Below are 85,072 nucleotides of genomic sequence, written 5' to 3' on the forward strand. Positions count from 1 at the left end.
AAGGCGGAGGAGGGAGCCACTGCGGTGGGGGCACCTCCCGGCCGGAGGCTGGGGGCCATTGGCGACTGACGACAACGCGGCGAGGTGCGTGCCCGAACGCCGCCAAGCAGGCGGGAGTTTGAAGACGGACCCTAGTCGTGGAACGGGAAGGTGGGTGGTGCGGCCTCCCACTGGATGAGCACGGCCCCGGCTGCGCCGACGGCTCCGCCGACGCCGTCGTCGCCGTTCGTTCCAGGGTCACCGCTCTGCGGGTTGCCGCCGTTGACGTTGGGCGTACCGCCCGCGCCTCCGAAGCCGCCCCTGCGGCCGTCCCCGCCCGTGCCGCCGGTGCCTCCCGTGCCGAACGCGTAGCCGCCGAAGGCGGTGGCCGTGCCGCCCGCGCCACCCACGCCGCGGGCGGCGCCGCTCCCCCCGCTACCGCCGGGCTGACCTCCGGAGCCGTTCAGGGCGCCGTCGCCGTTGGCGCCGGTTCCTCCGGCGAACCCTTCGCCGCCGCTGGCGCCGGCCGCCCCGACGACGCTCTGTTCCCCTCCGTTGGCGCAGAAGACCAGGTGGTCGACGCCGGGTCCGGCCGGTTCCCCGGAGCCTCCGCCGCCACCCCCGCCGCCGGGCCCACCGTCACCGATGGATTCCAGGACGGCGCCTGCGCCGTCGCCGCCCGTGCCACCGCCACCACCCCCGCCCGCGTGTCCGCCGCGGCCCGCAGGTACCTCCACCACATGTGACACTCCGAGTGAGTGCTCGAGCAGGACCCGGGTGTCGTTCCGGGTGTCGATCTCCGGGCTTTCCTCGCCGGTCGCGCCGCCGGCGCCGTTCGTGCCGTCGGCGTTGTTCCCGACGCCGCCCGTCCCGCCCCCACCGCCCGACACCCCGGTGGTCTGTGCGTGCGGCGCGCCGACGACGACCTTCAGGGCGTTGACGGGGTCGATCGTGTTCAGGAGTCGAGTGTCCACCGTGCAGGTGACGAAAGCGCCGGCCTGGCCGCCCTGGCCCCCGCCGCCGGCACCGCCGCCACCGCCACCCCCGCCGCCGGCACCACCCGTGTCGCCACTGCTGTCAGCCCCGCTGCCGCCGCCGGCTCCGCCGCCACCCCCGCCACCCCCGCCGCCGGGCCCGCCCGGCCCCCAGGCCGAGATCGTCAGAGCCGTCACTCCCTCCGGGACCGTGAACACGTTCGCCCCCGGCTCGGTGAAGAGCTGGAAGCCGCCCGCCTCCTTCACCGCGGGCCCTGGCACGGCGGGAACCGCCGGTGAGGCCGATGCCGGCAGGGGGCCGCAGAACGAGCTCCAGCCCAGGGCCAACACGCTCGCGGTACCGACCAGATACCTCCCCGGCCGACGCGGTGACCCGGCACCGGCCGTCGGCACAGACCCATGTTCTTTCCCACGCACGGTGCACGCCTTCCCTCAGGGGTGTTCGGAAACGGCCGTCCGCTGCCGGCGGTCCGACCTCGCGCCCAGTCTCGCCACCACCTGCAGCCCCTGCTCGGCCACTGCTCCGACTGGCCAGTCACCGGCCTCCCGACCACACCACCCTCGTTGACCGGGTCATGGGCTCGATCGGGTGGAGAGCCGTGGCTGCCCGGACCGTTCCCGCACTGGCCGAGCGAGCGGCCCGGGCCGAGCGGCAGCGGACTGACGGCTGACGGCTGACGGCTGGCGGCTGACGGCTGGCGGCTGGCGGCTGACGGCTGGCGGCTGGCGGCTGCAAGTGGCCCTACCGAGGGGCGGTTTACGTTGGCTCCACCCGGCGGCCGGTGCGGGGGGATGCACCCGTGTGGGAGTACCGGCTCAGCGCCCGGGGTGAACACGGGGTCGCGCGCTCAGACGATCGGCGCAGGCGGCGAGCACCCTCAAAGGGTCCACCTGCTCCGCATTGGACCTGTTCGTCGGGCTGTGGCGGCAGCAGGGTGGGCCCATGATCCGTTGCCCCCACCGCGTTCCCCCGGCACGCGTGAAGCATCCCGCCGAGTCAGGACCCACGAAGGAGCCGTCATGACCGGACTCGCCGCACTCGTCCTGTGGATCGTCCTCTTCGTCTGGGCACTGGAGCGCAATCACCGGCGCCAAGCCGGCCCGCGCCCCTCGCGGGGCGGCCCCGCAGGTGTCCGCGACCGGGACGCCGAACGTGTCCGGGCCGAACTTCGCGCCGGAGCCGACCGGACCGGCTGCAGCCGTTCCCGTAGACACCGGCAGTGGGCACAGGCGCTTCGCCTGCACGCCCGGCCGCCCCGCACGGGCCCGCTGCCGGTTTCGGTCCGAACCCGGTCTTCGGTCGACGGGTCAGCGGGCGAGGGTGACGGCGAAGGGCTTGAAGCCGTGGCGGCGCAGGATGTGGGGAACCACGAGGATCATGGCCTCGGTGGCGCGGGCCGTGGTGATGCCGCCGAGGTCCTCGATCCAGGCGGGCTGCCAGCCCAGGTCGCCGAGCAGGCCGGTGACGGTCTTCTTCGCGTTCTGGTCGTCGCCCGAGAGATAGGCGGTCGGTGGGGTGGCCAGGGTTTCGGGAGCGGTCATGACCATGAACAGCATGGTGTTGAGGGTCTTGACCACACGGGTGTCGGGGAGGGCGGCCTGGAGTTGCTCGGCGAGGCTGCTGCCGGGGTAGCACAGGTCGCCGGGCAGGCCGTCGTCGGCGTCGCGGGTGGCGTTGGAGACATCGACCAGGATCTTCCCGGCGAGCTCGGTGCGCAGGCCGGCCAGGCGGTCCAGGGAGGTGTCGCCGGGCGTCGCGTTGATCACGATGTCCGCGGTGCGGGCGGCGGTGCGCTGGTCGGCGAGGGCGATCTGCGGGGTGGTGTCGAGGGCCGGAGTCTCTTCCAGGTTCCGGGCGCCGAGTTCCGGGTTCCGGGCGCCGAGTTCCGGGTTCCGGACTCCGAGGGTGACGAGGTGTCCGGCCGCGGAGAGCTTGCGGGCGAGGTCGGTGCCGACGCGGCCGGCGCCCAGGATGCCGATGGTGGTCATGGGGTGGTGCTCCTTGCGGTGTGAGGCGGGCAGGGCGGAGGTGTCCGGTCAGGCGAGCGGCGACAGGACATCGAGGGCGGCGGTGTGGATGCCGGGGGCGGCGGCCAGGAAGTCGCGGCTGCCGGTGTTCCAGGGCTCGCCCGCCAGGTCGGTGACGGTGCCTCCGGCCTCGGAGACCAGCAGCGCGCCGGCGACCAGGCCGGAGCGGACGTCGGAGAACTGCCAGAAGGCGTCCATGCGTCCGGCCGCGACGTGGATGAGCTGCATCGTGGCGGGAACGGACACGCGCACGACCAGGCCGTTGACGAGCAGGGCGGTCACCGAGTCGCCGATCCGCCGGAAGGTGCGCTCGTCCTCGCCGGGCCGGGCCTGGCCGGTGCCGACGATCGCGGCGCCCAGGTCGGTCCTGGCGGACACCTTCAGGGGCCGGTCGTTGAGGTGGGCGCCGCCGCCGGCGACGGCGGTGTAGGTGTCGCCGGTCAGCGGCAGGTGGACGACGGTGAGCACCGGCCGGTTGTCGCGGACCAGGGTGGCGGTCACGGCCCAGTCGTCCATGCCGTGGACGTGGTTGATGTTGCCCTCGGCGGGGTCGACGACCCACCACTCCCCCGGCGGGAGCGCACCGCCGGCGAGCTCGTCCTCGGCCCACTGCGATCCGGGCCGGGCCTGCAGCAGCGGCTCCCGCAGCACGGCCAGCACCGCGTCGTCGTTGGCGTGGATCTCGGCGACGACCTCGTCCAGGCTGACGCCCCGGGCGTGCGGGGTGTGGCGGTCGAGCAGGGTGCGGCCGGCGGTCCTCACCGCGGCGCTCACCTCGGACAGGAGCGTCGTGTCGGCGGCGAAGGGCGTGGCTGTGCTCATGGCGGGGTCTCCCTGGCTTTCGAGCTGGCTTCGAGTTGTGCGAGCGGCAGTTGGTCTCGCCCGCACTTCGAAGGTAGGCCTCCCGATCGTTAACAACAAGTGCATGCTGTTCACTTGTAGAGTTACTGCCATGCAACTGGATCTGAACCTCCTCACGGCCCTGGACGCCCTGCTGGAAGAGGGCAGCGTCGCCGGCGCCGCGGCGCGCCTCCACGTCACCGCACCGGCGATGAGCCGCTCCCTGGGCCGCATCCGCAAGGCCACCGGCGACCAGATCCTGGTCCGCACCGGTCGCAGCATGGTCCCCACCACCCGCGCCCTGGCCATCCGCGCCGAGGTCCACACCCTCGTCCAGCAGGCCCACCAACTCCTGTCCGCGCAGCGGGAACTCGACCTGACAACCCTGGACCGGGTGTTCGGCGTGCGCTGGCACGACGCCCTGACCGCCGCCTGCGGCACCGCCCTGATCTCGGCCGTCCACCGCCAGGCCCCCGGCGTCCGGCTGCGACTGTCCGCCGAACCCGGGACGGACGACGCCGAGCTGCGCCGGGGCGAGGTCGACCTCGAATCGAGCTCCAGCCCTCCGGCGCTCCCCGACATCCGCCACCGCCTCGTCGGGCGGGACCGGCTGGTCGTCGCCGTCCGACCGGGCCACCCCCTCACCGAAGGCCCGCTGGACATCGAGCGCTACGCGGCCGCCGAACACCTCACCGTTTCGCGGCGCGGAAGCCTGCGCGACCCGATCGACGACGCCCTGGCCACCCGCGGCCTCGAACGACGCGTCGTCGCCGCCGGGCCCACCGCCGCCTTCGCCCTGCAACTCGCCCTCGACACCGACCTGGTCGTCACCCTCCCCGACGCGGTCACCCGCACAGCCCGGGAACACCTCGGCCTGGCCACCCTGCCGCCGCCGCTGCCGCTGCCCGAAGTCCCCCTGTACCTGCTGTGGCACCAGCGCTACGACGACGACCGCGCCCACACCTGGCTGCGGGACCTGGCCACCGAAACCGTCCGGGCGCTGTTCGCACCACCAACCGATTCCTGACGGCCCATCCGCGAGGGGAGCGGGTGACGGCCGGACGGGCGGAGAAGGCTGCGTCGGCGGTGGTCAACTCGGTGGTGTTCCGGTCCAATGGACAGAACCTCAACCCTGTCCGGCACCGTCATCGAGATGACCTCCCGAATCGGCGAAGCCGTCCTCCTCGGTCTGGCCGCTCTCGCTGTCCGCAGCCGCGTGAAGCGCTAGAACGCGACACCCTCCCGGGGTCAGCTCGCTGAGAGCGGCCAGCCCCTGGCCACACCATCAGCACCCACCTCCTGGAGACCGAGTTCCCCGAGTTCCGCGGCCTCTTCCCGCACACCGAGGACGCCGAGCCGACCATCACCGTCCCCGTCGAGGATGCGCCGGCCGCCATCAAGCGCGTCGCCCTCATCGCTTCCTACAAGCGCCCGATCCGCCTGGCCGATACCGCACTGGTGGCCGCGCTCACGAAGCGACCTTCGAGGAGTGGGAAGTCACACCGGCCGACTTCCCACTCCCGGATCACGGCGCTGTCGGCGCCGTCTGCTGACGTTCCCGGGCGAAGACACTGCCGATACCGATGACCAGGCACGTAGCCAGCGCCCAGCCTGCGATGGTGAAGAACATCGAGCACCACTCCGCGGCGCGGTGCGGAATCCAGATGTCGCTCTGCCGGAGGTCGACCACGGGAAGGAGGAGGTCCAGGGTGTAGAGCCACGGCTGGAATGCCGGATAGCCGTCGTCAATGGTGTCCGATCCGCCGGTGATCGTTCCCACCGACTGGTGGATGCCCCCCGCATCGATCAGCTGATTGATGTAGACCGGGGAGAGCAGGATGTCGTCCCGCAGGCAGCTGAAGATGAGGCCGCCAGCGATCTCCAGGATCACCAGCCAGATAAGGATCAGGAACGGGTGGTAGCCGTAGCCGACCGTCCACTCGAAGATCCGCCCAGCCCAGCGAATAGGCCGGGCCCGCTTCGCGAAGTGGGCCCGCTGCCCGGTCACCAGGACTCTCTTGGCCTCGCGGTCTTCTCCCTGGCCCTGGAAGACCGAGGCAAGCTGCCGGTATACCTGGGGAAGGTTGGGCTGCTCCATCTTCAGCAACCAGCCCAGACGCCGCTCCAACTCCATCTGGTCGTCGAGCGACGTGTAGGTGAGTCCGTCCAGGTCGACCTGATCCGCGCTCAGTGAGGCTCCGGCCTTCAGTTCCCCGAGGACCCGAACGCGTTTCAGGTTGACCTTTCCGTCCGCGTGGAAGCCGTCCTGGAACACCAGATTGCCGACCTGCGCGGCCTCGGCGTTGAGAGCGGTGCCACCGGGGTTCTCGAACCGGCCGCCGGAGCAGTCCAGTTTGCCGCTGATAGCCGCGTCGGCGAGGACCACCTCGCCTTTGGCGGAGAAACCTTCGTGATCATGAGCGGCGTCCGTCTGAACCTTGGCGAGAATGACGTCACGTCCGACCACGAGGCCAGCCGCGTAGAACGCCGTGTCGGTCTCGTTGTGGAAGTGGCCACCCTCGCATCGCAGGCTTCCCTTGATCCGGCCATCCAGCAGAGAGACCGTGCAGAACGCCTCGAAACCGTCGTTGAGATAGGCGTTCTGGTCGACGACCACCCGGTCTAGGTTGAGCACCTTGTTCTCACCGGGCCGGCGGAAATGCCCGCCGGAGAGGACCAGCCTGCCCTTCACCCGACTGCCGGCGAGGTTGACCTCTCCCTCGGCCTCGAATCCGTCGTTGAGACAGATGTCCCCTTCAACAGTGATCCGCCGAGCGCTGATCGACATACTGTCGGTCGGCCTGGTCAGTTTGGCGCGCTCCATCGTGAGAGAACGGCCGAACTCCCCACCACTCAGGACGACCACACCTTTCACACCCAGGCCGTTAAAGTGTGCTCCCCGCCCCACGGTGAGGCTGTGGAAACTCAGGGCCTCTCCGCGCTCCCCCGGCGAAACCGATGTGCCGTTCAGCAGGAGTTGCCCCTCGATCCAGGCTGCGATCAGGACGACCCCATGGCCGATCACGCTCCCTGACAGGTCGAGGTTGTGCCGGGTCCAGAGCTGATCCGCCTTGACGCCTGCGGGAATCTCGCATCCTTCCAGGTAGATCGCCGGCGCCCTGGTCTGTTGGAGCCGGATCGTCTCATCGAAGTAGCAGCCGGAGAGTTCGAGCGGGCAGACGATCTCCGCCGCCCCCAGGTCCAACACTCCAGAGATCCGAGCGCCCTCCATGCGCAGGATCGCCGGCTTCGGATCGGGCCCGCATCCGAGCAACATCTGACGGAGCAGCGCGGCCCGGACGGTCACTTCCGGCGGCCAGGAGGAACCGGAACGCGGATCGGGCGGACCGATCTCCACCGGCTTGAGCTGGTTCGGCCGGTCCATCTGAGCCCGCCAGAGCTTGCGCTCGGCCTCTGTCTCCAGATCCTGAAACACCAGCCAGCCGTTCCTGTCGACCACGTCGAAACCTCCAGGGTGCCCGAATGTGCGGATCGTAGCCGTCTCACCCCCTGGATGACGGCTGGACACGGGCGACCCAAGGGGTCGGGAGACGGCGAAGGAAGGCAGCCGGACAGGGCGCACCCGGGGGAACGGAACGGGCCGGCGTGTCGGGCCGGGCGGGTGCGGTCCAGGTGGCGGGCGAGGGCGGACGCGAACTCGGCCGCGTGGTCATCGGCGTCGGCGCCGGGCGCGGCTCAGAGCGGCGGCAGGAGTCCGCGCGTCATGGCGAAGGCGGAGGTGGCTGCGACGAGCAGGGCGTTGACACGGCCGATCACCCGGTCGATGCGCGCCGGGTCGTTGGCCGCGCCGGCCTCCTCGAGGTCGTCCGCGTGGCCGCGGGCGGCGAGGGCCTCGATTTCCTGGGCGGTGGCCGCGTCCTCGCGGAGCGCTGCCACCAGGGTGAGAAGGTCGAACGGCCTGGGGGCCGCGTGGTTTCCGGCGCCCACCTGGACGGTCGCGCCGTCACTGTGGACGTTGACCCCGACGACCGTGGAGCCGTGGGTGGCGTGGATGCTGATGCCCTGCGGGTCGTTCATGAGGTCCCTTCCGTACAGGTCGACGCCCAGGGGCGTGGGCGCGTAGTGCTGGCGGGAGCTCGGGTGACCGGTCACCAGCCCCCGGTTGAGCAGTTCGCGCGTGACCAGGCGAACGTCCGCCTCGTTCCAGCCGCGGGCGGCGAAGTAGTCCCCGAGGAAGACGTGCCGCTGGGGGCCGGTGCGTGCGCAGATGGCGGAGAACAGCTCACGTGCCCGTGCGGGCACATGCTCCGCGGCCACCGTGGGCGTGGGAAGGCCGGCGAGGTAGCGGCGACGGGACCAGGCGCGGTAGGCCCGCCAAGGTCGGACCAGAAGGCGCCCCAGGCCCCGTAACCCGCCCAGGCACAGCCAGGCCAGCGCCAGGACCACTGCGGAAGCTGCCACGATGAACTCCACGCTGCCCCCAACCCGACGCCGGCCGAAGGTTCACCGGGTGCCGCCTGCTCGCCACCGTACTTCACCCGGCGGTCGGTCCGGCAGGGTTCGACCGCATGCGCCGCCGAGGAATCACGGCTCCGCGGACGCCGATTGACCCATGATTCTTGTCTGGGAATGCACCATTCCAGTGGTCGACTGCCGGAATAGAGTGATCATCACGAGGTCACGGCAGGGAGCCGGGACCGCCCGACACGGGGGAAAAACCACCATGACCGCCAACCCGCTCAAGCCGCTGCTGACCCGCGCCGCCACCGCCGAGACCACCAACGACCCGAGCAGCACCATGACCCTGCTCGCCGACTGCGGTACCGACGGCAGCCCGATCACCAGCTACCGCTCCACCTTCGCCAAGGGCGCCGTCGGCGCCCCCGCCCACTTCCACACCCGCGCCTCCGAACTCTTCTTCGTCATCGGCGGCGAACTCCAGGTCCTGCTCGACGACACCGTCGAGACCCTCGGCGAGGGCGACTTCCTCCTCGTCCCCCCGCACACCCCCCACGCCTTCGCCGCCGCACCCGGCTCCGAGGCCGACGTCCTCTTCACCTTCACCCCCGGCATGCCCCGCTTCGACTACCTGCGACTCCTCGGCCGCGTCGTACGCGGCGAGGCCAGCCCGCAGGAGATCAAGGACTCCTCCGAGCAGTACGACAACCACTACGTCGACAGCCCCCTGTGGCGCGCCACCCTGGAGGCCGCAGCCGGCAAGTGACCCGCCAGGGCGGCACGGTAGTGCAGCCCAGCCGGGACCCGAGCGGACGAGGGAGCGAGCCGCGGCCCCGGACGTGAGAGCCACCGTGCCCGGCCGCACTGCCGGCGGACCAGCGCGGGAGTCTGGGCCCTCGAACGCGGCGATCTCCGGTTGCCCGACAGCTCGATCCCCGATCCGGGACACAGGGGTCAGGCGGTCACGAGGGCTGCAGCGCTCGCACTGTTCACGAGTGTCGGCAGCGCGCCGTTGGCGGTGGTCAGCGGCGGTACGCTGCGGTCGCGATCTCGATGAATGATCGGATCAACGGGCTGGTGTCGCCTTTGTTGCACACCGCCACCACTCGGCTCGGCGCCATGTCGGTCAGCGGCACCACGGTCAGCTCTGCGGGCAGGTCGTGTCCGAGCGGGGCCAGGCCGACCGTGCCGTTCCACAGCACAGCCTGCAGGCATTCCTGGACGGCGCGCACCACTGGTCCCTCACGCGGCCTGCCGCCGTTCCAGTACGACTGCCAGATGTGGTCGGTGCCCTGCGGGAACTGGAACCAGCGGCGGTCGCGCAGCTCGGCCAGCCGCAGGCGGTCGCTGCGGGCCAGCGGGTCGTCGGCGCGCAGGACCACGCCGACCGGATCGGTCCGCAGCTCACGCACCGTCAGGGCGGTCTCGTCGAACGGCGCCCGGGTGAGGGCGACGTCGACCAGTCCCGCGCGCAGTCCGCACGTCGGGTCGGTCAGATCGGTGTCGCGGATGCGGATGTCGATGCCGGGGTGGTTTCGGCGGTAGGCCGCCGCCAGCCTGGCCACTCCCGGGTCGGTGCCGTCGCCCAGGATGCCGACGGTGATGGTGGCGGCGCCGGCTGCCGCGCTCATGCGTACCCGGACGCGGTCGGCGTGGTCGAGCAGGGCTCGCGCCTCGTCGAGCAGCACCGTGCCCGCCGGGGTGAGCGTGACGCCGACGGTCGAGCGGGTGAAGAGCAGAGTCCCGACCTCGGCCTCCAGCTGCTTGATCGCCCGGCTCAGCGGCGGCTGGCTCATATGCAGTCGGGTGGCGGCCCGGCCGAAGTGGAGTTCCTCGGCGACCGCCACGAAATAGCGCAAGGTCCGTAGCTCCACGCTGCAACGATACCCATGAGGTATCGGTGGCGCGGAACGGGTCTTGGACACCGGCGGGGTCCCGGCGGTGCACTCGTGGACATGACCGAAGAAGCGAAGACCAGCGAAGCGAAGACCAGCGAAGCGGAGATCGGCGAGTCGCAGGCCGACCCCGTCCTGTCGGTGGTCAGCCCCCGAGACGGCGAGACGATCGTTCTGGGCACCACACGCATGCGCGTCCTGGAGGACGGCAGCCACACCGGCCACCGCCTCGCGATCGCCGAGTCCGTCCTCGCCCCGCACACGCAGGGTCCGCCGCAGCACCGCCACGGCCGACACGACGAGGGCTTCTACGTCCTGTCCGGCAGCGTGCGGTTCACCGTCGGGGAGGAGGACTACGACGCCACCGCCGGCACGCTCGTGATGGTTCCGCCCGGCACCCCGCACACCTTCGCCAACCTGACCGACCAACCCGCGGTCATACTCAGCACATTCACTCCGGACCTGTACGTGCAGTACTTCCGAGACCTTCAGGAGGTACTCGCCGACGGCCGGCCGCTGACGCCACAGGCCAACATCGACGCGATGAGTCGCTACGCGACACAGCCCGCCACCGACCCCGCCTGAAGCCGACGGGGGCCGGCCTCGTCCGGGGGCTTCCCCGGCAGTCGACGCAATCGACGTCATCCACGCAATCGACAGGCCCCCGCGAACCCGGGGGTCCATGAACGGGAACCATGAACATCGCCTATTGGATCGTCGCGGGACTGCTCGCGCTCTTCTACCTCTACGCGGGCACGCTGAAGGTGATCCGCAGCCGCGACCAGCTCCGACCGATGATGGCCTGGGTCGACCGCACGCCCCTGCCTGTCCTCAGGTCACTGGGGGCGGTCGAAATACTGGGCGCGACCGGTCTGGTCCTGCCGCCGCTGACCGGCACCGCTCCCGGGCTGGCGTGGGCCGCGGCCATCGGCTTCGTACTCCTGCAGACCGGCGCGATCGCCGTTCACCTGACCGGCGAGGACCGCCGGATCACGCTCAATGTCGGACTCGTCGCCACCGCAGCCGTGACCGCCTGGTTGGCCACCACGCGGTGATCGTGGATCAGTCCTCGACCGGCGGAGGCGGCTGCCGGGCCAGCCGCCTCACGACCGCGGTCGCCACCCTGCGTCAGCCCGCGGCGGCCTGCAGGTCGACGGTCTTCTGGTCGATCGCGAAGGTGGTGATCTTCGGGAAGCCGTTCCAGCCACCTGCGGATTCCCACCGCTCCAGGTTCGCGACGGCCTGGATCTGACCGACCGTCACCAGCGGCACCCTGCCGGGCCTGTCGCGGTGTACCCACGTGTGATCGGCACCGTCGCAGACGGCGACCTCGCCGATGCCGGGCCCCCACGCCGAACTGTGGACGCGGACCATGCCGGCGGGCGAGGGGGCGGGCGCCGAGCAGCGGTACGTGCCCGAGAGGGTCACGAACCCGTTGCCGTCAACGGTCCCGGTGGAGTTGAGGGATATCGCCCCGGTGGGGTTGGTGGATGTCGCCCCCGAGGTGGCCGCCTGAGCCGGCGAAGCGGCCCAGAACCCCGAGAGCAACGTGATGGATACAGCTGTGGACAGAGCGGCAGAAGCAGAGCGGCGCAACGGACTTCCCCTCACTGGACGATCACAGAGTCTGGTCTAGACCTGTCGTCGGGGAACGTACCAACACTCTGCCGACGAACCTGTGAGCCCGTCAGAAACGGCCCCGCCTACCGGGGAGGGGCTGCCCGATCGGGCAGCCCCTCCCCGGGGGCTCGGTCGAGGGCGCGAGGGGCGGCGCGGCTTCCGGACGCGGCTGCCGGGCCGCGGGGCTACCGTCCGCTGCGGGCGCGCAGGGCCTGCGTGAACCAGCTGAACACCGGTGCCAGGCTGGGCGGGACGGGCCATCCGTTGATGACGGCCAGCAGGTGCCAGTAGCGTTCCGCGCGGGGGTCGCCGGCGATCTCCAGGCGGGTCAGCAGCCAGTGGTGCAGGTCCGGGTCGTCGGCCCGGCCGAAGGTCTGCGCGTAACCGGCGGTCAGGGCGTCGACGACGGATGCGGCCTCGGCCGAGGCCGGGGCGATGCCGGCGTCGAGCGCGCGGCCGACGCTGTCGCGGACGGTCTCGGTGAGGTCGTGGTGCAGGCCGGTGCGGTCGCCTCGGGCGCGTTCGGCCGCCTGGTACTCGGCCATGCGGCGCACCGCGGCGCGGAAGTCGCGGTCCTGGGTGAGCTCGGCGAGTTCCACCCAGGCGTCGACCTGTTCGGGCTCGGGGTCGTCCGGCAGTTCGGGCATGGCCGTGCGCATCATGTCGACGAAGTCGGCGTTGGCGTCGAGGCCGCCGAAGGTGTCGTCGATGAAGTCGGTGATCAGGCTTCGGCGTTCGTCGTCGGAGAGCTTGGCGAGCTTGTGCATCAGGTCCATTTCCTTGGGGGTGGAGCCCCGCTTGGCTACCGCGCGCAGGACGGCGCGACGCAGGCGGAGGGTGCGGATCTGCACCTCCAGGGCGTCGGCGTGTGCGGCGGCGACCTCGGGCACCGATATCTCCCTGTCCAGCACCTGCCGGATGAGGGCGAGATCGAGTCCCAGGTCACGCAGGGTGCGCACCAGGTCCAGGCGTGCGAGCGCACCGATGTCGTAGAGCCGGTAGCCGGCCGGGCTGCGGTCCGTCGGCGGCACGATCCCGGTGTCGGAGTAGAACCGGATGGTCTTGACCGTGAGTCCGGTCCGCCGCGCCAGGTCACCGATCGTGAGGAGAGTGTCGCCGTCCATGCCTGTACTCTCCCGCCTCCCCCTACGGGAGACTCAACCCGCTCCCGCCCACGATGTTCCGGCCCGTCGGGGCGCCGCTCCACGACGGGCACTGCCCCGGCCGGTCTCAGCCCACGGCCTTCCTGACGAGCGCGCCGATGCGCTCTTCGTCGGCCGCGGTCAGCTCCCTCACGGCGAAGGCGGTCGGCCACATGGCGCCGTCGTCGAGTGCCGCCTGGTCGCTGAAGCCGAGCGTGGCGTACCTCGACTTGAACTTCTCCGCGCTCTGGAAGTGGCAGACGACCTTGCCGTCCCTGGCGTACGCGGGCATCCCGTACCAGAGCTTGGGCGCGAGGTCCGGAGCGGCGGTCGTGATGATCTCGTGGATCCGCTCGGCGAGGACGCGGTCCGCCTCCGGCATCTCGGCGATCTTCGCGAGCACGTCCCGCTCCTCCGCCGCCGCCTTCTCCGCCCGGGACGAACCGCGCCGCGCCACCGCCTTCTTCTCCTCGCGTGCGTGGTCCTTCATCGCGGCCCGCTCCTCGGCGGTGAATCCGTCGTACTTCCCGGTGGTCGTGGCGGGGGCCTCGGCGGGCGACTTCGTGGACGGCATGACAGGTTTCCTCTCGTACAAGGTCAGGCGGGGCGGGAGTGCGGGGCGGGAGCGGGAGCCGGAGGTCAGGACGGGGTGGGGGCGGGCGACGCGGCGGCCTCCCAGGCGAACCCGTCCGGGTCGGTGAAGGCGTCGGCGGTGCCACCGAGGACGACGCGGTGCGAGCCGGTGCCGTCGACGGGGACGCCGAGGTCCTTGGCGAGGGCCCGGCGCTTGTAGAGCGCCAGCGTGACGGGGCCGGCCTGGCCGGGGGCGGCCTGGCCGGGGGCGAACTCGGCGTACTTGCCGCCGAAGCTCTTGGCCACGGTCAGGCCCCGGTCGGTGTAGAGCTGCCTGGTGGCCTTCACGTCCTCGACGCCGATCAGCAGCACGACCTCGTCGATCTCGCGGGTGTCTGGACCGGTGTCCTTCTTCGCCGAGGTCGCGATCTTCCAGATCGTGCCGTCCGGGGCCTGGACCACGCCGCTGTAGCCCCACAGCGACTTCGCGGCGGGCTTGAGCACCGTGGCGCCGGCGTCCACGGCCGCGCCGAAGAAGCCGTCGACGGTGGCCGGCCCGGACACCGTGAGCGCCAGGGTGAACCCGCGGAACCCGGTGGACTGCGCCTCGGACGCCCGCAGACGGATGCGCGTGTCCACGCCGAAGGCGCGGTAGAAGCGGCGGGCGGCCTCAGGGTCGGACACCTCAAGGGTGACGGACGAGAGGGCCGTGCGGGCTGCGGTGGAAGCGGTGGTTGCCATGACCATCACGCTAGGGGCCGCACGGCGGCCGGGGCTTCTCGATTCCTGACCGGTCCTGGGACCTGCCGCGCCACGCACGCCGGCATCCCCTCCACCTCGATCGCCGACCACACCTCGCGGGCCGGACCCGCCACACCCGCCGCATCCGCCGCCCGGCGCCGGAAGGCCCCGGGCGGCATGCCGACCAGTTCGGTGAAGCGGGTGGTGAACGTGCCCAGCGACGCGCAGCCGACCACGGAGCAGACCTCGGTGACACTGAGCTCGCCGCGCCGCAGCAGTGCCGTCGCCCGCTCGATGCGACGCGTCGTCAGGTACGCGTACGGCGACTCGCCGTAGGCGGCCCGGAACTGCCGACTCAGGTGCCCGGCGGACATGTTCGCCTCGCGGGCGAGCGCCTCCACGTCCAGCGGCTGCGCGTACTCCCTGTCGATCCGGTCGCGGACGCGGCGCAGCCGCGCGAGATCGGCCAGGCGCTGCGCCTGGATGCGGGCGCGCCGCCATTCGGACCTGCACATGAGAACCCTCCCCTTCGTCCTTCATTGGGCATTTCCGTTTCGTCGACACCATCGACCCCGTCGACGCCTTCGGGCGTCCGGGGTGCCCGTCTCGGTGGGCACCCCGGACGCCCGGTGGTGTGGTGCGCCGCCGCGCTCCCTGCGGGTGGTCGCGCTGCCGGCCCGCACGGCCGCGTCGACGCCCGCGCGGCTCAGCGCAGTTGCTGGATGCGGACGAGGTTGCCCGCGGGGTCGCGGAAGGCGCAGTCGCGGACGCCGTACGGCTGATCGGTCGGCTCCTGGACGACCTCGGTGTCGCCGGCCTGCACCTTCTCGAACGTGGCGTCGACGTCCGGGGTGGCCAGCAGGATCCAGCCGTAGGTGCCCTTGGCCATCATCTCGGTGATCGTGCGGCGCTCGTCCTCGGTGATGCCGGGATCGGCGGCGGGCGGCGCCAGGAGGATCGACGTGCCCGGCTGACCGGCCGGGCCGACCGTGATCCAGCGCATCCTGCCCTGCCCGACGTCGCTGCGGACCTCGAAGCCGAGGACGTCGCGGTAGAAGGCGAGCGACGCGTCCGGGTCGTCGTGCGGAAGCGAAGTCGTGTGAATGGTGATGTCCATGGTGGGCAGGCTAGAGGCGCTGCGTGAACCGCGCTTCTCGATTCCTGACCGATTCGGACGCGCCGCGCAACCGCAGCGGACGGGATCCGCCTCCGGCGGCGGGCGGGTGGTCTGCGGGCGGCCGGCCGAAGAGCGACCAGGACAGTGAGATCCCCACGTCGACGCGGAAGGCCGTGAACGCCTTTCGACGGTCACGGCCTTCCGGGTCTGCCTCGCCAAGTCTCGCCAAGTCCCGCCGGGTATCGCCAAGCCCCGCCGGGTCTCGCCGGGTTACGCGGCCCTGTCCATCGGGCGCTCCCGGAGGTCGGCCATGCCGGCCGCCAGTCGCGTCGAGAGCATCCGGGCGACCGGGCGCTCGACCAGGCGGTGCACCAGCCACGCGGCCGCCACCATCCCGAGGGTCATGCCGATCACCAGGGGCCACGCCGGCACCCGGTCGCGCAGCAGGCGGATTCCGGTCCAGCCGATGTGCTCGTGCAGCAGGTACAGCGGGTAGGTGACCGCTCCGGCCACGGTCAGCCACCGGCCGCGTACCCAGTCGAGCCAGCCCAGCGCCAGCGCGGCCATCACCAGGTAGGCGAGCGTCACGAGCAGCACGGCCGGGGCGGCGTACATCGGACGGCCCAGCCACCTGCCCAGTCCGACGCTGTACTGGGAGACCGCGTGGACCGAGAACAGCCAGGAGATCCCGACGATCCCCCAGAGCAGCGCGGTCGGGCGGAACCGGTACATCAGGTACATCGCCATGCCCGCGATGAAGTACGACGAGTACTCGGGCATCGCGAAGTACTCCGCGGACGGCAGCCGGCCGTCCATCACCAGGATGGAGGCGATGGTCCACAGGCAGCAGAAGAGCACCACCCGGCGGTAGGTCACGCCCTTCCACACGACCAGGGCGAACAGCAGGTAGAAGCGCATCTCGACCCAGAGGGTCCAGTAGACGGCGTCCACGGACTCCGCCCCGAAGGGCGACTGGAACATCGTCAGGTTGAGCAGCGTGTCGCGCAGCCCCAGCGGCTTGCGGACCATCGGCCAGACGGTCAGCACCGCGGTGGTGGCCAGTACGGCGAACCAGTACGCGGGGTAGAGGCGGACCACCCGCGATTTAAAGAAGGCACCCGGGCCCCTCCCCCAGCTGCTCATGCAGATCACGAAGCCGCTGATGATGAAGAAGAGCTCGACGCCGACCCAGCCGTAGGAGGCGACGTTCTCCGCCTTCGGGAAGACCACCCAGGCCGGTTTCGTCCACGCACTCTCATCGCGGCCGGGCCCGCCCGCGAAGCCGACATAGTGGTGGAATACCACGAGAAGTGCGGCGATAAGCCGCAGCCCGTCGAGTGCGACCAGACGGGGCCGCCCGGCGCTGCGGCCGGCCGGGGGCACCGGCGCGATCCGGGCGGGATTTGGCGTGGATTTCGTGAACACCGGCGAAGGCTAGCACCCCTCCGTATGCCATGTTTACGCAGGTCAGATGGCATGACATGAGGAGAAGTATGCGATTTTGGCCCGATCTGCCGGGGTTCCTCAAAGGGTCCGAAAATTGCCGCGAACGCCTTTTTATACGGCCCAATCAGTTCACCGTTGAATACTTCTGACGCTCCGCCCGGTACGGATAGCGCAATTCCCTGATACCGCGCGCCACGGGTCGAGCAGGACAATCCGGGCGGGGTGGGGCCCGGCCGTGTGGCCGACGCCTCCTCTCCGCGGCGGCGGGGTCCGGGCCGGGCGGGGCCGGGTGGGGTCGGGTAGGGCCGGGCGGGGCCGGGTGGCGGTCCCCCTTCTGCTGTCGGTCACGGTCGCGGGTCGGGTGCGGCCGCCGGCTCGGCCGACCTGCGTCCCCTTGATGCGCGGCGCTGCGCTGACCGGGCCGACCCCGGTGTCACCCGGAGGTGCAGTGCGGCGAGCAGGAGGCAGAACGCGGCCATGGCGGACCACAGTGCGGTCGTCCCCGCGTGGGCGAGCAGCTGGGTGCCGAGGAGGGGGGCGAGCGTCGCGGCGATCCCCCAGCTGGTACCGAAGACGGCCAGGTAGCGGCCGCTTGCCCCGGGTGGTGCGAGGTCGGTGACGAGCGCGTAGATGCGGCCCATGACCAGGAGGTCGCCGAGGCTGTTCACGGCGGCCGAGGCGAGCAGCGCCGGCAGGGTGCGGGAGAGGGCGTAGCCGGTCAGCCCCGCGGCCAGGAGGAGGTGGGCGAGGGCGAGGGCGACGGGCGTGGTGAGCCGGGTCGTCCAGGGCAGGCGGATCAGCGGCTGGGCGAGCACGGTGGTGGCGGCGGCTGCGGTGAACAGCAGGCCGGCGTCGGCGGCGGGCAGGCCCTGGCGTGTGAGGGCGAGGGGCAGGGTGATCACGGTCTGCTGGTTGACCAGGGCGTAGGCGGTCCCGGTGGCCAGGACGTTCAGCAGGGCCCGGTCGCGCAGCGGTCGTACGGCGGTGCCGTCCTGGTCCGCTCCGGGTGGTTCGGGACGGTCGCGGGGCAGGGCCAGGTGGATCAGCAGGGCGCAGGCCAGGCAGGTGACGGCGTCGGCGACGAAGAGCCAGCGCAGGTCCCAGCGGCCGAGCAGGGCGGCGAGCAGCCCGGCGCCCATGCCGCCCGCCGCGAGCGCGGCGCTGAACAGGCTGAACGCGCGCACCCGGTGCTGCTCCGGCACGGACTCGCCGATGATCGCCTGGCTCGGGGGCTCGTAGAGCTCGAAGGCCAGGCCGAGCAGCACCGCCCCGGCGACCGCCCAGGTGAGCGAGGCGGAGGCGGCGATCGCCAGTTGGGCGACGGCGCATCCGCAGAGCCCGAGCACGATGGTCGTGCGCCGGCCGATCCGGTCGGCCAGGTGTCCCCCGGCCAGTCGCGAGGGGATCGTCGCGAGCCCGAAGGCGGCGCTGACCAGTCCGGCGGCGGTCAGGCTCGCGCCGTGGTCGGCGCTGATCAGCGCGGTGAGGAAGGGCAGCGAGAAGGCCCCGAGCCGGTTGACGACCCGGGCGAGCAACAGCAGGCGGACGGTGCGGGGCAGTGGTTCGGGGCGCGGCACGGCGCCTCCTGTTCTCGTGGGTCGTCCGTGTCGCCGGTCAGCGGGTCGGCGGTCGTGCCCGTCCGGTGGAGCAGGGTGGCGACGGTGGCGTCGGTGAGGAACAGGACCCTGTTCTCCGGCTCGTCGAGCGCGTCCTGGAAGGCGAGGCGGTAGGGGTCCTGCAGCCGTGCGGAGAGGATCTCGCGCAGGGCCGGGTCGCTGACCGCGTCGCCGAACACGCCCGCGAACGCCGTGGGATCACGTGCCGGAGGTGCGGGCGCGGAGCTGGTGGTAGAGGTCGTCGAGGCGGTCCACGCCGCGGCTGTAGCGGTTCTTGACGCCGCGGCGGATCTCCTCGATGACCGCCGTGCCGCGTTCGTCGCCGCGCAGGGCCAGGGCGAAGGCGGCTTCGAGACGGGCCTCGAAATGGGGGTCGGTGAGGTGGGCCGCCAGCACGGCGCGCAGGGCGGGGGTGTCGAGCAGGGCGAGGGTACCGGGGAGAGAGTAGGTGAGGCTGTAGAGCGTGCTGGTCCGGGTGGCGGGGTGGGGGTCGTCGGCCAGGCGCAGCAGGGCGGCGAGCGCGTCGGGGCCGGCGGTCAGAAGGGTGGGGAACGCCAGGGCGACGCGGTGGCGAACGCCCGGGTCGGGGTGGTCCGCGTGGGCCAGGACCGCCGGGAGCTCTTCGCGGGAGCAGTAGCCGGTGAAGGCTGCGACGACGGCGCGCAGGGCCTGCGGGTCCTGCTCGGTGTCCAGCCGCGGCCGGAGGAACTCGACAGCCTCTCGCTGGAACGGCTGCTCGTCGTTGTGAGGGTTGAGGCCGAAGCTGAGGTAGTTGATCGCGTCGAGCGCGAAGCGCCGGCGGTCGAGCGAGCCGGCCTCCTCGGCGACCGCGCGGGCCCAGTCGAACACCTCCTGGGTCTCCGGCCACGCGATCCGGCAGAGCGACACGTGCCAGTCGTCGTGGCGGGGGTCGGCGTGGACCAGGGCACGGGCCATCAGCTCGTCCGGCGTGCGGTGGATGCCGAGCTGCGCCTCCAGGTCGGTGATGACCGCCCGATGGGCCGGGGGCGAAACGGGCCCGGCGCCGGCCCCGGACTCCAGGGCGGCCCGTGCCGCCCGCAGCGCGCGGCGGTGCGGGCTGTCGGCGCGCAGCGGGTCGCGGTCGGGGGACAGCAGCGCGTTCAGGACCCAGTAGGCCCCGTTCTCGGCCGCCCACGTGACGGGGTCGACGCCGCCGGCCCAGGGGCGGGTCGGGTCGACGTCCCGCAGGACGAGGCGGTCGACGACTTCGTGGCGCCCGGCGTGCGCGGCGGCGGCCAGCAGGGTGATGCCGTCGTCGCCGGTGAGTTCGGAGTTCGCCACGTCCGCCAGGGACTCGAGAACCGTGATGTCGTCGCCGCACTCGATGGCGGCCAGCAGGGGAGACAGATCCACCGGCCGATCATGCCCGTCGCTCGATCGCCGGGCGAACTGTTTTCCGGACCCGACGTAGGAATCCAGTACCCCGCAGCCCCCTTGCCCCCACAGCCTCGCGTTCCTCGACGCGGCCGCACTGCTCACCCGCGCCGGCGGGGACCCGGTGCGGGCGGCCGAGCTGGTGGTGGCCGGCCTCGCTGCTCCTGCCGGGAGCTGACCGCGGGCTGACGGCCCCTCGGAGGACGCCAGGACCGACAGCCCGCCGGCCGACAGCCCGCCGGGTGTCGGCCGGCCGCAGCCGTCGGTCACTCCCGGTACATGACGGCCGCGAGGGCGCGCTCGCGGACGTCCGCCGAGGGGTGGCGGCGCAGGTCGAGCAGGAGGGAGCGCCACTCCCCGGGCCAGCCGAGGCGGTCCCCGAACACCTCCGTCAGCGCCGTGGCGAACAGTGCGGCGGCCGTGCCGGTGTCCCCGTCCCGGCGGGCGGTCCGCGCCAGCGCGTCGATGGTCCCGGGCGGCGGCAGCGGGCCCGAGGCGTGCTCCCGCAGCAGCGCCAGCGCGGTGAGCGCGGCCGCCGCAGGCCGGCCCTGGTGGGCGTCGGCGAGCGCCCCGAGTGCGGCCGCCAGCGCCTGCGGCCCGGCCGCCGGGTCCACCAGCCGGCGCAGCGCGGCCGCCCTGATGCCCGCCAGGTCGGGTTCGGCCGCGAGCAGGTCGGCGGCGCCGGCGAGCAGCGGCCGGTGGTGGTCGTCGGCGGGGAGGTCGGTGAGGTGGGCCAGCCTGCGGCGGGCCGGCAGGTCCCGGTCGTCCCCGGCGTCGGGGTCGTCCGTCCGCGCGGCGGCGGCGAGTTCGGCGAGGGTGCGGTGCAGCAGGCTGCCGGGGGCGGCGCCGCCGAGCGGGTGCGGCAGCCCGGAGGCGGCGAGCTCGCGGACGGCGCCCGCGGCCTCCCGCCAGCCACCGCGGTTCGCCGGGTCGGTGACGGCCCGTCGGGCCACGTCCGCGGTCTCCGGGGCCCAGGCGGCCCACCGGGGCAGCGCGGCGAGGGCGGGCGCGGCGGCTTCCGGGTCCGGCGAGGCGGCGACGGAGGCCACCAGGTGGGCGTAGCGGGCCCGGTGGGTCTCGGGGAGGTGTCCCGGGTCGGCCCGCAGTACGGCGAGGCGCACGGGCGGCGGGGCCTGCCCGGCGGCCTCGGTGAGCAGTTCCCAGACGGGTTCGGCGTCCAGCAGACCGGTCGCGAAGGCGACCACCGCGGCGCGTACGTCGCGGTGCTGGCCCTCGACGCGGTACGCGGCGACCAGCAGGTCGGCGGCGGAGCGCGGCGGCAGGTGCTCGGCGGCCAGCCGCACGGCCTCCTTGCGGCTGGTCACCTTGCTGCCCTGGGCCCGGGAGAGCAGTTCGCCGAGCCGCTCGGCGAGCTCGTCCGGCGGGGCGAACCGGGCGGCCCGGGTGGCCGCGTACACCGCGACCCGGGCGCGGTCGCCGCCCGCGTGGGCCAGCAGGTCGCCCAGCGCGTCGGCGGGCCGGTCCGTCCAGGCCAGGGCGGCGAGCGCCGCTTCTGCGAGCACCACCTCGGCGGAGTCCAGGTGGGCGCGGACGACCGCCTCGCCGTACTGCGGGATCGCGGCGGCGGCGTGGACGGCTGCGGCGCGCCCGTGCAGCGGCAGGGTGGTGTCGTTCGCCGCCGCGGCGGCGAGGCGGGCGGCGGCCCGCCACTGGTGCGGCGCCCAGCGGCTCGCCGACCGGGTCGGCGGCAGGGTCGCCCGCTGCGGCCGCTTGAGGAACCGTCCGTACGCCGGTGTGGGGGCGAGCAGCGGGTCGAGCAGGTCGGTGCGCCGCTCGGCCACCACGTCCCGCACCGGTGCCAGGAAGACGGCGGAGGGCTCGAGTTCGAGGATCTCGGCGACCCGGGCGCCGCGGGTGCACGGGTCGTCCAGCCACAGGGCGGCGGCCGTGCCGAACGCGCCGTCCGACCCGAACCGGAGGGCGTGCAGGAGGAGTTCCTGCAGCTCCGGGACGCCGCGGGCCCGTCGGCCGAGCGAACGGGCCAGGGTGAACAGCAGCCAGTACTCCGCGGTGTCGGCCATGGTGTCCAGCCACGGCTGCAGGGTCGCGAACACGGTGTGCTCGTGGCCCCGCCGCAGCCGGTGCTCCAGGGGGCCGAGTTCGACCGTGCCGGTCTGCCCGGCGATCCGCCGCAGGCTCCGCAGCGCCCACTCGACCAGCTCGGCCCCGCCGGTGACGGCGTGCTCGCGCAGTACCTCGGCGACCAGCCGCTGCAGGGCGGCGCGGGTGGCGTACGAGCAGTCGCGGGCGTCGACCGCGTCCTGGACGGCGGTGTCGAGGTCGGCTTCCGCCGCGCGGGTCAGCAGCCGGGCGGGCACCCGGGCGAGCGCGGTCAGCGCCGCGCAGCGCACCGGGTCCTGCTCGTTGCGCAGCCGCGGCAGCAGGCCGAGCGCGTCCTGGACGGCGGCCGGGTCGTCGGAGGCGGCCGCGTTGGCGAACAGGGCCGTCCAGGCGGCGGAGCGGTCGTCGGCGTCCGGGCGGGCGAGGGCGGCCCGCAGCTCCGGCTGGGCCTCCTCGGTGGGCAGGTACGCCAGGGCGGGGGCGATCTGTGCCCAGGGGCGGCCCTCCGCGCGGCGTGCGGCGACCTGCCGGCGGGCCTCGGCGTGGCGGCGCGCGTGCGGGAACAGCGGCAGCAGGAGGGCGAGTTCACCCTCCCGTGGGAGGGCTCCGGCGTACACGAGGTCGAGGAACGCGTCGCGCCGGCCCGGGGGGAGGGCGCGCAGCAGGGCGGCGAAGCAGCGGGGCGCGGCCAGCCAGTGGCGGCCCAGGGCGGGCAGCGAGGGCGGGTCGGCGCGCACCAGTCGGCGCAGCGTGCCGCTGGTGGGTGGCGCGGTGTACGGCCCGGCCGGGCCGCGCCGCGGGTCGGCGAGGAGCCGGACGGTGCGTTCGGCGTCCGCGGCGGCCAGCGGCGGCAGGTGGTCACGGCGCAGCGGGAGGTCCGGGCCGAACCGCTCCAGCAGGTCGAGGACCCGTTCGGGGCGGGTCCGCACGGTGGCGCCGAGGATGTCGGCGAGGGCGGGCCACCGGCCGAGCCGCAGTGTCTCGGGGTGCTTGGCGAGGGCCCGCTCCAGGTGGTCCAGGACCTCGTCCGGGAAGCGTGCGGCGAGGGGTGCGAGCGGTGCGGCGTGCGCGAGGTCGGGCAGGGTCCGGCCGACGAACTCGGGGCTGCAGGCGGACAGCAGCCGCGCGGCCTCGGTGTCGCCCCATTCGGCGCGCAGGCGGCCCACCAGCCGCTCGGCGAGCCGGTGCCGGCGGCCGTGCCGGACGACCCGGGCCAGCTGTCGGCGCAGGGTGCAGGAGGCACCCGTGAAGGCCGCCTCGATCGCCTCGTCCGGGGTGTCCCGGGTGCGGGCGGCGCGCAGGGCGTACCCGCGGACCACCGGGTCGGGGTCGGTCAGCCGCTCGGTGAGGTAGCCGGTGGCGCGGCCGGCCGACGCGGCGAGGGCGGCCAGCCGTCGGCCGTACACACCGGAGCGCTCCAGCTCGGACAGGAGCGCCGGGAGCCGGCCGTCGACGGCGAGCTCGCGGGCCCTGCGGGCGACAAGCCGTTGGCGCTCCGGGTGCGGGAGCAGGTCGAGGTCGGCCGGCAGCTGATCGGCTTCGTGTGGCATGCGGCCATTCTGGCCGGGTGCGGCGGGCGCCTCCCACTGGGTTTCCGCTGCCCGGCCGGGGTGGGCCGGGCGGGCGGCGTTCCCAGGGTCGGGCGGCGGACGGCGCGCCGGTCACGGGCCCGTGACCGGCGCTCAGAAGGCCTGCCGCCTGCCCCTTTTGCGGCGGTTCGACCCATGGATCACGGAGTGATCTTCCCCGGTTCCCCGCGATAGGGTCGGCACCCCACTCGAAAGCAGGTACGAATGCTCGTCTCCCTCGGCGCGGTCGCCGGAGTGGCCGCGATGGAACTGGGCATGGCCCTCATCCCCGGCCCGAACATGATCTACCTGGCCTCGAGGTCGATCACCCAGGGCCGCCGCGCCGGGCTGATCTCGTTGGCCGGGGTCGCGGTCGGCTTCCTGGTCTACCTCGGGGTGGCCACCGCCGGCCTGGCCACGGTCTTCGCCGTGGTGCCGGCCCTCTACACCGCCCTCAAGCTCGGTGGAGCCGCCTACCTGCTCTACCTTGCCTGGCAGGCGGTCCGGCCCGGTGGCGCCTCGGCCTTCGCGCCCAGGGAACTGGCCGCCGACGGACCGCGCCAGCTGTTCACGATGGGGCTGGTCACCAACCTGCTCAACCCCAAGATCGCCATCCTGTACGTGTCGCTGCTCCCCCAGTTCATCGACCCGGCCCGGGGGCACGTGGCCGCGCAGAGCTTCCTGCTGGGCCTCGTGCAGGTCACGATCGGGATCACCGTCAACTGCGCGGTCATGCTGGCGGCCGGCACGATCGCGGCCTTCCTCGGCCGGCGGCCCGCCTGGCTGCGGATCCAGCGGTACCTGATGGGCACCGTACTGGCAGGGCTGGCCGTACACATCGCCGCCGACCGCTCCAAGGCACTGATCCCGGCCTGACCGGGGCCTCCCCGGAACCGGAGGCGCGAGGCCTTCCCGGACCTCGGTAACTCCAGCCCCTGACAAGCGATTTGACTGCGATATCTCGGGCGTTCACCACCACGCCGGTGCCGGGTGCCCGGCGTCGGAGGCGGAGGTCGTCAGGACATCCTCGGCGGGGCCGCCGAGTCGCATGGGTCAGGGACGCGAGCGTGGCGCCGAGCGCGGCCGGGTCTCCCGGGTTTCGTCGGTGATCGCCTTCAGCGCGAGGGCCCGCAGCGGTGCCAGGCGGGTGCGGTTGTCCTGGTGGTGGTAGACGGCGTTGGTGCAGATGGCCAGGTAGCGGCCGGTGGCCGGGGCGAGGTAGAGGCTGGTGCCGGTGAAGCCGTGGTGGTAGGCGACCCGGCCGTCGTCGGCGAGGATCCAGGCCAGGCCGCGGTCGAGGCCCGGCTCGATCTCGGCCTGCGGCTGCATGCTGGCGGTGAGCCAGCGCCCCAGGGGGCCGCCGGTGGCGTGCGAGGCCAGCAGGTGGGTGGCAAAGGCGGCGAGATCGGCCGGGGTGGTGAACACCCCGGCATGGCCGGCGACCCCGCCGAGCAGGGCGGCGTTGTCGTCGTGCGGCATCCCCCACAGCCGGGGCCCACCGGTCAACCGCTGCTCGGTCGGGGCAACCTGAGCGGAGCGGGGCACCGGGCCGTAGGTCGTGCTCGTCATGCCGAGGTCCTGCCAGAGCTCCGCCGCCAGCTCGTCCAGGCGCCCGCAGCGGTAGTGGGCCAGGGCCAGGCCGAGGAGGATGAAACCGCGGTTGATGTACCGATGGCCGGCTCCGGGTTCGGCGATCAGGTCCTCACCGCAGATCAGGTCGGCCAGTGGCTCGGTGCGACCCCGGTACCGGTCGAGTCGGGTGTCGGCCCGCAGGCCGGAGGTGTGGGCGAGGATCTGCCCGACCGTCACCCGGCCGCCGGGCGCCTCGGCCGGGATACCGGGCAGCAGTTCGCGGATCGGGGTGTCCAGTGTGAAGCCATCCATGAGGGAGGTGCCGACCAGCGACCAGGTGGCCAGGACCTTGGTCAGCGACGCCACGTCGTACACCGTGTCCGGCCCCGGCCGGGCGCCGCCGCACTCGGGGGCGACGACGCCGGAGGCCAGGTATCCGGGCTCGGTGTCGACGGTGCCGTGGGCGATGACGCCGCCGGGGACGGTGCCGTCGGCGGTCATCAGGTCCAGGCACTCGCGCAGGTCGGCGAGCGCGTTCGGGCTCCACGGCACGGTGAGGGTCACGGCTGCTCCTGGTCGATCGTCAGGTCGGCACCGAGCGCGGCCGACTTCGACAGCAGGCCGCCGTATCCGCGCCGCAGGTGGTACATCCCTCGGATCGTAGGAGAGGTGCCCTCGGCCGCCGGGGACCGAGTGGTCGAGGAGAGAAAAAAGTCGACCTCGGTCCCGCGGCCGCTCCCCCACCGGGCTGGGCTCCTTGTCCGACGCTTGCAGGCCGCCCGGCCTTGCAGTCCCCCGACCCGGGTGGCTGCTGCTGTCCGGCCGGCTGCGGGTGCCGACTGCCTTACGGGCGGGCGCATGTGTGGCCGCGTCAGGTCCTGGCCGGGTGTCCCGAGCCTGCCGGGGCAGCCGGGAGCGCGGGGCGGGCCGTGCCGGGTGGGGGTGGGAGTACGGGTGCGGACGGCCGGGGCGGGCCCCGCGTCGGGCGGCCGGCGCGGGCGTGGATATCGTGGCCGACGACGCCGCGCGGCCGGCTTCTCGGCGCGCGGCCTTCCGTCGTGTCAGGAGAGATCTGGGTGAAGTCCCGTATGACAGCGCTCCGGAGTGCCGCGGCCGTCGCGGCGGCCGTGTTCGTGGCGGCGCAGGCCGTCGGTTCCGCCGAAGCCGCACCCGCCGGAGGTCCGGACACCAAGGCGGTGACGTACCAGGGCCGTGTCTTCCAGGTGCCCGCGAGCTGGCCGGTGGTGGATCTGGCCGCTGACCCGCAGGCCTGTGTCCGCTTCGACCAGCACGCGCTGTACCTCGGGCACCCGGGCGAACAGCAGGTCTGCCCACCGCGGTTGGTCGGCCGTACGGAGGCGCTGCTGGTCGAGCCCGCCGCCTCGGCCGCACCGGAGCGGGAGGGCTCCAACCCGGTCGCGCACACGCTCCGGGCGGGCGACGGCGTCGTCGCGGTGACCGGGACGTACGACACGGACCAGTCGCTGGTGCGGCGGATCATCACCGGCGCCGGCCTCACCCCCGCGCCGGCGCACCGACCGGAGCCGGCGCCCGCCGGGTCCGGGACGGCCCTCGCCCCGCGCTCCGCCGCCGCCGCGGCCCCGCTGTCCGGCCAGGCCGCGGCCTCGTCGGCCGCGGCGCCGGGCCTGATACCCGCGTCGGCGACGAACCACACCGGCAAGGGGTTCGACGCCTGTACGGCGCCCTCCGGCGCCGCGATGAACGCGTGGATGGCCGCCTCCCCGTACCGGGCGGTGGGCATCTACATCGGCGGCGCCAAGCGGGCCTGCGCCCAGCCGAACCTGACGGCCCCCTGGGTCCAGCAGCAGCAGGCCGCCGGGTGGGCCTTCATGCCGCTGTACGTCGGCGTGCAGGCCTCGAAGATCGTCTCGCCCGCCACCGAGGGGGCCGACGCCGCCGACGACGCGGTGAACCAGGCCCGGGCCCTCGGCTTCGGCCCCGGTGCGATCCTCTACTACGACATGGAGGCCTACGCCCCGCAGTACTCGGGCTCGGTGCTCGCCTTCCTCACCGCCTGGACCAACGAGCTGCACGCCTGGGGCTACAACTCCGGTGTCTACGGCAGTTCCTCGTCCGCGATGAAGGACCTGGCCGCCGGCGCCGGAAACAGCGCCTACGCGCTGCCCGACGCCGTCTTCAGCGCCAACTGGAACGGCAGGGAGGACACCGACGACCCGGCGATACCGGCCGGCTACTGGTCCAACCACCAGCGCGCCCACCAGTACGCCTCGCCGAAGGACGCGGAGAACTGGGGCGGCTTCGCGATCGGGATCGACCAGGACTACCTCGACGTCCAGCTCACCAGCGCCCCGCCGTCGCAGTCCGCCGGGTTCTTCCTCGGGGTGCGTCAGAGCTCGGGCTCCTGGCCCGGCTTCAACCCGCTGACGGGCGGGTCGGGCGTGTTCCGCGGCTCGGAGGCGGCGATCGCCGGCCTGCCGGGAGGCTCCTCGCAGGAGCTGGGCATCGGCCTGGACGGCCGGCTCTACCACGGGGTCCGCGCCGCGAACGGCACCTGGTCCGGCTTCGCCCCGCTGCCGGGCATCGGCACCCCGACCATGGCGGCCGGCCGGGCCGGCATCGCGGGTCTGCCGGACGGCTCCTCGCAGGTGCTGGCGATCGGCAACGACGGCAACGTCTACCACCAGACCCGCTTCGCAGGCGGCAGCTGGTCCGGCTTCGCCGCCCTCCCCGGGATCGGCACCCCGACCATGGCGGCCGCGGACGTCGCCATCGCGGGCCTGCCCGACGGGTCCACCCAGGTGCTGGCGATCGGCAACGACGGCAACGTCTACCACCAGACCCGCTTCGCAGGCGGCAGCTGGTCCGGCTTCGCCGCCCTCCCCGGCATCGGCACCCCGACCATGGCCGCCGGCCGGGTGGCCATCGCGGGCCTGCCCGACGGCTCCTCGCAGGTACTGGCGATCGGCAACGACGGCAACGTCTACCACCAGACCCGCTTCGCGGGCGGCAGCTGGAGCGGTTTCGCCGCCCTGCCCGGCATCGGCACCCCGACCATGGCGGCGCGGACGGTGGCCATCGCCGGTCTGCCGGACGGTTCGTCCCAGGTGGCGGTGGTCGGCGGTGACGGCAACGTCCACCACGAGACCCGCTTCGCGGGCGGCAGCTGGTCCGGCTTCGGCACGCTCCAGGGGCCGTACGGCGCGAGCACCTTCCCGGCCCAGCGCGCCGCGATCGCCGGCCTGCCGGACGGCTCCAGCCAGCTCGTGGCCACCCGGAGCTGACCGGGACCGACCGCACACCCCACTGCCCGGGCCCTCCGCTCTCTGCGGGGGGCCCGGGCAGTGGGGTGTGCGGGGTCTCAGCCCTCGCCCCCCGCAGCGCTGCGGGGGGCGCTCATGTCCCCGGTGGCGGGGATGCCCCCGGCCAGCCCGTAGCGCAGGAGGACCGTGCCCCGCGGGCTGGCGAGCCCTCCGGATCCTCGTCGGGGCCGCCGGGCGCCTGCCCGACGAGGTCGAGGGTGGTGAACAGCTCGATGTGGACGAGGCCCATGGCGTGCTCCCGGCGAGTCGGTTGTCCTGCCGGGTATCAAGACCCCGGGGCCGGCGAACTCATCGCTCAGCCGTCGACGGCGGTGCGCCCGTCCGGCTGAAGGGCGGCCCCTGCGAGCCGCGTCCGGCCGGGTGCCGCCCCTGCGAGCCGCGTCCGGCTGAGGGCGGTCCCCACGAGCCGCGCCGGTCACGGGTCGCCCTGCTCGGCGCTCCTGTCGTGAGGGCTCGATAGCCAGGGCGGCTGCCAGGTGGTGCGGCCCAGCCCCGGGGTGGGCCCCCAGGAACCGCGCCGGTAGGACACCGGCGCGGGCGGGTGCTCCACCAGCGGCTGGACGACCCGCCAGGTCTCCTCCACCACGTCCTGCCGGGTGAACAGCGACCGGTCACCGGTCAGTGCGTCGTTGAGCAGCCGCTCGTAGGGCTCGGGGGGCTTGCCGAGCTCGGCGGCGAAGGAAAGGCCCAGGTGGACCGGCCTGGCCGAGTGCCCGGACGCCTGCTTGGAGAGCATGCCGAGCCGCAGGCCCGGGTCCGGGTCGATCCGCAGCACCAGCTCGTTGGGGGCGGGGTGCTCGGGCTGCTCCAGGAAGGCCAGCCGGGGCGGGCGCTTGAAGACCACGCGCACCTCGGTGGCCCGGACGGCCAGCGCCTTGCCCGCCCGGATGAAGAACGGCACCCCGCTCCAGCGCCAGTTGTCCACCTCCAGCCCGAGTTCGACGTACGTCTCGGTCTCCGACCCCGGCCGCACCCCGGCCACGTCCAGGTACCCCTCGTACTGGCCGCGCAGGCAGTGCGCCGGGTCGACGTCGGCCACGGCCCGGAAGACATCGGCCCTCCGGTCCCACAGCGCGTCGGCCCCGGGGCCGACCGGCGCCTCCATCGCCATCAGGGCGAGCACCTGAAGGAGGTGGTTCTGCACCACGTCGCGCAGCGCCCCCACCGGGTCGTAGAAGGCCCCCCGGTCCTCGACGCCGAAGTCCTCGGCCATGGTGATCTGCACCGCGGCCACGTGGTCGCGGTTCCAGACCGGCTCCAGCAGGGCGTTGGCGAAGCGCAGGAACTGGATGTCCAGCACGGGCTGCTTGCCGAGGAAGTGGTCGATCCGCAGGATCCGGTCCTCGGTGAGCACCCGGTGGAGCCGTGCGTTGAGCGCCCGGGCGGACGCCAGGTCGTGGCCGAACGGCTTCTCCAGCATCACGGTGGCGCGCGCGGTGAGGTTCGCCGCGGCCAGGGCGTCCACGACCGGGGCGAACAGCGACGGCGGGATCTCCAGGTAGAACAGCGGCCGCTCGGAGCCCTCCAGCCGGCCCGCCAGCGCCCGGTAGGTGGCCGGGTCCGTGAAGTCGCCCCGCAGGTAGGACAGCCGCCGGGCCAGCCGCTCGAACGCCGCCGCCTCCACGGACTCCCCGCCGGCGTCCAGCGCCGCGCGCATGGCCGCCACCAGGTGGTCCTGCGACCAGTCGTCGAGCGCGACTCCGATGATCGGGCAGTGCAGGAGTCCGGCCGCCTCCAGCCCGTAGAGCGCCCGGAAGGTCATCTTGCGGGCCAGGTCACCGGTGATGCCGAAGACCACCAGGGCGTCGGCGGTCACCGGACGCCGTCGGGGCCGGGCGGAGAGGGCCGAAACCTCCCGGGAAGGTCATTGCTCATGAATGCGACGATAAGCCGCAAATCTCCGACCTGCTCGCACGGTGGTCACCGTGGGTGGCAGGCGGAACCGAAGCCCTCCGCCCGGCGTCTCCCCCGGCGCACCCTCCGCAGAGCGACTCGGCACGAGGAGTAATCGTGGACCAGACCGATCTGAACGGCAGCACGGGGCAAGCGAACGCCGGCACCGAGCAAGTGAACGGCAGCACCGTGCAAGCGAACGGCGGCACCGTGCAAGCCGATCCGCAGGCACTGGCGGGGGCGGGCAAGACCGCACTGGACTTCCGGCAGATCGTGCTGAAGACGGCGGGGACGCTGGAGACCGCGGCCAACGCCGCCGCCACCGGTCTGCCGGGCTGGCAGACCGCCTCCGCGCTGACCCGGCTTGCGCAGACGTGGGAGAAGCAGTCGGACGCCCTCGCGGAGCGGCTCGGCCGCACCGGCGGAAACCTGGAGACCACCGCCCGGCAGTACCGCTCGACCGAGGCCGCCAACCAGTCCGCCTTCGAGGGGCGGTGAGCGCGGTGCTGACCGTCGAGCAGGTCCGTGACGCCAAGATCGGCCCGCTGCGGTCGGCTGGGCAGGGCTGGGTGACCGAGTCCCGCTTCCTCGCCCTGCTGGCCGGCCGCTTCCGCACCGAGGTCGCCGACGCGACGGCCCGCAGCGGCTGGGCAGGGCCGGCGGCCGATGCCGCGCGGACTGCGATGGCCGACGACCAGCGGCAGTTGGACGCGGCCCGGCAGGAGGCGGCGGCGCTCGGCGCCGCACTGACCACCGCCGCGGACGAGTTCGAGGCCGCGCAGCGCGCGCTGGCCCAGGCCCTGGACGACGCCGCCCGGCTGGGCCTGAACGTCTCCTCCGACGGCGGTGTCAGCTGGCCGGAGTCCCTGCGCAACGACCCGGACACCCGGTCCGGCGACCTCCAGCAGCGGGCCGTCGAGGTGCACGCGCGGATCCACGACGCCCTTCAGCGGGCCACCACGGCGGACCAGGAGGCGTTCCGGGACATCACCGACGACCTGGGAATCCACGAGGACGCCTTCAACCCCACGGCCCACGAGGGCCGCCGGAGGGACCCGGCCACCATCCTGGCCGCCTACCAGGTCATGGACGATCCGCACGGCACGGTGAAGTACCCCGACCCGGTCACCGCCTTTCTCACCAGGACCGACCGGACGACGATCAGCATGTCCGAGGCACTCATGCTGAACGGGCTCACGATCCCCGCAAAGTTTCGCTTCATGAAGCTCACGAACCACGCGTACGACGTCTCGGATTCGAAGTTCTCCACGGTCAAAACGGACGACGATAAAAAAGGGGACAACGACAGCCACCGGGACGCCTTCCGGCATGCCTACTGGAACGCGCTGATGACGAGCCACTTCGGCGAGGACTGGGCGAGTCGCTACGCGAGCGCGCACGAGCAGATGCCGGGCAATCCGGGCGACCGGGAATCCATGGACCTCTACAACAACGAGGTGGGCCGCCGGATCGCCGTGGCGAATCCGAACGCCTCGGACGAGGAACTGGAGCGCCTGGTGGAGGAGGCCGTCCTGCGCGGCGACATGGTGGTGATCAAGAAGGACGGCGGCGCCCTGGCCTACACCGACCAGGTCCAGGACGGAGAGACCGGCAAGTCCGACGGCAGGCCCTTCGACGGCAAGGGCACCGACCCGGGCGGGGTGCCGTCGGGGCTGAAGTCCTGACGGCACCCCGCCGCGCCGCCGCGGCGTCACCGGACCTCGGCGCCCGGGACTCGACGCCCGGACCTCGACGCCCGGACCTCGACGCCCGGAGCACCGCGTCCGGAGCCGCCGGTGTCCGGGGCCGAAGCCGGTCCCCGGACATCGGCGAAGCGGGCGTCACGTACGGTCGGCAGCATGACGGTAGACACTTCGAAGATCCCGGCACCCCGGGTGCAGCTGGTCATCGGCATCGTCCGCAGGAGCGACGAGATCCTGCTCGTCCGGGAGGGTCTCGGGGCCGACGGCCGGCTTCTCTGGTCCCTGCCCGGCGGCGGGGTCGAGGACGGGGAGCTCATGCACGAAGCGCTGCGGCGCGAACTCCGGGAGGAGACCGGGCTGCTGGTGGGCGACCCGGTGCGTACCGCGTTCCTCCTGCACGTCGACTCCGAGCGGCACCCCTCGGCGGTGGCCGTCGCGTTCGAGATCGACGACTGGTCGGGGACCGTCGTGCCGCAGGACAGCGACATCGAGCAGGCCGCCTTCTTCCCCCTGTCCGAAGCCCTGGAGCTGCTCGGCGAGTTGGACAGCGCGACGCAGCGGGACCCGATCCTCGGCTACCTGAGCGGGGACGCCGCGCCGGGAACCACCTGGCTGTACCGCAACCGCGGCACACAGGAGACCCTCGTCGCCCGCTGGTGACACCAGGCAGCGCCTACCCGACAGCACCTACCCGACAGCGCCCACCCGGCAGAGACACGGCCCAGGGACGACGGACCCCGTCCCCGCCGGACTCAGGGCACCAGCGTCTTGCTCGCCAGTACGTTCCCCTGGGCGTCGTACGCGGCGAGCCTGATGCCCTCGAGCGGGTACTCCTTCAGGTCGTCGGGCGTCTTGCGGCCGGGCCCCCAGACATAACCGGCGGCGTAGCCCGGGCTGCCGGGGAGCGAGGCGACGGTGGCCCAGTACGCCTGGCCGTCCACCTCGATGGCCATCCGGGCCACCTGCCCGGGCCCGTGGTAGACGAGGTTGTACAGGCCCTCGTGGTACTGCGGCGAGTTCCCGTAGTACTGCATGGTGATCTCGGTCCCGCCCGCCGCCCAGGAGTACCCGCTGCAGCCCGGACCGCTGCCGTAGACGGAAGCGTCGTGGATGCAGATCTCCTGCTCCTTCAGCTGCATCCACCAGCCCTGGCGGCCCAGCGGCAGCTGCCGGCCGGGTTCCACCACCGAGGCCTCGGGAGCCGGCCCCTCCGGTACCCGCAGGGCCTGCGAGGCCGGCCCGACGGCCCGGGACCCGTGCTGCGCGGACAGCACCGCCCCCGTACCGGCCACCACCGCGAGCGCGGCCGCCACGGCCGACGCGCCCAGCGCCACCCGGCGCCCCCGCCGCTGCCGGCGCACCTGGACCTGCACGGGCGCGACCGACCAGTCGGCCACCGCGACCCGGGCCGCCTCGTCCCGCAGAGCGCCGCGCACCATGTCCTCGGTGTCCATCACCTGTTGCCTCCGTTCGTGCCGTCGATCGTTGAACCGTTGTCCGCCGCGTACGAGACCAGCGCCGGGTGGCCGCGCAGTTTCGCCAGGCCCCGGCTGGCCTGGCTCTTCACGTTGCCCTGCGAGCAGCCGAGCACCTCGGCGACCTGGCACTCGCTCATGTCCTCCCAGTAGCGCAGGACGACCACGGCCCGCTGGCGCGGCGGCAGCTCGGCCAGTGCCTGGAGCAGCACCGAGCGCTCCTCGACGTCGTGGTGGCCGCCGCCCGCGGTGTGCGCCCGGTCGGGAAGGACGGGCACGAGCAGCTGCCTGACCCGGCGCCGCCGATGACGGCTCAGGTTGTTGTTCACCAGGGCCCGGTGAATGTAGGCGTCCGGCTCGTCCAGACGGCTGATCCGGGACCAGTTCCTGAAGACCTTCGCGAAGGTCGCCTGCACCACGTCCTCGGCCTCGTGGTAGTCGCCTGTGAGCAGGTAGGCCGTGCGCACCAGCCGCTGCCAGCGCGCGGCGGCGAACCCCTCGAAGCCGAGCTCACGCAGGCCGGGGCCGCCTGCGGCAGCCGGTGCCGTGACGGGCAGCGGCCGGTCCTCCACCGGGATGTGCAATACGCTCGCGGTCATCCAATTCCTCTTCGCCTCCGCGCGACGACCCGGTCGGACCGTCGCTCTGCCCTACTCACCGCCGCTCGGCCGCAAGGGTTGCACGGCGCCGCGTGAAAGATCACCGGACCGCGGGGACGGCGCTTGCCAGCCGGACAGAGGGGGGCGCGGCGGCAACGGGGCTACCGTGTGCGGGCCCGTCCACGGGCGATCACCTGCACGGAGTCTCGCACCCGCCCCCTAGGATCGGCTCATGGTGCGTTCCACACCGATCAGGCCGCCATCTGCGCCGCTCTCGGACGGAGTTGTCGTCCTGCGGCTCCGACGCGTGTCCGATCTGGGTGCCATCGCGGCGGCGAGCCATGATCCCGAGACCCGTCGTTGGCTCGACGACACACCGATGGACGAAGAGGCCCGCAGCACGAGCATGGCCCGGGTCGAGGAGGCATGGCGGAGCGGGCGGGCGGCTCCGCTGGTGATTGCGGACGCGGTGACGGACGAGCCCGTCGGGATCGTCAACCTGCAGTTCCGGGACGACGATGTCGCGACCGTCGCCTACAGCGTGTTCCCCGCCGGCCGCGGCCATGGCATCGCCCCGCGGGCCGTCCGGCTGCTTGCGGAATGGGCCCTGCGCGACCTTGGGCTGACCCGGCTCCTGCTTGAGGCCAACGAGGCCAATACGGCCTCGTTGAGGGTTGCCGAGAAGTGCCGGTTCGAGCGGATCGGCAGCCGTACCCCGCCTGGCACGGGAGGCGGCCACGACACGACCATCATCTTCGCCCGCGAGGTACGCCGGACGCGCCGGACGCCGGATTCGGACGTGGCGCTGCCCGGTGACTCGGCCGATCCGCCCGGAGCGGGCACCTGCTGAACCCGTGGCCGCCGGGAGGGTGCGGAGAGCTGCACCTTCCCGACGGCCACGGGTTCCGGCTCGCGCAGCAGCCGGCCGGCTGCTGCGCGACGACGCCCGTTCCCAGGGCGTGCCCTGACGGTCTGGCCTGCGGCCCCGGTCAGAGGTTGATCTCGACCTCCACGCCCGGCCGCCAGAACGCCTGCCGCTGCGCGATCGCGGCATCGCCGATCTCGTTCCAGTACGGGTCGACGTCCGCGCAGCCCGGTATGCCCAGGCCCACCAGCCAGGTGAGCAGCAGGTCCATGCCGGGCGCGCCGGGACCGCCGGAGCGGTTGGCCGCGGCTTTCAGGGCGTCGTAACTGCTGTTCAGCACGGCCTTCTTGGACCAGCTGGCAGCGGACCCGATCGCGGACATCGGGTGGTGCTTGAACTTGGGCGCCACGAACCCGTCGGCCTTGGCCTCGTCCACCCCTGTGACGAAGGTCAGGTCGGTCTTGCCCTTCTCGCAGAACACGATGCCCAGGTACCCCGGGTCGCTGTTGGCGAAGCCCACGACCGCCGGGTACTTGGTCTCCTTGAACGCTGCTTTCGCGATCTCGGGGAGACTCCCCGGGATGTCGCTCTCCGTCACGAACATCCGCCACCCCAGGCCGAATTCGTACTCTTCCCCCGTAACCTCCGCCGCCAGCGCGAGCTGGCCGAGCGGGAAGTTGGACCTGGCAACGATGATGAGGCTGTTGGTCATGCGCGTGATGCTACTGAGTGCGATGGATATCTCAAACGATCAGTTCATCACCGCTGCATCGCCGGGTCCGACCGGGTCCGACCGGGCCGGGGTTCCCTCTACAGGAGGACGAGGAGCTTGGTGCCCGACACCAGCTTCCGGTTGACGGAGGTCGACTGGACGAACACGGTGTACGAGGGGTTGTCGCCCGGCTTCACCGTGGCCTCCGACCCCGGCAGGCCCAGGAGTTGACGGGCTGCCGGGCCGGAGAACACCCTGCCCGTCATCCGGCCGGTGGCCGGGTCCTTCTCCGCCACGGCGAGCTGCTTGCCGCCCTGGATCTTCTCGCGCTTGGACAGCTCGTAGAAGGCGCAGCCGGACTTGTACGGGTGTCCGGCGCTGGTGACGAAGTCGCGGATCGGCGTCTGCTCGTCGACCGGGATCAGGATGTACGTGCCGGTGTCCAGGGCGTCGAGGTTGGCCTTCACCTCGGACGTGCTCAGGTCCTGGCCCATGGCGAACAGGTTCCGGGTGCCGCGCACGCCTTGTTCGCGGCCTCGCAGGAAGCTCGTGGCGGCCGTCTTGACGGTGCCGATGGCCTCCTCGACGCCCTTGCTGGAGTCCGCGTCCCAGATCGCGATGTTGCCCGCGGGGAAGCCGTACTCCTGGGCGGTGCGCTTGGCCAGGGAGTTCGGGACCAGGATGGCCGAGGTCCAGTGGTCGGGGAGGCCGTCCATGGCGCTCTTGATGCGGTCCATCCACGTGCGCAGGACGGCGGTGCCCTTGCCGCCGGTCATCCGGGTGTGCATCCGGCCGGTCTGCGAGAAGCCGGAGGCGTTCTCCTCGCCGTCGGTGACGACGACCTGGAGGAAGGAGTGCTCCCCGTACCCCTCCCAGATGTTCTTCAGGTCGTCCACGGACTTCACGGCCGCCTCGATCAGCGCCGTCGCACCGTTGGCGACCTTGTAGAGGCCCTGCAGGGACGGCAGGTGCTTGACGTCCATATCCCAGACGAGGTTCTGCACCTCGTGGTCGAAAGCGTAGAGGCTGATGCGGGTCTCCTGGCCGAGCCGGTCGGACTCCTCCTGAAGGCCCTTCACGAACTCGTCCACCACGCGGATGAGCTGCGCCTCGTGCTGGCGCATCGAACCGGACTTGTCGACCACGAGCGAGACGTGGTTGACCTTGTGCTTGATCCTGTTCGCAGACATCGTGCTGCCCCCTTTTCGGCGCCTTTCCGGCGCCCCCTCCGACGTTGGTTCCACACTATGGTGGGACACTGACAACCGCTCTGACCTGCTCTTTTGTGCCTGGCGGGCAGTGCTTCCGGCGTCGGAGGCGGCGCCGGATCCGGCGCTGGTCCCCGGGGGCGGATAATGGCCCGGGCCGCAGACCGGCGGCGACGGCGATCGACGGAGAGGCAGTGGACGGATGACCCTGGAGGAAGGCCGGCGCGTCAGACTGGCCGAGGATCTCGGGCTCGGCGAGGCGATCGCCGGGGAGCCCGGGGCCGTCGTCGGATTCCTCTCGCTGGGGGCCGGGATCGAGGGCACCGTCGAGCGGGTGGACGGGGAGCTGCCCGAGAGCGAGGAGGCCCGCGAGTACCGGCGGCTCAAGGCGCTGTCCGAGGATTACGGGCACACCATGCCGGTGGCGAGCCGGGAGCGGTTGGAGGCGCAGATCGCCGCGCTGGAGCCGGAGTGGGCCGCGCACCGGGAACGGGGGAAGCGGGTGACGGTCCGGGTCCGGCTGGACAACGGCTTCGTCCTCGACGGGGCACACCAGGACGTCCTCACCCTGCTGTGAGGCGGCGGACGCCGTGGTGGTCCCCGGTCAGCGGCGGCCGGTGGCCAGGATGACGAGGAACTGGCCGCCGCCCGCCTCGATGTCGGCGGTCACCGGCAGCCCCGGTACCAGTCGGGAGAACCGGTCCACCAGCCAGTCCGCCGCCTCCTGGGCGTCCTGCCTGGTCGGGCAGCGGCCCACCATCTCGCGGCCGCCCTTGCGCTCCAGCCTCCCGGCAACGGTGATCAGCGGCGCGGGTTCGGCCACGTACAGGCGGTCCGGCCAGGCGATGACCACCTTGACCGCGCCCTTGCGGGTGTTGCACCCGCGGTGCGCGAGCCGCTCGGCGACCTTGGCCTTCCGGTCGGCGGTCCGGCTGTCGACGCTCGGCCCCCGCGGGTCGTTCACCGACTTGTCGGGGTCGACCGGTTCGTCGCACACCCAGCAGCGCCAGCCGTCGCGCTCGGCCACATCATCAAGGAGACTCACCCGAGCAAACTAGCCTGTCCGGCCGCCACCCCGCGCACCAGGGCCTCGGCAGAGCCCCGGCAGCGGACCCCTGGGTCACGGCGTCGTGTCGATGACCGACACACTGCCCAGCGCGACGTGGGTGACGTAGACGCGACGGCCGTCCGCCGCGACCGCGACATGGCTGGGCAGGATGGCGGTGGGGATCGGCGAACCGATGACCTGTGCGGTGGCGGCGTCGATCACCGAGACGGAGTTGCCGCCGGCGTTGGCCACGAAGACGCGACGGCTGTCGGGTGAGACGGCCACGCCGAACGGGCGCTCGCCGACGGTGATCGGCGTGCCGACCACGTCCTCGAGGTCGGTGTCGATCACCGAGACCAGGCCGGCGCCCACGTGGGTGACGTAGGCGCGGCGGCCGTCGGGTGAGATCGCCACTCCGAAGCTGTCCGCGCTCAGGGCGATGGTGTGGACGAGGTGACCCGAGCCGACGGCGAGCACGGACACCGAGTCGCCGTTGGTGACGTAGGCCCGGCGGGCGTCCGGGGTGATCGCGACCTCGTAGGGGGCGGACGGAACGGCGACGGACGCGGCACGGGCGTTGACCATGTCGATCACCGTGACGGTCCCGTCGCCGTGGTTGGCGGTGAAGACGTGGCTGCCGTCAGGCGTGACCGCGACCCCTTGGGGATCGAGTCCCACCTCCAGGATGTCGATCACATGACCGGTTTCGGTCTCGATGACGGAAACCGTGGACCCGGCCGCGTCCGCCGTGTAGACGGTCCGGCCGTCCGCGGCAACAGCCAGGGCGAACGGCTCCTGGCCGACGGGGACGGTGCGCTCCACCCGGTGCGTCGCGGTGTCGTCGATGACGGAGAGGGTCCCGTCGGCGCCGTTGGCCACGTACACGTGGCCGTCGGGGGCCGCGGCCACCGCGACCGGGGCGGCGCCGACCGGGATCGGGTCCGCGACGTGGAGTGTCCCGGCGTCGATCACCGACACCGTGTTCCCGGCGGCGTTGGTGACGTAGACGCGGCGGCCGTCCGGGGTGGCCGCCAGCCCCGCCGGGTTGGGGCCGACCGGCACGGGGGCGCCGGTCTGCTGGCCGGTGGCGGTGTCGACGACCGACACGCTGGCCGATCCGGCGTTGGCGACGAAGAGGCGGTCCGCGGTGACCGCCAGCCCTGCCGGGTTGGCGCCCACCGGGAGCGGCGCGCCGACCACGGTGAGCGCGTCGGTGTCGATCACCGAGACCGAGTCCAGATCGGGGAGGGTGACGTAGAGGCGCCGCCCGTCCCGGGACACGGCCACACCCCTCGGGGCACTGCTCATCGTGACGGTGCCGGTCACCCGGAGGGTCCCGGCGTCGATCACCGTCACCGAGTCCGCAGCCGCACCGGCCACGTAGACGCGCCGCCCGTCCCCGCTCGTCGCCAGCCCGACCGGGCTGCCTCCGACCGGTACGGTGCCCGTCACGACGCAGGTGGCGGTGTCGATCACCGACACGAAGTCCGCGCTGCCGTTGGCGACGTAGACCCGGCTGCCGTCCCGGGACACCGCCAGCCCCCGCGGCCCGCTGCCGACGGTGACGGTGTTCGTCAGCCGTCCCGATGCGCTGTCGATGACGGAGACCGTGTCCTCCCCGCCGTTGGCGACGTAGACCCGGCTGCCGTCCCGGGACACCGCCACTCCCCGCGGCCCGCTGCCGACGGTGACGGTGGCGCTGAGCCGTCCCGCAGTGGTGATCGCGATGACCGATACGCTGTCGGATCCCGCGTTGGCGACGTAGGCCCGGAGCCCGTCGGGCGCCATGACCACCCCCAGAGGGTCCCGGCCGACAGTGATCGTGTCGAGTTGCGGGCCGCCCGCAGCAGCCGGTCCGGCGTCCGCCGGGGCCGCGCCGTCCGCCGGCAGGCCCATGGCGCGCAAGAGGTCGGGGGCAGGCATGACGGTCTCCTGATCCGCCGTGCCTCGGCATCCTGTGGGCCGACCGCCACCCTCCCGACGGGAGACGTGTCGAACGCCGGGTCGGGCTCAGCGGGAACACCGGGCAGGCTCGTTAAGCCGGTGATGTGCCTACGCTCCTTCAGGATCCCCGCCGACGGAGGCGCCCGCAATCCACCCACCGGCGCGGGCACCCGGGCGGGCACGTCAGTCGCCGATGAACCACAGGTAGCTTCCGGGCGTCGTCGCACAGGACTTCAGCAGCGCCGCGAGGTCGGTCACGGCGGCTGTCTGCGCCGGGTCGGCGCACTGTTGCAGCAGTGCGGCGATCTCGCCGAGCGCGGATTGCGCCTCCTGCTCGTTGAACTGCGTGTTGCCGTACGGATCCACCCACCAGAGCTTGCCGGGGCCGTTCACCTTGAGCGTGGCCAGCACCTGCGCCAACGCCTCGCCGTGCTCGTACGAGCCCTGCAGCAGCGAGGCCCTGGACATGGCCCAGTTGCTTCGCGCCGGTCGGGTGGAATGCAGTTCGAGCTCGATTCCCATGATCGCCTCCTTCGCCGCAGCCTAACCGGCGGCGGCGGGGTCAGGTCGGGGAGGTGACCCGGGCGGACGGCGTCCGGCCGTTCTGGGCCTGGCGGATGCGCTCGGCGAGGGCACGGCCGAACGCCAGCAGGGTGTCGGGGTCGGCCGTCCTGGAGCCGGAGTCGAGGCTGACGGAGCCTCCGACGGCGCCCACCCGGAAGACCAGCAAGGCCTTGTACTTGTACAGGGAGCCGGTGTACTCGCGTTTGGAGAACGCGGCGCTGCTGTCGCCGATCGAGGCCAGGGACATCGTGGCCCAGGCCGAGCCCTTCGAGTTCGCCCTGTCGATGAGCGTCTGGTAGGACTTCGCCGCCCAGTCGGCGCCCTCGAAGGTGGCGTACTCGAACTGGGCGTGGACGTCGCCCGAGGAGTCGGCGAAACCGACCTGCGCGTAGACGAGACTGCCCTTCTCACACACCACCGTGTCGTTCGGGCACTCCCTCACGTCCACGGCCGTCTCGGTGGTCCAGCCGGACGGCATGGCCCGCAGGTCCGGCGCGATGGCCCTGACGAGGGCCATGTTCCTGACCACCGTCCTCCCGTCGCCACCGGAGACACCGGAGCTGTCGGAACTGCCGGGGCTGCCGGGGCTGCCAGGGCTGCCGGGGCTGTCAGGGCTGCCGGGGCTGTCAGAGCTGCCGAGGACGCCGGAGACGCCCGGGCTGTCGTCGGCCTCGAAGACGTTGACGGCGCCGTTGGCCGCCAGGGCCAACACGATCACCAGCGCGACGACCAGGGCTGCCAACGTGCCGGGTGTGTTGCGGATGCTCACCGGACCGATCGCAATCACACCGTGCTTCACGTCCCGGCCCACGTGAACGTGCTGGGTGACCCCGCCGGGCGGCGCGAGCGGCAGGCCCAGGGAGGTCCGCAGACGGGCTGCGAAGTCCGGGTCCAGCTCGATCACCGCCAGCAACCGGGCCCGCAGGTCCTCCTCCGCCCCGGGCGCCGCCGGGTCGCCGTCGAAGCGCTCCAGCGTCCGCCGGCCGTCGTCGTCCGCGCCGAGCCGCTCCCGCACCACCCGGTTCACCTGGTTCGCCGCGGCCGTCCCCAGCCCGCTGCCCACCCCGCCGGCGATCCCGGTGAGCACCGATGTCACCCACGACGCCAAAGCCGACGCATCCATCGCATCCCCCTGATGTGAACCTGTACGACCGGCCGGAAATACTTCCCCGACCGCCGCACCGGTACGCACCGTTCCGACAACTGCCCGCCCACAGCCACGACATGGGGTCCTCGCCCCGGGTCGGCCGGCGGCCGGCGCCGGGTACCGGTCCGTAAAGATCGAGACCATCGGCGCCCGCCGTGAAAAAGTGCAGGATGCACAAGCACCTGCGGTTCTTCCTCGAGTACGGGGTCGTCGGCACGCCGCTGTGGCCGCGCACACCCGAGGCTCCCGACTACGACAGCCCCTACGGCTACCCCTGCGAGCTGGAACGGCTGCCGATCTCCCCGGCCGTGCGGGCCGAACTGGCGAGACTGACCGAGGTCTACCAGACGTCCCTCGACTGGGACTACCCGCCGGATCCCTCCCCGTGGTCCGAGGAGCAGCAGGAGCTGTTCAGGCTGGACGTGACAGCCGCACTGGAGCTGCTGCGCCGCGAGCTCGGCGACGACTGGACGGTCGAGGACCCCCGCGCCGACCTCTGGTGACCCGCCCGGTGCCGTCCGGACCCCCGGCGTGCCCGCCCCGGGGGATCGCCGTCCGGCCCCCGGGGATCGCCGTCCGGGCCCGGGAACCGAGACGCCGACAGGTCCCACACCGGTCCCACACCGGTCCCGCACCGGTGCCGCGCCACAGACCGCCGACTGCCTCTCGACAGTGTCGTAACAGGCCCGCTCGGGCGGCCGTACCGCCCCCGAGCTGCGGCTATGCTGTGCGGCGGCCTTGACGGGCCGTGAGTGAAACGGGGGCAGGACATTGACCGACAGCACGGGGACGGGCTTCACCGCCCATCCGGAGAAGCTGGATTCGGCGGCAGACAAGCTGACCGCCGCAGGCAAGGACGTGGCGACGATCCGCGACGCCCTGGGCAAGCTGAGCATGTCCGGCGAGGACACCTTCGGGCCGTACGGCGCGCCGGACGCGGCGAAGGCCTTCTGGTCCGCCTGGCAGGACGAGTTGGGCGTCAACACCGACGCGCTGCACGACCTCGGCGACAAGGTCAGGACGACCGCCGCCAACTACGGCAGCAGCGACCAGCACGTCTCCCAGCACTTCCAGGGGCGGTGACCGATGCCCGACCACGGCGCATACCCGCTCGGCATCGACCCGGGCAACCACCGGCAGCAGGTCGAGCGGCTCAAGCAGACCATCGACAAGTCGCACGGCATGTGGGGGGCCGGCGACCTCAAGTACGCGGTGCACGACGCCCTTCAGCTCGACGCGCCCAAGGGCGACCCGGGCAGGCTCGGCGAGCTGGCCGCCGCGTACCACAACGCGGGCACCCAACTCGACCAGGTCCAGCTGGACGTCGCCCGGACCGCCTCCGAGCGGCTCCCGGATGCCTGGACCGGCCAGGTCGGCGAGAAGGCCGTCGAGGTCGTCAAGGCCTCCGCCGACGACCTCCAGCGCTGCCGCGAGACCCTGGCCAAGGGCCACGACCACCTCAAGACGCTGGCCGGCGCCCTCAGCGAGGCGCAGACGAAGCACGGCCAGGGCGACGCCCCGCTGCGGGAGGCGCTCAGGCTGCTGCACGAGATCACCGTCGGCGGCGCACCCGACCCGGTGCACTGGGACGACGACTCGATGCACACGGCCCACGCCAAGGCCAAGGACGGCATCAAGTCGATGCACGACGCGGCGGTGAAGGCCGAGGACGCCGGTCGCGCCGCGGCCCGGGAGCTGAACGGGCTGGCGGGCAAGGCACTGGCCGGCAAGTTCAAGAACAAGGGGCTCGGCGCGGCCGACAAGCTGGTCCTCGTCGACGCCTCGGTGGCCGGCTCCGACAAGGCGGGCGCGATACTCACCCCCAACGACGTGACCCGGGCCGGCCAGTTCATGGACGGGATGAGCGACGCCGACCGGGCCCGCTTCGACCAGCTGCTGGCCGGCGCGAAGTCCCCCGAGGAGCGCGCCTACCTGATGAAGGCGCTGGCCGCCGGGCACAGTTACGACGAGGTCAAGGCCTTCGGCGCGCAGATCCACGAGCACGGCGACGACCCGAACTGGCTCGCCCAGCGGATCTCCCCGGTGCAGATCGACTCCCTCTCCACCGACCAGGCCGGCACCGGCTACGGGGGCGTCGCCTGGAACCAGGGCCAGCACCCGACCTGCGTGGCCGCCTCGACGGTCACCGCCCGGGCGATGGTCGACCCGCTGTTCGCCTTCCAGCTCACCACCGGCGGCCACCCCGGCGACCCGAAGTTCGACAACGGCCAGGCCGCGAAGGACCGTTGGGACAAGGAGACGAACCGGGTCTACGACTCGGAGGGGTCGTGGCACGAGTTCATCGCGGACGGCCGGTACAACTACGAGTCCAAGGACATGGCCAACGCCGAGATCGCCAAGCACACCGGCGCGAGCTACCACACCGTGGACCTGGACGACGACGCCGAACAGCGCCGCAACGTGCTGGCCCAGGTCGAGGCGGCCGTGGACCAGGGCAAGCCGGTGCCGGTCGGCGTCAAGGAGGACACCTGGTTCAAGCCGGACGGCCACCAGATGATGATCATCGGCCACCGCGGCGACCAGCTGGAGATCTACAACCCCTGGGGATACACCGTCTGGGTCAGCGAGAGCGACTTCGTCAACAACCACATGGAGGGTGCCGCCGCGGGTGGCGGCATGCCCGTCGCCGACCACGTCCAGCTCCCCAAGTGAGGCCCCTGTGAGCACACCGCAGTCCATGAGCGACAGCCGGCTGGCCGCGCTCGACATCGAGATCCTGTTGCGTTTCGGCCTGCCCTCGAAGGGGGCGCACCGCTCGACCCTGTTCGGGGACGGCGCGGTGGCCGCCGCCATCACCGCCGACCGGCTGGGCGTGCTGCCGCGCGCCCTGGTCTTCCTCGGCGAGGTCGTCAGGGCAGGCGGCACCCGCTACGCGGCGGCCCTGCCCGAACCACTGCCCGGCCCGGCGGCGCCGGTGGCCCGCAGGTGGCTGGAGGCGGCCGCGATGGTCGTCCAGGACCCCGCGGGGGACCTCCTGGTCGCCCGCTGGCTGGACGCGGCCGCAGCCGTCCTGGCCCTGCGGGTGACCACCCGGGAGGCGACGTCGTGACGAAGCGTCGGATCCTGCTGGCGGTGGCCGCCGTGCTGGTCGTCGTGGTCGCGGCGGGGGCGGTGGGAGTCCATCTGCTGACCCGGGGCAGGCTCGACCACGGCAAGGTGTTCACCGCCACCTCGGGACAGCTCACCGTCAAGCCCGGGCAGCTGTTCTCGATCGAGGTCGGCGCCTACCCGTCCTGGGGCGACATCTGGCACACGGCCGCCCCCGGCCCGGACGCGGGCACGGTCCGGGCCGCGGGCGAGGAGTTCGTCGACAACCTCGGCCTCGTCTCCGGCCACTACGACAACGTGCTCGCCTCGGGCGGCCACTACTACTTCGTCTTCCGGGCCGGGAATCCGGGCCAGGCGACGATCACGCTGCGCAGCAGGTACGGGGACGACCCGCACCCCTCGGCCGACAAGACACCCGAGATGCTCGGCCGCACCTTCACCGTGGACGTGCGGGCGTAGGGCGCGGCCTTCGAAGCTCCCGCCCTCCGGGGGGCGGGAGCTCGTACCCGGAGCCCCGTTGAACTCAACATGGTCCCCCGGTCACCGCGGCCGCGGGTCGGCGGCCGTGCCGGTGCCTCCTGCGGCCCGGGCGGCGGTACCGAACCGCCACGCCTCGATGTCGCGGTAGCGGATCGGTCCGGGGCCGCGGCCGATGTTGCTGCCGACCAGGTGGAGGCGTTCGGCCGGCCACGGCCGGCCCGTGAACCCGGTGAGCCCGGCCGCGGCCTGCGGGACGCTGGCGGGGTCGTCGCGGCGGGATCGTGCCAGGGTCAGATGGGGGTGCAGCGGGCGGTCCCTGAACTGGATGCCGCAGGACCTGACCACGTCCCGGACGTCGGAGGCGAGTTCGTGCAGTCCCTCCAGGTCCCCGTCGATCCCGCTCCACAGCAGTCGCTGGTCGAAGTGGCCGCCGCCGCGCAGGCCCAGTTGCAGGGCGGGGTGCGACGCCGTCGGACCGGCCAGCGCCGACCGCAGCCGCGGCACCGCCGTGGACGGCAGTTCACCGAGGAAGGCCAGGGTGATGTGCCAGTCCTCGATCCGGTTCCACCGCAGCCGCGGGTACAGGGCGTAGGCGGGCTGCAGGGCCCGGGCCAGTTCGTCCTTGGCGTCGTCGGGTGGAGCCAGTGCCACGAAGACGCGCAGGGTCGGGGGCTCGGGGTGATCGTCCACGAGGGGGGAGGGTAGTCGAGGGCGGGCCGCCCGCGCTCACCGGTGGCGCCCGGTGGTCGGCGTCACGGCGTGGTCGGCGTCACGGCGACGGCAACTGCGACGGCGGCTGCGGGGGCCGTACCCGCGTGGCCGCCGCCCGGACCGCCGCCGCCACCCGGTCCAGGGGTACGCCGGTGGGGACGGTCACGCCCAGTGCGGCGACCGTCCCCGCCGGGCCCCGCACCGGAGCGGCCACCGACACCTCGCCCAGCCGGAACTCCTCGGCGCAGACCGCGAGACCCGCCGCCCGGATCCGGGCGAGCTGGTCGGCGAGGAGGCCCGGGGAGACCACCGTGTGCCGGGTGTGCCGGGGCAGCTGCGCCGGCGGGACGGCGAGCAGCACCTTCCCGTACGCCGTCGCGTGCGGTGGCGGCCGCTCCCCGCTCACCAGGCACAGCACCCCGCCGGCGGGCGGGGCGGAGGGCACCGCCAGATCGGCGTGACCGCCGGTCCGGGCGCCCAGCGCCCGCAGCGCGGGGAGCGCCGCGTCGAGGAGCCCGCGCGGGCAGGGTGCCGCCGCGCCGAGAACCCGCAGCCGGAGCCCCAGCCGGTACCTGCCGTCCGCGCCCCGCTCCAGACCGCCCCACGCCACCAGCTCCCGCACCAGGCGCAGCGCCGTCGGCGCCGGGAGTCCCGTGCGGGCGGCGATGTCGGTGAGCCGCAACGCCGCCGGGCCGCCGTCCTCGAAGGCGTCCAGTACCGAGAAGAGCCGCCCCGCCACGCTCTCGCCCAACTTCCCGCCCCTGTCGCCTCGTCGGATCCCCGTCGGATGCCGCTCGTCGGATCACATCGGATTCCGCCGAGTGGATTCCACTCAGTGGAAGCCCGGACTTCCCGTCCCCGTCCGGGCCGTACGAGGCTCAACGCATGAACCTCGGTCTCGCTTCCGACACCCTGCTGTCCACCACCAGGGCCGTCCGCCACCGGCTCGACCTCACCCGGCCGGTGCCCCGCGCGCTGCTGGAGGAGTGCGTCGACCTCGCCGTCCAGGCGCCCACCGGCCGCAACCGGCAGCGCTGGCACTTCGTCATCGTCACCGACCCGGCCCGCCGGGCCGTCCTCGCCGACCTGTGGCGGGCGAGTCTGGGCGTCCCGGAGGCCCACCAGCCGCTGCCCGCCCGGGACGTGCGCCGGGCCGAGGTCGCGCCGGGCGTGATGGAGCGGGTGTACACGGGCGTCGAGCACCTGTACCGGCATCTGCACGAGGTGCCCGCCTACGTCATCCCCTGCGTGGAGGGACGCACGGAGGGTCTCTCCGTCACCCACCAGGCCGGTACCTGGGGGTCGATCCTGCCCGCCGCGTGGAGCTTTATGCTGGCCGCCCGCGAGCGCGGCCTGGGCACCGTGTGGACGACCGGGAACCTGCCGCTGGAGCGGGAGTTCGCGCAGGCGCTCGGCATCCCGTACCAGGAGGTCATGCAGGCCGCCTTCATCCCGGTCGCGTACACCGTCGGCACCGACTTCCGCCCCGCGCGGCGGATCCCGCGCGAGCAGGTCCTGCACTGGGACGGCTGGTGACCGGCCCGCTGCCAGGGGGACGCTCAGCTCCCCGGCGCTCAGCTCCCCGGCCCGCTGCTGTCCGGCGCGGCGACCACGAACCAGTGGGCCGGCAGCGCGACCCGGGTGCCGTCCGGGTGGCGCGCGCTCATCGCGAGGTCGGTCCCGCCCTGGTCGAGGATCTCCAACCCGGCGCCGCGCAGCAGTCCGGGCACCTCCCCCGGGGCGACCTCGGCCGGGCGCAGCTGGTGCTTGCGGACCTGTCGGAGCTTCTCCGGCGGGCCGTCGGGCTGTTCGGCGACCTGTTGGAGCACCGCCTTGGCGGCGGCGGTCGGCTCGACCACGAAGCCCCGGCCGCGCCGGCCGAGCAGCAGGGCGACGGCGGCCGCGACCGGCGCCCGGTCGGCCGGGTCGCTCTGGTGGAGCACGGCCCGCAGGTAGACGTTGGCCTCGCCGAGGCGGTCGCCGAGTCTGCGCACCCCCGCCAGGTCGGTGAGGTCGAGCTGCTCGAACTCGGCCACCGTGTCGCGGTCCGCCCGGCGGGCGTGTGCCACGGCCGAGGCGGACAGGTCGACGCCCACCGCGCGCGGGAAGTGTCCGGCCAGGTAGCGGGTCTGGGTGCCGTTGCCGCAGCCGAGGTCGACGATCGGCAGCGTGCGGTCGGCGTGGGCCGCGAGCAGTGCGGTGTGCGGGGCCGCCGTCAGCGTCGCGTCCGCGTCCCAGAACGGCTCGCCGGGCTCGCCCGAGTTCTCGGCCCAGAAGCCCTCCCACGCGCGTGCGTAGCGCTCCGAAGTACTCATCGGCAGGTCTCTCCCCTGTGTCGTGGCGGCGATGACAGCCTGCATACCGGCCCCCGGACCTGCGGAAACCATGCGGCCCGATCCTTCACACCACGTTCGACCCCGCAGCGGTGGAACCACCGGATCGGAGCATCCCGGCCGGGCCGGGGGTGCCGGTCGGGGTGGCGCGCGGCCCGGTGGCGCACGGCCGCAAGTCGGCGGCCGTCACCCTCACCCGGGTGGCCGCCCGCGGATCGGTACTGTGGCCGGACACCCCGTTGAGAGGCTCCCTCCCCCATGGCCAAGAACGCCGCCGAACCACGTGCCGCGGCCCGCAAGCCCCTGCTGCAGCTGACCGGCGTCAGCCGCTCGTACGGCGAGCGGGAGGTGCTGCACCCCGTGAGCCTGTCGCTGGCCGCCGGAGAGTGCGTGGCGCTGCTCGGACACAACGGATCGGGCAAGTCGACCCTGCTCAGGGTCGCGGCCGGACGCGACGCCCCCAGCAAGGGCACCGTGGTCTTCGACGGCATTCCGATGGACGAGAACGACCCCCGGGTCCGGGCCCGGGTGGCGGTGGTCGGCGACACCGTCGCCTGCTACCCCGACCTGACCGTCCGCGAGCACCTGCTGCTGGTCGCGGTCGCGCACGGGGTCGCCGATGCGCCCGACTGGGTCTCCCAGGTGCTGGACAGCCGGATGCTCACCGCACGGGCCGACGCGCTGCCCTCGGCCCTCTCCTCCGGACAGATGCAGGCCCTGCTGCTGGCCTGCGCGCTGGTGCGACCGCGCGATCTGCTGCTGCTGGACGAGCCCGAGCAGCGGCTCGACCCGGACGCCCGCCGGCACCTCGCCGACCTGTTGAAGGCCGAGCTGGCCGACGGCGTCGCGGTGCTGCTGGTCACCCACCACACCGACCTCGCCCTGGACGTGGCCGACCGGGTGGTGGTGCTGGAGGACGGCAAGATCCTCAAGCAGGGCGCGACCCGCAAGGTACTGGCGGCGGATTTCGCGGCCCGCGCCGCCGCGGGCTCGGCGGGTGCCCGGTGACCGCCGCGCCTCCCCCGAAGGCCGATCCCGCCGCCGAGGCCCGGACGGACGACGACCGGACCGGCAGCGACCGTGCGGACGACGACCGGACCGACGACGGCTCGACCGGCGACGGCTGGACGGACGACGACGACTGGACCGACGAGACACTCGCCCTGCTCCGCGCCCTGCGCGCCCCCCACCGGCGCAACCGCGCCAAGTCGGTCGGCTTCGCCGTCTACTGCGTGGTCCTCATCCTGATCATCTGGGGCGGCGTGCCCAGCCTCGGCCTGTTCCTGCAGGCGTCCATGGGCGCCGACTACACCGGCCACGGCGGCGACCTGCTCGCCGCGATGCCCGCCGGTATCACCGCGATCGGGCTGGCCACCTTCCTCCTGCTGGTCCGGGACGGCCTGTGGCGCGGCCCGGTGGTGCCGCCCCGGGCGGCGGCCGACTGGCTGCTGATCCACCCCGTCCGGCCCCGCCCGGTGCTCCGGCCGTGGTTCTGGCTGTCCTGCGCCGTGGCCGCGTTCCCCGGTCTGGTGGCGGCGGTCGGCGGCATGGTCGCGCTCGGGCTGACCGTTCGGGCCGGCCTGCCGGCCGCGCTCGGCTGGTGCCTGCTCGGGGGGCTCTGCGTGCCGCTCCTGGCCACCTGCGCCGCGCTGGTGGTGGAGCGCAGCGACCGCGCCGCCCGCTGGGTGCGCCGGCTCACTCCGTACCTGACCCTGTTGATCATCGCGCTGGCGGGGCAGAGCGCGCTGGCCGTGGCCGGTCACCCGGTGCGCTGGCTGGAGCTGGTCGAAATGTGGTCGGGGCCGTGGGGCTGGGCCGCGATCGCCGCGCTGGCGCCGACCCCGGCCGCCGTGGCGGGCGGCTGGGTGGCCGCCGCGCTGCTGCTGGTGTCGACCGGTGCCGCCCTGGTGCTCGCCGACCGGGCCGCCGCGACGGTGCCGCTGGCCCGGCTGCGGGAGCGGGCCAGGACCGCCGCCGGGGTGCTGGCCGCGCTCCGGACGGTCGAGCTGCGCAGCGCGCGGCTGGCGGTGAACAGCGCCAACGGCAGCGCCCGGCAGCGCCGGCTGCGGCTGCCGGCGCCCCGGCGGGCCTGGCTGGTGGTGCCGTGGCGCGACACCCTCGCCCTGCTCCGCTCCCCCGCGCGGCTGGGTCGCGCGGTGGTGCTGGCGGTGCCCGCGCTGCTCTGCGCCGTCCTCGCGCACGGCGCCGGGGGCTGGCTGTCCTGGCTGGCCACCGCCGTCGCGCTGACGTTCGGCTACCTGGCCGTCGCGCAGTTGCTGGAGCCGGCCCGGATCGAGACGGACGATGTCCGGCGGGCCTCCTGGTCGCCGTATCCGTTCGCCGCCCTGATGCTGCGTCACGCGATCGTTCCGGCGCTGGCCGGGGTCCTGCTGGGGCTGGCCTGCGCCGGGGCGCTGCTGGCGGCGGGCGCGGGCCCGGCGGCCTGGCTCGCGCCGGCCGCCGCGCCGGCGCTGGTCGCGGCGGGGCTGGTGAACGCCTGCCGCGGGGTGCTGCGCAAGGACCTGATGTTCTCCCCGGCCCAGGGCGCGGGCGGCGGGACGGGCCCGCTGCTGTTCGCCGCCTGGTACGCGGCCGGGCCCGCCGTGGGCGTGGCGGCGCTGACGCCGATGTTCTCCTCGGCGCTGCGCGGCGGAGCGCTCGTGCCGGTCGGCAAGGCCGCGCTGATGGCGGTGGTGGTCGCGGTCCTGCTGCTGCGCTGGGCGCAGGCCAGGGCGGCGAAGATGAGCAGGGCCCGCCCCGGGGAGAGCACTCCCTAGACCCGTACTGCGCGTCCCGTCGATGCGGACGCACCACCGCCCGGGCCCGGTCCGCACCATGCGGGCCGGGCCCGTCGCGTGGGCGTTCTACTCCGTGGCGGGCTGGCGGAGTTGGGCGGTGAGGCCGTGGCGGTCGATCTGGATCCAGTACTCGACGATCCGCCCGTCCGCGACCCGGTACACCGCGCTGGCGATCTCCCGCAGCGGTGCGCCGGTCGGGGGGTGGCCGTCGACCTCGGCGAGGTGGTGCCCGTCCTGCACCCAGCGGACGTAGACCCGGTCGCCGTCCGCCAGGATCTCCTCGACGGTCAGTGCGAACTCCCCGTACGCGGCGCGCATCTCCCGTACGTGCTCGGCGTACTGCCCGGGCGTCCGCTCGACGGAGTAGCGGTTCTCGGCCTGCTGCTGGTGGGCGAGCACCCGGTCCGCCATGAACAGCTCCGCCCGCTCGGGGTGCGCGCCGGAGCGCACCTGGAGCATGAAGCCGTGGACCAGATCCTTGGGGGTGGTGATGGCGCTGTCCATGGGGGCACCCTATCCGGCGCCCTTCGTCCGCGATCAGGGCAGGCGCCGCCCTGCCCGCGGGTGGGCCGCGCCGTGACCGGGCAACGCTTCCCCGCTGTTCACGTAACGGTTCGCCCCGGGTACTTCCTCAGGGATCACCGGAACCGCTAGACCCGAGGGACAAGCCTCTACGAGACGAGCAGAACGATGACGAACCCGCCTCCCGGCTACGGCCACCCGTCGGACCAGGACCCCTACGGCAAGCAGCCTCCGCCGGCCCAGCCGGGCTACGGCGCCGCGCCGGGCTACGGTGCCCAGCCGGGCTACGGTGCCCCGCAGGGCCCGTACGACCCGACGCCCGGCGCCGGCTACCCGCCGCAGGCCGGCTACCAGCAGCCCGGATACCCCCAGGCCGGATACCCCCAGGCCGACGGCCAACTCCCGCCGTGGCCGGGCTCGCCGGGCCCGGCGGGCCCCTACGGCCCGCCGCAGCCGGGCAGCCCCACCCTAGCCCCTCCCGTCGACCGGTTCCTGGCCCGTCTGATCGACTTCGGCGTGCTGCTGATCCCGTTGATCGTGGTCCAGTTCGCCGTGGCGACCGCGGTCGGCTCGATCCTGGGGGCCGTCATCGGCGCCGTGGTCGTCTTCGGCTACGAGGCGGTGATGATGCTCAGCCAGGGCCAGCAGACCGTCGGCAAGAAGGTGATGAAGCTGCGGGTGGTCTCGGCGCTGCACGGCGGTCGCCCCTCCGACAACGAGCTCTGGGCCCGCAGCGCGGTGTACGGGCTGCCCCAGGCGGTCTACTGCATCGGTTCGCTGTTCTCCCTGGTGAACGTCCTGTCGCTGCTCTGGGACAAGCCGCTGCAGCAGTGCTTCCACGACAAGGCGGCCAAGACCGTGGTGGTCAAGGAGGCCTGAGCGGCAGCCGCCGGTTGCCCCGGCGGGGCGGAGCGGGCGGCACCCGGCCGCCCGCTCCGGGCGTCGGCTAGTGCCGCATCAGGCAACTTTTGCCCGTCAAGGAGCGGCGTCCGGTGCGTGCTATCGGCGTGCCGGCCGGAAGCCCTCGTACTGGACGTACTTGGGCTTTCGGCCGGTGCGGCGAGAGTGCGTGCCGGGCGTCGCGACGGGGCGAAGGTTGCCTGACGCGGCACTAGGACACCGGCGCGGGTGCGGCGGCCCGGACGCGCTGCTGCCGGGCGTCGTCCTTGGCCTTCAGGACGCGGACGCCGGGCTTGCGCGCCTCGTCGGAGAGCTGCTTGACGGTGTGGGAGACGACGAACTCCTTCAGCCGCGCGCCCGGGCGGCCGCCGAGGTGGAACCGCACGGCGGTGTCGTCCTTGCGCGCGAACTGGAAGATGCCGGCGCCGCGGCCGAGGCTGACGCACAGCCCGGCGAAGGCGATGCTGACGGCTTCGGGCCGCCCTCCCCCGATCCGACGCAGCACGGCGTCGGCGGCGTGCGGGCCGAGTTGGACGGCGGACTGGCAGCCCATCCGGTAGGCGAGGCCCGAGGGTGCGGCCGCGTCGCCGGCGGCGACGATGCGGTCGTCGTCGATGCTGGTCAGGGTCTCGTCGGTGATCAGGCGGCCGGTGTCGTCGGTGCTGAGGCCGCTGCGGGCGGCCAGGTCGGGTACGCCGAAGCCGGCGGCCCAGATCGTCAGGTGGCCGCGTACCTCGCGGCCGTCGGCGAGGTGCACGGCGTCGGCCGTGACGGATGCCGCCCTGGTGCCGGGGCCTTCGAGGACGCTCACGCCGAGGGCCGCCAGGCGCCTGGCGACGAAGCGGCGGCCGCGCGGGTGCAGGTAGGGGCCGAGCTGCCCCCCGCAGACGAGGGTGACGGTGCGGCCCGCCTCGGCGAGTTCGGCCGCGGTCTCGATGCCGGTGGCGCCGCCACCGACGACCGTCAGCGGTGCGGTGGCGGGCGCGGCGGCCACCGCCTCGCGCAGCCGCTCGGCCTCCTCCAGGGTGGCGATCGGGTAGGCGAACGCGTCGGCGCCGGGCACCTGCGGCACGCCGCTGCGGCTGCCGACCGCGTAGACCAGGTGGTCGTACCCGAGGATGCTGCCGTCGGCCAGCGAGACGGTGCGCGCCTGGCGGTCGATCCCGGTCGCGGTGTCGACCACGAGCGTGACCCGCTCGCTCAGGACGTCCCGGTAGTCGACGACCGCGTCGTCGGACCCGGCCACCAGCTGGTGCAGGCGCAGGCGCTCGACGAACGCCGGACGCGGGTTGACGAGGGTCACGGCCACGTCGTCACGGCTGGTCAGGCGGTTCGCCGCGAGGACTCCGGCGTACCCGCCGCCGATCACGAGGACCTCGGTCCGGCTGCCACTGTGCTTCGTCATGGTCCCTGCTCCGTTCGCTCGGGGTTACGCCCACAAGGCACCGGCCGGAGCGAACCTGTGACACGGTGTGTCCCGGATCACATCCGGCGGCGTGCGGGCCGGACGGCGCGGCGCCCGCCGATCGGCGGGCCGGGCGGGCTGCGAGGCCGGGCGGCCGGTGGCAGGCCGATCATGCGTCACCCGCGTCGCGGCGGCGTCCGCTCCGCGGGGGGGGCGGTTGCGGCAGGCGGCGGGCGCTTCGTCATAATCGCTCTGCCTGCGACCGAACGCGGGCCGGTCCCCGGGCACGCCGCTCAGCCGAGGCATTCGGCCACGGGCCGCCTTCCCCATCTCCCCGGAGGAGCGCGAGTGCGCCCATCCCGTACGACGGGCCTGCTGACCGCGGGTCTCGTCTCCGTGCTCGGCGGCATACCCCTCGCCTCTCCCGCGGTCGCCGAGGAGGCCCCCGGCGTGCTGCGGGTCGACGCGTGGGACCCGGGGTGCTCGGACTCCGGCCCTGGCACCGGGGCGAAGCCCTTCTGCTCCGTCACCTCCGCTGCGGCGGCCGCCCTGCCGGGCCAGACCGTCGAGGTCGCGCGGTCGGTGTTCGAGGCCGACGGCGCCGCGGTCACCCGGTCCGGGGAGCCGGGGCGGCCCATCACGATCCGAGGCCTGGCCGCGGTCGGCGGCGCCGCGGGGGGCGGCGTGCGGCTGGCCGGCGTGCACGACGTCGTCGTGGAGTCGATGAACGCCAAGGCCGTCGAGATCACCGGCTCCAGCCGGGTCACGGTCGTGCGCACCGTGGCCGGCTCGGTCCGGGCGACCGACTCGCCCGGCACCGCGGTCACCAACAACACCGTCGCCGACTCCTGCGCGGCGGGCATCGAGCTCGCCGGGAACTCCGCCGGGTCGAGCGTGTTCAACAACGTGGTGCGCAACCACTACTCCCCGGCCGCGCCCTTCAGCTGCCCCGACCCGAACGGCGCGGAGATCGTGGTCTCCGCCGCGTCGGCGGAGGGCACCCGCGCGGGCTACAACACCGTGGCGCCGTTCTTCACGCGGTTCAGCAACGGCACCCCGTACTCCTGGGCCGGCGCCCGCCACCAGACGGCGCAGTCGCTGGAGGCGGCGACCGGCGGCCGGGCCGGCGGCCACGACCTGGTGCTGCCGACCTGGGGCGAGGACCTGTCCTGGGCCGCCGCCGACTCGGCGGACGAGAGCGCGCCCGGCTTCGTCCCGGCCGCCCACCCGGCCGACGATCCCGGCAGGCCCAACACCGGGACCGGACTCGGCTACCACGACCGCGGGGCGACGGAGAGCCAGGAGACGATGACCGTCGGCCTGTGGCCCGACCGGCCCCGGGCCCCGTACGGAACCGAGATCACCCTGCGGGCGGACACCGGCACCGCGCCCCACTGGCCGACGTCGGCGCTCTCCTACCGCTTCGACTTCGGCGACGGCACCCCGCCGGTCACCTCGGGCTCACCGGTCGTCAAGCACACCTACGCCCGGACCGGGGACTTCCGCCCGACCGTCACCGTGCTGACGGACTGGGGCCGGACGTTCGCGGCCCCGCCCGCGCAGGTGGAGGCCACCGCCCCCGGCCCGCTGACCGCCGCCGCCTCGGTCGCGCCGCACGTCCCGGGCTTCGACCAGAGCGACGCCTCCCCGCTGGGCGTGCGGGTCGACCCGTCCGGCACCGTCTCGCCGTGGTCCGTGACCAAGGTCGTGGTGGACTACGGCGACGGGACCTCCGACACCCGCACCAAGCCGGACCCCGTCGTCCACTGGTACGCCGCGCCGGGCGACTACACCGTCACGGTGACGGTCACCGACGACGCCGGCCGCACCAGCACCGTCACCCGCCCCTACCGGGCCGCCTACACCCCGGCCGGCTTCCTGCGCCGGGAGCCGTACCGGCTGGTGGACACCCGTGAGAATCCCTCCCTGGAGCTGACGGCCGGGCGGGAGGTGCCGTTCACCATCCCCACCGGCCTCACGCCCGGTGCCGTCGACGTGCCGGCGGACATCTCCACCGTCGTGCTCAACGTGACCGTCACCGACCCCAGTACGGACACCCACCTCAGCGTCTGGCCGACCGGGCAGGCCCGCCCCACCACCTCCAACGTGAACCTGGCGGCCGGGCGCACCTCCTCCAACCTGGTCACCGTGCCGGTCGGCAGGGCCCACCAGATCAGCACCCTGCTCAACGCGGGCAGCGCGGAGGTGATCATCGACGTCGTCGGCTTCTACCGGCCCGGCGGCGGCGACCTGTTCACCCCGCTGGCGCCGACCCGGCTGGTCGACACCCGCCAGAGCGCCCGGCTCGGCGCGGGCGAGACCCGGGCGGTGAAGGTCGCCGGCGTCGGCGGCGTCCCGGCGAACGCCACCTCCGTGGTCCTCAACCTGACCAGCACCGAGACCACCGCCGACACCCACCTCAAGGTGTTCGCCGGCGGCGCCGCCAAGCCGGTCAGCTCCAACCTGAACCCCGAACCGGGCAAGGACAAGTCCAACCAGGTCATCGTCCCCGTCGGCCCGGACGGCACCGTCAACGTCTACAACCACAACGGGACCACCCACGCCATCCTGGACGTCTTCGGCTACTACGCCCCCGACGGCCGGGCCCGGTTCACCCCGACCGTGCCGGTCCGCCTGACCGACACCCGCACCAGCCCCTTCGCCAAGCCGGGCCCGGACAGCACCACCGTGGTGTCCGGCATCCCGGCGGGCGCCAGCGCGGCCGTCCTCAACGTCACCGCCACCAACACCACCGAGGACAGCTACCTCACCGTCCACGCCCACGGCGCCCCCCGCCCGGGCACCAGCAACCTCAACCTGCTGCGCGGCGCGACCATCCCCAACCACGTCACCACCCCGGTCGACGCCGACGGCAGGACGGACATCTACAACCACGTCGGCTCCACCGACGTCATCGCCGACCTCTTCGGCTACTTCACCGAGGCCGCACCCCGGCCCTGACACCCCACCGGGGCCGCCGGACACCGGCGGCCCCGCGGGTTTCACGCGGCCACCTCTGCAGCCGCCGGCCGCTTCCAGCCGCAGACCATAACCGGCGACTCATCGGGGTGCTTGGCCTGGTAGCACGGCGGGAGCACGATGCCGAAGCGTCGGCACTCACAGACCCAGTCGAGCACATCGCCGTCGGTAGCGGTTCCGGTCAGATGGACCGGTCTGCCGCACGGGCAGGTGGAAGAGTTTGTGGGGGTCACTACCGCGCCTTCCTGAGGGGTGCTGTTGCGCCTTTCATCAGTGCTGCACCGAACCGGCCACGCATCACAGCGCCGGTCGAGGAGGCGCCCCGGACGGGTCCGCCGGCTCAAGGTCGAGACCGGGCTTCAGGGGCTCGATCCGGTCCGGGTCAGTGGTCCACTCGCACCCGCCGCCGGGCGGTCGCAGGTGGACCGATCCGGCGTACGTGCACATGTACTCACCGACGCGACCGCTTCGCCCGTCACGCACCCGTTCGTACCGCTTCGGGGTGTAGATGGTTCCCACCGCTGCCACCTTCCGTCATTGCTGTGCGGTAACCAGCCAACGACACCGGGTAGTCGGAGCGGTATACCTGACAGCACGACAGATCTACTGTCCTGAATGGGATGCGAGACAGGATTCCCTGTCCTGAATGGCGGACGGCATGGCAGGACGACCGGCAGCAAGGCGAACGCTCACCCCAGAGGCATGGGCGTGGCTACTTCAGAACGTGCGGCTCAGTGCCGGCTACAACTCCGGGGCCGCGCTGTCACGGGCCCTCAACCTTGACGACAGCTACGTGCGCAAGTTCGAGTCACTGGAGAGGCAGCCACCCAGAGACTTCGCCGAACGGTGCGACGTGCTGCTTGATACCGGCGGGCAGCTCGTGGCCGCCTGGGATGACGTCGACTGGACTACTGCGCCCGACCACCCGGACTGGTTCAAGTTCTTCGCTGGACTTGAAGCGCGGGCAACCCAGGTTCGCGAGTACAGCACCGACCGCGTATCCGGCCTTCTCCAGATCCCGGCGTACACGCGGGCGCTGTTCCGTTTCGCCAAGCCCCACGACGGCGAAGACGCCATTGAGCGTGGGGTATCAGCACGCGTCGGCCGTCAAGCAAGGTTCCTCGCTGCCTCGGGCCCGTTCCTGGTGGTCGTCCTGGACGAAGCCGTGATTCGTCAACGCGTGGGTGGCAGGCTCGTCATGCGTGAGCAACTGCAACACCTGATCAACGTTCCCCGGCGCTACCCGAACATAGTGATCCAGGTGGCACCGTTCGAGCTGGGCGAGAAGACTGGTGCGACAGGCGGTTTCACGTTGCTGGAGCTACCGGACGGCGAACGCTGGGCGTACTCGGAGAGCATGAGTCGGGGGCATGCGGTCAACGATCCGCCGACCATAGAGAAGCACATCCGGGCCTATGATCGGCTTCGGGCAGAGGCCCTGTCCGCCCAGGACTCCGCCCGATTCATCACGAGCGTCATGAGGGAGCTAGTCAACGTGACTCCAACCAGTCCCATTGCCGTCAGCTGGCGCCCCCCGCGCGAGTGGAAGACGGCTTCGTACTCTCAGGGCGACGGCGGGCAGTGCATCGAAGTCGCCACCAACGTCGCCCAAGCCGAACAGGTCGTCCCGGTCCGAGACAGCAAGGACCGGAGCGGCCCGGAGTTGGGGTTCTCCCCCGCCGCTTGGTCCGCCTTCGTTCAGGGCGTTGCCGCCGGGGAGTTCGGCTCCGTCTGACCGCAGCTCGCCCCTGGAAACGAAGAAGACCCCGGAGCGTGGCCCGCGGGGCTCCGCATCCCGGGGGTGGGCGGCGGCCGCCTGCCGCGGCCGCCGCCCGCCCCGTGGGTCACAGGCCGAGCGCCTCCCCGGCCAGGGCGGTGCCCCGCACCCGCGCCCCGATCTTGGCGAAGGCCGTGTCGCGGGAGGTGGAGTTGTCGTCGGCGAAGGGCGAGAACCCGCAGTCGTCCGTGGTGCCCAGCTGGTCGACCGGGATGTAGCGGGCCGCCCGCAGCACCCGGTCGCGCACCTCCTCCGCCGACTCGACGACGGGGTCGATCGGGTCGGTCACCCCGACGAACACCCGGATGCCCGGGCGCAGTTGGTCGGCGATGATACCCAGCACGCGGTCCGGGTCCAGCTCACTGGCCAGCTGGACGTAGAAGTTGCCGACCCTCAACTCGAAGAGCTTGGGCAGCAGCTGGGCGTAGTCGACGTCCAGGCTGTGGGTGGAGTCGTGGTCCCCGCCGGGGCAGGTGTGCACCCCCAGGCGGGCCCGCTCCTCCTCGCTGAACCGGCCGAGCACCTCGTTGTTGAGGCTGACGAACTGGTCGAGCAGGCCGCCGGACGGGTCCAGCTTGAGGGACAACCGGCCCTCGGTGAAGTCGAGTTGGACGCTGTGCGCGCCGGCGTCCAGGCAGCCCCGGATGTCGGCCTCGGCCTCGTCGGCCAGGTCGGCCAGGAAGGCCTCGCGCGAGTAGCCGGCGATGCCGTCGGCCGGGTAGAGCAGGCTCAGGGCGGAGGGCGCGATGACGGCCTGCTTGACGGGCCGGTCGGTGTGCCGCTGCGCGTCGCGCAGGAAGCTGTGGGCGCCGACCTGGTAGCGGAAGGGGCCCTCGGTCAGCACGGGCAGCTGCCTGGTGTGGCCGTCGGCGAAGGGGATGACGGCGCCGCTCGGGTCGAGCGTGGCCAGCCCGGCGAGGGGGTAGGTGACGAAACTGGGCTTGCTCTGCTCGCCGTCCACCAGGACGGTACAGCCCAGCGCCTCCAGTGTGTCGAGGGTTTCGGCCGTCGCCTGGGCCTGAATCTTCGTCAGATCTGCTGCGCTCAGGCGGCCTTCGGCGTGTTCCGCCAGGGCTTCCTGGAGGGCGCGGGGACGCGGGATGCTGCCGATGGGCTCCGTGGGAATACTCATGACAGTGAAGGTAGGAATCGCCAACGACCGGTGCAATAAGGCCCGGAGGCCGCTCCTCCCTCCGTGACGGCCGGCCTCGTCGCCGCATGATCGGGAATCCCGCAGGTCAGCGACGCTTCGGCCGAGGGCCGGGGCGCGGGACAGGATCGCCGACCGGGCCCGCAGTGCCCGGGATTGCTTGCGGAAGTTCACTACATCGGTTCGATTCCGGCCCGAAATTGACCTGCGCAGGAGCCGTTCTGCCACAATGCCCCACCGGTCGGTCTGCGGCGAGCCAGGCCGACGGGGCCGCAACAGGCAGGGCGGGCACGGGCCGTAGCCTGTCGTGGTGAGCTTCAACACCTTCGCCCGCAAGGTCCGCGACCCGTCCCTCCCGCTGGGGCTGCGGGTGTCGATGCTGCGCTCCTGCGTACAGCTCTACCGGCCGATCGGCTTCCACGCCACCCTGGGCCTTCTCGCCTCCCAGGCCGGTGACTTCCGCCGGGACGAGACGGCCCTCATGCGTGCCATGGCCGTGCTGGAAGCCAGCCGGGACGCGCAGACGCAGGAGGTCCGGGCCTACGGGGCGATGCGCCGTCAGGAGAAGCTGCGGGGCGGGCGGCGTACTCCGCGGGTGCGGGACCGGAACCCGCACACCAGCACCGGCCGGTGGCACGCGGACCCCCGGGCGGGCGCGCTGCACGCCGTCGGGTTCTGGAGCGGCAAGCCGGGCCTGCTCCCGCCGGGCGACCCGGTCGCGGTCCGCGTCGGACAGTGCGCCGGCGCCTGTCTGGCCAGTGGCGGCCCGCTGCAGCCGGAAGAGCGGGAAGTCCTGGAGAGCTGTATCACCGCGCTCGGGGACCGTCAGACCGCCACGGCCCACCAGGACGACGCGGTGCGGTACTTCCGGGACCGCGATCTGCTGACCCTGGCCCTCCACGTCCGGGCCGCGGCCGCCTCCCCCGGGTAGCCGACTCCCCCGGGTAGCCGGCTCTCCGGGGGCCGCGGCGCGCGGTCAGGAGTCGGCGCCGCCCGGGTCGGAGCGGCGGGACGCCTTCGAGACGGCCTTGAAGGCGGCGAGGAGCCCGTCGCGGGCGACCCCCGCGAACAGCGCGGCGACGCGCAGCCGGTAGCTGCGGGCGTACCGGGCCCGGATGGAGCGGACTGCCGCCGCACCCTGGCGGGGCGACGGGCGGTGGGACTCGTTCATGGGGGGACGGTACCCCGGGGACCCGGCGGGATGCCGCAGCGGGCCGCCGCGGCCAGTACAGGCGGGTGGGGGTGCCGGGACCGGCACCCCCACCCTGCACCGCTACTTCCAGAAGATGGCGCCCTTGCCGAGGCTGTACGGGGATCCCCAGTACTCGGCGCCCGAGACCTTGGTGGCCGTCGGGGCGAGGGCGACGGCGCAGCCCTGGGCGGTCTGGCCGTTGGTGAAGCCCTTCGGCAGCGAGGGGCTCGCGCACTTGGCGAAGCCGCTGATGATCATCAGCTCCTGGGCCTCGCTGCCGTCCGGCAGCAGGCCCTTCATGTGGTCCACGCTGGTGAAGGACAGGTCGGTGGTGCCGGTGTTGGTGATCGTGTAGCGCACGTAGTACGGGACCAGGCCCTTCACCTTGTCGCCCAGCTTGAGCGCGTCCAGGTCGGTCGGGTCGCCGGCCTCGATGGCGCTGACGGACAGGGCGATGACGCCCTTGGTGCTGCCGGAGGTGAACTGCACCTGGGCGGGCTGGCCGATCTTGAAGGTCTGCCCCGGGGTGGCATCCGTACCGCCGCCGGCGGCGGGGGCGGGGACGCTGGTGGGCGCGCCGGCCGGGGTGCCTGCGGGCGTGCTCGCGGCCGCCGGGGTGGTCGGCTTGGCGGCGGGCGTGCTCGCGGCGGCCGACGGGGTCGTCGGGGCGGCGGCCGGCGGCGGAGTGCTGACCGCCGTGTCGGCCCCGCTGTCGTCGTTGCAGGCGGTGAGGGTCAGTGCGCCGACCGCCGCGAGGGCGGCGAGTGTCCACGTGCGCTTGCCGGTGCGGATGCTGCTCATAGGAGGTCCCCCCGTGTTCCGGGCCGTCAGTCGGCGGCCCTGCTCCCATGTTGATAGCGCGGCCGACGGGGCCGGCACCATGGCTTTGGCCTGCTCTTGACCCGGATGTGACGTGATCGCGTCGGGCTTGTTGACGAGCCGATACGCTCACGGAGTTGCCCGGGACCGCACGGGCGTGCCCCGCGGCCGGGACGGCCGGGGACAGCCCGACATCCGGAACGGACCGCGCCGGACCGCGAGGGCCGCAGGAGGCGCGTCGGCGGTCAGCCCGCGGCGGCGGCCCGCACGGCCGGCGGCGCGGCCGGGTAGGACTCGGCCATGGGGGAATCGCCGGTGGTGAGGTAGTCGTGAATGGCCGCCAGGTAGGCGGCGCGGTCCACGACCCCGCGCCCGCCGGCGTCCAGGGCGTCGAACGCGGCGGCCGCCCCGTCCTGGGTGTTGCCGGTGGCCGCGCGCAGGCGGGTGAACTCCTGCCGGGTCAGGTGTCCGTCGCCGTCCGCGTCTGCGAGGTCGAACAGCGAGCCGAGGGCGGGGCGGCAGGACTCCTCGAACGCCTCGTGGCCCGCCCAGGAACGGTACTCCTCGAAGGTGACGCGCCCGTCGCCGTCGCCGTCCATCTGCCGGAAGACCTCCTCGTGGGCCGCCCGGGCCACGGCGACCAGCGGGTCGTGCGGATCGCGTCCGACGGCTGCGGCTGCCCGGTCGACCCGCGCGAGGTATTCGCCGTGCGAGACCACGCCGTCGCCGTTCGCGTCCAGCATCGTGAAGATCCGCCGCTTCGCCGAGTTCGACACTCGTCACCGCTCCTTTGCACTGCATCGGGCCCGCCCTGCGGCAAAGCTAGTGGCCGGGCGGATGCCGGTCCCGCAGGCACGGCGGCGGCGCCGGGCCGAGCCCGGTGACGGGCCCCGCCGGCGGATTCTCCCAGGGCAGAACGCCGTTCCCTTCCCCCGGGGCCGCGGATCCCTAGGCTGAAGGGGTGAGTACTCATGCGCCGAACGAAGCCCGCGTCATCCCCCTGCGCCCGCAGGCCTCGTCGCCCGGTTCCGGTGGGGCGAACCGCGCCCCGCTGCGACCGGCGGGAGCGCCCCGGACACCCGCGCCGAAGGAACCCCTGTGGCGCGACCTCGTCGGCGACGTGCTGCGGCGCGAGCGGCTCGCCCAGGAGCGCACGCTGAAGGACGTCGCGGAGGCGGCCCGGATCTCGGTGCCGTACCTGTCGGAGCTGGAGCGCGGGCGCAAGGAGGGCTCCTCCGAGGTGCTCGCGGCCGCCGCCCGGGCCCTCGGGCTCGGCCTCGGCGACCTGCTCTCGCTCGCCCAGGACGGGCTGGCCCCGAGCCGGGCAGGCCTGGCCGGGCGGACCGGCCGGGGCCGCACGGCGCCCACCGCGCAGTCCGGCGGCCTCTGCCTCGCCGCCTGACCGGACCGGACCGGACCGGCAACCAGACCGAAGGCCGGTGCGGCGGAGCGGCGCACCCCTGTCGCGCCGCTCCGCCGCACCGGCCCGCTCGTTCCCGCGGCCGCGCGGGTCAGCCGAACGCGAGCCGCCGGCTCAGCACCTCGTCGGCGATCCCGTAGGCGACCGCGTCCTCGGCGGTGAGCACCTTGTCCCGGTCCATGTCCGCGCGCAGCGTCGCCGCGTCCTGGTGCGTGTGCCGGGACAGGATCTCCTCCACCTCCGAGCGGATGCGGACCATCTCCTTGGCCGCGAGGCTGAGGTCGGAGACCGTCCCCTGCCGCCCGCCGCTGGCCGGCTGGCCGAGCAGCACCCGCGCGTGCTTGAGCACGAAGCGGCGCCCGGGATCGCCGCCGGCCAGCAGCACCGCCGCCGTGGACGCGGCCTGACCGACGCAGAACGTGGAGATCGGCGCCTGCACGAACGTCATCGTGTCGTAGATCGCCATCAGCGAAGTGAACGATCCACCGGGCGAGTTGAGATAGATCGAGATCTCGCGCTCCGGGCTCTCCGACTCCAGGTGCAGGAGCTGCGCGATGACCACATTGGCCACGCCGTCGTCGATCTCGGTGCCGAGGAAGATGATCCGCTCGTTCAGCAGCCGGCTGAAGACGTCGTAGGACCGTTCGCCCTGCGCGGTCCGCTCGATGACGTAGGGAACCGTGTACGACCCCATGTCACAGCCCCATCCGTCGGCGGGACGAGGCCGGGCGGATGTCGGCGAGCGACTCCACCACCCGGTCCACGATCCCGTACTCCCTGGCCTGCTCGGCCGTGAACCAGCGGTCCCGGTCGCCGTCCCGGGCGATCGTCTCCTCGCTCTGACCGGAGTGCTCGGCGGTGATCCGCTCGATGGCCTTCTTGGTGAACTGGAGGTTCTCCGCCTGGATCTCGATGTCCGCGGCGGTGCCGCCGATGCCCGCCGAGGGCTGGTGCATCATGATCCGCGCGTTGGGCAGCGCGAACCGCTTGCCGGGCGCCCCCACGGTGAGCAGGAACTGGCCCATGCTGGCGGCGAACCCCATGGCCAGCGTCGAGACGTCGTTCGGGATGAGCCGCATGGTGTCGTAGATGGCGAGGCCCGCGGTGACCGACCCGCCGGGGCTGTTGATGTACAGGCTGATGTCGGTACGGGGGTCCTCCGCCGACAGCAGGAGCAGCTGCGCGCACACCCGGTTGGCCGACACGTCGTCGACCTGCGTGCCGAGGAGGACGATCCGCTGGGCGAGCAGCTGCGCCGCGAGGTGGTCGTCGAAGCGGCTGGGTGGCGTGTCGCCCTCCTCCGCGCGGGGTGCGAGCGTGGTGGGTGAAGTCATCTGGTCTCCTTGGCCGAGGCGGGATGCCGTCGACTCCACTCTTGACCCCGGGAGACCCCTGGATGCGGTTTCTCTGCCCACCGCAGATTCGCCGCGGGCAGAGCCGACGACTCGGCCCGCCCGCCCTGCGGCAGGACCTAGCGCGGGGTCGTGTCGTCGGGCTCGAAGGGGCCGCCGTGGCCGGGGACGACCAGGTCCGCCGCTGCCAGCACCCGCAGCCGGGAGGCGCGCAGCTGGTCGCGGTCCGGAGCCACCGGATCGTTCTCCGGGCCGTTCGCGTGCCACCACAGGTCGCCGGCGAAGGCGACCACGCCCGTGTCCGTGCCCGCCAGCAGCGTGATGTCCTCGGGGCTGTGGCCGGGGGTGCGGATCAGGCGCAGCGACGGGGTGAGTTCGTAGCCCTCCGCGTCCCGGTTCGTCCACTGGTCGCCCTGGTACTCCACCTTGTGGTCGTGGACCCGGGCTCGGGCGAAGAGGCCGACGTTCATGGTGTTGTCCGGGTGGTGGTGGCTGAGGACCACGTCGGTGATGTCATCGGCCGTCAGGCCGAGCTCCGCGAGCGGGGCGAGGATGCGGTCGGGGCTCGCCACCATGCCCGGGTCGAAGATCACGTGCCGTCCCGCGTCGGAGACGTAGGAGACGGTTGCGGCGACCCCGGGGCCGGTGGAGCCCACGTAGCCGGTGGTCAGGACCTGGTACACGGCGCTGCGGCCGAGCGGTGCGTCTGTCATGGCTTCCATGGTTCCTGGTGCGGGGGTCGTTCACGAGTGGCACTGATGCCGGTGATCGCAGGATTCGTGCCACGGGTGTGCCAGACTGCGACGGTGCCGCCTTTCAAGACCGTCGCCGCGTACGCCCCTGCCGGTGTCGGCCTGCTCGCCGCCGGCATCGTCACCGAGGTGTTCGGCCCCCACGGGGCGGGGCTGCCCGGGTTCGACTTCGCCCTGTGCGCCGACCGGCCCGGGCCGGTACCGACGGACTGCGGTGTGCCGCTGTCCGTCGCGCACGGGCTGGACCGGCTCGCCGGTGCCGATCTGCTCATCGCCCTGCCCGGGGCCGGGTTCCGCGTGCCGCCGTCCCCCGCCGTACTCGACGCGCTGCGGGCCGGGCACGAGCGGGGCGCCGTGGTCGCGGCGCACTGCGTGGGCACGTTCGCGCTCGCCGCCGCCGGACTCCTCGACGGCCGCCGGGCGACCACCCACTGGCGGTTCGCCGCTCTCCTCGCCGACCGCCACCCGGAGGTCGCCGTGGAGGCCGAGGCGCTCTACGTCGACGAGGGGAGCATCGTCACGGGCGCCGGAGCGGCCGCGGGCTTCGACCTGTGCCTGCACCTGCTGCGGCGGGAGTACGGCGCCGCGCTCGCCAACGCCGTCGCCCGGGACATGGTGCTGCCCTCGCACCGCGACGGCGGGCAGGCCCAGTACCTGGCCGCGCCCGTTCCCGAGGACGGCCAGGACGAGCGGCTCGCCGCGGTCCTCGGCTGGGCCCGCGAGCACCTCCACGAGCCGCTGCCCGTGACGGAACTGGCCCGCCGCGCGATGATGAGCAAACGTTCCTTCGCCCGTCGCTTCGGCGCCGCGACCGGCACCACTCCGCACGCCTGGCTGCGCAGCCTGCGGCTCAGCCGCGCCGAGGAGCTCCTCGAGACCACGGACCTCCCGGTCGAGGAGATCGCCCGCCGGGTCGGCTACGGCAGCGCGGCCGTGCTGCGCGAGCAGTTCGTGCGGCGCCGGGGGGTGCCGCCCCGCTCCTACCGACGGGCCTTCAGCAGCACGCCGTAGGCGGCCCGCCCGTCCTCGACCCACTCGCCATCGACCCGCTCGTCCTCGACCACTCGGGGACGGCTACGGCGTGGGCGCCCCGGGGCCGCGGGACGCCCGCCCGGCGGAACGGTCAGGCGGCTCGGCAGAGTTCCGCACGGCCGGTCGGGGCGCAGGCGCGGGCCGCGGCCGCGGGCACGGGACGGGTGGTGCGGAGGGCGGCCACGGCCTGCGAGCGGCCGCGCGCGAAGACGACCAGGCGCAGCACCGCGAACCGCGCGACGCCGGCGAGTGCGGAGGCCGTCAGGTAGACGGCCTGCTCGAGGGCCGCGCCGGGTGCGGCCGCCAGTTGGTGCAGGGTGAGCACCGCCGCACAGGTCACCGCGTACGCGGCGGCCGCCGACCCGGCCGACTGCGCGTGCTGGCGCCGGGTCGCGCGCCTGCCCGCGCCGAAGGTGAAGCGGGCGTGCAGCTCGGTGGCGAGGAGTGTGGAGAGCACGGTGACCAGGGCGTTGGCGAGGGCCCAGGGAATCCGGGTGGCGAGGGCCGCCACGGCGAAGCTGGAGGCGAGCCCCACCCCGCCACCGCAAAGTACGAAGCGCGCGAAGGCCGCGAACGCGCCGGGTGCCGCCTGCTGCCGGTTCTGCACTGTCACCATGATCCGCTCCCCCTTTTCATGGAAAGCTACGTTGCCTTCACGGTTTGCGCAACGAGTTCGTTGCACAGAAGCCAGATAAATGCAGGTAGAAGCGGCAATATCGTTGCAATGATCGCGAAGACAATGCAACGCAAGCCCGCCGCTCGCCACACGGAACGGGACGGACCCCGGGACGGGCCGCAGGCCGGCGGGCGTCCTGGAGCCAGGCCACCAGGTGCGGCTGCCCGCCACCGGGGTTGCCTGCGGCGGCCGGCGGTCGCCGTCGTCGTGCGGGCGCGGGCGATGGAGGTGGCCGGCTTCCGGCGCGGGCCGGTCCGGGTCGGCCGGGTGGATCCCGTAGGGTCGGCCAATGGCGAAGTACTTCGACGTGCACCCGCAGACCCCCCAGGCCCGCACCATCGGCACTGTGGCCGACAGCCTCCGTTCCGGAGCCCTCATCGCGTACCCGACCGACTCCTGTTTCGCCCTGGGCTGCCGTATGGGCAACCACGAGGGCCTCGAACGGATCCGGTCGATCCGGCGGCTCGACGACCGCCACCACTTCACGCTGATGTGCGAGAACTTCGCCCAGCTGGGGCAGTTCGTCCACATCGACAACGCCGTCTTCCGCGCCGTCAAGGCGGCGACGCCGGGCAGCTACACCTTCATCCTCCCTGCCACCAAGGAGGTCCCGCGCCGTCTGATGCACCCGAAGAAGAAGACGGTGGGGGTCAGGATCCCCGACCACGTCGTCACGCAGGCCCTGCTGGCCGAACTCGGCGAGCCCCTCGTCTCCAGCACCCTGCTCCTGCCCGGCGAGGACGAGCCGTTGACGCAGGGGTGGGAGATCAAGGAGCGGCTCGACCACGTGCTGGACGCCGTGGTGGACTCCGGCGACTGCGGTACGGAGCCGACGACGGTCGTCGACTTCTCCGGCGGCGAGGCGGAGATCGTCCGACGCGGGGCCGGCGACCCCGCGCGCTTCGAGTGACGGCCTCGGCCGCGGGCTTCGACCGGAACCCGCCGGCACGGCTGCGGGCGCCCGGCTGAGGCGAGCCCCTCGTTCGGGTGCGCCACGATCGGCCCCGCGGTGCTGTCCGGACGGGCGACACCCCCGATGGGACGGGAGTCGGACGAGGTGTCGGACGGAGTGTCAGACGGCTGTGCTAGCGTCCGGTCCGTTCGGCCGGGGGGTCGTTCGTACTCCGGGGGGATGTCGCGATGCGTACCAGGATGGCCGGCCGGCGGACGGGGACGGCGGTCGCCGTCGTCCTGGCCGTCATCGTGGCGCTCGGGATCGCCGCAGTCCTCCGGTGGCTGCTCGGCGGGAACGGCCATCCGTTCGGCGACGCCCGGGCATGCGCCGGAACCGAGCTGCCGCTGGAGCGGGCGCTCGACTCCAAGGGCATCACGCTTCCGCCCGGCGCGACCGACGTGCACTACATCGCCCGCGCCGGGGCGCCGGACGGCCAGTTGAGGCTGGCGGTCACGTTCCGCAGCACCCGGCAGGCCATGAACGACTACCTGACCGGCCTGGAGCCGGGCGTGCTCGACCACATCGACGAGGGCCCGTTCACGGCCGGTGACGTGACGGACGTGCCGGGCCTGTGCGGATCGACGCACCCGTCGGGGGTCCTGGTCCCGCAGCGGTCGGCGACCGGCCAGGCCTTCGGCGTCGCGGTCGAGGTGGACCGCCATGCCATCCGCGGCACGACGGAGGTCGTCCTCACCGCCCCGCGGGTCGGCTGACGGCCCGACGGAGGCGAGCCCCCCGGTCCCGTCCGGGGTCAGGCCCGGGGGCACGCCCGGGGGCGGACTACTCCGGCTGGACCTCGTCGGCCTGCAGCCCCTTCTGGCCCTGGACCGCCACGAAGGTCACCTTCTGCCCCTCGACCAGGGACTTGAAGCCCTCGCCCTGGATCGCCCGGAAGTGGACGAACAGGTCCGGTCCGGACTCCGGGGTGATGAAGCCGTAGCCCTTCTCGTCGTTGAACCACTTCACGGTGCCGTTCTGCCGCTCTGCCACAGCCGCTCTCCTGTCCTGCCCTGTCCTGATTCGGAAGATCCACGAAACGCAACATGACGATCATGGCAGGGCCCGGAGCCCCGACGGGGGATTCCGGGGAATCCGGGGAATCCAGGACCGGGACATTAGGTGAGATTAGATGTCTTTCTTTCGAGGTCTTTTTCCGACCCTCGAACCTCCCTATCTTATTTGTGGACACACCATTTCGGTGTGATGCCACCCGTTCGGGAGGGGAAACCGTGCTTGCCATGCGCGCCTGCGTCATCGCCGCCACCTCTGTCCTGCTCGTCGGCGCCGCCACCACGGCCTCGGCGCAGACCGCCAGCCACTTCGACGACGGCAGCTTCGAGTACCCGCGGGCAGCGGCCAACAGCTTCACCACCCTGACCGCGGGACAGACCATCGGGCCGTGGCGGGTGACCGCGGGGAGCGTCGACCTGATCGGCGCCGGCTTCTGGCAGGCGGCGGAGGGCGACCAGTCCGTCGACCTCAACGGCGGCAACTCCGGTGCGGTGGCCCAGACTTTCACCACCGTCCCCGGCGCGAGCTACACCGTCACCTACGCCCTGGCCGGCAACCCCGCAGGCGCCCCGGCCCTCAAGACCGGCAGCGCCCTCATCGACGGTCAGAACTTCCAGGACTTCTCCTTCAACACCACCGGCAAGACGCTCACGAACATGGGGTACGTCGGCCGGCAGTTCACCTTCCAGGCCACCGGCTCGACCACCACCGTCGCCTTCGTCAGCACGACGCCCAACAGCGCGTACGGGCCGGTCGTCGACGACGTCCGGATCCAGCACTGCACCCCCTGCCCGCCCTGCGGCAACAGCTGACAGCCACGGCGTACGGGCCGGGCGGGGCCATCCGGCACTCGCCCGGCCTTCTCGTTCCCGCACGTTCCCTGCGCCCGCCCCCAGGCACCCGACACCCGTCCCGCGGCGCTCCGCGCCGGTGGCGGTCAGTCATGGTCGGCGGCGGAGGGGCCCTGCTCGACGGAGGGGCTCTGGTCGGCGAAGGGGCCCTGCTCGACGAAGCGGCGCAGGAGGCGGGCGAAGTCCTGGGCGTCCGTCTGCGGCCACGAGGCGAGTGAGGCCGCGATGGCCGTGGCGAGCCGGTCCCTGGTGGCCGCCACCGTGCTGCGGCCGTCGTCGGTGAGGGCGAGCAGGGTCGCGCGGCCGTCGGCGGGGTCGGGCTCGCGTCGGAGCAGGCCGGCCCGTTCGAGGCGGTCGGCGCGGCGGGTGACGGTGGTGCGGTCCAGTCCGACCTCGCGTCCCAGGTCCGCCGCGCTGCACGGGCCGGTCCGGGCGAGGCCGCTGAGGACCGGGTAGGTGAGTTCGTCGACCGCCTCCCCCAGTCCGTCGGTGAGGTGGGCGTAGATGCGGGCGCGGGTGCCGCGCCGGAGGAGCAGTCCCAGCGCGTGGGCGATGTCGTTCCCGGTCGTGTTCGTCACCTCCCAAGATTAGCGTGCGCCGAGCACGCTTTTCGGCTACGGTAAGAAGCGTGCTTAAGGCACGCATCACCGCCACTCCCGCACGTCCCCCGTGCGGGCCGTCGCCGTCACACCGGAGGAACCCCCATGAGCCGCACCGACGTCCGCACCGACATCCGCACCGCCCTCACCGACCTGCTCCTCACCCCGGGCCTCGACCTGGACGAGGCCGCCGACCGGCACTTCGCCCCCGACTACCGCCAGCGCACCGACGGCCGCTGGGACGACCGGACGCAGTTCCTCGCCCACATCGCCCACCTGCGCACGGTCGTGGCCGGCGGCTCGGTCCAGGTGCACGACGAGCTCTCGTCCGGCGACCGGTACGCCGACCGCCACACGATGGAGGTCGTCAAGACCGACGGGTCCACGGTGCGGATGGAGGTCTACCTGTTCGCCGAGTTCGCCCCCGACGGGCGCTTCCGCCGGATCGAGGAGACCACCCTGCTGCTCGAGGGCTCCGACAGCGACCGGAACCTCGGCAGCGCCCGCTGAGCCCCGGACCGTCCGACTCGTTCCTCGACGACACCCGCGCCGCGGCCCCCTCGCCGCGGCCCCCTGGAGAGGCCGCGGCCGGGCGCTTCGCGGTGCGGGCGGCGGCTACCGGTCAGTCGTCGTCGTGCCCGCCCTGGTCGTCGTGCCCGCCGTGGTCGTGGCCGCCGCCGTGGTGCCCGGCGGTGCGGGCGAAGACCTGGTTGTCGGCGGTCGCCGGGCCGCCGGTGCCGGCCGCCAGGTTGCCGCTGGTCGAGCCGAAGACCACCGTCTCGCCGCGGGCGTCCACGGACGGGTCGATCGAGGACCCGTTGCCGAGCGAGCCGTCCGGCGCGGTGGCGACCCGCTCGGTGCGGCCGGTGCGCAGGTCGTGGCGGTAGACGTCCCAGTCCGGGTGCTGCGGGCCCGCCACCAGGTTGTCGGCGGCGGAGGAGAAGTAGACCCAGCGGTTGTCGGCGGTGATCCGCCCGTGGTCGGAGGAGCCGACCGAGGAGGTGCCGGGCAGGCCCCCGCTGATCTTCGTCACGGTGCCCTTCCCGAGGTCCCGGACGTACAGCACGGTGTGGTACCGGTGGCCGTGGGTCGACCCGCCGGGCTCGGGCAGGGCGTAGATCGCGCGCCGCCCGTCGGGGCTGATCGTCGCGTCGAAGCTCGCGTAGCCGAGGTTGCCGTCGAGGTCGAGGCTCGCGGCGGAGATGCGGCCGGACCCCACGTCGTAGGTGTAGTAGGCGCCGGTCGTCGGCCGGGCCAGGCTCGGCTGGGCCACGCCCTCCCGGACGCTGCGGGGCACGGCCGGGGCGATGCCCGGGGCCAGCTCCACGTCGGCGGGGGCGGCGGCGCCGGCGGCCGGGGCGGCCAGGGCGGGGGTCTGCCCGGCGGGCAGCAGGTTGCCGGCGAGGGAGGTGAAGCCGACGGTGCGGCCGTCCGCACTGATCGTCGGGTTGAGGGACATCCCGTCGCCCGGCTTGCCGTCCACGCCGCGGGTCACCAGCCGGGTCTTCCCGCTCCAGCGGTCGGTGACGTAGATGTTGTAGTCCCAGGTGTAGGGCCTGGACAGCGAGGGATCGCCGCCCTGGAGGTCCGGGACGAGGTCGGTCCGGCTGGAGGTGAAGGCCACGTAGCGGCCGTTCGCGCTGATCGAGGGCGCGTACGAGCCGTGGAACCGGTCGGTGTCGGTACTGGTGAGGCCGCCGCTGACCAGCTCGGTGCGGCCGGTCCACCGGTCCCGGACGTACACCTCGTCGCGCCCCTGGACCTGCTTGCCGGCCACCACGTCCGCGGCTTCGCTGTCGAAGGCGACGTAGCGGCCGTCGGCGTTGATCGCGACGTAGTCGGTGAAGCCGTCCAGCGCGTTGCCGTCGTCCGACAGGTTGACCCGCTCGGTGCGGCCGGTCCTCAGGTCGCGGACGTAGGCGTCGCGGGCGCTCTTCGCGGGCTGGGACACCAGGTTCGTGGCCCACGAGGTGAACAGGGCGTAGCGGCCGTCGGCACTGACCCCCTGGCTCCATGACTGGCTGTCCGGCACCGCGCCGTTGAATCCGACACTGACCTGGACGGTGCCGCGCGGCGCCGGGCCGGCCTGGGCGGGGGCCGCGGTCGCGACGAGTACGGCGGTCGCCGCGAGGATGCCGCCGCTGCCGACCAGCCACCGGTTGCCGGTGGTACGGGTGCGTGCCATGAGTTCCGTCCTTCCCCTCGGATCGCCCGGCCGGGCTCCCTCCCGGCGACGGGCTCCAGGAGAGCCAATCGTCGGGAGGCACCGTGGTCAACGGTCTCGGGTGATCTCGGCGGAAGATACGTCAACAAACGTATTCCGCACGGGGGTCACCGGCGGTAGGGGAACGCGTCCTGGACGCGGCCGGTGCCGCCGGAGCCGCACCGCCGGGCCGGGACGTGCCGGGCCGGGCGGTGTCGGACGGTGTCAGACAGGACGGACCCCGGGGTGCGGTGCCGGTCAACGGCACCGCCCCGGGGGTGTGTCCGGGTCGGGTAAGAGCTAGTCGCAGTCGCGGCAGACGGGACCGTTCTTGTCCGCGCGTGCGAGCCGGCTTCGGTGGTGGACGAGGAAGCAGCGGGTGCAGGTGAACTCGTCGGCCTGCATCGGCTGGACGGTGACGGTGAGTTCCTCACCGGAGAGGTCGGCACCCGGCAGTTGCACGCCGTCGGCCGATTCGAGCTGGTCGACGGCGTCGATGCTGGAGGACGAGGTGTCGGTTCGTCGGGCCTTCAGCTCCTCGATGCTGTCGTGCGACCCCTCGTCGGAGTCGGTCTTGCGGGGGGCGTCGTAATCGGTTGCCACAGGTGGTGGTTCCCTGTCCTCGTGGGTGTGGAGCGGTGTCGTGTGCGGTGCGCCCGGTGGGGTCCGCTATGGGTGGAGCGTTCCCCGGCCGCAGCGTCCGCTGTGCGGGATGATGATGTCAGGCGCCGACACCCGCGCCCGCCGCCGAGGCGGTCGTGCGTGCCGTGTGTCCGGCGAAGACGTCCGATGGACGGCGTCGCCGGAGCGTGGCGGCCGTGCGGCGCAGGGCCCCGGCCTCGCGGATCCCCTCGTCCCGGCCGCTCGCCTGCCGCTCCCCCGCCAGGCCTCGGCGGCGCAGGCGGGTCCGCACCGGAGAAGGTCGGCGGACCTGCCGGCTGTGCCGGCGGATCGTGGAGCCCCTCGCCATGACCGGCGTCATGGCGCCGGGCCCCGGCGGCACCGCGCCGTCGCGCGCGAGCCGCACCGCGGCCCGTCGACCCGGGCGCGGGTCGGGCCCCTGTGGCACATGGTCCGTTGATGCTCCGGTGACTGTCCGCTGTCACGGTCCGGCACCGTCCACGACGATACAACGGGGGGACCACTTCAGGCGAAAAAGGACCGGCCCCGCGGCGGCGGCGGGCGCCGAGGCCCGGGACGCCGGACGCGGGCGGTCGGACGCGGGCGCTCCCCGAGGGCAGCCGCGGGGAGCGGCGCAGGCGCCGGGGACAGCAGACACCGGGACAGCAGACACCGGGGGCAGCAGGTCCGGGGGCCGCGGCGGTGTACCGGGCAGCGCGGGCGGACGCGGGCAGCGCGGGCGGGCCGGACAGGGGCGGGCAGGGGGGCGGCGGCGCGCGGCCCGGGCGCACCCCGACGGGCGCGCGCCCGGGCCGCCGGACGCCGGGGATGCCGTGGCCGGTCCGTTGTACCGGTCAGCTGTAGGAGACCCACCCCTGCTGGGCCAGGGTGTTCGGCGGGCAGTAGACGCGCACGTTCTGGAAGGTCGTGTACGGGCCGGCGGTCCTGGTGGTCCCGTTCGAGCAGCTGACGTTGACCCACCACTTGGTGGTGCCGGTGGCCGAGCAGGAGATGGTGAAGTACTGCTGGTTGCCGTCGCTGCCGAAGGTCCCGGTGCTGCAGTTGATGCCCTGGACGACGGCCGGCGAGGTGCCCTGGGCCCGGGCCGCCGGGGCGGCGACCGTGATGGACGCGGCGGCCGCGACCACCGTCAGGAGACTTCCGGCGATCCTGTTCCTGGTCTGGCTGTTCACAGTTCTCCGCCTCGGTGTCGAAGTGGCGGACCGGCCCGCAGGCGATCGCCGGACCGGCCGCACGGGGTGTCCGGGGCCTGAATATAGGAACTTCCCGCGCCGCCGCGCATATGACGGCGGAAAACCCACCGGCGCCGCCGCCGGGCAGGCACGTTCACCCGGCGGCGGGCGGGTCCTGGGACGGGACCGCACCCACCGGGCGGCTGGGGCCCTCCGCCCGGGGCCGAATCGTCCGAAAGTCGCGCCCGCCGGCAGCCCCTCGCCCGCCCGGAGGCAGCACCGGCCCAGGCACCGGCCCAGGCACCGGCCCGGGGCCGGGCCCCGGGCCGGGCGGGCCGACAGGCCTCCCGTACGATTCGATCATGCGTTCCGGTCGTGTTCCCGTGCTGCTCTCCGCGGTCCTGGCCCTGGTCAGTGCCTGCTCCGGCGCGGTGGACCCCGGCCCCGCGCCGTCCTCGGCGCTCGGCGCGCAGGCCGCGACGAGCGACGAGCCGACGCCCGAGCCCACCCGCGTCGACCTGCGCACCCTCACCCCGGCCGAGCTCCAGGGCCGCTGGTGGAGCTGGGCCGCCTCGATCGAGTCCGGGCGCAACCCGGTGACCGACCCGGACGGCCGGTTCTGCGGCGAGCGGCAGAAGGACGGCATCTGGCTGCTGGCGGGCACCTTCGGCGGGACGGTCGCCCGCACCTGCACCCTGCCCGTGAACGCGCAGATCGCCTTCCCGGTGCTCAACCGGTACGGGCCGGCCGCGGACTGCCTGCCCTTCATGAACGAGGCGAAGGGCAGCGCCGTCCTGGACGGCAGGAACCTGGCGATCGAGGAACTGGGCGCGACCCCGATCACCGTCAACACCGCCCCGGGCAACCCCGTCTCCGACAAGCGGGGCTACTTCTTCACCTACTCCTGCGGCCTGTGGGTGCGCCTCGGGACGCTCACGCCCGGCCGCCATGAGGTCGTCTTCCGCGGCTCCTCCGGGGACGTGTCGGTCGGCGTCGACTACTCGCTCGTCGTCACCGACCGGATGCCGGCGCCGTCCCTGTCGCAGTCCGTGTAGGCCCGGTCCGGCCGGACCGGGCCTGCCGGGGGCCGGCAGGCCCCGGTGGGATCACGCCTGGGCGAGCAGCGGGTCGAAGGCGGTGGACCGCCGGCGGCCCGCCATGAAGGCGAGGAAGTCCTTGACGAAGGCGGCCCGCGTGTACGTCCCGTCCGAGTCGAGCAGTTCGCGCCGGAAGCCGGTGCGGAACAGGGCACGGTACTCGTCCGCGTCGATGGACTGGTTGCCGTCGGCGTCGGTCGCGTCGAACAGCACCTCGGCGACCCGGATCAGGGCCGGGCCGGCGAGGGAGGGGACCGCCTGCGCGTACTCCTGCCGGCTGATCCGGCCGTCGCCGTCCGTGTCGAGTGTCGACTGGAGCTCCCGCCACCACGCGGCGTAGGCGTCGTAGAGCCTGGTCTCCTCCGGCTCGTCCAGGTCGAGCCGGCCGGACAGCTCCCGGGCCATGGCCGCGAGGTCGGGCCAGTCCAGGTAGCCGTTCCCGGTCTGGTCCAGCACGGCGTCGAAGAACTCCTCGGCGCCGCGCTGCGGTGCGCCGTCGCGCGCCGTGCGCCCGGCCGGCCGGCCGGTGCCGGACCTGCCGGAGCCGTCGGGCTCGTCCGGCAGCGGGGTGGCCAGTCGCAGCAGCGCGCCGAACCGCTTCATCCCGTCGCCCACGGCGGCCAGTGCCCTGGCCCTGGGGTCGTCGCTGTCGGGCGACAGGGAGAGCAGGTCGATGAGGTTCTCGGCGGTGATCCAGCCGTCCGGCAGCAGCCGCGTCGCGCCCAGGGCCAGGTAGGCGCCCTGGGTCAGCGTCTGGGCACCGGGGATCTCGGTCAGCCCGGCCCGCCTGCGGAACGCCTCCGGGAGCGAGGCGACCGTGACCACGCCGATCGCCGGCCCGGCCAGGGCGCGGCCGGCCGCCCACAGCGTGGGCAGGCCCTCCAGCAGCGGCGGCGCCGGAAGGTGGTCGAAGAGGTGGTAGAGAATCGTGCGCAGCGCCTCGGTGTTCTCCAGCTCCTCCTCGACCACCCGGTCGTAGTACGGCCAGAAGTCCCTCAGGGACTCGGGGAGTTGACCGGAGGAGGGGCCCATCACCGTCAGGAAGGCCTGGAACTGCGCGTACAGCTCCTCCATCGCGGCCTGGTCGAGCGGCCGCCCGCTCCAGCGGAACATGGTGACGGCGCTCTCGAACATCGTGGCGACCACCCACACGCGGGCGGCCGGGTCCATGGCGTCGTAGGGCCTGTCCGCGGCGTCGGTGCCGTTCAGCCGGGCGTGCAGCCGGTTGAGCCGGGCCGCCTCCCGGTCCCGCGCCGGTTCGTCCGTGCCGGTCATGCGCTGCAGGCTGCGCAGGGTGTTGTTCAGCCGTCGCCAGGGGTGCGTCACGAAGGTGGAGCTGTCGGCCAGGGCCGCGCCGATCTGCGGGTGGGCGGCCTCCAGGACCGTCGCCCGGATCATGGCCACGGCCCAGCAGGGGTCGTCGAAGAGCCGGTGGAACCGCGTCCCCGGGCCGAACAGCGGTCCCGGCCGCGCGGCGGACCCGGCGGCGGGCGCGGTCTCTTCGGGGGCGGTGTCTTCGGGCGCGGGCTCCGCGTCGGGGGCGGGCTCCGCGTCGGGGGCGGTGCGTGCTGCGGGGGCGGACTCCGTGCCGCCCGGGTGGTTGCCGGTCGTCTGGGTCACGGTCCGGGTTCTCCCTTCGTGTCGGCCGCCACGCCGCCGAACCGGCGGTGGCGTCGCTGATAGGTGTTCAGGCACTCCAGGAAGTGCGTGGCGCGGAAGTCGGGCCACAGCACCGGCGGGAAGACCCACTCGGCATAGGCGACCTGCCAGAGCATGAAGTTCGAGATGCGCTGCTCCCCCGAGGTCCGGATGACCAGGTCCACGTCCGGGGTGTCGGGGAAGGGCAGATGGGCCGCGAAGCTGTCCTCGTCCACGGCCTCGGGCGCCGCGCCGCTGCGGATCAGCGAGCGCGCGGCCTCGACGATGTCCCGGCGCCCGCCGTGGTCGAACGCCACGGTCAGCGTCATGCCCCGGTTGCGGCCGGTGAGCGTCGTCAGGTCGGCGAAGTCGCGGGCCAGCGCGGCCGGGATCCGCGGATCCGCGCCGCCGAGGAAGCGGCAGCGGATGCCGCGGGCGTGCAGCAGCGGCGCGTGCTTGCGCACGACCCGGCGCACCAGGCGCAGGAGGTAGTCGACCTCCTCGCCGGGGCGGTGCCAGTTCTCGGTGGAGAACGCGTACAGGCTGAGCCACCGCACGCCGGCCGACCGGGCCGCCTCGATGACGTCGATCACCGTCGCCTCGGCGGCGCGGTGACCGGAGGTCCGCGGCAGGTCGCGCCGCGCCGCCCAGCGCCCGTTGCCGTCCATGACGCAGGCGACGTGGTGCGGCACCGGGACCGCCCGCTCCCCCGCGGCCGGCCGCGGCACGACCGCCCCCACGGGCGGGGCGGGACCTCCGAAGACCTGTTCCACCGCCACCGCCGCCCCTCCGCTCGCCACCGGGCCCGCGAACCCCGCGAACCCGTCAGCAGCGTGCCGGTGCCGGGCCCGGCGTGTCCGGCACTCCGGGGATCTTCACCCGATCCGGTAACGCGCCCGGGGCCGTTGCCGGCCGGCGGCGCCTCCTCGGACGTGCTGGCAGAGCCCCTCCGGCCCGGCGGAGCCGACGGGTGGTCATCCGTCGCTCAGGACACGGCGGTTGGGCCGCCGGGCGGCGGTGCGGTCGGCCCGGCGGCCGGCCCGAGGCGGTTCAGCCAGGGGTGTCCGGGGTGTACCCGGGCGAGGAGGGCGGCCAGTGTCCGCCGCTGGGTGCCGTCCATCAGGGGAAGTGCGACGGCCAGGTCCTGCCGGTCCTTGGGGCGGGCGGCCTTGGCCTTGAACAGCAGGGTCAACTCCGGTGCGAGGTAGGGGATCCCGTCCGCCGTGCGGCGGACGACGGCGGTGTACGGCAGGCGGATCGACGGGTCGCGCCGGCAGATCCAGGTCGGGCCGTCGTGCGGCTCGCGGAAGACGTCCACCAGGAAGTTCCCGGTCGCCGGGTCGCGCAGCCAGGTCTGGTGGGTCAGCTCCCACACCTCCGGCGCGGGGGTCTGCCAGAGGTGTCCGGACGCCACGATGTCGAAGGCGAACTCGTCGAACCGGGACTGCACTTCGGGGAAGGAGGCGGCCGGGACGGCGATCTCCAGGTCGCTGTGCCGGCGGGTCCGCTCGCCCGTGAACAGGTCGATGGCCCATCCCCCGGCGACGCACCAGGGGGCCGAGACGCCTGCGAGCCGGGCCGCCACCTCGGCGGGCGTCCAGGCGTCCGCCCACCTGGCCCCGGCCTCGGCCTCGGTGATCTCGACGCCGCCGGGGGGTAGTCCATCGGTCATCCGGCCAGGCTACCGGGAGCCCCGGCCGCCGAAGGGGTGAGCGGACCGCACGCGCGGCAGGCCGTGCGGCCGCCACCACCCCGCCCGGGAGCGCCGAAGGGCCCTGCATCTACCGATAAGCACCTGGATTTCCGGAACTTCGGCGATCAAGCATCGTCCTGACGCACCGTCACCACTCCCCGGCTTCCTGGAGGACCCCGGCGCCGCACCCGTCCCGTACCCCCAAGGTGTTCGACGCCCACGGGATCCGCCCCGGCTGGGAGTCCGGGCTCGGCGTGGACAGCCGCGCGCCGGTGCGCGCCATCCCACTGCGGCGGCGGCCCCGGCCGTCGCGGGCGGGCGCTGGGTGATGGGCAACGCGACCGGCACCGGCAACCCGGCCCTGTACACCGGCTCCACCACCGGCTCCGGCGCCGACATCGCCTTCCTGGCGGAGGACCTGGAGACCGGCCGGAGCAGGATCCTGGTCTCCCGCGACGGCGCCCCGCCGGTGGAGCTGCCGCTGCCCGAAGGCCACCGCCCCTCCGGCCTCACCCTCAGGGACGGCGTGCTCGGCTGGAGCGAGCGGTGGAGGGCCGGGGCGCGGGAGATGTCCGCGGCCACCGTCCACTCGCTCACCACCGGCCGGGTGAGCGCGCGGTACGAGTCGGACGGCACGGTCGGCTCCACCGTGCTCGCGGGCGGACGGCTGCTGTGGGTGGAGACCCCGGCCAGCCCGGCCGCGCGCAGCGCCATCCGCTCGGGCGCCCTGGACGGCTCGGGCGTGGTCGACGTGCTCCCCGCCGACTCCCCGTACGCCCCGGCGGCCGCCGCCCTCACCGCCTCCGACCAGGCCGTCACCTTCCAGGCGCTGGGCGGCCGGCCCGCCGGCGGCTGGACCAACGCCGCGCTGCCCAAGCTCTGGCAGCTGCCGATCACCGGCGGCACGCCCGTACGGGTCTCCTGCAACCGGGGCGGCCAGTACGAGGCGGGCGCCGACCGGGGCACCCGGGTGCTGTGGCTGGACGCCACCACCGGCCGCACCGACCTGGTGGTCCGCGACCGCCCGGCCGGGGCCTGCTGACGGGCGCTGCCCGCCCGGCCCTGGCCGAAGCCGGCCAGGGCCGGGCGGGAGGGGCCGTGCGCGGGCCGGGGCCGGCCGTTTCTGCCCGGGACGGCCGTGCGGGCCTGTGCGGCCCTGTACGGGCCCTTACGGGCCTGTACGGCGGCCGTCCCCGCTCCGCCTGCGGTCCGATCGCCGGCGGGCCTGCCGTCACGGCAGGGGTCCGCGGTGGGGTGCAGTCGGCCGGGACCGCGGGGACGGGGGGCGCTCCGCGGTCCCGGCCGTGGGAGGCACCGGCCGTACGGAGGCGCGGCCGGGCTGCTCAGCAGCCCGTCAAGGGGGTGGTGGGGCTGCTGTGACCGGAATGCTAGACCCGCCCGATGACCATGAAAAGGGCTTTGACCTGCAATTTTTCGGCCGCGAACATGCCAGGAAGTCGAAGGCTCCCCACCCCGGCGGGGGCCACCGTGCCAGGGCCGGTCAGATCTGCCGGTCCGGGTCGGAGAAGGTCAGGCCGCCGATCGCGAGCGGGTGCCGGGCCGGGGCGGGTTCGGCCTCGGTCTCGCCCGGCGGCTGGCGGAAGTCGGCGCCCTGCTCGACCGGCGGCACCCGGCGTCCGCCGGGCTGGGCGGGCACAGAAGCGTCGACGGCGGGCTCGGAGAAGGCGGGCAGCCCGAGGCTGCGACGGTCAGGGGTCATGATCCCAGTCTCGCAGCCCGGGCGGGCGGGGCGGGCCGGCACCCTGCCGCTGCCGGCCCGCCCCGGCCCGCTGACCCGCACCGATGCCGCCCCGATGTGGGCCCGCTCACACCGGGCGGGGCCAGCCCAGACGGAGCTCAGGCCGGGCGGAGCGCAGCCCCGGTGGAGCTCAGGCCGGGCGGACGGTGACGGTGTGCTGTGAGCGGACCAGTTGCAGCATCGGGCAGCGCGCGTCGGCGGCGGCCAGCAGCTCCGCCAGGGCCTGCGGCGAGGCGGAGCCCCGCAGCTCCACCGCCGCCGTCAGGTCGTAGGGCACGGCGGGCGCCTCGGTCGGCACGCCGAAGAACCGGGCGTCGTTGTTGCGGGCGTTCACCCGGACCTCGGCCCGGTCCAGCGGGATGTCCTCCAGCGCCGCGATGCACAGGACGGTGTGCGTCAGGCAGGTGCTGATCACGGCGCAGAGCAGCTCCGGCGAGGAGGGGCCGAGGCCGAAGCCGCCGATGTCGGGCCCGCCGTCGCCGATGAACGACCAGTCGCCCACCCGGACCTTGCGGACCCCGGTCGCGTCGTCGGCCACGCAGACCGCGCCGATCTCCTCGTCCCAGTCCGAACTCTCGGGCCGCCGGCGGGCGGCGTCGCGCATCGCCGCGCCCTTGTCGCGCAGGTGCTCGGCCAGACCCGGCCGGTGCGCTGCAGGTATGTGCGTCATGGCCGGTAGCGTACGGGCCGCAGGCGGACCGGTCGGCCAAGGGGCCGCAGGTGGCGGCCAGTTGGACCTGCCGGCCCGGCCGGGCTCCGGGTGGGCGGCTGCCGCGGCCCGGCCGGGCGTCAGCGCTTCGGCTGCGGGATCCCCTCGGAACCGCCCACCCGGAGTCCGGCCTTGCCCACCGCGCGCAGCGCCACGAGCAGGAAGCCGATGTCGTCCAGCAGGACGGGGTCGGGCAGCAGGTCCACGGGACTGACCAGGTAGACGATCGACGCCCAGAACAGGACCTTCGTCGACATCGGGATGCCGGACGCCCCCAGCAGCCGCCGGACCCGGACCAGCTTGACGACCAGGACGACCGCCACCACCAGGCTCGCCACCACGAGGCCTGCGGCCACCCACCAGAACACGCCCATGCCGTCCATCCGAAGCCCCTTCCGCCCGGAGTCGCCCGGGAACCCGTCCCGCTTTCGGCAGAGCGCGCGCGATTGCGGCGACGTCCGGCCTTCCCTTCGACGATACGGGTACCGCCGGGCCCGCGGTCCGGTCCTCGCCACCGCGCGCAGGCCGGTCACGGCGGTCACGGTCCGTCGCGGGCGCTCACGGGATCGGTAGGGGGCCCGATGCCGGTCACCGGCGGTCACGAGCGGTGGCGCGGGCCCGGCTGCGGCGCGGCACCGCCGTGGTCGCCGCCGTCCGTTCCCCGAGGTCTGTGCGCCCACGCCGGGGACGCTGGCATGATCGCTGCATGGCAGAACGCATCATCAGCGCATGTGACGGCGCTTCGAAGGGCAATCCGGGACCGGCCGGCTGGGCCTGGGTCATCGCCGGGGCCGACGGCCGGCCGGAGCGCTGGGAGGCCGGTCCGCTCGGCCGCGCGACCAACAACGTCGCCGAGCTGACCGCGCTGAAGGAGTTGCTGGGCGCGGTCGGGCCCGGCACGCCGCTGGAGGTGCGGATGGACTCCCAGTACGCGATGAAGGCGGTCACCCAGTGGCTGCCCGGCTGGCGCAGGAAGGGCTGGAAGACCGCCGCCGGGACGCCGGTCGCCAACAAGGACCTGATCGTGGCGATCGACGCCCTGCTGGCGGAGCGCGACGTCGAGTTCGTCTACGTCCCCGCGCACCAGGTCGACGGCGACCCGCTGAACGCCTTCGCCGACCGGGCGGCGAGCGACACGGCGGTGGCGCAGCAGCCCGCGGGCACCTCCCTCGGCTCGGCCGCGCCCGAGCCCCGCGCGGAGTCGGCGCCGCCCGCCCGGCGGGGCTCCGCCGGGTCCTCGGCCGGGTCCTCGGGGCAGGCGCCGCGGGCCCGGTCGGGCGGCAGGTCCGGCGGCGCGTCCACCGGCGGCCGGACCAAGGCCAAGTTCCCCGGCGCGTGCCGCTGCGGGCGCCCCTACGGCGTCGGCGACCCGATCGCCAAGAACCCGGACGGCTGGGGGCACCCGGACTGTGTGAAGGCCGCCGCGCCCGCCTGACCCGCCGGGGAGCCCTTGCCGACCGCCTCGACGGTCGGCAAGGGCTCCTACGGCTGCCGCGGCCCCTTGCGGGGGCGCAGCAGCAGCGGGAGGAGTGAGAGCGCCACGACCGCTGCCACCAGCAGCCACAGGTAGTGCTCGACCCCGGGGACGGTGGCGCCGAGCCAGTAGCCCGCGAGGACCAGGGACTGCGACCAGAGCACGCCGCCGACGACCTGCCAGAGGGTGAAGGTGCGGGTGGGCACGTCGAGCATGCCCGCCAGCGGGCTGAGTACCGTGCGGACCAGCGGGACGAAGCGGCCGATCACGATGGCCTTGCGGTAGCCGTAGCGGCGCAGCAGTGCCTCCCCGCGGGCTGCGGCGGCTTTCAGGCGCCCGCTGCGGGTGCGGGCCAGCAGGGGGCGGCCGCCGTGCCGTCCGAGCAGGAAGCCCAGCTGCGCCCCGGCGACCGCGCCGATCGCGGCGCAGAGCATCACCTGCCAGAGCGAGAGGTGGGGGCCGGTCCCGCTGCCGGCGGCGCAGAGCACGCCGGCGGGCAGGAGCAGGGTGTCGCCGGGGAGGAAGAAGCCCACCACCAGCAGTCCCGACTCGGCGAAGACGACCACCAGGACGGCCAGGGCTCCGAAGGCGGCGAGCAGGGAGTCCCCGCTCGTCGGGTCGACGGCCAGCAGCGTCCCGGTCACCGGGGGCCGGCCGCGGCCGTCCGGTGGCCCGGGGGTCGTCCTGCGGGGGAACCGGGCACGTCTCGACCGTACTCGGGCGGCCGGGGCACCCGCCACAGCAGAAAGCGGGGGCAGGGGCAGGGTGGTCACTGCACGTGAACGCGGGCGGGGACGGGGAGTTGCCCCGCCGCGCGGCCGACACCGTCCCCGGGATGGTTCTTGTTCCGGCACGCCCGTGTCCCGCGAGCAACATGTCTCGCAGGACCTGTGCAGCGCCGCGTTGATCCTTCGGGGGTTCGTGCGGCTTGGAGTGGGCTGCCGTCGTAGGTCCAGCGGTAGGGCTTGGCGCCGTGTTTGTCGTAGGCCGAAACGAAGGTGGCGCTCGACGATGCCGGCGAAGGGAACCTCGCGCCGCCGGGAACCTCAGGGTGTAGCCAGCACCACTCTCAAGACGGAAGCCCGCATGATCGAGCGTCAGGGCGGGGCTGGACAGGATCGTGCCCGTGAACACCACCTCGAACCGCAGGCGCCGTATCAGCGCTGTCGCAATCCTGGGTCTCGCCGCATCAGTGGCCGCGACCGGCACCGGACTCGCCGCCACGACTCCGCCCTCCACCGTGCACGCGACCGCCGCCACAGCCGCCGCCGCGCCCCCGCGGTCCTTCCAAGGCACGCTCCCCGCGCCGACCGGCCCCTACGCCGCCGGCGAGGACGTCATCCACCTCACCGACGCAAGCCGTCCCGACCCGTGGGTGCCGTCGTCCGGCCCCCGCCGACTGGCCGTCACGATGGTCTACCCGGCCGTCCCCGGGACCGGGACCCCGGCCCCTTATATGACCCTCGCCGAGGCAGCCGGAGCCATCCAGCAGCGGAAGATGCCGGCGAGCTCCGGTGTCACCCCACAGAACCTTTCCAGCGTCACCACTCACGCCTTCGACGGCGCGCGGCCGCAGCGCGGCAAGTATCCGCTGGTGGTCCTCTCACCCGGGTACGAGGACCCGCGAATGGTGCTCACCTCGCTCGCGACCGACCTGGCCAGTCACGGCTACGTCGTCGCGCTCGTCGGCCACACCTACGAGGACAGCGGCGAGACGCTGGCGAACGGCCAGACGCCGCCGTGCGCGATCTGCGACTACCCGGCGACGCTCGACTTCGACTCCGTCGCCGCCAGCCGTGCGCTGGACGTGTCCTTCGTGATCGATCAGTTGGCGCATGGCAGTACCGCGTGGCCCCTGGCACACCTCATCGACAAGCACGGGATCGGCATGGCCGGACACTCCCTCGGCGGAGCGGCCGCCGCCGCCACGATGATCGCCGACCCGCGAGTACGGGCCGGAGTGAACATGGACGGCTCCTTCCACCCGGCCCCGATGCCCGGCCAGATCAACCGGCCGTTCCTCATGCTGGGTGCGGCCGCCTCCCACCACTCGGCTGGCGGCGAGTGGGAGCAGACCTGGGCCGCCCTCGGCGGCTACAGGAAGTGGCTGACGGTCGCCGACGCCGACCACACCAGCTTCACCGACCTGGACCTGCTTCTCCAGGAGGCCGGGTTCCCGACGCCGCCCCTCTCCCCGGAACGCGGGGTGGTGATCACCCGCGAGTACGTGACAGCGTTCTTCGACCGGACGCTGAAGGGGATCCACAGTCCGCTGCTGGACGGCCCCTCGCCGAACAATCCGGAAGTGCTCTTCCAGCACTAGTACTCCAGCAGGACTTCGACGTTTTGCCTGATCAGAGGGCTGCGCAGCGAGTGTAGTGGGCTGGTGCCCGTCAGGGGCGGTCTCCATGGGA

85 protein-coding genes are annotated in these 85,072 nt (G+C 73.4%); 33 read left to right on the forward strand and 52 right to left on the reverse strand.

Annotation, left to right across the window (positions count from 1 at the left end; all coding sequences use genetic code 11):
• Positions 1–131: 131 nt before the first annotated feature.
• The 3 genes from ACFVVX_RS33050 to ACFVVX_RS33060 all read right to left on the reverse strand — a co-directional run bounded on the left by ACFVVX_RS33050 (position 132) and on the right by ACFVVX_RS33060 (position 3,824).
• Entirely contained in the window at positions 132–953 is an 822-nt protein-coding gene (locus ACFVVX_RS33050) for a hypothetical protein (RefSeq protein ID WP_387951105.1), read from the reverse strand.
• Positions 954–2,282: 1,329 nt separating this feature from the next.
• The gene (locus ACFVVX_RS33055; RefSeq protein WP_387951107.1) at positions 2,283–2,963 is read right to left on the reverse strand and encodes an NADPH-dependent F420 reductase; all 681 of its coding nucleotides are present in this window, start codon (positions 2,961–2,963) and stop codon (positions 2,283–2,285) included.
• Positions 2,964–3,011: 48 nt separating this feature from the next.
• On the reverse strand, positions 3,012–3,824 hold the full coding sequence (locus tag ACFVVX_RS33060) for an inositol monophosphatase family protein (protein ID WP_387951109.1): 813 nt from the start codon (positions 3,822–3,824) through the stop codon (positions 3,012–3,014).
• Positions 3,825–3,954: 130 nt separating this feature from the next.
• Here ACFVVX_RS33060 and ACFVVX_RS33065 point away from each other — a divergent pair, with 130 nt between their 5' ends.
• Entirely contained in the window at positions 3,955–4,869 is a 915-nt protein-coding gene (locus ACFVVX_RS33065; protein WP_387951111.1) for a LysR substrate-binding domain-containing protein, read from the forward strand.
• A 498-nt stretch (positions 4,870–5,367) separates the two neighbouring features.
• Here ACFVVX_RS33065 and ACFVVX_RS33070 read toward each other — a convergent pair whose 3' ends face one another.
• Both ACFVVX_RS33070 and ACFVVX_RS33075 read right to left on the reverse strand, forming a co-directional pair.
• Entirely contained in the window at positions 5,368–7,302 is a 1,935-nt protein-coding gene (locus tag ACFVVX_RS33070; RefSeq protein ID WP_387951112.1) for a hypothetical protein, read from the reverse strand.
• Positions 7,303–7,538: 236 nt separating this feature from the next.
• On the reverse strand, positions 7,539–8,264 hold the full coding sequence (locus ACFVVX_RS33075) for a hypothetical protein (RefSeq protein ID WP_387951114.1): 726 nt from the start codon (positions 8,262–8,264) through the stop codon (positions 7,539–7,541).
• Positions 8,265–8,526: 262 nt separating this feature from the next.
• Between ACFVVX_RS33075 and ACFVVX_RS33080 the strand changes: the two genes are divergently transcribed.
• Complete coding sequence (locus tag ACFVVX_RS33080) at positions 8,527–9,027, forward strand: cupin domain-containing protein (RefSeq protein ID WP_387941526.1); 501 nt, start codon at positions 8,527–8,529, stop codon at positions 9,025–9,027.
• 256 nt (positions 9,028–9,283) lie between these two features.
• Here the strand turns inward: ACFVVX_RS33080 and ACFVVX_RS33085 are convergent, their stop codons facing one another.
• The gene (locus ACFVVX_RS33085) at positions 9,284–10,135 is read right to left on the reverse strand and encodes a LysR family transcriptional regulator (RefSeq protein WP_387951116.1); all 852 of its coding nucleotides are present in this window, start codon (positions 10,133–10,135) and stop codon (positions 9,284–9,286) included.
• Positions 10,136–10,216: 81 nt separating this feature from the next.
• On the opposite strand from ACFVVX_RS33085, the gene ACFVVX_RS33090 reads away from it, so the two are divergent.
• Together ACFVVX_RS33090 and ACFVVX_RS33095 are read left to right on the forward strand one after the other, a co-directional pair.
• Positions 10,217–10,741 carry a cupin domain-containing protein gene (locus tag ACFVVX_RS33090; protein ID WP_387951118.1) on the forward strand — a complete coding sequence of 175 codons (525 nt, stop codon included), beginning with the start codon at positions 10,217–10,219 and terminating at the stop codon, positions 10,739–10,741.
• Positions 10,742–10,851: 110 nt separating this feature from the next.
• Positions 10,852–11,211, forward strand: coding sequence for a DoxX family protein (locus ACFVVX_RS33095; protein WP_387951120.1), 360 nt, complete (start codon positions 10,852–10,854; stop codon positions 11,209–11,211).
• Between the two features lie 73 nt (positions 11,212–11,284).
• Here the strand turns inward: ACFVVX_RS33095 and ACFVVX_RS33100 are convergent, their stop codons facing one another.
• The 11 genes from ACFVVX_RS33100 to ACFVVX_RS33150 form a co-directional block, all read right to left on the reverse strand.
• Positions 11,285–11,767, reverse strand: coding sequence for a DUF6299 family protein (locus ACFVVX_RS33100; RefSeq protein WP_387951122.1), 483 nt, complete (start codon positions 11,765–11,767; stop codon positions 11,285–11,287).
• Between the two features lie 194 nt (positions 11,768–11,961).
• Positions 11,962–12,900 (reverse strand): MerR family transcriptional regulator, encoded by a 939-nt coding sequence (locus ACFVVX_RS33105; protein WP_387951124.1) that lies wholly within the window; start codon positions 12,898–12,900, stop codon positions 11,962–11,964.
• A 106-nt stretch (positions 12,901–13,006) separates the two neighbouring features.
• Positions 13,007–13,492: an iron chaperone gene (locus tag ACFVVX_RS33110; RefSeq protein ID WP_387951126.1), complete on the reverse strand. Its 486-nt coding sequence runs from the start codon at positions 13,490–13,492 to the stop codon at positions 13,007–13,009.
• Between the two features lie 65 nt (positions 13,493–13,557).
• Entirely contained in the window at positions 13,558–14,238 is a 681-nt protein-coding gene (locus ACFVVX_RS33115) for a glyoxalase (protein ID WP_387951128.1), read from the reverse strand.
• Positions 14,238–14,747, reverse strand: coding sequence for a helix-turn-helix transcriptional regulator (locus ACFVVX_RS33120; RefSeq protein ID WP_387951130.1), 510 nt, complete (start codon positions 14,745–14,747; stop codon positions 14,238–14,240). The genes ACFVVX_RS33115 and ACFVVX_RS33120 overlap by 1 nt, the downstream gene beginning before the upstream one ends.
• Positions 14,748–14,938: 191 nt before the next feature.
• Complete coding sequence (locus ACFVVX_RS33125) at positions 14,939–15,349, reverse strand: VOC family protein (RefSeq protein ID WP_387951131.1); 411 nt, start codon at positions 15,347–15,349, stop codon at positions 14,939–14,941.
• A gap of 270 nt (positions 15,350–15,619) precedes the next feature.
• Positions 15,620–16,774, reverse strand: coding sequence for an acyltransferase family protein (locus ACFVVX_RS33130; RefSeq protein ID WP_387951133.1), 1,155 nt, complete (start codon positions 16,772–16,774; stop codon positions 15,620–15,622).
• A 365-nt stretch (positions 16,775–17,139) separates the two neighbouring features.
• A complete protein-coding gene (locus ACFVVX_RS33135) occupies positions 17,140–18,372 on the reverse strand; it encodes an MFS transporter (protein ID WP_387951134.1) in 1,233 nt (410 codons plus the stop codon).
• Complete coding sequence (locus ACFVVX_RS33140) at positions 18,270–18,590, reverse strand: hypothetical protein (protein ID WP_387951136.1); 321 nt, start codon at positions 18,588–18,590, stop codon at positions 18,270–18,272. Before ACFVVX_RS33140 ends, ACFVVX_RS33135 begins: the two co-directional genes overlap by 103 nt.
• 19 nt (positions 18,591–18,609) lie before the next feature.
• Complete coding sequence (locus ACFVVX_RS33145; protein ID WP_387951137.1) at positions 18,610–19,785, reverse strand: HEAT repeat domain-containing protein; 1,176 nt, start codon at positions 19,783–19,785, stop codon at positions 18,610–18,612.
• A gap of 287 nt (positions 19,786–20,072) precedes the next feature.
• The gene (locus tag ACFVVX_RS33150) at positions 20,073–23,438 is read right to left on the reverse strand and encodes a hypothetical protein (protein WP_387951138.1); all 3,366 of its coding nucleotides are present in this window, start codon (positions 23,436–23,438) and stop codon (positions 20,073–20,075) included.
• Between the two features lie 243 nt (positions 23,439–23,681).
• On the opposite strand from ACFVVX_RS33150, the gene ACFVVX_RS33155 reads away from it, so the two are divergent.
• Positions 23,682–24,332 (forward strand): LysE family translocator, encoded by a 651-nt coding sequence (locus ACFVVX_RS33155; RefSeq protein ID WP_387951140.1) that lies wholly within the window; start codon positions 23,682–23,684, stop codon positions 24,330–24,332.
• Positions 24,333–24,509: 177 nt separating this feature from the next.
• Here ACFVVX_RS33155 and ACFVVX_RS33160 read toward each other — a convergent pair whose 3' ends face one another.
• Positions 24,510–25,592, reverse strand: a complete 1,083-nt coding sequence (locus tag ACFVVX_RS33160) for a serine hydrolase domain-containing protein (protein WP_387951142.1) — start codon at positions 25,590–25,592, stop codon at positions 24,510–24,512.
• Between the two features lie 524 nt (positions 25,593–26,116).
• On the opposite strand from ACFVVX_RS33160, the gene ACFVVX_RS33165 reads away from it, so the two are divergent.
• Entirely contained in the window at positions 26,117–28,291 is a 2,175-nt protein-coding gene (locus ACFVVX_RS33165; protein WP_387951144.1) for a glycoside hydrolase domain-containing protein, read from the forward strand.
• A gap of 454 nt (positions 28,292–28,745) precedes the next feature.
• On the opposite strand, the gene ACFVVX_RS33170 is transcribed toward ACFVVX_RS33165, so the two are convergent.
• Positions 28,746–30,146, reverse strand: a complete 1,401-nt coding sequence (locus ACFVVX_RS33170; RefSeq protein ID WP_387951146.1) for a glucose-6-phosphate dehydrogenase — start codon at positions 30,144–30,146, stop codon at positions 28,746–28,748.
• Positions 30,147–30,340: 194 nt separating this feature from the next.
• Between ACFVVX_RS33170 and ACFVVX_RS33175 the strand changes: the two genes are divergently transcribed.
• From ACFVVX_RS33175 to ACFVVX_RS33185, 3 genes are all read left to right on the forward strand, one after another.
• The gene (locus tag ACFVVX_RS33175; protein WP_387951147.1) at positions 30,341–30,721 is read left to right on the forward strand and encodes a hypothetical protein; all 381 of its coding nucleotides are present in this window, start codon (positions 30,341–30,343) and stop codon (positions 30,719–30,721) included.
• Positions 30,718–31,908, forward strand: coding sequence for a DUF6973 domain-containing protein (locus tag ACFVVX_RS33180; protein ID WP_387951148.1), 1,191 nt, complete (start codon positions 30,718–30,720; stop codon positions 31,906–31,908). Before ACFVVX_RS33175 ends, ACFVVX_RS33180 begins: the two co-directional genes overlap by 4 nt.
• Positions 31,909–32,082: 174 nt before the next feature.
• Positions 32,083–32,586 carry an NUDIX hydrolase gene (locus tag ACFVVX_RS33185; RefSeq protein ID WP_387951149.1) on the forward strand — a complete coding sequence of 168 codons (504 nt, stop codon included), beginning with the start codon at positions 32,083–32,085 and terminating at the stop codon, positions 32,584–32,586.
• A gap of 92 nt (positions 32,587–32,678) precedes the next feature.
• Here the strand turns inward: ACFVVX_RS33185 and ACFVVX_RS33190 are convergent, their stop codons facing one another.
• Together ACFVVX_RS33190 and ACFVVX_RS33195 are read right to left on the reverse strand one after the other, a co-directional pair.
• A complete protein-coding gene (locus ACFVVX_RS33190; protein WP_387951151.1) occupies positions 32,679–33,380 on the reverse strand; it encodes a hypothetical protein in 702 nt (233 codons plus the stop codon).
• On the reverse strand, positions 33,380–34,000 hold the full coding sequence (locus tag ACFVVX_RS33195) for a SigE family RNA polymerase sigma factor (protein WP_387951153.1): 621 nt from the start codon (positions 33,998–34,000) through the stop codon (positions 33,380–33,382). Before ACFVVX_RS33195 ends, ACFVVX_RS33190 begins: the two co-directional genes overlap by 1 nt.
• A 232-nt stretch (positions 34,001–34,232) precedes the next feature.
• Here ACFVVX_RS33195 and ACFVVX_RS33200 point away from each other — a divergent pair, with 232 nt between their 5' ends.
• Positions 34,233–34,850, forward strand: coding sequence for a GNAT family N-acetyltransferase (locus tag ACFVVX_RS33200; RefSeq protein ID WP_387951154.1), 618 nt, complete (start codon positions 34,233–34,235; stop codon positions 34,848–34,850).
• Between the two features lie 139 nt (positions 34,851–34,989).
• On the opposite strand, the gene ACFVVX_RS33205 is transcribed toward ACFVVX_RS33200, so the two are convergent.
• Positions 34,990–35,577: a hypothetical protein gene (locus tag ACFVVX_RS33205; protein ID WP_387951156.1), complete on the reverse strand. Its 588-nt coding sequence runs from the start codon at positions 35,575–35,577 to the stop codon at positions 34,990–34,992.
• A gap of 98 nt (positions 35,578–35,675) precedes the next feature.
• On the reverse strand, positions 35,676–36,767 hold the full coding sequence (locus ACFVVX_RS33210; RefSeq protein ID WP_387951157.1) for a VWA domain-containing protein: 1,092 nt from the start codon (positions 36,765–36,767) through the stop codon (positions 35,676–35,678).
• Between the two features lie 220 nt (positions 36,768–36,987).
• On the opposite strand from ACFVVX_RS33210, the gene ACFVVX_RS33215 reads away from it, so the two are divergent.
• Positions 36,988–37,362 carry a hypothetical protein gene (locus ACFVVX_RS33215; RefSeq protein WP_387951159.1) on the forward strand — a complete coding sequence of 125 codons (375 nt, stop codon included), beginning with the start codon at positions 36,988–36,990 and terminating at the stop codon, positions 37,360–37,362.
• Between the two features lie 27 nt (positions 37,363–37,389).
• On the opposite strand, the gene ACFVVX_RS33220 is transcribed toward ACFVVX_RS33215, so the two are convergent.
• The 4 genes from ACFVVX_RS33220 to ACFVVX_RS33235 all read right to left on the reverse strand — a co-directional run bounded on the left by ACFVVX_RS33220 (position 37,390) and on the right by ACFVVX_RS33235 (position 41,464).
• Positions 37,390–37,830 (reverse strand): hypothetical protein, encoded by a 441-nt coding sequence (locus tag ACFVVX_RS33220; RefSeq protein WP_387951161.1) that lies wholly within the window; start codon positions 37,828–37,830, stop codon positions 37,390–37,392.
• 75 nt (positions 37,831–37,905) lie between these two features.
• Entirely contained in the window at positions 37,906–39,756 is a 1,851-nt protein-coding gene (locus tag ACFVVX_RS33225) for a beta-propeller fold lactonase family protein (RefSeq protein ID WP_387951162.1), read from the reverse strand.
• Between the two features lie 204 nt (positions 39,757–39,960).
• Positions 39,961–40,299, reverse strand: a complete 339-nt coding sequence (locus ACFVVX_RS33230) for a hypothetical protein (RefSeq protein ID WP_387951164.1) — start codon at positions 40,297–40,299, stop codon at positions 39,961–39,963.
• A 40-nt stretch (positions 40,300–40,339) separates the two neighbouring features.
• Positions 40,340–41,464, reverse strand: a complete 1,125-nt coding sequence (locus tag ACFVVX_RS33235) for a hypothetical protein (RefSeq protein ID WP_387951166.1) — start codon at positions 41,462–41,464, stop codon at positions 40,340–40,342.
• A gap of 194 nt (positions 41,465–41,658) precedes the next feature.
• On the opposite strand from ACFVVX_RS33235, the gene ACFVVX_RS33240 reads away from it, so the two are divergent.
• The 5 genes from ACFVVX_RS33240 to ACFVVX_RS33260 all read left to right on the forward strand — a co-directional run bounded on the left by ACFVVX_RS33240 (position 41,659) and on the right by ACFVVX_RS33260 (position 45,016).
• The gene (locus tag ACFVVX_RS33240) at positions 41,659–41,991 is read left to right on the forward strand and encodes a hypothetical protein (RefSeq protein ID WP_387951168.1); all 333 of its coding nucleotides are present in this window, start codon (positions 41,659–41,661) and stop codon (positions 41,989–41,991) included.
• Positions 41,992–42,259: 268 nt separating this feature from the next.
• Positions 42,260–42,571: a WXG100 family type VII secretion target gene (locus ACFVVX_RS33245; protein ID WP_387951169.1), complete on the forward strand. Its 312-nt coding sequence runs from the start codon at positions 42,260–42,262 to the stop codon at positions 42,569–42,571.
• A 3-nt stretch (positions 42,572–42,574) separates the two neighbouring features.
• Positions 42,575–44,161, forward strand: coding sequence for a peptidoglycan-binding protein (locus ACFVVX_RS33250; protein ID WP_387951171.1), 1,587 nt, complete (start codon positions 42,575–42,577; stop codon positions 44,159–44,161).
• A gap of 25 nt (positions 44,162–44,186) precedes the next feature.
• On the forward strand, positions 44,187–44,558 hold the full coding sequence (locus ACFVVX_RS33255) for a hypothetical protein (protein WP_387951173.1): 372 nt from the start codon (positions 44,187–44,189) through the stop codon (positions 44,556–44,558).
• Positions 44,555–45,016 (forward strand): protease inhibitor I42 family protein, encoded by a 462-nt coding sequence (locus tag ACFVVX_RS33260; RefSeq protein ID WP_387951175.1) that lies wholly within the window; start codon positions 44,555–44,557, stop codon positions 45,014–45,016. The genes ACFVVX_RS33255 and ACFVVX_RS33260 overlap by 4 nt, the downstream gene beginning before the upstream one ends.
• An 81-nt stretch (positions 45,017–45,097) precedes the next feature.
• On the opposite strand, the gene thpR is transcribed toward ACFVVX_RS33260, so the two are convergent.
• A complete protein-coding gene (gene thpR / locus ACFVVX_RS33265; RefSeq protein ID WP_387951176.1) occupies positions 45,098–45,727 on the reverse strand; it encodes an RNA 2',3'-cyclic phosphodiesterase in 630 nt (209 codons plus the stop codon).
• 79 nt (positions 45,728–45,806) lie between these two features.
• Positions 45,807–46,499 (reverse strand): IclR family transcriptional regulator, encoded by a 693-nt coding sequence (locus tag ACFVVX_RS33270; protein WP_387951178.1) that lies wholly within the window; start codon positions 46,497–46,499, stop codon positions 45,807–45,809.
• A gap of 134 nt (positions 46,500–46,633) precedes the next feature.
• Between ACFVVX_RS33270 and ACFVVX_RS33275 the strand changes: the two genes are divergently transcribed.
• Positions 46,634–47,284 (forward strand): nitroreductase family protein, encoded by a 651-nt coding sequence (locus ACFVVX_RS33275; RefSeq protein WP_387951180.1) that lies wholly within the window; start codon positions 46,634–46,636, stop codon positions 47,282–47,284.
• 38 nt (positions 47,285–47,322) lie between these two features.
• Here ACFVVX_RS33275 and ACFVVX_RS33280 read toward each other — a convergent pair whose 3' ends face one another.
• Entirely contained in the window at positions 47,323–48,063 is a 741-nt protein-coding gene (locus tag ACFVVX_RS33280; RefSeq protein ID WP_387951182.1) for a class I SAM-dependent methyltransferase, read from the reverse strand.
• A gap of 276 nt (positions 48,064–48,339) precedes the next feature.
• Between ACFVVX_RS33280 and ACFVVX_RS33285 the strand changes: the two genes are divergently transcribed.
• Positions 48,340–49,089: an ABC transporter ATP-binding protein gene (locus ACFVVX_RS33285; RefSeq protein WP_387951183.1), complete on the forward strand. Its 750-nt coding sequence runs from the start codon at positions 48,340–48,342 to the stop codon at positions 49,087–49,089.
• A complete protein-coding gene (locus ACFVVX_RS33290) occupies positions 49,086–50,858 on the forward strand; it encodes a hypothetical protein (RefSeq protein ID WP_387951185.1) in 1,773 nt (590 codons plus the stop codon). Before ACFVVX_RS33285 ends, ACFVVX_RS33290 begins: the two co-directional genes overlap by 4 nt.
• Before the next feature lie 87 nt (positions 50,859–50,945).
• Here ACFVVX_RS33290 and ACFVVX_RS33295 read toward each other — a convergent pair whose 3' ends face one another.
• Positions 50,946–51,383: an ester cyclase gene (locus tag ACFVVX_RS33295; protein WP_387951186.1), complete on the reverse strand. Its 438-nt coding sequence runs from the start codon at positions 51,381–51,383 to the stop codon at positions 50,946–50,948.
• Positions 51,384–51,569: 186 nt separating this feature from the next.
• On the opposite strand from ACFVVX_RS33295, the gene ACFVVX_RS33300 reads away from it, so the two are divergent.
• A complete protein-coding gene (locus ACFVVX_RS33300; RefSeq protein WP_387951187.1) occupies positions 51,570–52,280 on the forward strand; it encodes an RDD family protein in 711 nt (236 codons plus the stop codon).
• A gap of 232 nt (positions 52,281–52,512) precedes the next feature.
• Here ACFVVX_RS33300 and ACFVVX_RS33305 read toward each other — a convergent pair whose 3' ends face one another.
• A complete protein-coding gene (locus ACFVVX_RS33305; RefSeq protein WP_387951188.1) occupies positions 52,513–53,706 on the reverse strand; it encodes an NAD(P)/FAD-dependent oxidoreductase in 1,194 nt (397 codons plus the stop codon).
• A gap of 348 nt (positions 53,707–54,054) precedes the next feature.
• On the opposite strand from ACFVVX_RS33305, the gene ACFVVX_RS33310 reads away from it, so the two are divergent.
• Together ACFVVX_RS33310 and ACFVVX_RS33315 are read left to right on the forward strand one after the other, a co-directional pair.
• The gene (locus ACFVVX_RS33310; protein ID WP_387951190.1) at positions 54,055–56,667 is read left to right on the forward strand and encodes a PKD domain-containing protein; all 2,613 of its coding nucleotides are present in this window, start codon (positions 54,055–54,057) and stop codon (positions 56,665–56,667) included.
• Between the two features lie 664 nt (positions 56,668–57,331).
• A complete protein-coding gene (locus ACFVVX_RS33315; RefSeq protein ID WP_387951192.1) occupies positions 57,332–58,420 on the forward strand; it encodes a DUF397 domain-containing protein in 1,089 nt (362 codons plus the stop codon).
• Positions 58,421–58,529: 109 nt separating this feature from the next.
• Here the strand turns inward: ACFVVX_RS33315 and ACFVVX_RS33320 are convergent, their stop codons facing one another.
• Positions 58,530–59,594: a cobalamin-independent methionine synthase II family protein gene (locus ACFVVX_RS33320; RefSeq protein ID WP_387951193.1), complete on the reverse strand. Its 1,065-nt coding sequence runs from the start codon at positions 59,592–59,594 to the stop codon at positions 58,530–58,532.
• Between the two features lie 328 nt (positions 59,595–59,922).
• Here ACFVVX_RS33320 and ACFVVX_RS33325 point away from each other — a divergent pair, with 328 nt between their 5' ends.
• A complete protein-coding gene (locus ACFVVX_RS33325; protein WP_387951194.1) occupies positions 59,923–60,543 on the forward strand; it encodes a hypothetical protein in 621 nt (206 codons plus the stop codon).
• A 45-nt stretch (positions 60,544–60,588) separates the two neighbouring features.
• On the opposite strand, the gene ACFVVX_RS33330 is transcribed toward ACFVVX_RS33325, so the two are convergent.
• The 3 genes from ACFVVX_RS33330 to ACFVVX_RS33340 all read right to left on the reverse strand — a co-directional run bounded on the left by ACFVVX_RS33330 (position 60,589) and on the right by ACFVVX_RS33340 (position 62,399).
• Entirely contained in the window at positions 60,589–60,783 is a 195-nt protein-coding gene (locus ACFVVX_RS33330; RefSeq protein WP_387951196.1) for a hypothetical protein, read from the reverse strand.
• A 102-nt stretch (positions 60,784–60,885) separates the two neighbouring features.
• Entirely contained in the window at positions 60,886–61,605 is a 720-nt protein-coding gene (locus ACFVVX_RS33335; RefSeq protein WP_387951197.1) for a hypothetical protein, read from the reverse strand.
• Positions 61,606–61,868: 263 nt separating this feature from the next.
• Complete coding sequence (locus ACFVVX_RS33340; protein WP_387951199.1) at positions 61,869–62,399, reverse strand: EF-hand domain-containing protein; 531 nt, start codon at positions 62,397–62,399, stop codon at positions 61,869–61,871.
• Between the two features lie 185 nt (positions 62,400–62,584).
• Between ACFVVX_RS33340 and ACFVVX_RS33345 the strand changes: the two genes are divergently transcribed.
• Positions 62,585–63,025 carry a helix-turn-helix domain-containing protein gene (locus ACFVVX_RS33345; protein ID WP_387951201.1) on the forward strand — a complete coding sequence of 147 codons (441 nt, stop codon included), beginning with the start codon at positions 62,585–62,587 and terminating at the stop codon, positions 63,023–63,025.
• Positions 63,026–63,134: 109 nt separating this feature from the next.
• Here ACFVVX_RS33345 and ACFVVX_RS33350 read toward each other — a convergent pair whose 3' ends face one another.
• The 3 genes from ACFVVX_RS33350 to ACFVVX_RS33360 all read right to left on the reverse strand — a co-directional run bounded on the left by ACFVVX_RS33350 (position 63,135) and on the right by ACFVVX_RS33360 (position 65,108).
• On the reverse strand, positions 63,135–63,737 hold the full coding sequence (locus tag ACFVVX_RS33350; RefSeq protein ID WP_387951202.1) for a ClpP family protease: 603 nt from the start codon (positions 63,735–63,737) through the stop codon (positions 63,135–63,137).
• Position 63,738: 1 nt separating this feature from the next.
• Entirely contained in the window at positions 63,739–64,377 is a 639-nt protein-coding gene (locus ACFVVX_RS33355) for a ClpP family protease (RefSeq protein WP_387951204.1), read from the reverse strand.
• A 137-nt stretch (positions 64,378–64,514) separates the two neighbouring features.
• Positions 64,515–65,108 (reverse strand): MBL fold metallo-hydrolase, encoded by a 594-nt coding sequence (locus ACFVVX_RS33360; protein ID WP_387951205.1) that lies wholly within the window; start codon positions 65,106–65,108, stop codon positions 64,515–64,517.
• Between the two features lie 93 nt (positions 65,109–65,201).
• Between ACFVVX_RS33360 and ACFVVX_RS33365 the strand changes: the two genes are divergently transcribed.
• The gene (locus ACFVVX_RS33365; RefSeq protein WP_387951207.1) at positions 65,202–66,158 is read left to right on the forward strand and encodes a GlxA family transcriptional regulator; all 957 of its coding nucleotides are present in this window, start codon (positions 65,202–65,204) and stop codon (positions 66,156–66,158) included.
• A 112-nt stretch (positions 66,159–66,270) separates the two neighbouring features.
• On the opposite strand, the gene ACFVVX_RS33370 is transcribed toward ACFVVX_RS33365, so the two are convergent.
• The gene (locus tag ACFVVX_RS33370) at positions 66,271–66,795 is read right to left on the reverse strand and encodes a hypothetical protein (RefSeq protein WP_387951209.1); all 525 of its coding nucleotides are present in this window, start codon (positions 66,793–66,795) and stop codon (positions 66,271–66,273) included.
• 349 nt (positions 66,796–67,144) lie between these two features.
• Between ACFVVX_RS33370 and ACFVVX_RS33375 the strand changes: the two genes are divergently transcribed.
• Entirely contained in the window at positions 67,145–67,765 is a 621-nt protein-coding gene (locus ACFVVX_RS33375) for an L-threonylcarbamoyladenylate synthase (RefSeq protein ID WP_387951211.1), read from the forward strand.
• Positions 67,766–67,995: 230 nt separating this feature from the next.
• Positions 67,996–68,523, forward strand: a complete 528-nt coding sequence (locus tag ACFVVX_RS33380) for a hypothetical protein (RefSeq protein ID WP_387951212.1) — start codon at positions 67,996–67,998, stop codon at positions 68,521–68,523.
• 67 nt (positions 68,524–68,590) lie between these two features.
• Here the strand turns inward: ACFVVX_RS33380 and ACFVVX_RS33385 are convergent, their stop codons facing one another.
• Complete coding sequence (locus tag ACFVVX_RS33385; protein WP_387951214.1) at positions 68,591–68,800, reverse strand: cold-shock protein; 210 nt, start codon at positions 68,798–68,800, stop codon at positions 68,591–68,593.
• Positions 68,801–69,048: 248 nt separating this feature from the next.
• On the opposite strand from ACFVVX_RS33385, the gene ACFVVX_RS33390 reads away from it, so the two are divergent.
• Positions 69,049–69,633: a choice-of-anchor C family protein gene (locus ACFVVX_RS33390; RefSeq protein ID WP_387951216.1), complete on the forward strand. Its 585-nt coding sequence runs from the start codon at positions 69,049–69,051 to the stop codon at positions 69,631–69,633.
• 125 nt (positions 69,634–69,758) lie between these two features.
• Here ACFVVX_RS33390 and ACFVVX_RS33395 read toward each other — a convergent pair whose 3' ends face one another.
• Positions 69,759–70,250 (reverse strand): MarR family winged helix-turn-helix transcriptional regulator, encoded by a 492-nt coding sequence (locus ACFVVX_RS33395; protein ID WP_387951218.1) that lies wholly within the window; start codon positions 70,248–70,250, stop codon positions 69,759–69,761.
• Between the two features lie 126 nt (positions 70,251–70,376).
• On the opposite strand from ACFVVX_RS33395, the gene ACFVVX_RS33400 reads away from it, so the two are divergent.
• The gene (locus ACFVVX_RS33400; RefSeq protein ID WP_387951219.1) at positions 70,377–70,781 is read left to right on the forward strand and encodes a nuclear transport factor 2 family protein; all 405 of its coding nucleotides are present in this window, start codon (positions 70,377–70,379) and stop codon (positions 70,779–70,781) included.
• A 112-nt stretch (positions 70,782–70,893) separates the two neighbouring features.
• On the opposite strand, the gene ACFVVX_RS33405 is transcribed toward ACFVVX_RS33400, so the two are convergent.
• The 3 genes from ACFVVX_RS33405 to ACFVVX_RS33415 all read right to left on the reverse strand — a co-directional run bounded on the left by ACFVVX_RS33405 (position 70,894) and on the right by ACFVVX_RS33415 (position 74,288).
• Positions 70,894–72,456: a hypothetical protein gene (locus tag ACFVVX_RS33405; protein ID WP_387951220.1), complete on the reverse strand. Its 1,563-nt coding sequence runs from the start codon at positions 72,454–72,456 to the stop codon at positions 70,894–70,896.
• Between the two features lie 318 nt (positions 72,457–72,774).
• Entirely contained in the window at positions 72,775–73,077 is a 303-nt protein-coding gene (locus ACFVVX_RS33410) for a DUF4193 domain-containing protein (protein WP_387951222.1), read from the reverse strand.
• 872 nt (positions 73,078–73,949) lie between these two features.
• Entirely contained in the window at positions 73,950–74,288 is a 339-nt protein-coding gene (locus ACFVVX_RS33415; protein WP_387951224.1) for a hypothetical protein, read from the reverse strand.
• A gap of 362 nt (positions 74,289–74,650) precedes the next feature.
• Here ACFVVX_RS33415 and ACFVVX_RS33420 point away from each other — a divergent pair, with 362 nt between their 5' ends.
• On the forward strand, positions 74,651–75,343 hold the full coding sequence (locus tag ACFVVX_RS33420; protein ID WP_387951226.1) for a signal protein: 693 nt from the start codon (positions 74,651–74,653) through the stop codon (positions 75,341–75,343).
• Between the two features lie 51 nt (positions 75,344–75,394).
• Here ACFVVX_RS33420 and ACFVVX_RS33425 read toward each other — a convergent pair whose 3' ends face one another.
• The 3 genes from ACFVVX_RS33425 to ACFVVX_RS33435 form a co-directional block, all read right to left on the reverse strand.
• On the reverse strand, positions 75,395–76,843 hold the full coding sequence (locus tag ACFVVX_RS33425; RefSeq protein ID WP_387951243.1) for an oxygenase MpaB family protein: 1,449 nt from the start codon (positions 76,841–76,843) through the stop codon (positions 75,395–75,397).
• Between the two features lie 158 nt (positions 76,844–77,001).
• Positions 77,002–77,715, reverse strand: coding sequence for a polyprenyl diphosphate synthase (gene uppS, locus ACFVVX_RS33430; RefSeq protein WP_387951228.1), 714 nt, complete (start codon positions 77,713–77,715; stop codon positions 77,002–77,004).
• A 293-nt stretch (positions 77,716–78,008) separates the two neighbouring features.
• Positions 78,009–78,695, reverse strand: a complete 687-nt coding sequence (locus ACFVVX_RS33435; RefSeq protein ID WP_387951230.1) for a nucleotidyltransferase domain-containing protein — start codon at positions 78,693–78,695, stop codon at positions 78,009–78,011.
• Between the two features lie 349 nt (positions 78,696–79,044).
• On the opposite strand from ACFVVX_RS33435, the gene ACFVVX_RS33440 reads away from it, so the two are divergent.
• Positions 79,045–79,758 carry a hypothetical protein gene (locus ACFVVX_RS33440; protein WP_387951232.1) on the forward strand — a complete coding sequence of 238 codons (714 nt, stop codon included), beginning with the start codon at positions 79,045–79,047 and terminating at the stop codon, positions 79,756–79,758.
• A gap of 459 nt (positions 79,759–80,217) precedes the next feature.
• Here ACFVVX_RS33440 and ACFVVX_RS33445 read toward each other — a convergent pair whose 3' ends face one another.
• The 3 genes from ACFVVX_RS33445 to ACFVVX_RS33455 all read right to left on the reverse strand — a co-directional run bounded on the left by ACFVVX_RS33445 (position 80,218) and on the right by ACFVVX_RS33455 (position 81,567).
• Complete coding sequence (locus tag ACFVVX_RS33445) at positions 80,218–80,436, reverse strand: hypothetical protein (RefSeq protein ID WP_387951234.1); 219 nt, start codon at positions 80,434–80,436, stop codon at positions 80,218–80,220.
• 169 nt (positions 80,437–80,605) lie between these two features.
• Complete coding sequence (locus tag ACFVVX_RS33450) at positions 80,606–81,145, reverse strand: OsmC family protein (RefSeq protein WP_387951236.1); 540 nt, start codon at positions 81,143–81,145, stop codon at positions 80,606–80,608.
• A gap of 119 nt (positions 81,146–81,264) precedes the next feature.
• Positions 81,265–81,567, reverse strand: coding sequence for a DUF1232 domain-containing protein (locus tag ACFVVX_RS33455; RefSeq protein ID WP_387951238.1), 303 nt, complete (start codon positions 81,565–81,567; stop codon positions 81,265–81,267).
• A gap of 323 nt (positions 81,568–81,890) precedes the next feature.
• Between ACFVVX_RS33455 and ACFVVX_RS33460 the strand changes: the two genes are divergently transcribed.
• Positions 81,891–82,619: a ribonuclease H gene (locus ACFVVX_RS33460; RefSeq protein ID WP_387951239.1), complete on the forward strand. Its 729-nt coding sequence runs from the start codon at positions 81,891–81,893 to the stop codon at positions 82,617–82,619.
• Positions 82,620–82,666: 47 nt separating this feature from the next.
• Here ACFVVX_RS33460 and ACFVVX_RS33465 read toward each other — a convergent pair whose 3' ends face one another.
• On the reverse strand, positions 82,667–83,290 hold the full coding sequence (locus tag ACFVVX_RS33465) for a DedA family protein (RefSeq protein WP_387951245.1): 624 nt from the start codon (positions 83,288–83,290) through the stop codon (positions 82,667–82,669).
• Positions 83,291–83,784: 494 nt separating this feature from the next.
• Here ACFVVX_RS33465 and ACFVVX_RS33470 point away from each other — a divergent pair, with 494 nt between their 5' ends.
• Positions 83,785–84,981 (forward strand): alpha/beta hydrolase family protein, encoded by a 1,197-nt coding sequence (locus ACFVVX_RS33470; protein ID WP_387951241.1) that lies wholly within the window; start codon positions 83,785–83,787, stop codon positions 84,979–84,981.
• Positions 84,982–85,072 lie beyond the last annotated feature (91 nt).

The organism is Kitasatospora sp. NPDC058170 (genome assembly GCF_042883905.1).
Taxonomy (GTDB): Bacteria; Actinomycetota; Actinomycetes; order Streptomycetales; family Streptomycetaceae; genus Kitasatospora.

Coding starts and splice junctions, on each gene's coding strand:
- ACFVVX_RS33235 (WP_387951166.1), bottom strand. CDS start 41,464: ATGGATGCGTCGGCTTTGGCGTCGTGGGTGACATCGGTGCTCACCGGG.
- ACFVVX_RS33110 (WP_387951126.1), bottom strand. CDS start 13,492: ATGCCGTCCACGAAGTCGCCCGCCGAGGCCCCCGCCACGACCACCGGG.
- ACFVVX_RS33165 (WP_387951144.1), top strand. CDS start 26,117: ATGACAGCGCTCCGGAGTGCCGCGGCCGTCGCGGCGGCCGTGTTCGTG.
- ACFVVX_RS33115 (WP_387951128.1), bottom strand. CDS start 14,238: ATGGTCATGGCAACCACCGCTTCCACCGCAGCCCGCACGGCCCTCTCG.
- ACFVVX_RS33065 (WP_387951111.1), top strand. CDS start 3,955: ATGCAACTGGATCTGAACCTCCTCACGGCCCTGGACGCCCTGCTGGAA.
- ACFVVX_RS33460 (WP_387951239.1), top strand. CDS start 81,891: ATGGCAGAACGCATCATCAGCGCATGTGACGGCGCTTCGAAGGGCAAT.
- ACFVVX_RS33445 (WP_387951234.1), bottom strand. CDS start 80,436: ATGACCCCTGACCGTCGCAGCCTCGGGCTGCCCGCCTTCTCCGAGCCC.
- ACFVVX_RS33255 (WP_387951173.1), top strand. CDS start 44,187: ATGAGCGACAGCCGGCTGGCCGCGCTCGACATCGAGATCCTGTTGCGT.
- ACFVVX_RS33080 (WP_387941526.1), top strand. CDS start 8,527: ATGACCGCCAACCCGCTCAAGCCGCTGCTGACCCGCGCCGCCACCGCC.
- ACFVVX_RS33335 (WP_387951197.1), bottom strand. CDS start 61,605: ATGAGCAGCATCCGCACCGGCAAGCGCACGTGGACACTCGCCGCCCTC.
- ACFVVX_RS33380 (WP_387951212.1), top strand. CDS start 67,996: ATGCGTACCAGGATGGCCGGCCGGCGGACGGGGACGGCGGTCGCCGTC.
- ACFVVX_RS33205 (WP_387951156.1), bottom strand. CDS start 35,577: ATGACCAACAGCCTCATCATCGTTGCCAGGTCCAACTTCCCGCTCGGC.
- ACFVVX_RS33390 (WP_387951216.1), top strand. CDS start 69,049: ATGCGCGCCTGCGTCATCGCCGCCACCTCTGTCCTGCTCGTCGGCGCC.
- ACFVVX_RS33280 (WP_387951182.1), bottom strand. CDS start 48,063: ATGAGTACTTCGGAGCGCTACGCACGCGCGTGGGAGGGCTTCTGGGCC.
- ACFVVX_RS33440 (WP_387951232.1), top strand. CDS start 79,045: ATGGGCAACGCGACCGGCACCGGCAACCCGGCCCTGTACACCGGCTCC.
- ACFVVX_RS33360 (WP_387951205.1), bottom strand. CDS start 65,108: ATGACAGACGCACCGCTCGGCCGCAGCGCCGTGTACCAGGTCCTGACC.
- ACFVVX_RS33330 (WP_387951196.1), bottom strand. CDS start 60,783: ATGAACGAGTCCCACCGCCCGTCGCCCCGCCAGGGTGCGGCGGCAGTC.
- ACFVVX_RS33370 (WP_387951209.1), bottom strand. CDS start 66,795: ATGGTGACAGTGCAGAACCGGCAGCAGGCGGCACCCGGCGCGTTCGCG.
- ACFVVX_RS33120 (WP_387951130.1), bottom strand. CDS start 14,747: ATGTGCAGGTCCGAATGGCGGCGCGCCCGCATCCAGGCGCAGCGCCTG.
- ACFVVX_RS33150 (WP_387951138.1), bottom strand. CDS start 23,438: ATGCCACACGAAGCCGATCAGCTGCCGGCCGACCTCGACCTGCTCCCG.
- ACFVVX_RS33355 (WP_387951204.1), bottom strand. CDS start 64,377: ATGACTTCACCCACCACGCTCGCACCCCGCGCGGAGGAGGGCGACACG.
- ACFVVX_RS33275 (WP_387951180.1), top strand. CDS start 46,634: ATGAACCTCGGTCTCGCTTCCGACACCCTGCTGTCCACCACCAGGGCC.
- ACFVVX_RS33400 (WP_387951219.1), top strand. CDS start 70,377: ATGAGCCGCACCGACGTCCGCACCGACATCCGCACCGCCCTCACCGAC.
- ACFVVX_RS33230 (WP_387951164.1), bottom strand. CDS start 40,299: ATGGGAATCGAGCTCGAACTGCATTCCACCCGACCGGCGCGAAGCAAC.
- ACFVVX_RS33285 (WP_387951183.1), top strand. CDS start 48,340: ATGGCCAAGAACGCCGCCGAACCACGTGCCGCGGCCCGCAAGCCCCTG.
- ACFVVX_RS33155 (WP_387951140.1), top strand. CDS start 23,682: ATGCTCGTCTCCCTCGGCGCGGTCGCCGGAGTGGCCGCGATGGAACTG.
- ACFVVX_RS33320 (WP_387951193.1), bottom strand. CDS start 59,594: ATGAGTATTCCCACGGAGCCCATCGGCAGCATCCCGCGTCCCCGCGCC.
- ACFVVX_RS33055 (WP_387951107.1), bottom strand. CDS start 2,963: ATGACCACCATCGGCATCCTGGGCGCCGGCCGCGTCGGCACCGACCTC.
- ACFVVX_RS33240 (WP_387951168.1), top strand. CDS start 41,659: ATGCACAAGCACCTGCGGTTCTTCCTCGAGTACGGGGTCGTCGGCACG.
- ACFVVX_RS33315 (WP_387951192.1), top strand. CDS start 57,332: ATGGCGGACGGCATGGCAGGACGACCGGCAGCAAGGCGAACGCTCACC.
- ACFVVX_RS33060 (WP_387951109.1), bottom strand. CDS start 3,824: ATGAGCACAGCCACGCCCTTCGCCGCCGACACGACGCTCCTGTCCGAG.
- ACFVVX_RS33185 (WP_387951149.1), top strand. CDS start 32,083: ATGACGGTAGACACTTCGAAGATCCCGGCACCCCGGGTGCAGCTGGTC.
- ACFVVX_RS33435 (WP_387951230.1), bottom strand. CDS start 78,695: ATGACCGATGGACTACCCCCCGGCGGCGTCGAGATCACCGAGGCCGAG.
- ACFVVX_RS33210 (WP_387951157.1), bottom strand. CDS start 36,767: ATGTCTGCGAACAGGATCAAGCACAAGGTCAACCACGTCTCGCTCGTG.
- ACFVVX_RS33375 (WP_387951211.1), top strand. CDS start 67,145: ATGGCGAAGTACTTCGACGTGCACCCGCAGACCCCCCAGGCCCGCACC.
- ACFVVX_RS33225 (WP_387951162.1), bottom strand. CDS start 39,756: ATGCCTGCCCCCGACCTCTTGCGCGCCATGGGCCTGCCGGCGGACGGC.
- ACFVVX_RS33305 (WP_387951188.1), bottom strand. CDS start 53,706: ATGACGAAGCACAGTGGCAGCCGGACCGAGGTCCTCGTGATCGGCGGC.
- ACFVVX_RS33450 (WP_387951236.1), bottom strand. CDS start 81,145: ATGACGCACATACCTGCAGCGCACCGGCCGGGTCTGGCCGAGCACCTG.
- ACFVVX_RS33125 (WP_387951131.1), bottom strand. CDS start 15,349: ATGGACATCACCATTCACACGACTTCGCTTCCGCACGACGACCCGGAC.
- ACFVVX_RS33215 (WP_387951159.1), top strand. CDS start 36,988: ATGACCCTGGAGGAAGGCCGGCGCGTCAGACTGGCCGAGGATCTCGGG.
- ACFVVX_RS33095 (WP_387951120.1), top strand. CDS start 10,852: ATGAACATCGCCTATTGGATCGTCGCGGGACTGCTCGCGCTCTTCTAC.
- ACFVVX_RS33350 (WP_387951202.1), bottom strand. CDS start 63,737: ATGGGGTCGTACACGGTTCCCTACGTCATCGAGCGGACCGCGCAGGGC.
- ACFVVX_RS33190 (WP_387951151.1), bottom strand. CDS start 33,380: ATGGACACCGAGGACATGGTGCGCGGCGCTCTGCGGGACGAGGCGGCC.
- ACFVVX_RS33090 (WP_387951118.1), top strand. CDS start 10,217: ATGACCGAAGAAGCGAAGACCAGCGAAGCGAAGACCAGCGAAGCGGAG.
- ACFVVX_RS33200 (WP_387951154.1), top strand. CDS start 34,233: ATGGTGCGTTCCACACCGATCAGGCCGCCATCTGCGCCGCTCTCGGAC.
- ACFVVX_RS33455 (WP_387951238.1), bottom strand. CDS start 81,567: ATGGACGGCATGGGCGTGTTCTGGTGGGTGGCCGCAGGCCTCGTGGTG.
- ACFVVX_RS33195 (WP_387951153.1), bottom strand. CDS start 34,000: ATGACCGCGAGCGTATTGCACATCCCGGTGGAGGACCGGCCGCTGCCC.
- ACFVVX_RS33405 (WP_387951220.1), bottom strand. CDS start 72,456: ATGGCACGCACCCGTACCACCGGCAACCGGTGGCTGGTCGGCAGCGGC.
- ACFVVX_RS33420 (WP_387951226.1), top strand. CDS start 74,651: ATGCGTTCCGGTCGTGTTCCCGTGCTGCTCTCCGCGGTCCTGGCCCTG.
- ACFVVX_RS33300 (WP_387951187.1), top strand. CDS start 51,570: ATGACGAACCCGCCTCCCGGCTACGGCCACCCGTCGGACCAGGACCCC.
- ACFVVX_RS33105 (WP_387951124.1), bottom strand. CDS start 12,900: ATGGACGGCGACACTCTCCTCACGATCGGTGACCTGGCGCGGCGGACC.
- ACFVVX_RS33250 (WP_387951171.1), top strand. CDS start 42,575: ATGCCCGACCACGGCGCATACCCGCTCGGCATCGACCCGGGCAACCAC.
- ACFVVX_RS33295 (WP_387951186.1), bottom strand. CDS start 51,383: ATGGACAGCGCCATCACCACCCCCAAGGATCTGGTCCACGGCTTCATG.